Below are 113420 nucleotides of genomic sequence, written 5' to 3'. Positions count from 1 at the left end.
CTCGCCGAGGCCCAGGCGGCGGCCTTCGGCGCGACCGCGCAGGTCGACTATCGCGGCGGCTTCCCGCCCGTGTTCAACCATCCCGCGGAGACGGCCTTCGCCCGCGATGTCGCCATCGACACGTTCGGCCTCTCCCGCATCGAGCAGGACTTCGCGCCACGCACCGCGAGCGAGGATTTTTCCTATCTGCTGCGGGAGCGGCCGGGCAGCTACCTGTTCGTCGGCAACGGCGACAGCGCACCCCTGCACACGCCCGCCTACAACTTCAACGACGCGATCCTGGCGCCCGCCGCGGTCTACTGGGCGCGTCTGGCACAGGCGTATCTCGCATGAACGCGCGCCCTTTCCTGCCTTCGTTTGCAAGCCGGTCTCCCGCAAGCCGATCTTCCGCCATGGCTGACATCATCATCCACACCTCGCCGGCCGACGAGCGGGCGCGCCCCCTGGTCGAGGCGCTGGCCGCCGAATACGAGGCGCTCTACGGCGATTATTTCAAGACCGAGGACGGCCTGACCGAGATGGAGCGCTACCCGCCCGAGCTTTTCGCGCCGCCGGCGGGCAATTTCTTGCTGCTGGAGCGCGACGGCACCGTGATCGCCGGCGGCGCCTTCAAGCGCTACGACGACGAGACCGCCGAACTCAAGCGGATATGGACGGAGGCCACCCTGCGCCGCCAGGGCATCGCCCGCCGGATCGTGACGGAGCTGGAATGGCAGGCCGCCCGGCAGGGCTATACGCGGCTCTATCTCACCACCGGGTTCCGGCAACTGGGAGCGGCAAGGCTCTATCTGACCTCCGGCTACACGCCGCTCTTCGACACCAGCGTCGATCCGGAGATCTACAAGTCGCTGCCGTTCACGAAAGATATCAGCGGGTTGCGGGCTGCCTTGCAGGAGAAGGCGTTCGCCGCCGCCGGCGAGGCGGCAGGGAGAGGACGGCGATGACATCCCTTTCCGGCGTCGAGAAGGAAAACGCCCTCTCGCCGCCTCCCCCCGCGCGGGACAGGCCGGCGAAGACGGGAGAGCGGCCCATGGGCAGGATATACGACAACCTCGTGGAACTCATCGGCAACACGCCGTTGCTGGAGCTTCACAGGATCAGGAAGAACCGGGACCTCGCGGCGCGGCTCATCGCCAAGATCGAGTACCTGAACCCGGCCGGCAGCGTCAAGGACCGCACTGCCTGGGCCATCATCCGGGAAGGGGAGAGAAGCGGCCAGCTGAAGCCCGGCGACCTGCTGGTCGACATCACCAGCGGCAACACCGGCATCGGCCTCGCCGCGGTCGCCGCGTCGCGCGGCTATCGATCGAAGTTCTATCTCAGGAACATCATCAGCCCGGACAAGATCAACATCCTGCGCCAGTTCGGCGCGGAGATCGTGCTCGTCGACAATCACGCGTTTCTGGAGCCCGACGCCCTCGATGTCATCCAGGCGCGTATCCGCGAGGAGAACCCGGGCGCGTTCTTCACCGACCAGCTCGCCAATCCCGCCAATCCGCGCATTCATTACGAGACGACCGGTCCCGAAATCTGGCGCGATACCGCTGGCGCCGTGGATATCCTGGTCGGCGCCGTGGGCACCGGCGGCACCATCTCCGGCGCCGGCCGTTTCCTGAAGGAGCAGAAGCCCGACGTGAGGGTCATCGTCGCCGAGCCGACCGCCGATTCCCTGCCGACGAAGGAAAACCCCTATGCGGAGGCGATCGAGGGCGTCCACAAGGTGACGGAGGTCGAGGCGGACCATCTGCCGGACAATTTCGACGCGAGCATCGTCGACGAAGTGATCGCCGTGGAAACTACCGATGCGCGGGCGACGGCGCGGGCGCTTGCGACGGAGGAGGGCATTCTCGCCGGAACGTCCGCCGGCGCGGTGCTCGCCGCCGCCACGGCCGTGGCCGCCCGGCCGGAAAGCGCCGGCAAGACGATCGTCGTCGTCATCCCCGACAGCGCCGAGAGATACCTTTCCCCGCCCGCCGTGGTTGGTTGAGCCGCTCTCCGGAGGCGTTCGGGGCCGTCAGTCGAGGCGGGGGATCGCCTCGAGCAGCTCGCGGGTGTAGCTGTGGCGCGGCGCCGTGAAGACCTCGCCGACGCTGCCGTTCTCCACCACATGGCCGCTGCGCATCACGATCACCTTGTCGGTGAGATGATGCACGACACCCAGATCGTGGGAGATGAACAGCAGCGAGGTCCCCGATTCCGCCTGCAATTCCGCCAGCAGGTCGAGAATCTGCGCCTGGATGGAGACGTCGAGGGCACTCACCGGCTCATCCGCCACCAGCAGCTTGGGACGCGGCGCGAAGGCGCGCGCGATGGCGACGCGCTGGCGCTGGCCGCCAGAGAGCTCGCGCGGGTGGCGATCCAGAAAGGCGTCACCGAGGCTCACCGCATCCAGCACCTCGCGCACGCGCTCCCTGCGCGCACCGCCGTGCACCTGCACGGTGTCCAGGCTCTCGCCGACGATGCGCTCCACGGTGTAGCGCGGGTCGAAGGAACTCAGCGGGTCCTGCGCAATGAGCTGGATGCCGGCCCGTTTCGTGCGCCGTTGCTGTTCGGTGAGTTCGCTCCACGGCTCCCCGTCGAGCAGCACGCGGCCGGAATCGGGCGCGAGCAGGCCGAGCACGATGCGCGCCACGGTCGTCTTGCCGGAACCCGATTCGCCGACGATGCCGAGCGCCTCGCCCTTCGCGAGCCGGAACGAGACGTCGTTGACGGCAGGCCCGGTGCGCGAGGCCGCGAAACGCTTCTTCAGGTGCTCGGCGACGAGCACGGGCGTGTGCGGGTCGATGCGCTTTTCCGGCAGCGGCACGCGCCGATGCGTGACGGTCTCGGCCCTGGCTTGCGGCGCGAGCCGGAAACCGCGCGAGGCGGCGGAGGGGATCGCATCGAGCAGTTGCCGCGTGTAGGGGTGGGACGGCGCCGACAGCACGGTGCGCGTCGGCCCCGATTCGACCACCTCGCCGTGGCGCAGCACCAATACGCGCTCAGTGAGGTTGGCGACGACGGCAAGGTCGTGGCTGATGAGCAGCAGCGCATGCCCCGCCTTGCGCCGCTGGTCCAGGAGATCGAGGATCTGTTTCTGTACGGTGACGTCGAGCGCCGTGGTGGGCTCGTCCGCGATCACCAGCACGGGCTTGCGGGCAATGGCGGTCGCGATCAGCGCCCGCTGCCGCAGGCCGCCGGACAGTTGATGCGGATATTGCGCCAGGCGGTGCTCGGGCTGCGGAATGCCGACCGACTGCAGCAGGTCGAGGCTGTGCAGGCGGATCGCCTGCGAGCCGCGCCCGATGCTGCCGGCGAGCGCATCGGACAATTGCTGGCTGATGCGCCGCAGCGGATCGAGCGAGACGAGCGCATCCTGCAGCACGAAGCCGATCTTGGCGCCGCGCACGCGCCGCCAGTCCCGCTCGCTGTGGGCGAGCGCATCCCGGCCGTCGATGCGGAACAGGTCCGCGCTTACTTGCGCCTGGCGGCCCGCAAGGCCGATCAGCGAGCGGGCAGTGACGGACTTGCCCGAACCCGACTCGCCGACGAGCGCCACCGACTCGCCGGGACGGATGGTCAGATCGACGCCGCGCACCACATGCCCGGCTTCGCCATTGGCCGGAAAGCGGACGTTGAGGTTGCGGATCTCGATGAACGGCGCGCTCTCCTGCGCGGCGAATGCGACGCTCATATTGCCTGTCTCCCCTCGAAGGCGCGCTGCCAGCGTCGACCGACCACGCTGACGGCGATGACGGTCAGCGTGATGGCGATGCCGGGCCAGGCGCCGATCCACCAGGCGTTGCGCAGGTAGTTGCGCCCTTCGGCAAGCATGGCGCCCCATTCCGGCGTCGGCGGCTGTGGCCCCATGCCGAGGAAGCTCAGGCCCGCCGACCCGATGATGGCCGTGCCGAGGCCAACGGTGGCGAGGATCGGCACCTGGGCGATCGCGTGCGGCAGGATGTGGCGTGTCACCAGCGTGAAGCGCGGCAGGCCGAAGGTGCGCGCCTGCTCCACGTAGCCCGATTCGGCGATGACGAAGGTCTGGCTGCGCACCACGCGGGCGAAGCGCGGTACCGAGGCGACGCCGAGCGCGAAGATGAGATTGACGGTGCCGGGGCCGGTGAAGGAGATCAGCACCAGCGCCAGCAGCAGGTCCGGGAAGGCCGAGACGACGTCGAGAAAGCGGGTGATCGCCTCGTCCAGGACACCGCGCGCGAGGCCCGACAGCAGCCCCAGCAGCGATCCCACCACCATGGCGATGCCGATGGCGCTGGAGCCGATCAGCAGCGAATAGCGCGCACCGTGGAGCACGCGGGAGAACACGTCGCGCCCCAGGTGATCGGTGCCGAAGAGGTGCGCCCCGCCCGGCGCCAGCTGCGCCTCGAGCGGATTGGCCACGATCGGATCGTATGCGGTCAGCAGGGTGGGCCATGCGGCCGCGACGGCGACCAGCGCCAGGAACAGACCGGCAAGCACGACATCGGCCTCGCGGAACGCCCGCCGCGCGAGGTTGCCGCCGTTCCGGGCAATGTCTCTATGGACGAGGGACATGGCTTGGCCGCCTCCTCAACGCCCGCGCAGCCGCAGGCGCGGATCGAGAATGAGATAGAGCAGATCGACGATGGTGCTGAGCACGACGTAGATCAGCGCCGACAGGATCGCCACGGCGAGCACCACGGGCAGGTCCTTGCCCAGCACGGCGTCGACCGTGACCTTGCCGAGGCCGGGCCGGCCGAACACCTGCTCGGTAATGACCGCGCCGCCGAGCAGGCCGCCGATGAGCCAGCCGGTCAGCGTCACGGCCGGAATGGCCGCGTGGCGCAGGGCATGGCGCAGGCGCAGCACGAGGTTGCTCGTGCCCCAGCTGCGCACCGTCAGCGCGAAGGGCTCCTCCAGCGCGTTCTCCAGCCCCTGCCGCAGCACCTGCCCGACGACGGCGCCGAGCGACAGGCCGAGCGACAACGCCGGCAGCACAAGCGCGGCGAAATTGCGGTCGCCCGCCACCGGAAACAGCCTGAGCGTGAAGCTGAACACGAACAGCAGCACGATGCCGAGCCAGAAGGACGGCGTCGAGACGAGCACGAGTTCGATGCCGCCGGCAATGCGCGACGGCCAGCGCCGCCCGGCCGTCAGTACGGCCACGGTCACCGCGAACACCACCGCCACCACGAGCGCCGCCGCCGTCAGCTTCAGCGTCGGTCGCAATTGCGAGAGCACGATGCCCGTGACATCGGTCTGCAACATGTAGGAGCGGCCGAAGTCGCCGTGGAGCACGCGCCAGACGTAGTTGAAGTACTGGACGATCAGGGGATCGTCGAGGCCCCATTCGGCGCGCACGGCCGCGACCACCTCGGGTGTCGGGATCTGGTCGCCGACCAGGAGGTCGACGATGTCGCCGGGGGCGATCTGCAGGCTGACGAAGGTCAGCGTGATCGCCGCCCACAGCACCACGACGCCCGAGCCGAGCCGGTAGAGAACGAGCGTCCAGACCGAGTCCGGATCGAGCCGGAATCGCCGCGGCCCGCGTGGGCGCTTGTCTTGCAGAACGATGGTGTTGTCGATCGTCATTGGATCTCGTCTTGGAATCTCGTCTCGGGATCTCGTCCGAAGCAGGGGGGAACGCGGCGGACGGCGGCGTGCGGGCCGCATCCGCTGCGTTCGACGTCGGCGCTTACTTGTCGAGCCAGATGCCGTGGGCGCTTTCCGGCAGCTGCTTGAAGGGCCGGAAGGTGATGCCCTTGACATAGGACGCCGCCGCGATCTGGTCCTCCGGCTCGTAGAGCGGGAAGGCATAGGCCTGATCGACGATGGCGAACTTCTGCAGGCGCGAGTAGAGCTCGAAGCGCTTTTCGAGGTCGAGCGTGCCGGATGCCTCATGCAGCCACTGCTTCAGTTCAGGCGCCGAGGCGCGGCTGTAGTTGATCGAACCGCCCTCATCGACCGGCAGGTAGTGGTATTCGATGTCGACGCCGTCGGTCGGGGTGTTCGAATTGGCTATGGAGCCGAACTTGCCGGTGTTGCGCCGCTCGGTGTAGGTGCCCGCGTCGACATAGGAGATGGTCAGGTCGATGCCGGCCGTCTGCTTGGCCTGGGCCTGGATAGCCTGCAGCAGCACGTCGCGCTGGTCGCGCACCGTCGCCTGTGCCTGCACGATCTCGATGGACAGCCGCTCGCCGTCCTTGGTGCGGAAGCCCTGCGCGTCGCGTCCCGTCCAGCCTGCCTCGTCGAGCAGCTTGTTGGCGAGCTCCGGGTTGAAGCCATAGGCGCCCTCGATGCTCTTGTCGTAGAAATGGGCGTCGATGGGCGAGGTGATGCCCCAGGTGCGCGTGCGGTGGCCGCGGTAGACCGATTGCAGGATCGTATCGATGTCCACCGCCGCGATGAGCGCCTTGCGCACGCGCACGTCCTGCGTCGGGCCGTATTCCACGTTCAGGAACAGCGAATAGGGCGTGCCGGTGTTCAGCGCGTGCTGATAGGTGTAGTCGGGGTCATCGGTGAACAGTCCGGCGTCATTGCCGGAAATGCCCTCGATCACGTCGACCTGCCCGGAGGTCAGCGCGCCGGTGCGCACCGACGATTCCGGCAGGAAGCGGTAGGTCACCTCGTCGAGATAGGCCGGTCCCTGGTTGGCGGCGTTGGCCGGCGGCGAGTTGTAGTCGGGGTTCCGGACGTAGTGCAACTCCTGGCCCTTGATGTAGCGATCGAGGATGAAGGGGCCCGTGCCTGCGATCTCCGGGCCGCCGGACTTCAGTTGCTCGGAGGCGAAAGCCTTCGGCGACAGGATTTCGAGGCCGGCGGAGAAGTCGAGGAACGGCGCGTAGACGTCCGACAGCGTGAACTCGACGGTGCGTTCGTCGAGCGCCTTCGCTTCCGCGAGCCACTTGACGGGGCCGGAGCTGGTGCTGCGGGAATAGGCGGGGTCCTTCAACTGCAGGAAGTTCTGCACGACGACGTCGGCGGTGAGCTTCTCGCCGTCGGTGAACGTCACGCCCTCGCGCAGGGTGTAGGTGTAGGTCTTGCCGTCTTCCGACACCTTGTAATCGGTGGCGAGCCACGGCACGTAGCCGCCCTCGGCCGTGCGCGCGAGCAGCGTCTCGTAGACGTTGCGCAGATAGAGCTTCGTCTTGTCCTGCCCGTTGAGGTGCGGGTTCAGCGTCGCCGCCTCGGTTTCGACGCCCCAGGTCAGCGAGCCGCCTTTGACGGGCTCCTTCTCCTGCGCGCCCGCGCCCGTCGCAGCGAAGATGGCGAGCGAGGCGCCGATGGCCGTCGCGATGAATTGCTTGCGGGTCAGTTTCAGGGACATGCGGTCTGTTCCTTCTCGAAAAGAGATCTGTTGCGAGGCAATGGCGGTGCGGGCTGCGGCGGACATCGCTGTCTCGCGCCCGTCGCGAGGCTGACGAGGAGGCTCATGGCCGGCTCCCGGGCACGGCAGCGTCCTCGAAGCGCTTGTATTCGGCGACGTCGAGGTCGGCATAAAGGTCGGGGTGCAGCACCTTGCGCAGCAGAAGAACCTCATCCCCCTTGCTGATGTGCTTGTAGAAGCCTTCATATCCGCGCCGCTCATAGAGGCCGACGAGCCACGGATGGCGGGTCGCGGTGGCGAGATAGACGGCAGGCGCCTTCACCTGATCGCGCAGGAACACGTTCTCGGCGTAGTCGAGGATGCGGCTGCCGATGGATTGCCGTTTCAGCGCCGGGGCGACGGCGAACCAGTGGATGAACGGATAGCTCGCGAGATGCGCGTCGCCGCCCGCCCAGGGGAAGCGCACGGACACCGTGCCCGCGATCGCGCCCTCGCGCCGCAGGACGAAGGTCGTATGGCGGCGGATCACCCGCTCCACCTGCGGCAGCTCGGCGGTAGTGGCGGTGAAGCGGATGCCCAGTTGCTTGATGGGCTCATAGGCGGCGCGCAGCAGGTCGAGCAGCTCAGGCGCATCCGCCACGCTCGCGATGCGAATGTCCTCGCGCAGGGGAGCGGACTCCCGCTCCCGCGCCTTGCCGTCGCCCGCCGTCCGCTCGCCGGCGCGCGTATCGCCCGCCCGCCTGTCATCCGCGACCCGATCCTCGCTGACCACGTCAGCCACGCCGCCACCCATTCGTCTCTCCCGGAGCCATGTTTAAGGGATCATTTTCATGTTGTGCCGCATCAGCACAAGACTTAATTTACAGAATTAATAGATTTTATGGGCGAGCATGGGTTGTCAAGCTCTTTCAGCGCCTGCCGGGGCAGAGCTCCCGATGACGTGACGGCAGCCCGGTCCGTTTCAAGGAGAGTTGGACCGAAGCCGCCCGATCGCTTGCGGAAGTCGCAGCGGAAATAAATCAATTAAAACTATCGATTTTATTGACATAAAAATGCCGAACCTCTAGCGTTCGGTCTGTCTTCCGGTCTGCGCATCGCACCGAATATCGAGGATCTCATGCCGCAGAAAGGCGCGCCTTCGACCACGCCGACAGGACCGTCGTCATGCAGCGCGGATGGATCGTGGAGACTGGCCCCGCCCGGCAGGCGGACGCGCCAGCGCTCGAAGCCGCATCCTGATTTTTCGAGACCCTCCCATCCACATCAACACAGGCCCCGAACATGACGATCATTCTCGACCGCAGGTCTTTTGGCCGCTTCGGCATGCTGGCGATGCTGGCTTCCACGCTTGGTACGGTCCCGGCTGCGGCGCAGTCGGACAAGCAGCCCGTTTCGGGCGGCTCGCTGACGTGGGGGCTCGAAAACGAACCCATCACGCTCAACCCCCACATCCACAACCTCGCCAAGACCAAGCTCCTCATCCGCAACAGCTACGAACCGCTGCTGTCGCGCACGCAGGAGGGCGGCTACGTCCCGTGGCTCGCCACCGGCTTCACCGTCTCGGACGACGGCACGACCTATACGTTCAACCTGCGCGAAGACGTGAAGTTCACCGACGGCGAACCCTTCAACGCGGAGGCGGTGGCGCTGAATTTCCGCGAGGCGGCGAAGGTCGAATACACCGGTCCCCTGAGCACCGGCCCGATCCGCTATCTGGAAAGCGCGCGGGCGATCGACGACTACACCGTCGAGCTGAAGCTCAAGGAGCCCTATGCGCCGTTCCTGTTCTTCGCCACGGCGCTCGAGATCATCTCCCCGCCGTCCTTCAAGGCACCCAACCTGAAGGCGGGCGGCAAGGAGATCGCGGGCACGGGGCCGTTCATTCTCGAAAACTACGTCAAGGGCCAGGAAATCACCTACAGGAAGAACCCGGACTACAACTGGGCGCCGGCGAATGCGGCCCATCAGGGACCGGCCTATCTCGACGAGGTGACCTATCGCTTCCTGCCGGAATCGTCGGTGCGCGTCGGCGCGCTCACGTCGGGGCAGGTGGACGTCATCGAGGGCGTGTCCGGCAACGACGCTGGGCTGTTCACCGATGACCCCGACTACGTCTATCTGACAGCGCTCAACGGCGGCACGCCGTTCACCCTGTTCTTCAACGTGGTGAGCGGCCTGAGCGCGGACGTGCGGATCAGGAAGGCGCTGGTGGCGGCGCTCGATGTCGATACGGTGCTGCAATCGGTCTATCGCGGACACCGCGTCCGCGCCTGGGGGCTCAACACGCCGGTCGACACGCTGTTCTACGACAAGAGCATCGAGGGCACCTACGGCAACGACCCGGCGCTCGCCAACAAGCTGCTCGACGAGGCCGGCTGGACGGAACGCGACGCGGACGGCATCCGCAAGAAGGATGGCCAGCGGCTGACGCTCGACGTCGTGCAGAGCCAGAGCGTGCTGCGCGACCAGCGGGACGTGCTGCTGCTCGCCCTGCAGGCGCAGGCGCGCCAGAACGCCGGGATCGACCTGCGCATCACCTACGTCGACGCCGGCACCCATACCGAACGGCGCAAGAAGGGTGATTACGCGCTGATCGGCAATTCCAACACCGCCGGCGACGGCTATGGTCTCGAAATCCACTACCTGCCGCTCGATCAGGGTGGCCGGAACAACTTCAACGGCACCGCCACTCCCGAGCAGACGCAATGGCTGCTGGAAGCGGCCTCCATTCAGGATCTGAAGCAGCGCTTCGACCTCTACGCAAAGCTGCAGCGCCATGTGCTGCTCGAGAACGCCTATTCCCTGCCGCTCTACGTCTCCGAGGATCAGATCGCGGCCGCCTCATACGTCAAGGGCGCGGGCTTCCGGCCGTTCCACCAGCTCGTGGAGAGCGCCTACGACATCTGGATCGACAAGTGATCTTGCGGGTGTCCGGCCGGCCACGCCAGCGTGGCCGGCCGGTTATCATGCCGGCGGCAGGCCGAGATTGCCGCGCAGGGTCGTCTCGCCATAGTCCGCGCGGAACACGCCCCATTCCTGGAGGAAGGGGATCACCCTGTCGACGAAGTCGTCGAAGCCCGTGGGCGTCAGGTGCGGGGCGAACACGAAGCCGTCGGCGGCGTCCGCCTGGACGTAGCGGTTGATCTCGCGTGCTATCGTTTCCGGCGTGCCGACGAAATGCTGGCGCGCCGTCACCCTGATGATCAACTGGCGGATGCTGAGCTTGTCGCGCTCGGCGATCTCGCGCCACCTCTTCGCCGTCGCGAGGGCGTCGTCGTAGCGGTTGGCGCGGCCCTGCGAGACTGGCCGAGACGACACGTCCGGGTCGATATCCGGCAGCGGTCCCTCGGGGTCGTAGGCAGAGAGGTCGCGGTTCCAGACCTGCTCCAGAAAGGTGATGGCGTTTTTCGGACTGACCTGCTGCAGCCGGATGGCGTCGAGGCGTTCCCGGGCGTCCTCGTCGCTGTCGCCCAGTACGAAGGCGGCGCCGGGCAGGATCTTGAGGCTGTCGGGCGAGCGCCCGTATCGGGCGAGCCGCGACTTGACGTCCGCGTAGAACGCCTGCCCCTCCTCCAGCGTGCCGTGGCGGGAATAGATGACGTCGGCGCGGCTCGCGGCGAGTTCCCGTCCGGTGTCGGAATCGCCCGCCTGCGCGATCACCGGCCGGCCCTGCGGCAGTGGCGGCAGGTTGAAACGGCCGTGGATATCGACATGTTTCGACGTGATGTCGAACCCCCCTCCGGCGTTTTTCCACAGCGTGAAGGCCGCGTCGAGGAACTCCCGCGCCCGCTCGTAGCGCTCCGCATGGGGCAGGTGGTCGCCGCGCCGGAAGTTCGCGCCCGTGAACGCGCCGGGCGAGGTGACGACATTCCAGCCCGAACGGCCGCCCGACAGGGCATCGATGGTGGCGAGCTGGCGCGCGAGCGCGTAGGGCTCGTTGAAGGTCGTCGTCAGCGTGCCGATCAGCCCGACATGGCGGGTGATGGCCGAGATGGCGGCGAGGATCGCGAGCGTGTTGGGCCGGCCGACGACGTCGAGCTCGTGAAAGCGGCCCTTCTGCTCGCGCACCCTGAGACCCTCCGCCAGGAAGATGAAGTCGAGCTTGCCGCGCTCGACGGTGCTGGCGAAGTGGGCGAAGGACGAAAATGCGATCTGGCTGCCGGCCGCGGGATCGCTCCAGACGGTGAAATTGTTGACGCCCGGAAACTGCGCTCCCAAAATCACCTGCTTCTGTACTACCTGCTTCTGCGACATGATGGTTTTCCCGTAACGGACGATCAGGCGGCGGCGGTATAGCGGTTCACGGCGACCGGCAGGCCGAGGCGCTGGCGCAATGTCCCGGTTCGGACATCGTGCAGCAGCCCCCTGTCGCGCAGGGCCGGGATCACGACGTCGGTGAGCCCGGCGAGGTCGCGCGCCAGATCGCGCGGGATGAAGCGGAAGCCGTCGACACCCGCCTCACGCCAGCCCGCGAGCTGCCCGGCGAGACCCGAGGCCGGCCCGCTCCAGCGCAGCGCCGGGGAGCCGATGTCCTCTCCGACGTCGAAATTGACGGTGACATCGAGGAAATGGCGCAGCGGGGCGGCGCGCGCCGCTTCGGCCTCCGCCGCCCGTGCCCGCGCGAGAAAATCGCCGACCGGCGTGCCGCCGGGTTGCAGGAACACCAGATCGGCCGCGGCGGCGGCAAAGGCGAGGTCCGCGTCGTCACGCGCGCTCACCGCCACCACCGGCTGCCCCTGCGGCGGGCGCGGCACGATGGAGGGGCCGAGCACGCTGAAGCGCTTGCCCTTGAAGTCGATGTAGTGCAGCTTCGCGCCGTCGACGAAGCGCTGGCTCGCCGTGTCGCGGATGACGGCGTTGTCCTCCCAGCTGTCCCACAGGCGGCGGATGACCTCGATGCTGTCGGCGGCATCCTCGTCGAGATCGGGCGCGACCGGCTCGGGAAAGCCGCCGAGACGGCCGAGAACGCGCGCGACGGACGCGGCCTCGTCCGGCCGCAGCCTCTGCGCCAGCAGGCCGGCCCGGCCTTCCGTGACGTAGTCGAGCGTCGCGATGGCGGTCGAGACGTGGAACGGCTCGTTATAGTTGAGCACTGCACCCGGGATGAGACCGATCTCGCGCACCAGCGGCCCGAGCCGGTTGGCGAGGGGCGTCGCGTCGAACCCGTCGGCGCTGGCGCCGAAATGGTCCTCCAGCGTCAGGAAATCCGCCTGCCCGTCGACGCGGCCGAGGATCGCCTCCCAGTAGGCCGGCGCTTCCGGGCGGCCGGCGGCGGGATCGGGAACCTGTCCGGCGACGTTGAGGGCGAAGGCGAGATGAAGCTTGTCGGTCGTCGTCATGGTCACTAACAGCCTCTAAGTGTGCCGGTCGGCGGGCAGGTGCAGGACGGGTTGCGGCAATCCGAGATTGGCGCGGAAGCCACCCTCGACGTAATCGTCGTCGACGAGATCGCGCTTGCGCAGCTCCGGCAGCAGGCCGTCGAGCAGCAGGTCTTCCTGGTCCGGATTGCCGAGCCCGTGCAGTGACAGGATGTCCAGGATGCCGAGCCGGAAACGTTCCTCGATGGCGTCCGCGAGCTGTTCCGGCGTGCCCGCCACCGACCAGTGGCCGGTCTCGTTGGCCTCGATGATCAGTTCGCGCAGGGTCAGGCCCTGCAGGGCATAGCGGCGGAAGATCGCGATGCGGCCGCGACGGCGGTTGGCGCCCTCCACGCCCGGCAGCAGGCGTTCCGGCAGCGGGCGGTCGAGCGGCAGGTCGGACAGGTCGATCTCGCCGCCCAGCATGTCCGCGAGCTTCAGCCGACCCTTCTCGTAGTCGATCCGTTCGTGCTTCTCGCGCACGCGCCGGGCGACATCGGCGTCGGATTCCCCGATGACGGAATGGAAGGAGTTCATGATCAGCGGCAGGTTTTCCGCCCGGCCGAAGGCACGCGCCTGGCGGCGCAGTTCGTCGGCGAAGGCGATGGCGCCGTCGAGCAGCGGCTGCGAGGTGTAGACGGCCTCCGCATACCGCGCGCCCAGCGTCACGCCCTCCGCCGACTGTCCCGCCTGGAACTGGACGGGGCGGCCCTGCGGCGGGCGCGGCACGTTGAGCGGCCCCCGCACTTGGAAATGCTCGCCGCGGTAGTCGATGCGATGCAGTCTGGCGCCGTCGATCCGGATGGCGCCGGCAGGCGTGCGCGTTGCGGCATCGGCCTCGTTGGCGGCAAAAAGCGCGTGGACGACCTCCACGAACTCCGTCGCGCGCGCATAGCGCGTCGCCGGGTCGGGCAGCGGATCGCCGCCGAAATTCTCCTCGCCGGTGGAGGACGTGACGGCGTTCCATGCCGCGCGGCCGCCGCTCGCGTGGTCCAGCGTCGCGATCTGGCGGGCGAGGTTGTAGGGATGCTGGAAGGTGGTCGACACGGTGGCGACGAGGCCGATGTGCGACGTGACCTGACTGAGAGCGGCGAGCGCGATGAGGGGCTCCTGGGAACCCGTCGTTCCCACCGCGCCGGTAGGATCGACCTGCAGGACATCGGCGGTGAACAGGCCCGTGATCCTCGCGGCCTCGGCCTTGCGCGCCAGCGCCACCGCCCGCTGCACGCCCGCCACCGGTGACGGGTCACTGGCGGCATGAAGGAAACTCGCCGCACCCACCAGGGTCTTGAGGCGCCTGGTTCCGGGACGCTCGGGACGTGGAACGGTCAATGCGATCTCCTGTCGTTTTCTGATCGGCATCGCGGCGCGGGTCGTGGCGGAAAGGCCAGGATGAACCGTCCCGATGCGAAAACAGGGGAGGGGAAGAACAGGGAGCTTCTGTCTATTGTATATATTGTCTATCGTCAAACTGTAATTCGTGCCACGATAAGCTTGCCGCCGTGGCCGGGTTGCCGGCGAGGGCAATGGTTTCCGGCGAGGCGTTCTCCCGCCGGAGGTCGCATTCAAGGGGTAGGGGCATGACAGTCGACAACAGTCTTATCGCGCATGACCGCGTGCCGCTCGGCTTCCTGCCGACGCCGCTGGAGACGCTCGAGCGCGTCGGCGCGCGGCTCGGCATCCGGCTGTTCATCAAGCGGGACGATCTGAACGGCTTCGGCGGCGGCGGCAACAAGGTGCGCAAGCTGGAGTTCATCCTGCCCGAGGCTCTGTCGGCTCGCGCCGATACGCTGATCACGACGGGCGGCCTGCAATCGAACCACGCGCGGATCGTCGCCGCCGCGGCGCGGAAGCTCGGCCTGCGTCCGCTGCTGGTGCTCGAAGGGCGAGCGCCGGCGCAGGTTCAGGGCAATCTCCTGCTCGACCGGCTGTTCGATGCCGAAATCGTCTTCGTCGATCCGACGGATTATGCGGTGGGAACGACGGACCTGCTCGACGCACAGGCGGAGCGGGTGCAAGACCGTGGCGGAAGGCCCTACATCATCCCGCTCGGCGGGGCGGGGGCGCGCGGTGCGCAGGGCTACATCAACGCCATCCGTGAGACCCAGGCCCAACTGGAGGCCGCGCGGCTTTCCCCGCCGGATTTCCTCGTTGTCGCGGCCGGCACCGGCAGCACGCTGGCGGCGCTGCATGTCGGCGTGCGCTGGCTATGGCCCGCCACGCAGGTGATCGGGATCACCGTCTCGCGCAAGGACGAAGCCGCCTATCGCGCCGGCGTCGCGCAGCAGGCGACGGAGGCCGCCGGGCTTGCGGGGCTTGAGGGCCTCTGGACAGCGGACGACATCGCCATCGACACCGGCTATTTCACCCCCGGCTACGGCGAACCGAGCGCCGGCGGCATCGAGGCCATCAGGCTGCTTGCCCGGGAGGAGGGGATATTGCTCGATCCCGTCTATACCGCGAAGGGCTTTGACGGGTTGATCGGCCTCGTCGGCTCGGGCCGGATTCCGCAAGGCGCGAGCGTGCTCTTCCTCCACACCGGCGGCCTGCCGGCCTTGTACGCGTTCCCGCACGTCCTGGCGGGATGACCGCCTCCCGCGATGGCGTGAAGCACCCGATGCGAGCGACATGATGACACAGGACGGCTCTCCCCTATGAAGACGACTTTATCCATAGACTTTATCCAGTTAGAGGAATATAAATTCGGTCGGACAGCTCGTTTCCGGGCTGGATATCCTGGATCGGGCCGTGGCTGAGAACGCAACAACATCAAGGCGGTTACGGTTATGACGACTTTGAACGCGTATTTGGAGCAGAAGCGCGAGGCGCTGGCCCGCCGCCGGGCGCGGGTGAAGGCCGGCGAGCTCGGCCCGGCGACCCTGAGGGCAGGCGCCAGCGCCGAGGGACGCAGCGGCGTGCGGCGCATCCGCATCCGCGATTTCCAGGTCATTTCCGACAGCCCGCCCGATTTCGCCGGCTACGACCTCGGCCCGTCGTCGCCGGAGCTCCTGTTCGGGGCGCTCTCGAGCTGCCTGACCCACACCTACCTGATTCATGCCGCCGACCTGGGCGTGCCGCTGGAATCGTTGCGGGCGGACGTGACCGCCACCATCGACCCGCGCGGCGGCTCGGAGGGACACGAGCACATCCCCGTCTATCCGCACGACATCGCCTATACGGTGACGCTCGTATCCCCCGCAAGCGCCGACGACATCGCGCGGCTCACGGCTGCCGTGGAGCAGTTCTGCCCAATCCTCAATCTCCTGAAGCGCGCGACCGAGGTCACTGGCCGGGTGGATCATCGGCAACCGGAGCCCCGGCAGCCGGAGCCTCATGCGGCGGGCACCGCCTGACGGTCTGCACGCGGGCCGGCGCCGGGTGCCGGCATGGTGAATCCCAACTGGCGAATCCCAACTTTGGAAAGGTGTTATCATGGTCCATTCGACGTCTGAAAACGCTGGCAATCCCTCCCGCCGCAGGCTGCTGCAGCTTGCGGGCGGGGCGCTGGGCCTCGGCGCGCTTGGCGCGGCCGATCCGTTCGGCCTGCTCCCGCAAACGGCGGTCGCGCAGGTCAACCCGCTCAAGGAGAACACCGTCGTCAAGCTCGCGTGGGGACAGACGGCCGTCTGTCAGTCGCCGATTTCGGTGGCGCTGAAGCGCGGCTTCTTCGAGCAGTACAACCTCACCGTGGAGCCGGTGAACTTCAGCGGCCCCACCGACCAGCTCCTGCAGGCTATCGCCACCGGCCACGCCGACGGCGGCATCGGCATGGCGCTGCGCTGGCTGAAGCCGCTGGAGCAGGGCTTCGACGTGGCCCTCACCGTCGGTACTCACGGCGGCTGCATGCGCCTGCTCGCGCCCGCCGAGGCCAACATCACCAAGGTCGAGGACCTGCGCGGCAAGAAGGTCGCGGTCACCGACCAGGCGAGTCCTGTGCGCAACTTCTTCGCCATCCGCCTCGCCGAGATCGGCATCGATCCCGACAAGGAAGTGGAGTGGCTGCAGTATCCGCAGGACCTGTTCGGCGAGGCGCTGAAGAAGGGCGAGGTCCAGGCGATCGCCGGCGACGATCCGCACCTCTACCTGATCCGCGAGCGCGAGAACCTGACGGAAGTCGCGACGAACCTCGACGACGTCTACAAGGCCTCGACCTGCTGCGTGCTCGGCCTGCGCGGCAGCCTGCTGCGCGACCAGCCGGACGTGGCCGCCGCCGTCACCCGCGCCATCGTCGAGGCGCAGGCGTGGACGGCCGCGAACCCGGACGAGACGGCCGAAATCTTCGCGCCCTTCGTCCCCGCCAAGGTCCCGGCGGAGACTCTGGCCTCCATCCTGCGCAGCCACACGCACGATCATCACTCGACCGGCGAGGCGCTGCGCAAGGACGTTGCGCTGTTCACGGAGAAGCTGAAGATCGTCAATGTCATCCGCCCGAACACCGATTCCGAAGCCTTCGCCCGGAAGGTCGTTCCCGATGTCCTCATCTGACCATGCCACGACATCCGCACTGGCGGGGGGATATCCCCCCGCCAGTGCCGTTCCGACGCGAATCAGACGGTCGCCCGCCCTTGCCCACGCGAAACCTGCGGCAAGGAAGGGATCGGACCATTGGCTGACGCATCCCTGGTGGACGGTCGCCGCGGTTCTGATCTGGGCCGTTCATGCGGTGATCGCATACGCGCTGCCGGACAAGCCGTCGGGATTTGCGGAGCCGTTGTACGCGCGCGAGACCCATCTCGGATTCGCGGTATGGGCGGGCCTGCTCGCCGCCGCGGCGGTCGCCGGCCTGCTGTTGCCGACGCTGCGGGACAGATTGCGGAAGGCCGGGCCGTGGCTCACCGCGCTGGGTTTGATCTTCATCGCCTGGGAACTGTCGACGGCGAAGTTCGGCCTTCTGCCGATACCGTTTTTCGCGCCGCCCTCGTCGCTCGTCGAGGTTTACGCGGACGACTGGCCACGCCTTCTCGACAGCCTGCTCAATTCGCTGCGGCTGCTGGCCTATGGCTTCGCCATCGGTGCCGTGAGCGGCTTCATCACCGGGGTTTCCATCGGCTGGTCGCACTCGCTCGGCTACTGGGTGCACCCGATCCTGCGCTTTCTCGGCCCGATTCCGTCGACCGCGCTGCTGCCGATGGCCTTCTTCTTCTTCCCGTCGAGCTTTTCGGCGGCGGTGTTCCTGATCGCGCTCGCGACCTGGTTCCCGGTGACGGTTCTGACATGGTCGGGGGTGGCCAGCGTCGAGAAGGCGTACTATGATGTCGCCCGCACGCTTGGTGCGAACGAGCGCTTTCTCGTGTTCAAGGTCGCGGTGCCTGCTGCGCTGCCGCATGTGTTCGTCGGCCTGTTCATGGGTCTTGGCGCCTCGTTCTCGGTGCTTGTAGTGGCCGAGATGATGGGTGTGAAATCCGGGCTCGGCTGGTATCTGCAATGGGCGCAGGGGTGGGCCGCCTATTCCAATATGTACGGTGCGCTCATCATCATGGCGATCATCTTCTCCGGCCTCATCACGCTGCTGTTCTCGGTCCGCGACCGGCTGCTCGCGTGGCAGAAGGGGGTGGTGAAATGGTAGCCATTCCGCGAACCGGCCTCGTTTCCGCAGCCCATGCGGAGGCAGGGGCGCATATCGCGATCGATGCGTTGAGCCATGCCTTCGACCTCGACGGGCAGTCATTGCCCGTGCTCGCCGACATCGACCTTGCCGTCCGGCCGGGGGAGTTCATCGCGTTCCTGGGGCCGAGCGGCTGCGGCAAGTCCACGCTGCTGCGTCTCGTCGCGGGCCTCGACCTGCCCAGCGAAGGCACGATCCACGTCGACGGCGAACCGGTGCTCAGCCCCGATCCGTCGCGCGTCGTGGTGTTCCAGGATCCGACGCTCTATCCGTGGCGGACGGTCTGGAGGAACGTCTCGCTCGGGCTCGAGGCGCGCCACATTCTCAAGGAGCGGCGCGAGAGCGTCGACGAGGCCATCCGCCTCGTCGGCCTGCAGGGGTTCGAGAAGGCCTATCCCCGGCAGCTTTCCGGCGGCATGGCGCAGCGGGCAGCGCTGGCGCGGGCGCTCGTCAACGACCCCCGCATCCTCATCCTCGACGAGCCGCTGGGCAAGCTCGACTCGCTCACGCGAATCGCCATGCAGACGGAACTCCTCGACCTGTGGGAGAAGCGCGGCTTCACCACGTTGCTCGTCACCCACGATGTGGAGGAGGCGCTTTTCCTCGCCCAGCGTGTCGTCGTGCTGAGCAACCGGCCGGCGAGCATCAAGACCGAAATCGTCAACGACCGGCCCTATCCGCGCCGGCGGGGCGACCCCTATCTGGCGGAGCTGCGCCGCGAGGCGCTGGCGCAACTGGGGCTTGACGCGACGTGGTGACGGCTGCCCCGGGCTCCCCTCCTGCAGCATGGAGACCGTGATCAATCATGAACATCAGTCATCTTCTGGCCGCAGGCACGCTGGCCTCATTCGTTGTCGTGTCGCCTGCCTGGCCCCATGCCCACCTCGACCGCGCGACGCCTGCAGAGCGGGCGCTGGAACTGACGCCCCCGGAAGCGGTGACGCTGACCTTCACCGAGGAGATCGAGGCGAATCTCAGCCGTATCACGCTGACGAACGCCAAGGGCGAAACGGTTGCGACGGGCGCGCCGGAGCATATCGACGGCAACCGCAAGAGCCTGCGCGTCACCCTGCCGCAGCTTGCTCCCGGCATCTACAAGGTCGAGTGGACCGTCACCTCCGTCGATACCCATCGAACCGAGGGCGATTACATCTTCACCGTGGAGCCCTGAACGCGTTTTTCGGCGGAAGGCGCTGGCATCGTGACGTCGCTCGAACTGGCGCTTCTGGCTGTGCGCTTTCTGCATCTTGCGGCTCTGGTCCAGGCAGTGGGCGCGCTCGTCTTCCTGCTGGCGGTGGCGCCGCGCCCAGAGCCTCACCGCCCGCCCGCGGGGGAGGGCGATCCCCTCCGGCGTCTCATCGCGGGAAGCCTCGCGGTGTCGATCGCCGGCGCGCTCCTGTGGCTTATGCTGCAGGCTGTCGCGATGACCGGGGACGGGTGGCGCGGCCTCGGCGCCCCGGGCTCTCATCTCGCCGTCCTGTCGCAGACCCGCTTCGGGCAGGTTTTCGGCTTGCGCCTCCTGCTGCTGCTTGCGGCCGCGGCATTTCTTCGTTCATCCGGAGGAGCGGGCCGATGGCCCGCCGCCCTCCTGCTCGGTGCGGCCCTGCTGCTGCAGCCCTGGCTCGGGCATGGCGCGGCGGCGGAGCGGCTGCTCCTCCCGCTCGCCACGGCTCTGCATGTCCTGGCGGCGAGCGTGTGGCTCGGCGCGCTCCTGCCGCTCTGGCTGACGCTGCGGTCGGCACCGGCATCAGGCGCGCTGGCGGCGCGGCGCTTCTCGCCCGTCGGCATCGCCTGCGTCACGACGATTGCCGCAACCGCCGTCCTGCAATGGCCGATGATCGGCGACGGGCCGCGTTTCATCGGCACGTCCTATGGCCTCGTCGCGGGCGTGAAGACCGTGCTGTTCATCGCGCTGCTTGCCTTCGCGGCCGCCAACCGCTTCGTATTCACGCCGCGCGCGCTCGCCGGAGAGGAGGGGGCGCTGCGGGCGATCAGGGCGAGCGTTCTCGGGGAAACGCTGGTCGGTCTGGCGCTGATCGGCGCGGCGGCGAGCCTTGCCAGCCTGCCGACGGGCGCGCATGAGCAGCCGGTATGGCCTTTCCCCATCCGGCCGGTTTCCGGTCTGTGGGACGACGCCTTCCTGCGTGACAGGATCATCCGCACGCTCACGCCGCTCCTCGGCGCGCTGGTGCTGGTCGCCGCCGCCCTCCTGTGGCGGCGGATGCGCTGGCCGCTCTTCGGCGCGGCGATTGCGGTCTGGTTCTGGATGCCTTCCTTTCCGCTCAAGCCCTATGTCCGCGAGGCTTTCCCGACGACATACCAGCAATGGGCGCGCGCGCGTTCTCCCGCCTCCCTGCAATACGGCGCCGACCTCTTCCTTGCCGAATGCGCGGGTTGCCACGCGGCCGACGCGCGCGGCCGCGGCCCGCTCGCAACCGGCAAGCCCGCATGGCCGCCCGACCTCACCGCGCCGCTCTACCACCGGCAACTCGACGGCGACCTGTTCTGGCGCATCGGCGACGGCATGACGACCAAGGACGGCGCGCCGACGATGCCGGCGTTCCGCGACAGGCTGGACGACGGCGACATATGGACGCTCGTCGATTTCATCCGTGCCCGCGGCAGCGCCCGCAGCCTCGATTCCGACGGCCGCTGGACGGCGCCCACCCGCGCGCCCGCCATGTCCGCGACATGTATGCAGGACGGCCGGACAGTGGATCCTGCCCGTCCCGGCGGCGCGGCGCTCTACGTGGAAACCGTCAGCGGCAAGGATTTGCCCCGGGCCGCCACGGACGGGTGGCCCGACGCGGCAGGGCAGGATGCGGGACCGCAGGCCTGCGCGATTGGCCGGGCCGGCGAGCGGCAGCAATGGCTGTCGGCACTGGCGATCCTGACGGAGACGGACCCGCAGCACCTGCAGGCCGCCGCGGTGCTGATCGACGCCCAGGGCTGGCTGCGGCGCCTGTGGCGCACACCACCCCTGCCGGAGGAACTCGCCGCCGAGGTGCGCAGGGCACGGGAGATACCCGTCGGCACCGGGGAACACCATAATTAGTGTAGTGCGTCGTCGGCTTCACCCCGCTGAAAGGGGACGGGAGGGAACGGGCGGGCATTCGCTGGCTCCGCCGAGGCGACGGGCCGGATTGTTGATCAGCGGCCGGCACAGCTCTTGCCGCCGTCGACCGGCATGCAGATTCCCGTGATGTATTTCGCCTCGTCGGATGCGAGGAAGAGCGCGGCATAGGCCACATCCCAGGCATTGCCCATCCGGCCCATGGGGGAGGCGGCGTTGCGGGCCTTGACCATCTCCTCGACCGAGGCGTACTCGCCCGAGATCTGCTTGTAGATCAGTGGCGTGTCCATGACGCCGGGAAGGACGGCGTTGGCGCGAATGCCCTGAGCCGCATAGTTGACCGCAAGCGCGCGGGTGAAATGGTTGACCCCGGCCTTCGTCGAATAATACGAGAAGTAGGGCAGGCGATTGATCTGGATCGAGGCGAGAGACGAGACGTTCACGATCGCGCCCGCCTGCTGCCTGCACATGACGGGCAAAACATGCTTGCAGGTCAGGAACACGCTCGTCAGGTTGACGTCGAGCGCCGTCTTCCAGTCTTCCTCGCTGAGTTCGACCGGATCGCCCATCTTGGTCACGCCGACATTGTTGTGAAGGATGTCGATGCGTCCGAATTTTTCCATCGTGAAGGCGACGGCAGCCGCCACTTCGTCCGAGCGCGTCACGTCGGCGGCTATGGCCTCGCAATCGGCATTCCGTTCGCGGATCGCGCGGCGCGTCTCCTCGGCTGCGGCAATATCGAGATCGACGGCGACGACCCGTGCGCCTTCATCGGCAAAAAGCGCGGCGGCAGCCTTGCCATTGCCCCAGCCCGGCCCCGAAGACCCGGCTCCGAACACCAGCGCCACCTTGTTTTTCAGACGATCAGCCATTGAAACTACCTTGCGAGAATGGAACGGCGAGAATTGAACGAAATGCGTCAGCGCTCCCGATCGAAGGCGGCGGCAAGTTGTTCCGCTTCCTCCCGGAGCATGCTTGCCAGCTTCAGGGCCCGCTCCCCGTGGATACGGTCGGCGATCGCCGTGACGCTGAGGCTGGCGAAGGGATGTTTTTGCGCGTCGAAGACCGGCACCGCGATCGCGTTGACGCCGGGGATGATCTGCCCTTCGATGAAGGCATAGCCACGTTTGCGGGTGCTGCTGACGAGGGCGCGCAGCTCTTCGCCGGTAAAGCGCGGATAGTCCTTCAGCCACCGCGCGTTCGCGGCGATGATCGCGTCGATCTCCTCCTGCGGGAGAAACGCCAGCAGCGCCAGGCTGCCCGAGCCGACACCCAGGGGTCGGCTCTGCCCGACGTCGAGCGACAGGGTCCTGATGGGGAAGCTGCCCTGTTCGCGGCCGATGCACATCGACCGCAGCCCCTCGCGCACCTGGATGTAGACGGTATCGCCGGTCTCCGCCGCAAGCCGCGCGAGAACCGGCTGGGCGAGCGAGCCGATATCGTGCTGCGAGGCCCTGCGGCTGAGCAGGCCGAGCTTGGCGCCGAGATGATACTGGCGGGTCGCCACGTTCTGGTAGGCAAACCCGACATCCGAAAGGGCCGCGAGAATCCGGTGCGTCGTCGCCTTGCCGAACCCCGATCTCCTGGCGATCTCCGTCAGGGCGCCGCCGTCGGCGCCCATGTCCGCCAGCACGTGCAGCACGGTTGCCGCGCGCGCGATCGATTTGACCGAAGGTCCGTCGCTGTTGTCGTCCATGGGGCCTTCCAAAGTGTTCCAAGTTTCGATGTTTCTTACAGCTATTTTCGATACATGGGAAGAGGCTCCACAATCCGGATACCGTCGTCAGGGGACGACGTTCCGCATGAAATGTCAAGACGACTTTTAAATTTAATAATATAAATCAATAATTTAATCTATAAATGATGAGCCGTCCGCCGCAATGCGGGAGCGCGGGCGGATAAGCGCTTGACAGCTCCGATCATATACGATCATTTATTCCAAATAACAATATCTCAAGTTCCGTATCGTGAAACAAATCGCCAGAGGACAAACGATGAAAAAGCTGCTTACAGGTTTCCTGGTGGCCTCCGCGGTGGGGCTGGCCTCGACGGCGGGCGCGCAGGAGCGCACGTCGATCAAGATCGGCATGACCGTTTCCTCCACCGGCACCTACGCGCTGGCCTCCCAGTCGGGAGAGCGCGGTGTCGGTATCTGGGTGGACGATGTCAATGCGCGGGGCGGCATCGAGCTGGACGGCAAGAAGTATCCGGTCGAGCTGATCAAGCGGGACGACCGCTCCGACAAGCAGATGGTCGCGCGCGTCTACGAGTCGCTGATCAACGACGAGAAGGTCGATGCGCTGATCGCCCCCTTCAGTTCGACGCTCGTCGGCGTCGCCGCGCCGATCGCGGAGAGCGGCGGCAAGTTCATGGTGAGCTGGGCCGGTTCGTCCGACCAGCTCTTCCAGCAGGGCTACAAGAACGTCGTCTCGGCCACGGCCCAGGCTTCGCAGATCCCGGTGACCAGCATCAATTTCGCCAAGGAGCTCGGCGTCAAGAAGCTCGCGATCGGCTTCGTCGACGAGCCGTTCCCGGCCTCGACCGCCGCCTCCGCGCGGGAGATGGCCGAGGATGCGGGCATCGAGGTGGTGCTGTTCGAGAAATATCCGAAGGGTGCCAAGGATTTCGCGCTTCTGCTCCAGAAGGCGCAGGCGGCCGGCGCGGACGGGTTCTATTCGAGCTCCTACGATGCGGACCTGATCAGCATGCTCCGCCAGATGCGTGAATACGAGATCAGTTTCCCCTTCACCTACCTGCTGTACGGCTCCTCGCCGGCGGTGCTGGAAGCGGGCGACGAGAGCCGGTACATCTTCAGCCACACCCAGTTCGATCCGGCGGTGAACTGGAAGGTCACGGACGGTCTCGACACCGAGGCGTTCCTGGCTGCCTACGACCGCCTCTATCCGAGCGCCGCGCATCCCGCCGACTTCCAGACCGCGCTCGCCTACGGCGCGGCGGTCGTTCTGGAAAAGGCGATCGCGACCGCCGGCGCCGTCGATGCGCAGGCGCTGAAGCAGGCCGCCCTCGCCATGAGCGGCAACACGACCGTCGTCAGCGGCGAATTCCGGATCGACGAGACCGGTTTCCAGAACGGCATGACGCCGATCGTGCTGCAGACCCAGCCGGAAGGCCTCAAGATCGTCTCTCCGGGCGCGATTGCCACCGCGGAGCCGGTGTATCCGATTCCGGCCTGGAACCAGCGCTGACATGAGCCGGCTTCGGCCGACCCGGCCGAAGCCTCCTTCGTCTCGCCGACAAGACAACTGCTCACCATGCGCGGCCGGACACGGGCCGCGTGCGGAAAACGATATGAAAAAGGCCGGTCATGTCCTCCGATAAGATAAACGCGATCCGAATACCGGTGTGGCTCGGCCTGCTGCTGGTTGCGGGCCTCGGCCTCGCCGCCCTGCCGCCGGCCGGCTTCAATCTGGCGTTCTGGTTCTATCTCCTGCTCTGGATCACGCTGGCCTCCGGCCTGAACATCATGGCCGGCTTCACGGGATATCTCCCCTTCGGCTACGTCGCCTTCTACGGCGTGGGCGCCTATGCGGCGGCGGTCTGCGTGAAGATGCTCGGCCTGCCCATCGGCATCGGACTTGTGGCGGCCGCTGCGGCCGGCGCCGTGCTCAGCATTCTCTTCGCGCGCACGATGGTGCTTCGCGGGATCTATTTCTCGATCGTGTCCCTCGCACTCGCCGTCATCTGCAGGCTGCTGATCGTCAACCTGCCGGAAAACGTGGCCGGCGGCAGCTACGGCATTCCGATGGGCTTTCCCAATCCCGTCGGCAGCTACTATGCCATGCTGGTGCTGATGCTGGCGACGCTGCTTGCGGTCACCTGGCTGTCGCAATCCCGCCTCGGCATGGCCCTGCGGGCGATCCGCGACGACCCGGACACCGCGCAGGCAATGGGGGTCAATATCGGCAAGGCGCGCTTCAAGGCGTGGATCATGTCGGCCGTGGTCGCCGCGCTGACGGGCGGCATTGAGGCCTGGTACACGTCGATCGTCGATACGGAGACGGCTTTCAATCTGCTCGTGAGCACGAAGGCGATCATCTATGCCGTCGCCGGCGGCCTCGGCACGGTCATCGGCCCCGTCGTCGGCGTCGTCGCCATGCTGATGGTGGACGATCTCATCTGGCAGAATTTCCCGATCCTGAACGTCTTCCTGCTCGGCCTGATCATCGTTCTCCTGATGCTCTTCCTGCCGAACGGCATCGTCGGGACGCTGGTGCGGCGCAAGCCGGCCCTGCGCCGCATTCTGTTCTGAGCGAGGGGAATTGCACCGATGTACACGTTTCTTCTGGTTCAGGCGCTGATTTCCGGGCTCATCCTGGGCGCCATTTACGGCCTGATCGGCTGCAGCCTGACCATCATCTACGGCACGATGCGGGTGGTGAACTTCTCGCACGGCGAATTCGTCATCGGCGGCTGCTACGCGGTCTTCGTCTTCTACGTCGCGACCGGCCTGCATCCGCTTCTGGCCGTGCCGCTCGTCTTCGTCGGCTTCTTCATCCTCGGCATGATCCTCTATTTCCTGCTCATGCCGCGCCTTTCGAAGGCCGATGATCCCGAGCTCGCGTCCTTCCTGAGCTTCTACGGCGTATCGTTGATGGCCGGCGCGGCCCTTCTCTACTTCTTCGGCGCGGACACGCGTTCGCTGAACTATGTCTTCTCGCCCGGTGTCTTCCGGATCTTCGGCCTCATCGTGCCGACCGCGCAGCTGGTGGCGCTGGCCGTGGGCCTCGCCCTGATTGCGGCCTTGACCTGGTTCCTCTACCGGACGATCCACGGCAAGGCGCTGAGGGCGGCGATCATGAACCGCGACGCGATCCAGATCGTCGGCGTGAACATCGATCACCTGTCCGCGCTCGCCTTCGGGCTGGCGATCGGGCTGGCCGCGATCACCGGCGTGCTGCTCGCGCTCGTCTTTCCGGCCTTCGGCCCGTTCTCGGGCATGGATTTCACGCTGATCGGCTTCGTGGTCATCGTGCTCGGCGGGCTCGGTCATCCGGTGGGCGCGATCTTCGGCGGCATCCTGTTCGGCATCGCCGAACAGTTGTCTATCGTCTTCCTCCCGCAGTCCCTCTCGCCCGTCGTCGGATTCGTCATCCTGATCGCCACGATCATGCTGCGTCCCGCGGGCCTGTTCGGAAAGGTGGCGCTGCGATGACGGCCTCGACCGAAACCCCGCAGGATGAGGGCGCCTCGCCGATGCTGGAAGTCACCCATCTGCGCAAGGTCTTCGGCGGCATCACCGCCGTGGACGACATCTCCCTCATGGTGCCGGAAAACGGGATCCTCGGTCTCATCGGCGTGAACGGGTCCGGCAAGACTACGGTGATGAACTGCATCAACGGGATCTATACGCCCACCGCCGGCTCCATCCGGTTCAGGGGACGCGATCTGACCAACCTCAGGCCGCATGAGGTGACCTCGTCCGGCATCGGCCGGACGTTCCAGGTGCCCAGGCTGTTCCACCGGCTGACGCTGACGGAGAACCTGCTGGTGCCGGTGCTGGAGGACGCCCGCAGCGACAGGGAACTCACGGAGAAGGCGAACGGCCTGCTGGCCGACGTCGACCTTTACCGCATTCGCGACAATTATGCCGAGGAGCTGTCCGGCGGCCAGCAGAAGCTGGTCGAGCTGCTGCGGGTGATGATGCTCGATCCGCAGTTGATCCTGCTCGACGAACCTTTCGCCGGTGTTCATCCGACGCTCTGCAAGGTCTTCACCGACCAGATCCTGAAGCTTCGGGAGCAGGGCAAGAGCTTCATCCTCGTGAGCCATGACCTGACGTCCGTGTACCGGATGTCGCAGCATCTGCTCGTCCTGGACCAGGGACGGAAGATCGCCGAGGGCAATGCCGAGGACATCCAGAAACATCCCGAGGTCATCGAGGCATTCCTGGGACGATGACGATGAGAGACAATCAAAGCAGCATCGCCGATGGCGAAGCCATCATGGCCCTGGACAACGTGTCCGTTGCCTATCATGGCGACATCACGATCCTGAACGGCGTGAACCTCCTGGCCCGAAAGGGGCAGGTGACCGGCATCATCGGTCCCAACGGAGCGGGCAAGTCGACGGCGCTCAAGACGCTCTATGGCTTCCTGCGTCCGACGAGCGGCCATATCCGCTTCAAGGGAGAAAGCCTCAACGGCCAGCCGCCCTACACCTTCATCGAGCGGGGGGTGGCCTTCGTGCCGCAGAACCGCAGCCTGTTCGGGGACCTGTCCGTGGAGGACAACCTGCGGCTCGGCTGCTGGGTCTTCCGCAAGGACAGGGCGCGGGTCGCCCGCGTGCTGGATTCGGCCTACGGTCAGTTCCCGATCCTCGGCCAGAAGCGGCACGATGCTGCCGCAAGCCTCAGCGGCGGGCAGCAGCGCTTTCTCGAACTGGCGCGCGCGCTTGCGCTGGAACCCGAGGTCGTGCTGCTGGACGAGCCGACGGCGATGATCGCGCCGCGTTTCTCCCGCGAGATCTATGACTTCATCAAGACCTTGCCGGCCCGGGGCATCAGCGTCGTGCTCGTGGACCAGAACGTGCGCCAGTGCGCGGCGGTGTCTGACTATCTCTATGTCCTGGAGCTCGGGCGCAACCGCGCCGAAGGCGGCCGGGAAATGTTCGAGGGCGAGTCCGCGCTGCAGAAGCTGATCGCCGAGTGGCTGGAATATCGGATCGACTGAGCACCAGAATGTCGAAGCAGGATGATCTCAACGACCGGCCGGTTCATCAGCTCGCCGCCGGTCTGCGTGCGCGGCGGATTTCTCCGGTCGAGCTGATGGACGCATGCCTGGAGCGCATCCGCAAGACGGATGGCAAGCTGCACGCCTTCCTCGACCTCTGGACGGAAGAGGCCATGGCCGGCGCGCAGGCCGCCGAGGCCGCGATCGCAGCCGGCCGCTATCGCGGGCCGCTGCACGGTATTCCGGTCGCACTCAAGGACCTGCTCGAAGTGCAAGGTCATCCGACCACCGCGGGTTCCCGCCAGCTCGCGCACCGCATGTCGGGCGAGACGGCAACCGTCGTGGAGAGGCTGCGCGAGGCCGGCGCGATCGTCGTCGGCAAGCTGCACATGGTCGAATTCGCGTTCGGCGGCTGGGGTTCCAATGCCCATTTCGGCGCGCCGTGGAATCCGTGGGATCTCGACGTCCATCGTTCTCCCGGAGGCTCGTCGAGCGGGGCGGCTGTGGCGGTGGCCGCCGGCATGGTTCCCGTTGCGATCGGATCGGATACCGGCGGCTCCATTCGCAGTCCTTCCGCCATCAACGGCATCGTCGGGCTCAAGCCCACCGTGTCGAACGTCTCGACCCACGCCGTCTTTCCCTTGAGCCAGACGCTCGACTCCATCGGGCCGATGACCCGGAGCGTCGAGGACGCAGCCCTCGTCTTCTCGGCCATCGCGGGACGCGACGACAAGGATGCGGGCACATTCGACGGTCGTCCACCGGATGTGTCGACCGCCCTGAAACAGCCGCTCGACGGGCTGCGGCTGGGCTATGTCGAGGAGGTCCAGCTTCCCGCAGTAGCGGGAGAGGTCCTGGATTGCTTCCATGCGGCGCTCGACGTGTTGCGCAAGGCGGGTGCGACAGTGGAGCCCGTGCGGCTGCCGCGCAATCCAGTTGCCTATTGTGTCGGCGCTTCGCATATCATCCGCACCGAGGGCTATGCCAATCTGGCGGAGATCGTCGCGGACCCGGTCGGACTTTTCGATCCCTTCGTGCGGGAGCGCATCATGGCGGGCGGGAAGGGATCGGCGTCCGACTATGCGCGCCGCCTGATCGAGCGGCGCGGCGACATGTCGGCCTTCCATCACGCTGTGGACGGCTTCGACGGCGTCCTGTTGCCGACCATCCCGGTCACGTCGCCGCCGATGTCCGCCATCGACGAATACAACATGCCCCTGTCGGACCTGACGCGCTTCGTCAACTATCTCGGCCTCTGCGCACTCGCGGTACCGGCGGGCTTCGACGCCGGGGGCATGCCGGTGTCGCTGCAGATCGTGGGGCGAGCGCATGCGGAAGACCTGATCCTGCGCGTTGGCTGGACCTTCGAGCAGGAAGCCGGCTGGTCGGCCCGCAGGCCGGATCTGTCGCGCCTGCTCTAGCGGCTGCTAGGGACCATGGACAACACCTGAGGAGATGCAGATGTCTATCGAACTGACCGGGGGTGAGGCCCTCGCGCGGATGATCAAGCTTTACGATCCGGGGCCGATGTTCGGCATGGGCGGCTTCCAGCTGCTGCCCTTCTACGACGCCGCCCGCCGTCTCGGCTTGCCGCACCACCTGATCAACGACGAGCGGGCGGGCATCTTCGCCGCCGACGCCTATGCGAAGATCTCCTCCCGCGTCGGCCTTGCGGACGCTACCCTCGGCCCCGGTGCGACGAATCTCGTGACCGGCCTCGTCGAGGCGCTGAATGCCGGCACGCCGATGGTTGTCCTGGTCGGGGATTCCCATCGTGACCATTCCTGGAAGAACATGACCCAGGAAAGCCGGCAGATGGAAATCCTGCGGCCGGCGGTGAAGGAATTGCTGCGCGTCGAGGTCATCCATCGCATTCCGGAGCTGGTCCGCCGTGCGTTCGCCGTCGCGACCTCGGGCCGTCCGGGTCCTGTCGTCATCGACGTGCCGGAGGACATCTCCCACGGTACATATGCGTTCGAGGAGAGCGACTTCTATGCCGTTCCGGCCCACCAGTCCGTTCCGGCTATCCGCTGCCGCCCGGACGGCGAAGACCTCAGGTCCGCCGCCGCCCTCATAGCGGCGGCGAAACGCCCCATGGTGCTCGCGGGCGGCGGCGTGCACCTGAGCGACGCGGCCGATGTACTCCAGGCTTTCGCGGATCGACTCAACCTGCCGGTCGCGCACACGCTGACGGGCAAGGGCGCGATCGCCTGCTCCAGCCCGTTGAGCGCCGGCCTCTTCGGCCGCTATGACCGCATCGCCAACAAGCTGATCGACGAGGCGGACCTGATCCTCGTGATCGGGTGCAAGCTGGGCGAGATCGCCACCAAGCGCTATACCCTGCCGCCGGCGGGTTCGAGGATCATCCATCTCGATCTCCTGCCGGAGGAGTTCGGCCGCACCACCCGGTGCGATATCGCGCTGTGGGGCGATGTCCGGGCGACGATCGAGGAACTGTCGGACATGCTTTCCGCCCAGGCACCGGCTATCCGCGAACGCCAGCAAGGCTACGCTCAGGATATCGTCAGCCGCATGCAGGCGTGGCGAGCGGAGGTCGGGCCGCGCCTCGCCTCCGACGAGACGCCCGTGAGCATGGCGCGCCTGCTGACCGAGATCAACAAGGTCATGCCCGAGGACGGCATCCTGATCGCCGATGGAGGCTTTGCCGCGCACTGGGGCGGGTTGCTCTACGACACCAAGAAGCCGGGCCGCGGATTCGTGCCGGATCGCGGTTTTGCCTCGATCGGCTACGGCCTGCCGGCCGCCATCGGCGCGAGGGCGGCATCCGGCGACCGGGCGATCGTCAGCATCACCGGTGACGGTGGCTTCAACATGATGCTCGGCGAGATGGAAACAGCCCGGCGCATGGGCTACGGCTTCACCATCGTCGTCGTCAACAACGCGGCTTCCGGCTACGTCAAGGCGCTGCAGCACCTGATGTACGGCTCCGAGGGCTATCACGCCTCCGATCTCGTCGAATGCAACTATGCCAGGATCGCCGAAGCCATGGGTGTCAGGGGCATCCGGGTCGAGCGGCCGGAAGAACTGCCGGCGGCGCTGGCGGAAGCGCTGGCGTGCAGGCAGCCGGTGGTGCTCGACGTCGTCGTGACCCGCGATCCGGCGAAGATGCTGCCCGGCGTCGACAACCGGACGGCCAAGGTCGAGAAAGGCGACCGCATCGCCTGATACGTCCTGCCGCCCGTCGCGCTCGCAGCGGGCGATGTCCTATGAGCGGGCCCACTTCTGCAGGAGCTCCCGCAGCGGGGCGCCGGGCTCGGCGCCGTTGCGGCGTGCGAGTTCATTGGCGAACGAAATGATTCCGTCCTCGTAGATCGATCCGGCATCGCCGATGCGCGCCGATCCAGCCGCAACCGTCACGGCTGCGATCCCGCGCCGGTCGAGAGCCGGCAGGCGCGTGATGCCCGCCTCGTCGGCGCCAATGCCGGCATCGTGGAAGACGGCGGCGAAGGCATCGACCTGCAGGGTCAAGGCCGGGTTCCCGCCGACGAGACCGCCGTGCGATCCCGTCACCACGATCTGTCCCTTGTCTTCCGGCCGCACGAGGCTTGCCGAGTCGATCAGCACGATCGCGCGCGTTCCGGATGCATCGCCGAGCCTGCGGGATTCCGAGATCGGTGCCGGCGTCGCTGCCGCCGTCGTTGCGGCGGTCATCTTCTGCGCCGCCGTTGCGCAGCTCTCGTCAGGGACAACGCCGAGCTCGAGGGCGATCGCGTTGGCGTGGCTGATGCGGCCGCGCTGCATCATGTCGGAAACGTCGCCGATCCGGCAGCTCATGTTGGAGACCGTCGCAGCCGGTATTCCGAGCTTCTCCAGATATGCGAGCGAGGCGATGCCGGCATTGTCCTTGCCGTTGCCGGCATCGTTGAAGATGGCGCCGGTGACGGCGGCCCTGGCGACCAGATAGGCAGGATAGAGGCCGCCATGAGAGCCGCAGACGACGACGCTGCCCCGCACGTCGTCCGGAAGCTTTGTCGCGGAATTCGCAAGAGAGATCATCCGGAGGCTCCGTTGGTCAACCACATGGATGCCTGAGGCAATACCGCAAAGTATGGTCGCTTGTAACCCCTTGCATGGTTCTCGGCCCTTGGAAATGTGCGGTTTTCGGGGTTCCAGGTTCGGTTGGCGGCGGATCGGCTGTGGGCTGCCTTTTTCATGCGACACGAAAACGCCTGTTGACAGCTCCACATCCATCCGATTGAATGGTCTGACCACCTGATGGCATGTCCTTAAAAACAACGAGCATGGTGGGTGGCCCAGGGGAGGAGAACATGAGATGGATAATTGGGGCGGCGTTGGCCGCGGCGTTTGCCATTGTGGCAACTCCCTCCGTCGCGGAGGACAAAATCCCGGCCCTTTCCACGTCGAAGCCGGTGAGCATCATTCTGGGCAGCGGCCCGGGAAGTGGTCCGGACAATATGGCCCGGACTTATGTTCAGATCGCCGCCAAATACACCGACCAGCCCTTTGTCATTGAGAACCGTCCCGGCAGCAGCGGGCTTGTGGCGGTCAATCATCTGCTCCGCCAACGTCCTGACGGTATGTCTCTGCTGGTCTTTACACGATCATTCGCCATCAACCATCTGACGCTTCCGGACGTCGAGAGCCCGCTCGACAAGCTCCACTATGTCGGCGTTGCCATGTTCGCGCCTCTGGTCGCCTTCACCTACGCCGACGGAAGCCCCTATCAGGATGGTGCCGCGATGCTGGCCGAATGCGAGGCCAAGCCGGGTCAGAAATGGGCTGCGGCCTTCGTCGCAAGTCTCGATTGGCTGATGGTGCAGATCATCTGGAAAGAGACCGGCTGCAAGGGCGAATACATTCCGTTTGACGATGGAGCCGCTCTCGCTGCGGCGGTGATGGGCAAGCATGTCGCGATCGGGGTAGGGGACATGGGCGACATCGTCAGTCGTGCCGGGCGCCTCAAGCCCCTCCTCATCGCAACGGATGAACGCGATCCCCGTCTTCCCGATGTCCCGACGCTCAAAGAGCTCGGCTGGAACATCGTGCAGGAGAACCATCGTGGCCTCGTCAGCCTCAAGGATATCCCGGAGGAAGCGAAGGAGTTCCACGGCAAGGTCTTCCAGAAGGTCATCGCCGATCCCGATTGGGCAAAGTTCATCGACAGCCAGAAAGCCCGCATCGGCGGCATGGATGGCGCCGACATGGAAAAGCTGGAGCATGAGAGCGAGGAGCTCGGCAAGTTCATCTTCGCGGAGAGCGGTCTGTTGAAATGAGCATACCCTGCACCGGCTCAAAACCGGCGCAGGGCCAGCAATACCCGGGAGAGCATGATGAACGCCACTCTGTTCAGAAAGCCGGACTTCTGGTTCGGAGCAATCGGGATCTGTCTGTCCAGTTTTCTTTTCGCGCAGACCCGCAATCTGTCCGCTGGTGCGGTCAGTGACGCCGTGGGTTCTGCATTTTTTCCGCGTCTTCTGATCGGCCTTCTCTTCGTTCTCTGTGTGCTGCTCATCATTCGCGCACGCAACGCCGTCCATATGGATGTCGAGCATGGATCCATGGGGCGGGCGCTCGTGACCGTCCTGCTCATTGCCGTCTACTGCCTCGCGATGCCCTATGCCGGCTATTACCCGAGCACGATCGTTCTCCTCGCCGGCATCCTGTGGATCGCTGGAATGCGCAGGCTGACATCGATCGCATTTGTCGTCGCGGTTCTTGTCGCTTTCCAGTTCTTCGTCTTCGACAGGCTGTTCGGCGTTCTGTTTCCCACTTCGAGCCTGATCGGGTGATCGCGATGGAACTTATCTCAAATCTTGCAATCGGCGTTCAGGCGCTCGCCGGCTGGGAGCCCCTGCTCGCGGTAGTGGCCGGCATCATCCTCGGAATCGCCGTCGGCGTTCTGCCGGGTCTTTCGGCTTCGACCGGCGTTGCGCTGCTGCTGCCTTTCACTTGGTTTCTCGATCCCGCGATCGCCCTCATCCTTCTTGGATCGATCTACACCGCAGCCGAATATGGTGGCGCGATCACTGCGATCGCGATCAATACGCCGGGCGAACCGTCTTCGATGGTGACCGCACTCGACGGTTATCCGATGACGAAGCAGGGGCGCATGCACGAGGCGCTCAGCATTGCCCTCGTGACTTCGGTCATCGGTGGTCTTATTGGCACGGTCGTCCTTATCCTGTTTGCCCCGTCACTGGCAGAGGTCGCGCTGACGTTCGGCCCGGCCGAATATGTCGCGCTGGGTGTACTCGGCCTCACGCTGGCCGCTTCGCTGAGCACGGGCGACTACATCAAGGGGGCGATCACAACCGTCCTTGGCCTGTTGCTGACCACGGTTGGTCAGGATCCCATCACCGGCAGCCTTCGTTTCACGTTCGGCAGCACCGAGTTGATCGAGGGCATTGATCTCATACCCGCGATCATTGGCCTTTTCGCTGCCTCGGAGGTGTTCGCAGAAATCGGCGTCAAGGACAGCGAGGGCAACAAAGCCAAGGTGAAGCAGGAAAAGAAGCGGATGCGCCTGGCCGACTACTGGGCACTGCGCCGCACCACATTGGTCGGAAGCTTCTTCGGCGTCCTGATCGGCATCTTTCCGGGAGCCGGAACGACGATCTCCTCACTCGTAAGCTATGCCGAGGCAAGGCGCTACTCGAAGAAACCGGAAGATTTCGGCAAGGGATCTCCGGAGGGCGTTGCGGCCTCCGAGTCCGCGAACAATGCCTGCGTCGGCGGCGCCCTCGTTCCGATGCTCACCCTCGGCATTCCCGGGTCCGGAACCACCGCGGTCATGCTCAGCGCCCTGATCATGCACGGCCTGCAGCCGGGTCCCGAACTTTTCGTGCAGAACCAGGCCCTCGTCTACGGCCTGTTCGCCTCGCTCATTCTGGCGAACATTGTGATGCTCGGCATCGGGGCGGCGGGAATCAATCTCTGGCTTGCCGTGATGCGCCTGCCGAAATCGGCCCTGATGGCCATGATCATCTCGCTGTGCATCGTCGGAGCATACGGCGTGAACAACTCCATGACCGATGTTTATCAGATGCTCGCGTTCGGCGTCGTCGGCTTCTTGCTGAAGCGCTACGGCTATCCCGTGGCAACCGTCGTTCTGGGACTTGTCCTCGGCTTCATGATCGAGACGAACCTGCGCCGGACGGTCCTTCTCGGCGGGTGGGAGAGCTTCGTCAATCAACCCATCGCGCTTGTTCTGCTTCTCATCGCGTTCGCCTCGGTGTTCTTCGTCGTCCTGAAGGAATTCAGGTCGAAGCGGAACACATCGATCACGGCGTGACACGCATCAACGGAAGGATTCGAACCGTGTCTTCTGAAGACAGCATTTCTCGGAACAGCGATGCCGACGCCGCCCAGCCGAGATATCGTCCGGTCACCCGGCAGCTCGTTCCCGACGCGATCGCCAGCCAGCTTCAGGAGCTGATTGCGAAGAACAGCCTCAAGGCCGGCGACCGCATCGCATCCGAGCGGGATCTCGCGCTCGAACTCAAAGTCAGCCGTTCCGCCGTGCGCGAAGCGGTCAAGATGATGGTCAGTCTCGGTATTCTGGAAGTTCGACAAGGCGCCGGAACCTTCGTCTGCGAGCCGCAACACCGTCCGCTTATGGATCTCTCACAACTCGAAAGCGCCGAGCGGCGGCGCGCGCTCCTTCAAGTGACCGAGGTCCGACGGCTCATCGACATCGAGGCGGCGCGGCAGGCCGCTCTTGTCGCGACGCCGGAAGATCTCATTAAGATCGAGAACTACCTGCACGCGAGCGAAGCGGAACCGCTGCGGACAAAGCGCAAGTACAACATGGATCTCGGATTCGAGCAGGCGATCGGAGAAGCGACCCGCAACCCCTACCTGATCGAGATCCAGCGCAGCGCCCATGCCATGTTCGAAGCCGCTTGGAAAAGCGGCGGCTTCATTCCGCGCGCCGCTGCGGAACGCAACAGGCAGCACAAGGCCATATTCGAGGCGATCCGCAGCCGAAACGCCGACCATGCCGCAGAAGTCATGGCCCGCCATTTCGATCTTGGTATCCAGCCGATCCGTGCGTGACGTTCAACCTTGAAAGCAACGACGATGAAAATCACGAAAGTCGAGACAATCCCGCTGCAGATGCCGCTGCCGAAAACATTCTATGGCAGCTATTACTTCATGACACATCGCTGCACCATCATCACACGCATCTATACGGACGAAGGTATCGTCGGCGAGTGCTATACCGGAGACGAGTTCGAGACGCAGGGCGAGGTTCTCAAGATCATCCATGAAGAGATCTCCCCGCGGATTATCGGCATGGATGTTTTCAACACCGAAGGCATCTGGAAGAACACGATCGGGCCGACCTACAACATCCTGAGAGACCGCAAGCTCGGCACGAATGCGCAGGCCTGCGTGGACGCTGCGGTTCAGGATGCGTTCGGCAAGGCCCTCGGCCAGCCGCTTTACAAGCTCTGGGGCGGCTATCGTGACAGGCTGCCGGTCGTTGCCATCGCAGGCTATTACGAAGAAGGCAAGAAGCTCGCGGATTTCGGCACGGAGATGGAGGAGCTGAAGGCAAGCGGATTGGGCGGCTGCAAGTTCAAGGTCGGCGGCCGCAGCCCCGAGGAAGACGCGGAACGCGTCCGCACGGCACGACAAGCAGCCGGCCCGGATTTCATCCTGACCGTCGATGCCAATCAGGGATACGATCAGCGGGACGCGATCAGGTTCGGGCAGCTCGTCGCCGACCTGAACATACGCTGGTTCGAGGAGCCGTGCCGCTGGTACAATGATCGTTCGTCCATGGCTCTCGTGCGCGCGGTGACCGGCGTTCCCGTTGCGGCCGGGCAGAGTGAGTATCACCGCGGCGGCTGCCGCGATCTCTTCAACGACCGGTCGATCGACGTGTGCAATTTCGATTCGAGCTGGGGCGGCGGCCCGACCGAATGGCGGCGTGTCGCCGCGATGGCGATGTCCTATGAGATCGAGATGGGACACCACGAAGAGCCGCAGGTCTCCGCGCATCTCCTTGCTTCGATCCCGCACGGCACGATGATGGAGGTGTTCCATCCGGATCGTGATCCTTTGTTCTACTCCCTGGTCGAGAACAGGAATTCCTTCGAGAATGGCACGTACAAGGTCCCGGAGGGGCCCGGCTGGGGTCTGAAGCTCGATGAAAAGGTGATCGCCAAATATCGCGTCTGACATCCAAGTATATCGTCTAACGCAGAAGTATAGCGTCTGACGTCCTCGTCATGACGATTTGAGGAGTTCCGTAATGATCAGGAAAGACGTGACGCGCGCCCTCGCGGAATGGATCGTGGCGCAGCACGATGCCGATCTTCCTGCGGACGTCGAGAAGGAGGCGACGCGCACCTATCTCAACTGGTTCGGTTGCGCGATCGGCGGGGCGCGCCATGAGACGGTCGAGGTCGCGCTGCGGGCGATAGAGCCGTTCGTAGGCCCGCGAACGACGGCCGTCCTCGGCCGCAGGGAGAAGGTCGATATGCCGAATGCCGCTTTCCTCAACGGCATAAGCTGTCACGTCCTCGACTACGACGATACGTATCTGCAATCGATGATCCACCCGGGCGGGCCGGCGGCATCGGCGCTCGCCGCTCTGGCGGAGACATATCCGGTTTCCGGGCGCGAGCTTTTGCATGCACTTGCAATCGGCGTGGAAGTGACTTGCCGTATCGCCAATTGTGTCTATCCGGATCATTACGACCGCGGCTGGCATCTCACCGGCACGGCCGGAGTGATCGGCACCGCCGCGGGAGCCGGCTATCTGCTCAATCTGAACACACGGCAAATGGTCTGGGCACTTGGCATCGCTGCGACGCAGGCGTCGGGCCTTCGTGAAATGTTCGGTACGATGTGCAAGAGCTTTCATGCCGGCCGCGCCGCCCAGAACGGCATGACGGCCGCGCTCTTCGCACAAGCCGGCTTCGATTCGTCCGAGCGCGCGCTCGAAGCGCCACGCGGCTTTGCGAATGTTCTTTCGACGAAGCAGGATTACGCCGAAATACTGGAGGATCTCGGAACACGTTGGGAGGCACGCTACAATACATACAAACCTTATGCTTGCGGCATCGTCATCCACCCCGTCATCGATGGATGCCAACAACTTCGCGCCGAGCTTGGCGACGTGGCCATGCAGGATATCGAACGCGTGGAATTGCGCGTTCATCCGCTCGTGCACGAACTGACCGGCAAGCCGGAGCCGACGACGGAACTCGAAACCAAGTTCAGTGTCTACCATGCGGCGGCCTGCGCGCTGCTCCGGGGCGATGGATCGCCGACGGCGTTTACGGATGAGGCGGCGAACGATGCGGCGCTTGTCGCGCTTCGTCGGCGCGTCGTCCTGGATCTCGACCAAACGTGCCACGAGGCCTCGGCCGGCATCCGGCTGACGCTCCGTGATGGCCGTGTGATCGAGAAATTCGTGGAACGGACGATCGGCAGTCGTGACCGGCCGCTGAGCGATGCCGAACTCGATGCCAAGTTCCACGGTCAAGTCGGCCCTCTCATCGGCGCGGCCAGGGGGCGTTCCATTGCCTCGCAAATCCGGGACCTCTCGGTAACGGAGGACGCCGGAAGCCTGACGAGGAATCTGATTGGCGGCAGATAAGGCGCAACATCGGCTCCGACGCCGCGTTTCGGCCGATTCTCGGCGGCTCCGGGGCGCGTATCTCAGGCGAAGTCGCTGCGCACCAGTCCGTGTTTCTGCAGCTTGTCGTAGAACGTCTTGCGCGGGATCCCGAGCGCTTCGATGGCCGCCCTGGCGTTGCCCTTGTGCTCCCACAGCGCCTTGCGGATGAGTTCGGCCTCGTGGAGCTCCATCTGCTGGGGAAGCGTGAGCTTTTCGCCCGTCGCGCCGGCCTCCTGCCATACGGGCACATCCAGCAGGCCGAGCACGTATCGCTCGGCGGCGTGGGCGAGTTCCCTGACATTGCCCGGCCACGGATGCGCATTCAGAAAGTGCAGCAACCCCGGCTTCACCTCCGGCGGCTCGACCTGGAAACGCGACGCGGCCTTCTTCAGAAAATGCATGAACAGCAGCGGGATGTCATCGCGCCGCTCGCGCAGCGGCGGAATGGTCAGGCTGACGACGTTGAGCCTGAAATAGAGGTCTTCCCGGAAATCGCCGCGCACCGCCGGGTCGCCGAGGTCGATCTTGGCGGCAGCCACTACCCTGAGGTCGAGCTGGCGGCTCTCGTTGCCGCCGAGCGGCACGATCTCCCGCTTTTCGAGGACGCGCAGCAGCTTGGCCTGCGCCGCGAGCGGCATGCTTTCGATCTCGTCGAGAAACAGCGTGCCGCCGCCGGAATATTCGACATGCCCGATCCGCTTCTTCAGCGCGCCGGTGAAGGCGCCGGCCTCGTGGCCGAAGAGCTCGCTCTCGATGACGTTCTCGGGCAGCGCTCCGCAGTTGAGTGCCACGAAACGGCCGTCGCGCCGGCGGCTCCAGCGGTGCAGCAGCTCCGCCACCACCTCCTTGCCGCTGCCCGTCTCGCCCGCGACCAGCACGTCGATATCGGCGACGGCGATCTGGCGCAGCGTCTGGCGCAGCCGCTCCATGGCGGGGGTCTGGCCGATCAGCGGCACGTCGTCGTGCTCGGCGTGCACCACGGCCTGGCGCAGCCGCCTGTTCTCCAGCACGAGCCGGCGCTTTTCGACCGCGCGCTGCACGCTCTGCACCAGCCGGTCGGCCGCATAGGGCTTGGGGATGAAGTCGTAAGCGCCCTGATGCATGGCGTCCACCGCCATGTCGATATCGCCATGGCCGGTGATCAGGATGACGGGAATGTCGGCGTCGATGTCGCGCAGGCGATGAAACAGCTGGAAGCCGTCCATGCCCGGCATGCGGACATCCGTCACGATCGCGCCGGGAAAGGCGGCGTCCGTCGCCCGGACCAGCTCCGCGCCCGTCTCGAACAGCCGGACGTTCAGGCCCGCGAGTTCGAGCGTCTGGGCGTTCGCCCGCCTGACCTCGGCGTCGTCATCGACGAACGCGACGTCGACGGGCACGTCCTTTTCCGCTTCGCTCGTGCTCATGGTGTGCCCGTATGCTCCTCCGGTGCCCGCGCCTTACGGTCCGCGCGGCTGCGGCCGTCGTCAACGCGCACGTCGTCGATGTGGCCGGTGCGCCTGAGATGGATGGTGAACCGCGTTCCCCGCTCGGGCGACGTCTCGACGTCGAGCGAGCCGCCGAATGCGGTAATGATGTCGTTGCAGATGACGTGGCCCAGTCCCAATCCGCCCGGTTTGGTCGTCGTGAAGGGTGTGAACAGGTGCTGCATGACGTTGTCGGGAATTCCCGGCCCGTTGTCGCTGACGCTGAGGCGCACCTCGTCGCCTTCCGCGCGCCAGTCGAGTTCGAGCCGGCTGCCGGGCCGGCCCTCCATTGCCTCCAGGGCGTTCTGCATCAGGTTGACGAGCACCTGCTCCAGCCGGACGCGGTTGCCGATGACCTTCAGGTCTTCGGGCGGCCTGTTGCACACCATCTCGACGGCCTGCTGGCGCTGCCGGTTGTGCAGCAGAAGCAGCGCGCCGTCGATCGACTCGGCGACGACTGTCGCCTCGAGGCCGCCGGTGCGCTTGCGCGCGAAGGCGCGCAGGTCCTCCATGATCGTGCTGATGCGCTGCGTCAGCGCGGCGATGGTGGCGAGGTTCTCCCGCACGGCGCCGGTATTGTTGCGTTGCAGAAGGATCTGCGCATTGTCGGCGTAGCTGCGGATGGCGGCCATGGGCTGGTTGATGTCGTGGGCGATACCGGCCGATACCTGCCCGAGAATCGCCAGCCGGTTGGCCTGCGCCAGTTCCTCGCGCATCTCCTGCAGGCGGGTGACGGCGTCCTGCCGCTGCAGCACCTCCGACTGGAGCTTGTCGTTGGCGGCGCTCAGCTCGCGGGTGCGGTCGCGGACGCGCCGTTCCAGCTCGATGCGCGACGCCTCGTTGCGCGCGGCGCGCAGCAGGTTGCGGTTGCGCCGATGCACGAGCCAGCCGACCAGCGCGATGAGCGGCGTGACGACGGCGATGGCGCTGAGGCGCCCTTCATACGCGGCGGCCCTGACCTCCTGTTCGCTCGGCGCCAGCAGATGCAGCGTCCAATGTGTGGAAGGCACCGGAACGCTGATCCTGACGAAACGCGACGGCGAAACGGCTTCCGGTGGCAGCACGGAGACGATGTCCGGTGTCCCGGCTGCGAAGGCGGGGATGACCGGCACCTGCATCAGCGGCGCGTCGCCGAACTGGAGGCTTTTGCGGATCGGGTCTTTCGCCGTTTCCGGAATGGTCGTGATGGTGCCAAACCGCCACTCCTGCTTCTTCGACACCACGACCACGCCGTGGGTGTCGCTGACATAGGAAATGTCCGGCCCCTCGCGCCAGTCCGCCTCGACCTGATCGAACTGGACCTTGACGACGACGACCCCGAGCAGCCCCTCAGGTCCGTCGATGCGGCGCGTGATGTAGAGCCCCGGGACCCGGCTCACGGTTCCGAGCGCGTAATATTCGGCCGATCCGTGCGCGAGGGCGTCGACAAAATAGGGACGAAAGCCATAGTCATTGCCGACGAAGCTGATGGGCGTGCGCCAGTTGCTCGCCGCCACCGTCACGCCCTCGCTGTCGAGGAGGTAGATCACCGACGCGCTCGTGCCTTCGGTGAGCTGCTCGAATTTCCGGCTGAGCGCGTGCAGGGCCACCTCGTCGCTCTCGGCCAGCGCCCTCTGGATCTCCCTGTCCTGCGCGAGCACGAAGGGCAGGGAACGCTGCTTCTCCAGCACCGTGCGCAGCAGCGCCGCATTGAGCACGGCCGTATTGCGGGCCCGCTCGTCGATCGCCTCATAGGCGCGCTCGCGGGCGCGCTCCGCGCCCACGATCAGCGCTCCCGCCACCACCGCGGCCGCGGCCACCGCATAGGCAAGCCAGATGAGACCGAACCGCGTGCGCAGCGCGTCATACGGCTTGCGCGCCGCACGCAGGAACCGGCTCGGGAGCGACGACAAATCCATGGCGGAACTGTGCGGAATTTCGGACATCAACCCGGCAATTCAGAGCGGTTTTTCGCACACATGGCAAGCGGATAATTCCGATCCTGAAAATTTATAATATATTTCAATATGATACAGTTTATCACTTTACTGGCACAGGACTTGCCAAAGCCTCCCTGAAAACAGGGGACAGCCTCCTGCTTCACTCCGGAAGGACGCCCCTTCCGTCGCTGTTGCCCACCATAAGATCAAGGAGGAAAGCTGTGAGTCCGGTCCAGATTTCAGCGCCGGTTGCGCGCAAGACAAGAGTCCCGTTCTACGCTCACCTTTATGTCCAGGTTCTGGCGGCGATCGCCGTCGGCATCGCCCTTGGCCACTTCTCCCCCGAGATCGGCGCGGCGATGAAGCCGCTCGGCGATGCGTTCATCAAGCTCGTCAAGATGATTATCGCGCCGGTGATCTTCCTCACCGTCACGACCGGCATCGCCGGCATGTCCGATCTCAAGAAGGTCGGGCGGGTCGCCGGCAAGGCGATGCTGTACTTCCTCACCTTCTCGACGCTGGCGTTGATCGTCGGACTCGCGGTTGCGAATCTCGTCCAGCCTGGCAGCGGCATGCACATCGATCCTGCGTCGCTCGATGCCGGCGCCGTCGCCACTTATGCGGAAAAGGCGCATGAACAGAGCCTTGTCGGCTTCCTGCTCGGCATCATTCCGTCGACGATCGTCGGCGCCTTCGCGTCCGGCGATATCCTGCAGGTGCTGTTCTTCTCCGTGCTGTTCGGCATCGCGCTGGGCATGATCGGCAAGCGGGGCGAGCCCGTGCTGCACTTCCTGCAGGTGCTGACCCTGCCGATCTTCCGGCTGGTCTCGATCCTCATGCGCGCGGCGCCGATCGGCGCCTTCGGCGCCATGGCGTTCACCATCGGCAAGTACGGCATCTCGTCCATCGCCAATCTGGCGCTGCTCGTCGGCACCTTCTACGCGACATCCTTGCTGTTCGTGCTGGTCGTCCTCGGGGCGGTCGCACGCTACAACGGCTTCTCCATCATCGCGTTCATACGCTACATCCGGGAGGAACTGCTGCTCGTGCTCGGCACCAGTTCGTCCGAAGCCGCCCTGCCGACGCTGATGGAGAAGCTGGAACGGGCGGGATGCACGCGCTCGGTCGTGGGTCTCGTCATTCCCACCGGCTATTCGTTCAACCTGGACGGCACGAACATCTACATGACGCTGGCGGCGCTCTTCATCGCGCAGGCGATGGACATTCCGCTGTCGCTCGGCGAGCAGGTCCTGCTGCTGCTGGTCGCGATGCTCAGTTCCAAGGGCGCGGCCGGCATAACCGGCGCCGGCTTCATCACCCTGGCGGCGACGCTCTCGGTCGTTCCGTCGGTCCCGGTCGCCGGCATGGCCCTCATTCTCGGCATCGACCGGTTCATGTCCGAGTGCCGTGCGCTGACGAATCTGGTCGGCAACGCCGTTGCCTGCATCGTGGTGGCGAAGTGGGAACGCGAGCTCGACCCGGAAAGGCTGGCCAGTGCGCTGGGCGGCGAGCCCGCGCCCATGCCCGCACCACTTCCCGCAGCCATGGAACCCGCATCTGCGGTGCAGCAGCCAGCGGAGTGACCGCCGGGCATGGAGGCGGGCGCAGGTCGCCCTGAGAGTACGCCTCGAAGATCGGCTGCACGGGCGAGACCCCGCGCAGCCGATAATATTGTCAATCTGTTGCCCGATGCCGATGCCGCTGGACAAGACGCGCCTGCTCCGATATTGAGATGATATAACATTTCATTTTTATCTCTCAGATCAGGATTCAGGCGATGTTTGGCAAGGTCGCTTCGGTTATATCCGCGTCCGCCTGGGCGCTCGTCATTGCACTTGGTGTTTCCGGTCCGGCGCGGGCGGCTTCCGGGGTGGAGGTGTTCAACGTCGTCGCGCCTTTCGAGGTCAGCGGCGTCGAGCCGTCCACATCGGGCGACCTGTTTCTGAAGACTGGCGTTGCCGAGACGCTCGTCGATGCGGACGAAGACGGCAATCCGCTGCCGGCGCTCGCCGAGCGGTGGGAGGTGTCGGACGACGGCACGATCTGGCGGTTTTTCGTGCGTCCCGGCGTCGTGTTCCATGACGGCTCGCCGCTGACGGCGGACAGCATCGCCCATGCGCTCAATGTCGCGCTCGGTCGCTCCGGCGGGCTGCTGGTGAAGGCGCCGATCGACAGCATCGCGGCGGAGGGTGAGGTGGTCGTCATCACCCTGAAGCAGCCCTTCGCGCCGCTGCTCGCCTTCCTCGCCCAAAACACAACGCAGATCCTCGCCCCGGCCTCCTACGCGGCTGATGATACGGTCACCACCGTGATCGGCACCGGGCCGTTCAGGCTCGGCGCTTTCGAGCCGCCGCTGAAGTTCTCCGTCGAGCGTTTCGACGGGTACTGGGGCGACAGGCCCGCCATCGCGCAAGCCCATTATCTGGCAGCGGGGCGCGGGGAAACGCGCGCGCTGCTGGCGGAGAGCGGCGATGCTGACTATGTGCTGAACCTCGACCCCGCAAGCCGCGTGCGGCTCGAGCAGGGCGGCAAGGTCGATGTCCTGTCGATCGCCATTCCCCGCAGTGTCCTGCTCAAGGTCAATGCCGGGCATCCGGCGCTCGGCGACGTTGCCACCCGGCAGGCGCTCAGCGCCGCCATTGACCGCGAGGGCATCGCCGCCGCCATCCTGCGGCTGCCCGATGCGGGCGCGACGCAGCTGTTTCCGCCGAGCGTCGGCACCTGGCACAATAAGGATATCGAGCCTCTGACTTACGATGTCGGCAAGGCGAAAGCGCTGCTGGCGGAGGCGGGATGGACGCCCGGCAATGACGGCGTGCTGGAGCGCGACGGCACGCGCTTTACCGTGACGCTCACGACCTACCCGGACCGGCCCGAGCTGCCGCTGATCGCCGCCGCCTTGCAGGAACAGCTGCGTGAGGTCGGCGTCGCCGTCACCATCAACTCGACCAACTCGAGTGAAATCCCGGCCAAGCATCAGGACGGCACGCTGGAGCTCGGGCTCGTCGCGCGCAATTTCGCGCTGGTGCCCGACCCGATCGGCACCATCCTGCAGGACTATCCGCCGGAAGGCGGCGACTGGGGTGCGCTCAACTGGTCGAATGCCGAGTTCAACGCCGCCATCGATGCGCTGTCGCGGACAGTGGACGTCGCCGAAGGGCAGGCCCTGCGCGACAGGGCGGTGAGCATCCTGCAGGCCGAGCTGCCGGTCATTCCGGTGGCGTGGTATCAGCAGACGGCGGCCGTCTCCAAAAAGGTGGAGGGCGCGCGCCTTGATCCGTTCGAGCGCAGCTTCGGCCTCGCGAAAGTGCGCAAGACGCCATGAGCGGCTCCTTGATCCGCGCCGTTCTGCTGCCCCGTCTCGTGCAGGCGGCGCTCGTGGCGCTGCTCGTCGGCGTTCTCACCTTCATTCTGGTCCGCTCGCTGCCCGGCGACATGGCCTATCGCATCGCCGCCGGCCGCTATGGCTACGACATGGTGGACACGGCCGCCGCCGAGGCCGTGCGGCGGGAGCTCGGCCTCGAACGGCCGGCGGTCACGGCGCTCGGCGCCTGGCTGTGGGATATCCTGCGTCTCGATCTCGGCAAGTCGCTGATCTCGGGCCAGCCGGTCATCGGCGAGATCGTGCACCAGCTCGGCGCCACCATCGAGCTGTCGCTCGCGGCCGTACTGCTGTCGCTGCTCATCGGCCCGCCGCTCGGCGTGCTGGCGGGCCTGAGGCCCGGCGGCTGGCTCGACCGTATGCTCCTCGTCGTCTCCAGCGGCCTGCGGTCGCTGCCGGCCTTCGTGCTCGGGCTGCTGCTCGTCGTGGTGCTGGCGCGGGAGTTCGGCCTGTTACCCGTCGCCGGCCACGGCAGTGTGCGCAACATCGTCCTGCCGGCGATGACGCTGGCGCTCGGCCTTGCGGCGGTGTCGGCGCGGGTGGCGCGCGATGCGATGCTCGGCGTGTCGCAATCGCCCTACTACGCCTTCGGGCGGGCCAAGGGCCTGACGGAGCGCGAGGTCTTCACGCGCCACGGCCTGCGCAACGTCGCGGTCCCGATCGTCACCTATCTCGGCGTGCAGTTCGTCTATCTGATCGAGGGCGTGGTGGTGGTGGAATCGCTCTTCGCCTGGCCGGGCATCGGCCATGCGCTGGTGCATGCGATCTTCGCGCGCGACGTGCCGATGATCCAGGGCACGGCGCTCGTCATGGGGCTGATGTTCGTGGTGCTGAACACCGGCGTCGATCTCGCCTGCCGGTGGCTCGATCCGCGCACGGCGCGGGCCTGATTTCGGGGAGTTCGGTGATCCCATGGCTGTCGATCTCTCTCTCCCGCTTGCGCCGGAGTGCCGGCTGTGGTCCGCGCAGCGGGTCACGGGCTGCGTCATTCTCGCGGCGATCGTTGCCTTCGCCTTCCTGACGCCGCTCGCCGTCGAGACCGATCCTGCCCGCCAGAGCCTGCGCCACGCGCTGGGCGGGGCGACCGCGGCAGAGCCTCTCGGCTACGATCATCTCGGCCGTTCCATGCTGGCGAGACTGTCGGCGGCGCTGCGCCTGTCGCTGGGGCTCGCGCTGCTCAGCGTCGTGTCGGCGGCCGTTCCCGGCATCGCGCTCGGGATTCTCGCCGCCTGGAAGGGCGGGGTCACGGACCGCGTCATCTCGCTCGTGGCCGATGCGTTCATGGCGCTGCCGGGGCTGCTGCTCGTGCTGATGTTCATCGCCATCGTGCCGGATGCGCCCTGGGCGCTCTACGTCGGCATCTCGCTTGTGCTGTGGATCGAGTATTTTCGGCTGACCCGCTCCGTCACCCGCGTGCTTGTCGTGTCCCCGGCGGTGCAGGCGTCACGGCTGCTCGGCTTCGGCCCGCTCTACATCGTGCGCCGCCATATCTGGCCGGAGATCGCGCCGCTGCTGCTGACGGTGGGGGCTTTCGGCGCGGCCTCTGCCATTGCGGCCATCGCGGCACTGAGTTTCGTCAGCGTCGGCGTGCGGCCGCCGACACCGGAGCTCGGGCTGATGATGACGGAACTGCTGCCCTATTATCACGAAGCGCCCCAGGCGCTGCTGCAGCCGGTGGCGGCGGTGTTCCTGCTGATCCTGAGCCTCAACCTGATCGCGGGGAGCAACAGCCGATGACCGCACTTCTCGTCGCCGAGCAGGTCTGCGTTTTCGGGGCGCGCCTGTTGGTGCATCCGGCCTCGCTGACGCTGCGGGCCGGACGACCCTTCACCATCGTGGGCGAAACCGGATCGGGCAAGAGCCTTCTGGCCCAGGCCGTCATGGGCACCCTGCCGCACGGTCTGCGCGCCGAGGGGCGGGTGACGATCGGCGACCGGCGGCTCGACCTGAAAGACGGGCAGGGCCATCGTGCCCTGTGGGGGCGCACGCTCGGCGTGCTGCCGCAGGAGCCGTGGCTCGCGCTCGATCCGACCATGCGCGCGCGTGAGCAGGTGGGAGAGGGCTACCGCTTCGTGCGCGGCTTGCCCGCGGCGCAGTCGCGCGCCCGTGCGCAGGCGGACCTTGCCGCCCTCGGCCTCGACCGGGCCGGCGATAAGCTGCCGTTCGAACTCTCCGGCGGCATGGCCCAGCGGGTGGCGTTTGCCGCGGCGCGGGCGGGCGGCGCGCGCGTCGTGATCGCCGACGAGCCGACCAAGGGCCTCGACATCTTCCGCCGCGACGAGATCATCGCGCTGCTGCTGAAGGAAATCGAGGACGGCGGCGGGCTGCTCACCATCACCCACGATCTGGAGTTGGCGCGACGCATGGGCGGCGATGTCGCCGTCGTGCTCGAGGGCCGGATCGTCGAGCAGGGGCCGGCCGCGGACGTGCTGGGGGCCCCGCGTCACGACTATACGAAGCGCCTGATTGCCGCCGATCCCGCGGCCTGGCCGGAACGGCACGGAGCGACGCAACGCCCGGCGGGGGCGAAGCCGGTGCTGACGGCGACCGGTCTCGGCAAGACGCGTGGCGGGCAGTTGCTGTTCGAGAATCGGGATCTGACGGTTCTTCCCGGCGAGATCGTCGGCATCACTGGCCCGAGCGGCTGTGGCAAGAGCACGTTCGGCGATATCCTGCTGGGCCTCGTGGAGCCGGATGCCGGCACGGTCACGCGCGCCGATGGCGTTGCGCGCGTGCGTTTCCAGAAGCTCTATCAGGATCCGCCCGCGGCGTTCCCGCAAAGGGTTTCGCTCCGCCGTGCGCTGAACGACCTCGTGAGGCTGCACGCTCTCGATGCCGGGCGGATCGCGCCGCTGTGCGAGCGCCTGCGCCTGTCGCCGGACCTGCTCGACAGGCTGCCGGCGCAGGTGTCCGGCGGGGAGCTGCAGCGCCTTGCCCTGCTGCGGGTGCTGCTGCTCGACCCGGTCTTCCTGTTCGCGGACGAGCCCACATCCCGGCTCGACCTCATCACCCAGCAGGAGACCGCAGCGCTTCTCACCGAGGTGGCGCGCGAGCGCAACTGCGCCGTGCTGATCGTGAGCCACGACGTGGAACTCATCCGCAAGATGAGCGACCGGCGGATCGCCTTCGGGCGGGACCCGGTCGAGGCCGCGTTGGCGGCATGACAGACCGGCCCGGGCCGGCGCGACACCCTGCACCACGCTCATCATCGCCCAACGGCTGGCGGCCGTCGCCGATGCCGACCGTATCCCCGTGGTGGAGGGCGGCCGCTGCCGCCGGCTGTGGGCAGTGGACACCTTGGAAGAACAGGCGTGCGACATCCGGGTGATCTGAGCGGTCAAGCCGGCGCGAAGCGAAAATTCCCCGAGTCTTGGCTGTAAATTTTATCAGTCTTATAGTATCAAATGAAACTTTAAATATTATAGATTGGCTGCACATGTTGTCGCACCCCCGGTAATGACCGTTGATGCATGAATTATAGCTGTGTATGGAGTCCGGTTACATGCTGAGGACGCGATTTGGCCCGGATTTGCGCGCGCCGAATCCGCGTAAACATGGATCGTGTTCATGCCCAGGGTCAAAGCACTACCTCTTCTGCTCTTGCTGGCGATGTCGCCGTTACTCGCCGGCTGCCAGTGGGTCGTCATGGCGCCGGCGGGCGATATCGCCACACAGCAGAAGGACCTGATCCTCGTCGCGACGGGGCTGATGCTCATCATCATCCTGCCGGTCATGGCCCTCACGGTGCTTTTCGCGTGGAAGTACCGGCAGTCGAACCGCGCGGCCGCCTACGATCCGGATTTCCACCATTCGACGAAGCTCGAGGTCGCCATCTGGGGAGCGCCGATCGCCATCATCCTGGTGCTCGGCACGGTGACGTGGATCGCCACCCACCGGCTCGATCCCTACCGGCCGCTCGACCGCATCGGTGCCGGCCGGCCGGTGGCGGAAGACGTGGAGCCGTTGCGGGTCGAGGTCGTGTCGCTCGACTGGAAATGGTTGTTCATCTATCCGCAGTACGGCATCGCCACGATCAACGAACTCGCCGCCCCGCTCGACCGGCCGATCGCCTTCACCATCACGTCATCCAACCTGATGAACTCGTTCTTCGTGCCGGCGCTCGCGGGGCAGATCTATGCGATGGCCGGGATGCAGACGAAGCTGCATGCCGTGGTCAACGAGGAAGGCGTCTACGAGGGCTTCTCCGCCAACTACACCGGCCACGGCTTCTCCACCATGCGCTTCAAGTTCCACGGCCTGCCGGAGGATGCGTTCGACGCCTGGGTGACGAAGGCGCGCGCTTCCGGGGATGCGCTCACCCGCGCCGTCTATCTGGAGGTCGAGCGCCCGAGCGAGGCCGATCCGGTGCGCTATTTCGGCTCGGTCGATCCCGGTCTCTTCGACCGCATCGTCAACAGGTGCGTGCCCGAAGGCAAGGCCTGCGTGAGGGACATCATGCACGACGACGCCAACCGCATCAGCGGGCTGGGGCGCATCGGCAATCCGGCGGCGCTCGCCGAGGCGCGGCTGGAGAAGGCGCTGGCCGAGAGCCTCTGCCTGCCCGGGAACCCGTCGGGCACCGCGCAGGCGACGCTGGCCCGTCTGTCGACGGCCGACGGCACCGCCTCCGGCGTCAGGATCTTCAGCGAGTAAGCAGCGATGGAACGCGACAGCAATCTCCAGCAACTGGTGTTCGGGCGTCTCACCCTCGATGCCATCCCGCTCCACGAGCCGATCATCGTCTGGACCTTCGTGGTGGTGGCGCTGATCGGCGGGGCGGCGGTCGCCGCCATCACCCGATACCGGCTGTGGGGCTATCTCTGGCGCGAGTGGTTCACGAGCGTCGATCACAAGAAGATCGGCATCATGTACATCGTCCTGGCGCTGGTGATGTTCCTGCGCGGCCTTGCGGACGCGCTCATGATGCGCCTGCATCAGGCCATGGCGTCGGGCGGCGGGGAGGGGTATCTCAACGCCCACCACTACGACCAGATCTTCACCGCGCACGGCGTCATCATGATCTTCTTCGTCGCCATGCCGCTGGTGACTGGGCTGATGAACTACGTCATGCCGCTGCAGATCGGCGCGCGCGACGTGGCCTTTCCGTTCCTCAACAATTTCAGTTTCTGGATGACCGCAGGCGGCGCGGTGCTGGTGATGGCGTCGCTGTTCGTGGGCGAGTTCGCGCAGACCGGCTGGCTCGCCTATCCGCCGCTGTCGGGCATCGAGGCGAGCCCCTGGGTCGGGGTCGACTACTATCTGTGGTCACTCCAGATCGCGGGCGTCGGCACGACGTTGTCTGGCATCAACCTCATCGTCACCATCGTCAAGATGCGCTGCCCCGGCATGACCTACATGCGCATGCCGGTGTTCACCTGGACGAGCCTGTGCACCAACATTCTGATCGTCGCCACCTTCCCGATCCTCACCGCCGTGCTCGCCCTGCTGACGCTCGACCGCTACGCGGGCACACACTTCTTCACCAACGACGGCGGCGGCAACCCGATGATGTACGTCAACCTCATCTGGATCTGGGGGCATCCGGAGGTCTACATCCTCGTGCTGCCGGCCTTCGGCATCTTCTCGGAGGTGGTCGCGACCTTCTGCGGCAAGCGGCTGTTCGGCTACACGTCGATGGTCTACGCGACGGCCGCCATCATGATCCTGTCCTATCTCGTGTGGCTGCACCACTTCTTCACCATGGGATCGGGCGCGACCGTCAATACGTTCTTCGGCATCACCACGATGATCATCTCGATCCCGACGGGCGCGAAGATCTTCAACTGGCTGTTCACCATGTACAGGGGGCGCATCCGTTTCGAGGTGCCGATGATGTGGACGGTGGGCTTCATGCTGACCTTCGTCATCGGCGGCATGACCGGCGTGCTGCTCGCCGTGCCCCCGGCCGACTTCGTGCTGCACAACAGCCTGTTCCTGGTGGCGCATTTCCACAACACCATCATCGGCGGCGTGGTGTTCGGGCTGTTCGCCGGCATCGTCTACTGGTTCCCGAAGGCGTTCGGCTTCAAGGCCGATCCGTTCTGGGGCAAGGTGTCGTTCTGGTGCTGGCAGATCGGCTTCTGGGTGGCGTTCATGCCGGTCTACATCCTCGGCCTGATGGGCGTGACGCGGCGCATCAGCCAGTTCGAGGACGCGTCGCTGAACATCCTCTTCGTCACCGCCGCCGTGGGCGCGTTCCTCATCCTCGTCGGCACGCTGGCCTTCGTGGCGCAGTTCGCGGTGGGCTACCTGCGCCGGCAGGCCTACGCCGACACCACCGGCGATCCGTGGAACGGGCGCACGCTGGAATGGGCGGTGTCCTCGCCGCCGCCCGCCTACAACTTCGCCTTCACGCCCGTGGTGCACGACCTCGACGCCTGGTGGGACATGAAGAGCCGCGGCTATGCGCGTCCGCTCACGGGCTTCCGTCCGGTCCACATGCCGCACAACACCGGCACGGGCGTGATCCTCGCCGGGCTCTCGGTGGTGCTCGGCTTCGCCCTGATCTGGCACATCTGGTGGCTGTCCGCGGTGTCGTTCGCGGCGATCATCGCCGCTGCCATCGCGCACACGTTCAACTATGACCGGGACTACTACATCCCGGCGGCGGATATCGCCGCGACGGAAGCCGCGCGCACGCGGCAGCTCGCAGGGAAGGTGGCATCATGACCAAACACGTCAGCCCGGCCCTCACGGAGGGCGCGCCTGTTTTCTTCCTGACGGAGGACAAGGACGGGCACCACGGCCACGTTGAGACCGGGACCATGCTCGGTTTCTGGATCTACCTGATGAGCGACTGCCTGATTTTCGCGTCGCTCTTCGCCGTCCACGCCGTGGTCGGCGGCAATTACGCGGGCGGTCCGGCGCCGGTCGATCTCTTCGATCTCAACCTCGTTCTGGTGTCGACCAGCATGCTGCTGATCTCGTCGATCACCTACGGCTTCGCCGTCATCGCCATGCAGGAGGGCGACAAGCGGGGGACGCTCGGCTGGCTCGCGATCACCGGCGTGTTCGGCCTCGCGTTCCTCGGGATCACGATCTACGAATTCCTTCACCTGATCCATATCGGCGCGACGCCGCAGGTCAGCGCCTTCCTGTCCTCGTTCTTCACGCTGGTGGGCACCCATGCGCTGCATGTGGCCTTCGGCGTGATCTGGCTCGGCGTGCTGCTGGTGCAGATCGGCCGGCGCGGCATCGGCGAGGCCAACCAGCGCCGGGTCATGTGCCTGTCGATGTTCTGGCACTTCCTCGACCTCGTCTGGATCGTCGTGTTTTCCTTCGTCTACCTGATCGGGGTGCTGTGATGAGCGTCCATTCGCAAGAGGTCGCCGGTCACAGGCACGAATCCGGCGAGGCGCACGGCACCGTCGGCGGCTACGTCACCGGCTTCGTGCTGTCGGCGATCCTGACCGTCATCCCGTTCTGGCTGGTGATGAGCGGCGCGCTCGGCAGCACCGCGCTCACCGCCGTTGCCGTGCTGGGGCTCGGCGTGGCGCAGATCGTGGTGCAGATGATCTACTTCCTGCACATGAGCGGCCGCTCGGAAGGCGGATGGACGCTGATGGCCTTCGTCTTCACGGTCATCATCATTGTCATCGCCGTGATCGGCTCGATCTGGGTGATGAACCACCTGCACGACCATATGATGCCCATGACCCACGAGGATGCCCGCGCGCTCCCCTGAGGCCGTGAGATCGTTTATGAGATCGTTTCCGCCCCGGTCGCTGATCGTCGCCGGCATCGGCGTGCTCGCGGTCATCTGCGGCCTCGTGGCGCTCGGCGTCTGGCAGGTGCAGCGCCTGTCGTGGAAGACGGACCTCATCGCCCGCATCGAGGCGCGCGTCCATGCGGAACCGGTTCCGGCGCCCGGCCGGGCCGGATGGCCTGCCGTCACGCGCGAGGGCGACGAGTACCGGCGCGTGCGGCTTAGCGGCACGTTCCTGCATGACCGGGAGACGCTGGTGCAGGCGGTCACGGAGCTTGGTGCCGGCTTCTGGGTGCTGACGCCGCTCGAGGACGGGCACGGCGCGGTGACGCTGATCAACCGGGGCTTCGTGCCGTCCGACCGTCGCGCACCCGAAACCCGGCTGGAGGCCCGAGTGGACGGGCCGGTCACGGTCACGGGTCTCATCCGCATGAGCGAGCCGGGCGGGGCGTTCCTGCGCACGAACGATCCCGCCGGCGACCGCTGGTATTCGCGCGATGTCGCGGCGATCGCCGAGGCGCGCGGCCTCGGCTCCGTCGCGCCCTATTTCCTCGATGCCGACGCCGGCCCCGATCCGGGCGGCTATCCGCGCGGCGGGCTGACGCGCCTGTCGTTCCCCAACAGCCACCTGGCCTATGCGCTGACATGGTTTGCCATGGCCGCGCTGGCCGCCGGCATGTTCATCGCCTTCGCGCGGCATGCGTGGCGGGAGAGCGAGGGGGACCATACCGAACCGTAGCGGCCGTCACGCCGGAAGTGATCGTCGATGGCGCGTGAATGCCATTGAAGATAGGCTTCGAATCGATCGGAGGTCCGCGCCCGCTCGCACCGGGCTCCTTGACCGGAGAGCGCAGCCCATGAGTTTCCGCAGCCCATGAGTTCGATCGATGACATTGTCCGCCTGCTTCCGGCAATCGCCTGGGCAATGCTGCCGTTCGTTTCGGGGCTGGCGGTCCTCGGCGTCACGGCGGCGCTCTTCTGGTTCCGATACGACATCATTCCGGCCGAGCCGTTCCAGCCGACGCGCAGGGAAGCCGAACAGTTCGCCTTCTATTCAAGACCCGAATCCTGGTTCGCCGCGAGGCTTCAGGGCCCGCCGGACATCGTGGAGGGGCAGGCGCTCAATCCCAAGCTCCAGTACATGATGGAGAGAACCCGTCCCGCAGCCGGGTGGGCCGCGTGCGCCATGCCGGCGATCTACGCCACCTCGCTCGGCCGCGCCTGGGTGCGCAACAAGATCGATCGCACGTGGCTGCTCTATACCAGGATGACCGCGCCGATGCGCAGCGTCGTGGATCGCGAGATCGCCGGTCGCGGCGGCCCGGTCCCGGTCCGCATCTATCATCCGCAGGTGGAGGCGGGCGGTCCGCTGCCGGTACTCGTCTATCATCACGGCGGAGGATGGATCTTCTCCAGCATTGCGGCCACGGATCGGGTCTGCCGTCACATCGCCAACGCGGCGAGGGTCATCGTCGTGTCCGTCGGGTATCGGCTTGCGCCCGAACATCCCTATCCCGCCGCAAGCGATGACGGGGAGGACGCGTTCCTCTGGGCCAGGGCCAACGCCCAGTCCCTCGGGGGCGACCCGGCCCTCGTCGGTGTCGGCGGCGACAGCGCCGGCGGGCACATCGCCATCAATATCGCCCAGCGGCAGGTGATCGCCGGCAGGCCCGGTCCCGGCGCCATGCTGCTCTTCTATCCCGGAACCGGCCTGCCGGTCGAGGACAGGTCCTTCACGTTGTTCGGGCGCGGCTACGGGCTCGACGGCACCTTCATCGATTTCATCCTGCCCCGCGTGTTTGCGGGCCATTCCAGGCTGGACGGCCGGGTGGACGACCTGATGGACCCGCTGCGCGCACGAAGCCTCAAGGGCCTGCCGCCGGCGGTCATCTCCACCGCGGGTTTCGACATCCTGCGCGATTCCGGCCGCGCGTTCGCCGAACGGCTGGAGGCGGAAGGCGCGCCCGTCAGGTACACCAATTATCCGTCGCTCGCCCACAGCTTCCTGCAGTTCTCCGCCGTTGTGGACGATGCCGACAGGGCGGCCACGGAACAGGCGAGACTGTTCGGCGAGGTCATCCGCGAGGCCGGGGCAGGGCGGGGCGACGATGGCTCCCGAGACGCCTGAAAGGGAACGGGGGACATCGCAGGCCCGTTTCGATGAACTTATCCGCGATGCGCGCGTTCATGCCCATGAGGCGTCCGATTTCGTGCCGAATCGCGATGTATCGTGACCGGCACGGTGGGCGACGGAGCCTGAATATCACTACTATGCAGTAGATTGATGAACATGGGACATGATAAAAAACCTCGGAGTTCGTCTGGCCCGGCGGTCAGGGGGAGGTCCTGTGACGAAGGGGAAAGCGGCAATGTCATATCGAAAACTCGTCCTCGCGACCGGCCTCGTTCTCTCGCTTCTCGGCGCGTCCGCGAAGGCGCAGGTGGTCGTCTCGTCCAAGATCGATACCGAGGGTAGCGTGCTGGGGAACATCATCCTTCAGGTCCTGAAGGCCGGCGACATCCCGACCACCGACCGCATCCAGCTCGGCGCGACACCGGTCGTGCGCAATGCCATCATCGCCGGCGAGATCGACATCTACCCCGAATACACCGGCAACGCCGCCTTCTTCTTCCAGAAGGAGGACGATCCGTCCTGGAAGGACGCCGCTGCCGCCCATGCGCAGGCGAAGGAACTCGACTACGCCGCGAACAAGATCGTCTGGCTCACGCCGTCGCCGGCGAACAATACCTGGGGGATCGCGGTTCGCGCCGACCTCGCCGAGGCGAACAACCTCGCCACCCTTTCGGACTTCGGTGCCTATGTCGCCGGGGGAGGAGAGGTGAAGCTCGTGGCCTCGTCGGAGTTCGTCAACTCCGCCTCCGCGCTGCCGGCGTTTCAGGCGGCTTACGGCTTTACGCTCAACCCGAACCAGCTCATCACGCTCTCGGGAGGCGACACCGCCGCGACCATCGCCGCCGCCGCCAACCGGACCAACGACGCCAATGCGGCCATGGTCTACGGCACCGATGGCGGGATCGCCCCGTCCGGCCTCGTGGTGCTGGAGGACGACAAGGGCGTGCAGCCCGTCTACCAGCCGGCGCCGATCGTCCGCGAGGCGGTGCTCAAGGAGTATCCCCGGATCGAGGCGCTGCTGCAGCCGGTGTTCGAGAAGCTCGATCTTGCGACCCTTCAGGAGCTCAACGGCCGGGTACAGTTGGGCGGCGAGCCGGCGCCCACCGTGGCGGCGGACTTCCTGAAGACCAACGACCTGCTGCCCTGATCATGACGGCGACCGCGCCGGAAGCTGCTTCCGCCGACGGCAACCGCCGGCGTCTCGCGGTCGACAAGCTCGGGGTCGTCATCGCCGGTCTGGCGGTGGCGGGCGTGCTGCTGCCCTTCGCGATCTTCCGTGCCAATCGTATCGTGGCGGGTGAGCCGAAGACGGTTCTGGCGGCGCTGCCGGCCTGGGCGGGCGGGTTGCTGCTGCTCGTGCTCGCCGGCGCGGCGCTGGTCGCGTTCTTCCGCGCGGCTCCGCTGGCGCGCCTTGCCGGCAGCCTCGTTGCGCTTCTTGCCCTTGCGCTTGCCATCGGCCTCGCCGCCACCAATCTGACGCCTGCGGACAATACCTATGCGCGCGTGGCTGCCGGACCCGGCTTCTGGGTGCTGATCTTCGCCTTCTCGCTGCTGACAACGGATGCGCTCGCGCGTCTCGATCCCGGACCGGCCGCCCGGATCGCCGCCCTCGCCGGTATCGCGGCAGTCGTCGCCGCGCTGCTGTATTCCGGGATGTGGAGCAACCTGTCGATCCTCAGGGAATACGCCACCCGCGCCGACATGTTCTGGACGGAGGCCGGGCGGCACCTGGCGCTGGCGCTCGGGTCTCTCGCCGCCGCGACGGTCATCGGCATGCCGGTCGGCGTCCTCTGCCACAGGGTGCCGAGGCTGCGCGCCGCGGTGCTCAACGGGCTCAACATCGTCCAGACCATTCCGTCGATGGCGCTCTTCGGCGTCCTCATGGTGCCGCTCGGCTGGATCGCCCAGAACGTGCCCGGCGCATCGATGATCGGTATCCGCGGCATCGGCGCGGCGCCCGCGTTCGTGGCGATCTTCCTCTATTCGCTGCTGCCCGTGGTGGCGAACACCGTCGCCGGGCTCGGCGGCGTTGCCCCGGCCGTGAACGATGCCGCGCGCGGGGTGGGGATGACCGACCGGCAGCGGCTGCTCTCGGTGGAGTTCCCGCTGGCGCTGCCGGTGATCCTGACCGGTATCCGCATCGTGCTGGTGCAGAACATCGGCCTTGCCACCATCGCCGCGCTGATCGGCGGCGGCGGTTTCGGCGTCTTCGTCTTCCAGGGCCTCGGCCAGACGGCGATGGACCTCGTCCTGCTCGGGGCCGTGCCGACGGTGGCGCTGGCGCTGGTGGCTGCCATCCTTCTGGACGCCGTCATCGACACTGTTTCCGAACGGCGCGGTACGGGGAGACCCGCATGATCGAGATCGAGAACGTCACCAAACAATACGGCGACGCAACGGTGGTGCGGGACGTATCGCTGGTGATCGAGCCGCGGACGGTCGCGGTGATCGTCGGCACGTCCGGATCCGGCAAGACCACGCTGATGCGCACCATCAACCGGCTGGTCGAGCCCACGTCGGGCGTCGTGCGCATCGACGGGGAGGACAACCACGCGCTGCCGGCGCACGAGCTGCGGCGCCGGATCGGCTATGTGATCCAGGGGCACGGCCTCTTCCCCCACCGCACCGTGGCCCAGAACGTCGCCGCCGTGCCGTCGCTGCTCGGCTGGGACAGCGCCCGCACCAAGGCGCGGGTCGAGGAGCTGCTGGCGCTTTTCCAGCTCGATCCGGAGATTTTCGGTCCGCGCTTTCCGCACGAGCTGTCCGGCGGCCAGCAGCAGCGGGTGGGGGTGGCGCGCGCGCTGGCGGCGGAGCCGAACATCCTGCTGATGGACGAGCCCTTCGGTGCGCTCGATCCCGTCATCCGCGCCAAGGCGCAGGAGGATCTGCTCGCCATCCAGAAGCGCTTCGGCACCACCATCGTGCTCGTCACCCACGACATGGAGGAGGCCATCTACCTCGGCGACCGCATCGCGGTGATGGATGCGGGCCGGCTGGTGCAATACGCGACGCCGGCCGAGATCCTGGCGCGCCCCGCCTCGGCCTTCGTCGAAACGCTGATCGGCGCCGCCGAGCGGCCCTTCCGGCTGCTGTCGCTCGGCAAGATCGGTGCGCTCGTGGAGCCCGGCCCCGCCGATGGCGAGGCGCTGCCCGCCCATGCCTCGCAGCGCGATGCACTGGCGGTCCTGCTCTGGTCCGGCCACCGGGCGCTGCCGGTGGTGGCCGCGGACGGCACCCTTCTCGGCCGGGTCACGTTCGAGCGGCTGGTGGCGCAGGCGGCGCGTCCGGCATGAAGCTTGCCCGTACGGTCCCCTCCAAGGTCCCCTGGTCTCTCGTCCTGCGGCTGGGGGCACTGGCGCTGCTGGCGGCGTTCCTGCTCCGGCCCGGGTGGTTCGAGCCGCTGCTGCGGCCGTTCGCGCAGAACAACGCGCCGGCGATCTACAATCAGGGCAGCCTGCTGATCCTGACGCTGCTGCATCTGCAGGTGGTGGCGGCCGCCACCGCAGCCGCGGCCGTGGTCGCGGTGACGCTCGCGGTACTCGTGACCCGGCCGATCGGGGCGGAGTTCCTGCCGCTGTCGCGCAGCATCGTCAACATCGGCCAGACGTTCCCGCCGGTGGCGGTCCTGGCGCTGGCCGTGCCGGTGGTGGGTTTCGGCACCCTACCCACCTTCATCGCGCTCTTCCTCTATGGCCTGCTGCCGATCTTCGAAAACGCGCTGACGGCCTTCACCACCCTGCCGCCGCCGGTGATCGATGCGGCGCGGGGCGTGGGCATGACGGAGCGCCAGCGGCTCGTCAAGGTCGAGCTGCCGCTCGCCCTGCCGCTGATCCTCGCCGGGATCCGGCTGTCGGTGACGATCGGCCTCGCCACCGCGACCATCGGCTCGACGGTGGCGGCGAAGACGCTCGGCGAGGTGATCATCGCCGGCCTCATCTCGAACAACATGGCTTTCGTGATTCAGGGCGGCGTCATCGTCGGCGTGCTGGCGGTGCTGATCTACGATGCGCTGCTCGCCGGCGAGCGGCTGCTCCTGCGGCGCACGGGCCGTGCCGCGGCACGCGGGACGTAGGGCAGGGGCGCCGGGGCGCCTCGTCGATGAGGCCGTCGGCGTTTCATATCGATAAGCGGCATCGATCGTTTCAACGGAAACATCGATTTGATCGGCCGGCGATATGCGACTATCTATAATTGCTATAATTCATAAAAGGGGAGTGACGTTTCGCATGGACATGGACCGAGGGCCGGACCCGGAGAGGGCCGCCATTCTTTCGGAGATCCTTGCGCGGCACCGGGAGAGTGAGGGAGCGCTCCTGCCGATCCTGCACGACGTGCAGGATCGTTTCGGCTTCGTCCCGGCCGAGGTCGTGCCGGTCCTCTCGGAGGCCCTGTCCATCTCGCGGGCCGAGATCCATGGCGTTCTGACCTTCTACCACGATTTCCGCGATGCGGCGGCCGGCCAGCACGTGGTGAAGCTCTGCCGGGCGGAAGCCTGTCAGGCGATGGGGGCGGACCGGCTTGCCGATCACGCCCGCGCGCACCTCGGCATTGATTGGCATGAGACCACCGACGACGGGCGCGTGACCCTGGAACCGGTCTTCTGCCTCGGCCTTTGCGCCTGCGGCCCGGCGGCGATGATCGACGGGCGGCTGGTGGCGCGGATGGACGAGACGAGGCTTGATGCCCTGATCGAGGAGGTGGTGAGATGAGGATCTACGTGCCTCTCGATGCCGCCGCCCGCGCGCTCGGCTCTGATGGCGTGGCCGAGGCGATCCGGGCCGAGGCCGCGGCGCGCGGCCTCGATGTGACTGTCGTGCGCAACGGCTCGCGCGGCATGGTCTGGCTGGAGCCGCTGGTCGAGGTGGTGACGGATCTCGGCCGGATGGCCTACGGTCCGATGACGCCCGCCGACGTGCCCGCGCTCCTCGACGATCCGGCGCATCACCCGAAGGCGCTGGGCCTGACTGCGGAACTGCCGTGGATGGTGCGCCAGACCCGGCTCACCTTCGCCCGCTGCGGGGTCATCGATCCCCTGAGCCTCGAGGAATACGAACTGCACCACGGCCTGAACGGCCTGAAGCGCGCGTTGACCATGCGAGGGGCCGAGATCGTGGCCGAGGTCACCGACTCGGGCCTCAGGGGGCGCGGCGGCGCGGGCTTTCCCACCGGCATCAAGTGGAAAACCGTCCACGACGCACCCGGCGAGCGCAAGTATGTCGTCTGCAACGCCGACGAGGGTGACAGCGCGACCTTCGCCGACCGGATGCTGATGGAGGGCGATCCCTTCACGCTGATCGAGGGCATGGCGATCGCCGGCCTCGCTGTCGGCGCGACGCATGGGTTCGTCTATACCCGCTCGGAATATCCCGATGCGGTTTCACAGATGCGCAAGGCCATCGCGATCGCGCGCGCGGCGGGGGTGCTCGGCCCGTCGGTCCTCGGCTCCGGACGCGCCTTCGACATGGAGGTGCGGGTCGGCGCCGGCGCCTATGTCTGCGGCGAGGAAACGTCGCTCCTGAACAGTCTCGAGGGCAGGCGCGGCGTCGTGCGGGCCAAGCCCCCGCTGCCCGCCTTGCAGGGTTTCATGGGCCGGCCCACGGTGGTCAACAACGTGATCTCACTGGCCTCGGTCCCGGTGATCATGGACCGCGGCGCGGCCTTCTACCGCAACTTCGGGATCGGCCGCTCGCACGGCACGATGGCGTTGCAGATCGCCGGGAACGTCCGATACGGCGGCCTCTTCGAGACCGCCTTCGGCCTGACGCTGGGCGAGATCGTGGAGGATATCGGCGGCGGCACCGCCTCCGGCCGGCCGGTCAAGGCGGTGCAGGTGGGCGGGCCGCTCGGCGCATGGTTTCCGCCCGCGCTGTTCGACACGCCCTTCGGTTACGAGGAATTCGCCGCGAAGGGCGGCCTGATCGGCCATGCCGGCCTCACCGTCGTGGACGACACCGCCGACATGCTGCGCATGGCGCGCTTCGCCATGGAATTCTGCGCCATCGAGTCCTGCGGCAAGTGCACCCCCTGCCGGATCGGCGCGGTGCGCGGGGTCGAGACCCTGGACCGCATCGGGCGGGGCGACGCCTCGGCCGTGCCGCTGCTGAGAGACCTGTGCGAGACGATGAGGTCGGGCTCGCTCTGTGCGCTCGGAGGGTTCACGCCCTACCCGGTCATGTCGGCATTGACCCATTTTCCGGATGACTTCATCGCGACCCAGAAGGAGGCCGCAGCATGACGGATTTCGCTATTCCCTCCGTGGACGACCGGGACATGAACGACCGGGACATGGGCACGCCCGCCAGCCGGTCGAAGACCATGGTGACGCTGGAGATCGACGGCTTCGCGGTCACGGTGCCCGAGGGCACCTCGATCATGCGCGCGGCGGCCGAAATCGGGATCGGCGTGCCGAAGCTCTGCGCCACCGACAGCCTCGAGGCCTTCGGGTCGTGCCGACTGTGCCTGGTCGAGATCGAGGGCCGCAACGGCACGCCGGCCTCCTGCACCACGCCGGTGGCGCCGGGGATCAAGGTCAGGACACAGACCGGCAAGCTCAAGCAGCTCCGCAGGGGGGTGATGGAGCTCTACATCTCCGATCATCCGCTCGACTGCCTGACCTGCGCCGCGAACGGCGATTGCGAGTTGCAGGACATGGCCGGCGCCGTGGGGCTGCGCGAGGTGCGCTTCGAAGCGCCCGAAAACGGCGCGATGGCGACCCATTTCCGCGCGCGCGACACCAGCGGCGAGGCCAATCCGCAGTTCCTGCCGAAAGACGAGTCGAACCCCTATTTCACCTACGATCCGGCCAAATGCATCGTCTGCAACCGCTGTGTGCGGGCTTGCGAGGAGGTGCAGGGCACCTTCGCGCTGACCATCGCCGGGCGCGGATGGGACAGCCGGGTCCATGCCGGCGGCGTGGGGGACAGTTTCCTGTCCTCGGATTGCATCTCGTGCGGGGCCTGCGTCCAGGCCTGCCCCACCGCCACCCTGACGGAGAAGTCGGTGATCGAGACCGGCACTCCGGAGCATTCCATCATCACCACCTGTGCCTATTGCGGGGTGGGCTGCCAGTTCAAGGCCGAGATGCGGGGTGACGAGCTGGTGCGCATGGTGCCCTACAAGCACGGCAAGGCCAACCGGGGCCATTCCTGCGTGAAGGGTCGCTTCGCCTATGGCTACGCCACCCACAGGGACCGGATCCTGAATCCCATGATCCGCGAGACCATCTCGGACCCGTGGCGGGAAGTATCCTGGGAAGAGGCGATGACCTTCGCCGCGAACAGGATGAAGGGCATCCAGGCCAAGTACGGGCGGCAGTCGATCGGCGTGATCACCTCCTCGCGCTGCACGAACGAGGAAACCTTCCTCGTTCAGAAGCTCGCCCGTGCGGTCTTCCGCAACAACAACACCGACACCTGCGCCCGCGTCTGCCATTCGCCCACCGGCTACGGCCTTGGCCAGACCTATGGCACCTCGGCCGGCACGCAGGATTTCGATTCGGTCGAGCATTGCGACGTGGTGCTGGTGATCGGCGCGAACCCGCATGCGGCGCATCCGGTCTTCGCCTCGCGGCTGAAGAAGCGCCTGCGCCAGGGTGCGAGGCTCATCGTCATCGACCCACGCCGGACGGAGATGGTCGAGGGGCCGCACTACAAGGCCGAGCACCATCTGGCGCTGCGGCCCGGCACGAACGTCGCCGTCGTCACGGCGATGGCGCATGTGATCGTCACCGAAAAGCTCTACGACGAGGACTTCATCCGCACCCGCTGCGATTGGGACGAGTTCGCGGATTACGCCGAATTCGTCTCGGACCCGCGTCATTCCCCCGAGGCGGTCGAGACGCTGACCGGCGTTCCGGCGCAGGCAGTGCGTGGCGCTGCGCGTCTCTACGCCACCGGAGGGAATGCCGCGATCTATTATGGCCTCGGCGTCACCGAACATTCGCAAGGCTCGACCACCGTCATCGGCATCGCGAACCTTGCGATGATGACCGGCAACATCGGCCGCCCCGGCGTCGGCGTGAACCCGCTGCGCGGGCAGAACAACGTGCAGGGCTCCTGCGACATGGGATCCTTCCCGCACGAGCTGCCGGGCTATCGCCATGTGAAGCTGCCCGAGGTGCGCGCGATCTTCGAAAAGGCCTGGGGCGTCGAGATCGACCCGGAGCCGGGGCTGCGCATCCCCAACATGCTTGATGCTGCCGTCGACGGGGTATTCAAGGGCCTCTACTGCCAGGGCGAGGACATCCTGCAATCCGACCCCGACACCAGACACGTCGCGGCCGGCCTTGCGGCGATGGAATGCGTCATCGTCCATGACCTCTTCCTGAACGAGACCGCGAACTACGCGCATGTGTTCTTCCCGGGTTCGTCCTTCCTGGAAAAGGACGGCACCTTCACCAATGCGGAACGGCGCATCAACCGCGTGCGCAGGGTCATGGCGCCGAAACAGGGCTATGCGGACTGGGAAGTCACCCAGATGTTCGCCAATGCGATGGGCGCGGACTGGCGCTATGCCCATCCCAGCGAGATCATGGCTGAAGTCGCCATGACCACGCCCTCGTTCGCCGGCGTGAGCTACGAGCGGCTGGAGGTGCTCGGCTCGGTGCAATGGCCCTGCAACGAGAACGCCCCGGAAGGCACGCCGATGATGCACGTCGACGGGTTCGTGCGTGGGCGGGGCAAGTTCATCCGCACCGAATACGTGGCGACGGACGAAAGGACCGGGCCCCGTTTCCCGCTGCTGCTGACCACGGGGCGGATCCTGTCGCAATACAACGTCGGCGCCCAGACCCGGCGCACCGCGAACGTGACCTGGCACGACGAGGATGTGCTGGAGATCCACCCCCACGACGCCGAGGTGCGGGGCGTGCGCCACGGCGACTGGGTGCGGCTGGCCTCACGCGCCGGCGAAACCACGCTGCGGGCCGAGATCACCGACAGGGTGTCGCCCGGCGTGGTCTACACGACCTTCCACCACCCCGACACGCAGGCGAACGTCGTGACCACCGACTATTCCGATTGGGCCACCAACTGTCCGGAATACAAGGTGACGGCGGTGCAGGTCTCGCCGTCCAACGGGCCATCGGCATGGCAGGAGGAATACGCCGCGCAGGCTGAGCTCTCGCGCCGGATCCTGCCCGCGGCGGAGTGAAGGCCGTGGCTGAGGTGCACACGCTGGCGATGCCCGGCATGTCGGGTGTCGTGGATCGCAGGCGCGTCGCCTTTTCGGTCGGGGCCGACGGGGCGGTCGCAGCCGTGGCCGGCGCGAGCCGTCTGCCCGAGGAATGCGCGGTGGCGCTGTCGTTCAACGGCGCCGCGCAGGCGGTGATGATGGCGACGCCCGCCGACCTTGAGGATTTCGCCTGCGGCTTCGCCCTGACCGAGGGGATCGCCCGGCCCGACCAGATCGCCTCGGTGGAGGTGGTGCCGGGCAGGCGCGGCATCGACGTGCAATGCTGGCTCGCGCCCGAGGCCGGCGTGAAGCTGGCCGCGCGCCGGCGCACCATGGCCGGGCCGGTGGGCTGCGGGCTCTGCGGGCTCGATTCCATCGACGAGGTCCTGCGCGAGCTGCCCCCGGTTCCCCCCGGCCGGCTGCGCATGACGCGGGCTGAGGTCTGCGCCGCGATCGCCGCGCTGCCCGGCCACCAGCCTCTGCACGACAGGACCCACGCCGTCCATTGCGCGGCTTACTGGACGCCCGACGGCATCCTCGCCGCGCGTGAGGACGTCGGCCGGCACAATGCGCTGGACAAGCTTGCCGGCCACCTGATCCGCCGTGCGCTCCTGCCGGAGGGGGCCGTCCTTCTGACCTCGCGCGTGTCCATCGACCTGATTCAGAAAGTCGCGGCGCTGGGTGCGGGTCTGCTCATCGCCGTCTCCGCACCCACGGCGGACGCGGTTCAATTGGCCGAGAAGCTCGGCATCACCCTCGTCGCGCTGGCCCGGCGGGATCGCTTCGAGCTATTCTGCCACGGTCAGCGCATCGTCGAGCGGCAATAGAGGACCCTCCGTGTCAACCGAAAAGATCGCCCGCATGGCCAATCAGATCGCCACGTTCATGGAATCCAAGCCCCATGAGGAGGGGGTGGCGGGGCTCGCGGCGCATATCAACGATTTCTGGGAACCGCGCATGCGCCGCCAGCTGTTCGAGCTGCTCGATACCGGCGGCGCGGGGCTGAAGCCCCTCGTGCTGGAGGCGGCCAAGGCGATCCGCCGCCCGCCGGAGCCGGCCTGATCCTTCGCCGGAACCGCCGGCTGCGCCGATGCCTGCCGGTGGCGATCATTGATTTCCGAGCAACGGCAGCAACTGATCGCCTTGCCGTCTGATCTCCGGCAGGTAGGGCGTATCGGACAGCACGAAATGTCCGATGCCCAGCTCCCTGTATTTGTTCAGCGAACGGGCGACATCTGCCGCCGAGCCGACGAGCCACGTCGTTGCCGCCCCGCCCGCGCCGAACTTCCCGGGCGTGGTGTAGAGGTTGTCGTCGAGCACCTCGCCCCGCGCCTGAAGATCGAACAACCGCCGTTGGCCCACCGCGACAGCCTGGCGATGGTCCTGCCACCCGACGCCGGCGCTGTTCGCGAGCTGCTCCACCTTGGCCTCGGCATCGGTCCACGCTTGCTCCGCCGTATCACGGACGACTGTCGTAATCCGCAGGCCGAATTCCAGCGGCGGCAGGTTGCGGTCCAGCTTCCTGCTCAATTCCTTCAGCCGACCGATCCGCTCGCGGATATCGTCCAGCGGCTCCCCCCAGAACAGCTGGATGTCGGCCTCCGTCGCCGCCACCTGTTCGGCTGCTGCCGAGGCGCCGCCGAAATAGAACAGGGGGCGCACCCGTCCGTCCCTCACCGTGACGGGGGGCTCGACCGTCGCGTTCCGAACCCGGAAAAATTCCCCCTCATGGGTGACGTTCTCCTCGGTCCACAACCGGCGAACGAGGCGGATGAACTCCCTGGTGCGGTCATATCTGTGCGCCGGGTCTCCTTCGCTGTCGCCGTAGGCGTCGAGGTTATCCTTGCCGGACACGATATTGAACCGCACGCGCCCACCCGTCAGGTGGTCCAGCGTGGCTGCAGCGGAAGCGAAATGCGCCGGCTGCCAGTATCCGGGGCGGATCGCGATCAGCGGCTCGAAAGTCGTGGTGCGGGCAGTCAGCGCCGTCGCGACGGTGAAAGTGTCCGGACGGCCCCAGCCGGTACCCAGAAGCGCCCCTTTCCAGCCGTGCTCCTCCAATGCCTTCGCGTGAGCGGTCAGCGTGTCGAGGCTGTTGTGATTCTCGACCGTCGGATCGCCGCGATGACCCGGCTGGACTTGGTTCGGGATGTACCAGAGAAATTCGGAATTGCTACCCATGTCATAACCCCACTTCTGCCTGATGCCAGCCGACACGAAGGCCGCCGCGACTCATCGATCAAAAATATATTCCTATAAAATCGATAGATTGTATATTGACATTGTGGCAGCATTCCGTGAGCGTATCAAGCCAAGAGGTTATCTCCCCCGCCATCGGGCAACCGCATGGCGTGGCGGTTCTTTTCGGGATGCGACGGGCTCCGCGTGTCCGGCAACCGGCAACCAACACAATGGAGAGCAGTCAATGGAACGAGGGTCCGAAAAAACGAAGCTGTCCGGCGGATTCCTGATTTTTCGGGACATTTGCCGTACGCTGGCAGTGTCATCGGCACTGGTGTTGGCGCTCTCCGGCGCCGGCGCGGCGGAGAAGCTGGCGCTCGATGCCCCGCTGCCCGAGGAAATCCCGCCCGGCACCGTCCTTGCGATCGGCGATCCCGTCACGCAGAAGGCACTGGAGTTGTCGGGCGAGCTCGACAAGCTGCCGTTCGAAATCAAGTGGGCCAATTTCAGCGGCGGCCCGAGAACGCTGGAGGCTTTCCGCGCCAACGCGCTGGACGGTGGATCGGTCGCGGACATTCCGCCCATCCATGGCAAGTGGACGGGGCTCGAGGTCCGGGTCATCGCAGCAAGCTTCAGGCACGATCCCGAGAATCATCCGATATACCGGCTGGGAACTGCGCCCGGGGCCGATATCAACTCGCTCGACGATCTTCGAGGCAAGAAAATCGCCTACAGCCCCGGACAGGCGCAGGGCGCGCTCGTCTTGCGCATTCTCCAGAAGGCGGGACTGACGAAAGACGACGTACAACTCGTCGAGATCCCCAGCACCGGCGATGTGTACGTGAATGCGCTGGCCAGCAAGCTGGTCGATGCCGCGCCCATCGCCGAGGCCAATCAGCGACGCTTCCTCGCCAATTACGGGCCCGACGGCGCGAAGCTGATCCTGCACGGCCTGCGCGACGACCCCCAGTACATCTATGTGCTGGCCTCGGCCCTGGAGGATCCGGCCAAGGCCGCGGCGTTGCGCGAGTACGTCAATGCCTGGGGCCGTGCGCTGCACTGGATCAACACCCATCAGGACGAGTGGGTCCAGGGCTACTACGTCAAGGATCAGGGCCTGAAAACCGACGACGGCGTCTTCCTCGCCAAGTCCCGCGGCAATCCGGACGTTCCTGCGAACTGGGACGATGTCCTCGCCCGCCAGCAGGCAACGATCGACCTGCTTGCGAAGGAAACGGGCAAGACCGCTTTTCCTGCCGTGGAGATCTTCGACCGCCGGTACGAGACGTTCGCCGCGGAGGGCTTCAACGAGGCAGTGAAGCGTGCTGCCGCGGCCAAGGCCGAATGAAGCAGAAGCCAAGTGAAGCAGAAGCCAAGTGATCGCGCTTCCCCTGTTGTTGCAGATCCCGACAGGGATCTGCTCCGGCCATCGAAAGTGAGTGTCGGATGTCAGCGATTCATTCAATTCAGGACAACCGCCTCGGCGAACACCTCGTCGACGATCCGTCTTCCGAGGTCGCACGCGCTGCTGCGGAAGCCGGGAATGCCGACGAAAGCGGCCGCGCCCGGCGCCTGAGCCCGGGCACGGCGCTGACCCATGGCTGGGCAATCGGCCCCGTTCTGTTGCTCGCCATCTGGATGACGGGGTCCCTGACGGGGCTCATTGACCAGCGCACCTTGACCGCGCCGTGGACCGTTATCACCACCATCGGCGAGCTGTTCGCGGAAGGGCGCCTTCAGGACAACCTGACGACGTCGGCCTGGCGCGCCGGCCAGGGATTGTTCTGGGGAATTCTGTTCGGCGGCATTCTCGGCGTCGTCGCCGGTCTGAGCCGGGTCGGAGAATACGTCATCGACGGCCCGGTGCACATCAAGCGCGCGATTCCGAGCCTCGCACTGATCCCCCTGCTGATGCTCTGGTTCGGTATCGGCGAGGGCATGAAGGTCACAGCGATCGCGCTGGTGACTTTCGCTCCCATCTACGTGCAGACACACGATGCGCTTCGCACCATCGACAGCCGCTACGTCGAATTGTCCGAGACTCTCGGCATCAGCAGATGGGAATTCCTCCGCCATGTCGTTCTGCCCGCATCGCTTCCGGGCTTCTTTCTCGGCCTGCGGTTCGCGGTGACGGCGGCCTGGCTCGCCCTCGTCGTTGTCGAGCAGATCAACTCGACGAGCGGCATCGGCTATATGATCGAGCTGGCGCGGACCTACGGCCAGACGGAAGTGATCATCGTCGGCCTCGTCCTGTATGCCTTTCTCGGACTTGCATCCGACGGCATCGTCAGGGCGCTTCAGAGGAGGGTGCTGAAATGGCGCAAGACGATCTCGGATTGACCGCCTCTCCCGCGGTCAGGGTGCGCAAGCTGGTCCGCCGTTTCGGCGAGCGCGTCATCCTCGACAACATCGACCTCGATGTCCGGCAAGGGGAATTCGTTGCTCTGCTTGGGCGCAGCGGCTCCGGTAAAAGCACCTTCCTGAAGGCGCTCGCGCGGATCGACCATGGCGTTACCGGCTCCGGTCGGCTTACGGTGCCGGCGGAGATCTCCGTCGCATTTCAGGACGCGCGGCTGCTTCCGTGGAAGCGGGTACTGGAGAATGTCGTGTTCGGCCTGCGCGGCGCCGATCCGGTCGGGCGCGCCCGGGCGATCCTTGAAGAGGTGGGTCTCGCGGGGCGGGAGAAGGCGTGGCCGAGCGAGCTTTCCGGCGGAGAGCAGCAGCGCGTCGCGCTGGCGCGTTCGCTCGCACGCCAGCCGCAACTGCTGCTCGCCGACGAGCCGTTCGGAGCCCTCGACGCCCTCACGCGCCTGCGCATGCATGTGCTTCTGCGACGTCTCTACGCGCACCACAAGCCAGCGGTTCTGCTCGTCACGCACGACGTCGACGAAGCGATCAATCTCGCCCAACGCATCATCGTGCTGGACACGGGACGGCTGACCCTGGACATCGCCGTCGACCTGCCGCCGAAATACCCGGAGCGCGATCATAAGCGACGGGAAATCAGGCTCTCCTTGCTGGAGAGCCTGGGCGTGCAGTCCGAGGACGACGCCGCCTGATCCCTCAATCGAAGAAGGCGATGGTGCGGAACTCGATGCTCTCGCGCGGCAGCGTCCCCGGCGGCGTGGTCGGATCCTCGAAGCCGGTATGGGGCGCGAAACGGGCGACGGCTTCATCGGCATCCCAGCACTTGATCAGGATGGTTTCGTCGACATCGAGATCGGGAATGTAAAACCATTGCTGCGTGGGATTGTACGCGAGCGCGTAAGTCTCGCCGCGGCGGTGCGGGAAGATGAGGTCGGAGGGCAGGAGATCGTCGGGATCGATGCTGCGGGCATCGGCCACCGCCAGCGGCCAGTCGCGCGCGACATGGCTGACCGGGCGCCAGACATTGATGATGGCGGCCCGGCGCGTGAGCAGCGCCTCCGCCTCCTCGCCCATGATCTCGCGCACCCGCTGGGGGCCGGAATGCACGGTCTGGTCGGCATGCACGCGTGCGACGGGCTGGCGCGGCGCGCTGCGCGCACGGTCGGCGTCGCCCGTCCGGCGCCGCAGGGTGTGGTCGAACACGACGACGCGTGCGGCGCCGGTCGCCGCCTTCACGATCTCCGCGGCTTCCGGATGGCCGAGCGCGAGCGTCTGCGCCTCGTCCCAGAAGTCGCGGACCGCCGTGCGGTGCGGGACCACCGCGAAGCCTTCCGTATCCAGGGAGAACTGGCTCGCAATGGGGCGTGCATTCGCGATCGGCACCGTATGCGCCCTGGTCACCGCGTTGGTGGCGGGGACGCCTTCGGGTGGCTCGAACGTGTAGGAGTACAGTTTTTCACTGCCGCGCTCGGTGAAGCCGAGATTGGCGGAAATCGTCTCAAGCGCATGCGGTGCGCGCTGTGCTGTTGGGGGCGAAGTCATGATGGTTATCCTCCGGTTCGGAGCGGGCGATGCGGATGGTCCCCCACGTCCCATCCGCGTCAGGTTCAGAAGTTTTCCACCCAGGGCCGCAATTCGACTTCCCAGGTCCAGGCGCTGCGTGGCTGGCGCAGCACGTTGAGATAGGTAAGGGCGATCGCATCGGGATCAAGCGTGCTGTCCGGGTTCGCCTCGGGATCGGGGCGGGTGGCGCTGCGCACGCCGCCGTCGATGATGAAATGCGCCACATGGATGCCTTGCGGCGCCAGTTCGCGCGCCGCGCTTTGCGCCAGCCCGCGCAGGCCGAACTTGCCGATGGCGAAGCTCGACGAGAGCGCAAACCCCTTCACGCTGGCGGTGGCGCCGGTCAGCAGAATGGCGCCGTGCTTGTTCGCCAGCATGCGTCTCGCCGCCTGCTGCACCACGAGGAAACCGCCGAAGGCGGAGACTTCGATGGCCTTTCGGACCTCCTGCGGATCGAGATCGACGATGGGACCGCGCACGCGGGCGCCGGCGTTGTAGAGGACAAGGTCGGGCGGCCCCAGGCTGGCGTCCGCATTGGCGAAGAGCTGTGCCACGCTGTCCGGGTTGGCCGCGTCGGCGGCGAAGGTCTGTCCGCCGATCTCGGCGGCGAGCGCATCGAGCTTGGCGACATTGCGCGCCGCCAGCCCGACCTTGAGGCCTTCGCCGGCGAGCGCCCGCGCGACGGCAGCGCTGATGCCGGAGCCCGCGCCCACGATGAGCGCGGTGGCGTAGGGAAAGCCGCTCATGTCCTGGCCTCCGACATCATGACCTCCTCATGCTGCCCGCGCCCGGATCGCGCGGCCAAGCGGGCTAAATCGAGCCTATCTAAGATTATCGACAATGTCGACTATGATGCTTGCCGGCCGTCGGCAGAAGCGTTGCGGCGGGGGTATCCGTATCAGGTCGCGACGGATGCGCGCTCGATCAGCTCCGCCACAGGTGCGTCCGCACCGAGGGTTCCGAAGGCGAACCCGTGTTCCCCCGCCAGCCGCGAGCGGCAGAAAGCGACCGCTACGGCGTCCCGGCCGCTTCTCAGCAACACGGAGGCCTGCAGCATCAGCGCGGCGCGTTCGACGATGTGGCGGCTGCGATATTCAAGCGTTCCGACATCGTCGAAATCCTTCGGCAGCCGGGCGAACTCGGCGTCGTAGTGCCGGTCGGCCCCCTTCGCTGCGGCAAGCTCGGCAAAAAGTGCGTCGCGGGTTTCCGGCTCCTTGCGCAGCGCGCGCAGCACGTCGAGACACTGAACGTTGCCGGACCCTTCCCAGATCGAGTTCAGCGGCGCCTGCCGATAGAGGCGCGGCATCATCGTCTCCTCGACATAGCCGATGCCGCCGAGGCACTCCTGCGCCTCATTGACATGCGCGGGCGTGCGCTTGCAGATCCAGTACTTGCCGATCGCGGTGGCGATGCGGGCGAGGGCGGCCTCGTGTCCGTTCTGCGCGGCGAGGTCGATGGCGCGGGCGATGCGTAGCGTCAGCGCGATCGCTGCCTCGCTTTCCAGCGCCAGATCGGCGAGCACGTTGCGCATCAGCGGCTGGTCGACGAGCAGCTTGCCGAACGCCTTGCGCTGGCGCGTGTGGTGCAGGGCCTGGACCACGGCCTGCCGCATCTGCGAGGCGGAACCGATCATGCAGTCGAGGCGCGTCAGCGCCACCATCTCGAGAATGGTGGCGATGCCGCGGCCTTCCTCGCCGACCAGTTCGCCGTAGGCGCCCTGGAACTCGACCTCGGAGGAAGCGTTCGACCAGTCCCCGAGCTTGTCCTTGAGCCGCTGGATCGCAGCCGCGTTGCGGCGGCCGTCCGGGCGGAAGCGGGGAACGAGGAAGCAGCTCAGGCCGCCCTCGGCCTGCGCCAGCACCAGATGGGCGTCGCACATCGGCGCGGAGAAGAACCATTTGTGCCCGATAAGCTCATATGTGCCATCGGCCTGCCGCACGGCGCGGGTGGTGTTGGCGCGCACGTCCGAGCCGCCCTGCTTCTCGGTCATGCCCATACCGATGGTGCAGCCCGTCTTCTGTTCCATGGGCACGCTGCGCGGGTCGTATTCCGTGGAGACGAGCTTCGGGATCCACCTCTCGGCCAGCTTCGGCGCATGGCGCAGCGCGGGGATCGCCGCATGGGTCATCGACATCGGGCAGGCGACGCCGGCATCGGCCTGCGAGCCGACATACATGACCGCGGCGCGCGCGACATGCGCGCCGGCGCGGTTGGCGTTGCGCCAGGCGAAGCCGTTCATGCCGTACTTCATCGCCGCCGCCATCAGCTCGTGATAAGCGGGGTGAAACGCGACCTCGTCGATGCGCCGGCCATATCCGTCGAAGGGCTTGAGCCTGGGGCGGTTCTCGTTGGCGGCGAAGCCGGCCTCGACGAGCCTGCCGCCGGCGAGCAGGCCATACTCGTTCAGATGATCGGCGGCCCAGCCGGCCCCCTCCCGCGCAACCGCCTCGCGCAGCGCCAGATCGCTCGCCCAGACGTTGTAGTCGCGCAACGCGACGGGCTGATTGTCCACCTCGTGGGTCACAAACCGGCCGGTCAGGGACATGGGGCTTCCTCCACCTTGCGATATTGACTTTATTAGTTGCAAGATATGACTGAAACCGTCGATTTTGGTAATATTAAGCTATCCGGGTGGTCTCCTCAGCTTGCTCGGGGTGGTTCATGGCAGCCCCTCGCTGCCGCTGAGTGCCGACTTCCGAACGCCGGGGGCGCCGATATCAGCCGCCGAGCGGCGGCGCCGTGATCTCCTCGTGGTCGTAGTGCAATTGGGCATTCAGCCCGGCAGACAGCTCTTCCATCAGAAAGGCGATCCGCAGCCCGTCTCGTCCGGTGGCGATCTGCGGTTCCAAATCGTCGTTGTTCAGCACGGGCACCATGCGGATGTTCTTCAGCCCCTCCGGGGTGACATCGCATTTCACGATCAGGTTTTCCGGCCGGAAGTAATGATGCCGCATGTCGAAGGCGAAGTTCCCCAGGCTGTGGAAGATCGGCTTGCCGGCGTGGAACTCCACGCCCTGGAGCATGTGGGCATGGTTGCCCAGCACCATGTCGGCGCCTGCATCGATCGCGGCCCGGCCGCACTCCTGCTGATAGTCGGCCAGTTTGCCCCATCGCTCCGACACACCCCAGTGCCACGCGACGATGAGCGCGTCGGCTCTCTGGCGCGCGTCGCGGATTTCCTCCCGGACGCGCGCCAGATCTTCCGGCACGGCGGTGGTGCGGATGCCCATCGGGCTGCCGGGCTGCAGCATGAGCCGCACGTTGCCCTCGTACATCGTCTTGATGCGCACGAACGCTGCCCCATGACCGGTTTCGGTCGCCGCATAGACCGGCGGGCAGACCGACGTGTAGGACAGGAACGCGACACGCAGGCCCCCTGCCTCAAGGACGACGGGTTTGCGCGCCCGGGCGAGATTTCGACCGCCCCCGCAATAGGCGATCCCGCTGGCGTCCAATAGATCGAGCGACTGCTCCAGCCCCTCGATCCCGTAGTCCATTGTGTGGTTGTTCGCCAGGCTGACGACGTTCACGCCCATCTGCGCCAGCGCGGAAGCCGTCGCCGGCACGGAACGGATCGCGTTGGCGATCCCCGCAAGCGCGGGGTTCTTCTCGCCCCGGTCGGTAATCGGCCCCTCCAGGTTCAGATAGGTGATATCGGCGGATCGCAGGATGTCGGCAACGTGGCGCATGAGGTGAAGGGGGTCTGATCTGCCGATCAGCAAATCCCCGGCGCCGACGAAACTGGCGGATTTCATGGAATCGTCCTCCCTCGGAAAAGGCGCCGCTGCCGCGCGCAGGCGCAACGGCTGCCGATGCGTCACACCACCTTCACGTCTCACGACGAGCGGGGCCTGGCGCACAAGCCCAGCAAGGTTTCGTGGATTGCGTCGTCGACCTCGATCGTCCCCCGGGCCTCTGCCTCGGCCCGCCGTCCGATGCTGGTGCGGCCCGGCACCCGGACTCTCTCGACACCGGGCATCGGGCGCGACGCCTCGATGCGGGTCACGAGATCCGCGACGCCGGCGCGGAACTGCTCCAGCGGCATGAGGAGTTCCGGATCGATGACCAGGAAGAAGAAGCCACTGTCCGCCACGTCCTCGGCGACGATCTTGCCGCCGCACAGGATAGCCAACACCTGAACGACCAGCGCAAGGCCCGATCCCCTGTGCTCTCCCCATGGCAGGAAGGCGCCGGCCAGCGCCGCCGCCGGGTCCTGCGTCGACAGACCGGCGGCATCGACGGCGGACTCCGGTTCGAGCGGCCGGCCGAGCTTGCGCCGCAACAGAACCTCTCCCCACGTCACCTTGGCGGTTCCGAAATCCACCACCAGCGGATCGCCTTGGCACGGAAAGGCGAAGGCCATCGGATTGGTCCCGAATATCCGGTCGATGCCGCCGGACGGCGCTACCCGCGCCATCGTGTCCGCGGTGTGAAAGGCGATGAGCCCCTGCCGCGCGGCGCGCTCGACATAATAGGCGAGCCGGCCGCTGAACCACGTGTTGCGGACGCCGACGACGCCGACCCCCGTGTCGCGCGCCAAGGCGATCGCCTCGTCGACAGCCATCAGCGAGGTGACGTAGCCGTTGACGCCGCCCCCGTCGATGATCGCGGAATGCGGGCCTTTCCGGTGGACCGTGATTTCGCCTCCCGGGGGGTGGTCGCGCAGATGACCGATCAGCGCGAGAATGCGGGGCAAACCTGCGAAGGCATGACCGGCCGCGGCGGCGTCGATCAGATGATCCGCGACGATGCCCGCATGATCGGCTGGCATGCCGTGCGTGGTGAGCACCTCGACCGCCAGCCGGCGGGCGTCTGCAAACGTGATTTGCATGGTCGAACCCCTCCCATGATCGCAAGGTAAACGATTGTTGGCCTTGAGGGCATCGGCGCAATGCGACGACCATCTTTGCGCCGCGCGTTCAAATGACGGCCGGCAGGGATTGCGAACCGGCGGAAACTCATGTCAGCTTGCTGCCCGGTACGGCCCAACCCGTTGAAAACAAAGCGGGGAGAGGGGAGCTTCGGGAACATGGACGAGTTGAGCACGAATCGCACCTTCCTCAAGGTGGTGGAATGCGGCAGTTTCTCAGCGGCAGCGCGCGATCTGAACGTTTCGGTCGCATCGATCGCCCGTCAGGTGAGCAGTCTGGAAAACAGGCTGGGCGTCATGCTGCTGCGGCGTACCACGCGCCAGCAATCGCTCACCGACGCCGGGCGCGTATACTGCGAGTGCATCAGCCCGATCCTGCGGAAGTTCGACGACGTGAAGCGCGAAGTCTCGTCGTACCAGAGCAGCGTCAAGGGGCGGCTGACGGTGCATCTGCGCAATTCCGTGGGCAGCCAGTTCATCGTTCCCGCTCTGCCCCAGTTTCTCGAACAGCACCCCGAAGTGACCCTCGACGTCACCCTGACGGACGAGCGCGCGGATCTGGTGGCGCAGGGGGTGGACGTCGCCGTCTGGCTCGGTCATCTCGAAGATTCGGGGCTGGTCGCCCGCCGGTTGAGCTCCGGGAGGCGGCGGGTGTGCTGTGCCCCGTCCTACGCCCAACGTTTCGGCCTGCCTGCGGCACCGATGGATCTGGCGCGCCACAACTGCCTGATCTATCGGGCGCAGCACTATGACAATATCTGGCGGCTGACCAAGGACGGCGAGACGACGGCCGTGCGGGTGTCCGGCAATCTCGAAACCACGAGCGCGGCCGTGCTGATGTCGAGCGCGCTCAAGGGCCTTGGCTTCGTCGTGCTGCAGGAGGCGATGGTGCGAGGCGCCATCGACGCCGGCGACCTGATCGACGTCTTTCCCGATTATCTGGTCAGTTCGACGGACATCGACATCGCGCTCTACGCCGTCCATCCGGGACGGCGCCAGATTCCGCCCAAGACGCGCGCCTTCGTCGATTTCCTCGTGCGCCTGTTCAAAGGACTCTGAGGCGGCGGCTACCCCGTGGCAGGTGGCCCTGCGCCCGGCCCCTTCCGGCTGTGGTCACTCCCCCTGAAAGGCGATCTCGCGCCGCGCTCTCAGCTTGGGCAGGAGCAGGATCGCCAGCATGATCACCGCCAGCGCCAGCATCGTCGCGCTCAGCGGTCGGGAGATGAAGACCGTGATGTCCCCCTTGGACAGCAGCATCGCCCGCCTCAGGTTCTCCTCCAGCATCGGTCCCAGGATGAAACCGAGCAGGAAGGGCGCGGCTTCGCATCTCAGCCAGATGAAGACGAGGCCCATCATGCCGAATGCGGCGGCGATCACGATATGGGTAGCGGAAAGATGCGAGGTATAGATGCCGATGCAGCCAAAGAGCATGATCGTCAGGTACAGGAGGCGATAGGGCACCCGCAGCAGCTTGACCCACAGGCCCACCAGCGGCAGGTTCAAGATGACGAGAAAAACGTTCCCGATCCACATGCTCGCGATGATGCCCCAGAACAGTTCCGGCTGACGGCTGATCACCTGCGGGCCGGGCGTGATGCCCTGCACGATCATGGCGCCGAGGATGAGGGCCATGACCGCATTCGACGGCAGGCCGAGCGTCAGCAGCGGAATGAACGACGTCTGCGCTCCGGCGTTGTTTGCCGTTTCCGGTCCGGCGACCCCGGCGACGGCGCCTCGCCCGAACTGTTCGGGGTGTTTCGATATCCGCTTTTCCAGCGCATAGGACGAAAACGACGCCAGAATCGGGCCGCCGCCCGGCAGGATGCCGAGGATGGATCCGAGCCCGGTACCGCGGACGATGGGTCCCGCTGCCTCGCGCAGGTCCGCGAGGGTGGGCAGGACATTCCTGGGCTTGGCTATCAGCGTCCCCGTTTCCTGAGGGCGGCTGAGGTTCGCGATGATTTCCGAGAACCCGAAGATGCCCATGGCGACGGCGATGAACGGAATGCCGTCCGACAGGGCGTGCAGGCCGAAGGCCATCCGCTCGACGCCGGAATTGGAGTCGAATCCGACCCGGCTGAGCAAGACCCCGAGGACGACCATGCCGAGTGCCTTGAGCAGCGAGCCTCGCGCCATCACCACCGCCAGCGTCAGGCCGAGCACCATGAGCGAGAAGTAGTCCGCGGGCCCGAACTTCAGCGCCAGCGCGGTCAGCGGCACGGCGAAGAGCGCGATGACCAGCGTCCCGATCGTCCCTCCGACGAAGGACCCGATCGCCGAGAGCCCGAGCGCCGTGCCGGCCCTGCCTTGCCGGGCCATCTGGTGCCCGTCGAGACAGGTCACCACCGAACTGGTTTCGCCGGGCAGGTTGACGAGGATGGCGGTGGTCGAGCCGCCGTAGGATGCGCCGTAGTAGATGCCCGCCAGAAGGATGAGCCCGGTCGTCGGCGGCAGGACGAAGGTGATGGGCAGCAGCACGGTGAGCGTCACGAGCGGGCTGATGCCCGGCAGGATGCCTACGAGCGTGCCCAGCATGGCACCCATAAAACAATAGGCCAGGTTCATCGGTGTGATGGCGACGCTGAATCCAAGCGCCAGAGCGTCCAGCATGTCCTGCTCCTTCAGTACAGGCGGATCTGCAGGCCGAGCCCCCAGATCAACCCAACGGTGGCGATCAGCATCAGGATTCCATAGAGGATCACGACTTCGATCCAGCGGGTCTCAGGGGCGGCCAGACCGGCGATGGCGAACATCGCCGCCGTCGCCACGAGCAACCCCGCCATGGGCAGCAGAAGCGCAAAGACGACGACCGCGACCAGTACCGCGAAGGGCCGCAGTTTGAAGCTGAGCGGCTGTTCCTCACACGACCGGGACAGAACCGCGCGCGTTGCCAGCAGCCCGCCGATGCCGAGCAGCGCCCAGCCTAGGACGGTGGGAAAGTAACCGGGTCCGATGTTGCTGTTCGTTCCGTAACTGTAGCTCCGCGCCCCGATCAGCGCCAAAAGCCCGAAGGCGATGAACATGATTCCGGACAGGAAGTTTTCCGAGGTGAGGTGTCGCATGCTGCCGCCTTTCCTGCGATGCGTTTCGGGACGGCGGCCCTGGCGGTGGCCGCCGCCGGTCATGAAGCCGCCGGCCAGCCCGCGCGCGGGCTGGTCAGGCTTGCGTTCCCTAATTCTGTACCCAGGGATCGCGGGCCCAGATCTCGCCGAAATGATCATGGACGGATTGCAGGTAGGCACGGTATTCCGCCGAACCCAGGTGGCCCGGCGTGAGCGCCATGCTGCGCAGCTTGGCCTCGTACTCCGGATCGGTGGCGGCCTTCCTGATCGCGTCCTCGAGGACGGTCTTGGCATCGTCCGGCAGCCCGGCGGGGGCGATGATGCCGCGGGTGGTGTTGATCACCACGTCATGCCCCAGGTCGCGCGCGTTCGGCGCCTCCACCCCCTCGACGGGCTTGTCCGCCAGGACGAGAATGACCTTCTGCGTATCCTTGAAGTTCAGCGCGGACGTCAGGTTGACCCCCGAGGCGTGGATATGGCCGCCCAGCAGGGCGGTGCTGAGGTCGCCGCCGCTGTTGTAGGGCACGAAGATCACCTCGACGCCGGCAAGCTGGAAGAGCTCGCGCAGGCCGACATAGATGCCGCTGAAGCCGGTCACGCCGACGGAAAGATCGCCGGGATTGGCCTTCGCCCATTCGATCAGTTCCTCGAAGGATCCGAACTGCCCGTCCTTGGCGACGGTCAACGTTCCGTATTCAGAGATGAGCTGGCCGAGGTAGTCGAAGCTGTCGAGAGTGTATCGCACATCCTTGCCCTCGTGCAGGACGGCGATTGTGTTGGGCGATGTCAGGAGACCCAGCGAATAGCCGTCGGCCGGCGCCTTGGCCAGTTCGCGCAGCATGTTGGCGCCATCGGCGCCGGGCTGGTTCTCGACGATCACGGACGTGCCCCGGGGCAGGTATTTCTCGAGATAGGGCACGAACTGACGCGCCGTGATGTCGGAACTGCCGCCGGCGGCAAAGCCGAGGTAAAGCGTGATCGGCCGTTCCGGGAATTCCGCCCGCGCGGCACCGGGCACGGCGGACGCCGCAACCGCAACGGCCATCAACACAAGAACGGCTCTCAACATTCTTCTTACAGAAGCCATGGTTTCCTCCCCTGGACTCGTGTTCTTCGTGACATTCTGCCGGGCGGAACGCGCCGCCGTATCGGCGCCTTCCCGAGAGATCGCGGTCCCGGCGTGTCCGTTGCGACCGGAACTCCGGCAATTCCTGTCGCTCATACTCAGCTTATGGCGGATGTGACGGTGAACCTAGCGAAGAAAGGTTTCGGCCCCTGCCGAACACCTTAACGCCGGGTGCAAAAATGCCGAGGCCGGAGCCGCACGGCCGGCGCGGGCCATCTGACTGGAAAAACAGGGGTTTCGCCATCCCGCGCCGCTTGCCGCCTGCGCGCCGTCCGCATCATTGCGGCGAAGCCGGCCGGTTGACGCACCGGAGGGCCACGCGCAGGATCGCCCGAACGGGAGGAGGCAAGGGAATGCGCATTTTCTATCAGAGCCTGGGCGCATCGCGCGGCTCGAGGGACGGCCATTACGGCCGCTATCTTCATCGGTTGCTCGAACAATCGGCGGCGGCGGGGACGCAGGTCGACATCCATGGCCTCAGCCCCCACCGGGCGGTTGCCGATCAGTATTACCTGCTCGAACTGCTCGATACGCCCGAGATCATCGAGAACGGGCTGCGGGCCGAGCGCGAGGGCTATGACGCGTTCGTCATCGGCAACATCTTCCAGCCCGGGTTGCACGAGTTGCGCGAGTGCCTGAACATCCCCGTGCTGGGCCTTTGCGAATCCGCGGTGCATGTCGCCTGCATGATGGGGGCGTCCTTCGCGCTGATCAACGTGAACCCCAAGTTCGAACGCCGCATCGTGGAATCCATCCTGCTGCAGGGCCTGTCCTCCCGCATGGTGTCGATCGAGCGGATGACGGTCGAACGCGCGGCCGTCTTCGACCAGGCCTATGAGGACACGGCGCTGCGCGACGGGATCGTCGCCCAGTTCCAGGAAGTGGCGCGCCGGGCGCTCGACAAGGGCGCCGAGGTGCTGCTGCCCGCCGGCGGCAGCCTGATGGCGATCATCGAGGGGGCTGGCGTGACCGAGGTGGACGGCGCGCCGATCCTGAACGGCATCCGGGCTCTGCTGAAAACCGCGGAGATGGCCGTGCAGCTGCGGCGCATCGGCGGGCATTTCACCAGCAAGCGGATGACCTACGCGCCGCCGAGCGGCAAGCTGCTGGCGGATGTCCGGGCCGCATACGGCAGCGGGCTTTATCCCGGCGCCGTCTGATCCGGCAGGGCCGGCGACGCCGGGAAGGGCACGGCGTTTTCGGCGATCCCCGCGAACCCGTCGATCCGGTAGAAGCGCGCAGCGCTGCGCCAGAACAGATCCGCCTTCTCGGAAAGGGTGGCGCCGGCTGCGAGCCGCTTCATCGCGTTCCAGCCGACGACATAGCCATAGGAGGCCTTGTCTGCCGGGAAATTGCTTTCGAACATGCAGCGGGCGGCACCGAAAGCGTCGATGCAGGTCTCGACCCAGGGCCGCCATGCCGCCGCAAGTTCCTGCGAGGAGGGGGCGCGCGGCGCGCGGTCGAACCCGAAACCCGACAGCCCCATGCCGAGCCCGCCGATCTTCATCGTCACGTTCGGGCGGGCCGCAAGGTCGCGTATCGCCTTGCTCCAGGATGCGAATCCTTCGTCGCGCCGCCCTTCATAGAGCCCCGCGCCCAGCACGCCGCCGCAGTGATCGAGCACGATTGGCAAGTCCGGCATCCTGCCTGCCAGAGCGGCGAGGCGCGGAATCTGGTGCTGGTGCAGCCAGGCGTCGAAGCCGAGCCCCATCGCCGCAAGCTGCGCCAGCCCGGCGCGGAACGCGGGACTGTCCATCATGTCCTCGGTCGTCGGATAGGCCGGGTTCAGCAATCGGACATCGTGGTCCCAGGCGAGGACGTGGCGAATGCCGCGAAAACGGCCCCCGGCCGCCCGGACATGCGCCTCGAGCACGGGCCTCACTGCATCGCCCAGCGTCAGATCCGCGAAGCCGACGATCGCGGCGGCGACACCGGGCGCGCCCCTGGAGGCCGCGGCTTCACCGGCCTCGCGGGCGAACTCGGTCTCGCCGACCGGGCGCAACGCTTCGGGTCCAGCGGTGCGATAGGCCGCGCGGGCCTGCACGAAGACCGTCCCCACGACCCTGTGGCCGGCGCCGAGATCCTCCAGAAGGTCATCCAGCAGATAGCGGTTTCCGGGCCGGTCGAACAAGTGATGATGCGCGTCGATCAGCGCTTGCCCGGGCTCCAGCGCGGGCTCGTTCCGGGTGGCGAGCCAGTCTGGACGGATCGGCAGTTGGGCGATGCGCTGCGGCGGCATCATGCATCGGCACCCGCGCCCGGAAACGCCGGGTCCTCCAGTTCGGGTGCGGCGTTTTCCGGCAGCCCGAGTTCGAAGGCGTTCAGCGTCAGCGCGACAAGGCTGTAGTAGCCCAGTATCCCCACGAGTTCGACCAGACCGCGTTCGCCCAGCACCGCCTCCGCGCGCCGGTACAATGCGGCGGGCAGCCGCGCGCTCGCCAGCAGGGTCGCGGACACGGCAAAGACCGTATCCTCCCGTTCGTCGCGCAGATAGGGCGGACGCCGTGCGGCGATGTCGGCGACTGTTCTCGGGTCGAGCCCGGCCGCCAGCGCGAGCGTCTTGTGGGCCGACCATTCGTGATGCGCGCTCCAGTGCCGCGCCGAGACCAGGATGGCCAGCTCGCTCAGATGCGGCGCGAGCGTGGTCTCGAACCGCAGCAGTTCTCCCAGCTTCTGGCCGCGTCGCGCCAGTTCGGGATTGCGCAGCCAGGCGATCATCGGCGCCGGCACCTTGCCGCGTCGCCCCGCGACCGCCTCGGCCACCACCTCGGCCTGTTCGCGGGTGATCTCCGCATCGTCGGGCAGCTTCAGACGCGCCATCGGGCAACCCTCGCGCCCGCCCGCCTGCCGCTCCATCCGGTGGGGGCGCAATCGATGACGACGGCTCTGCGCATGATCGTCGGTACTCCTCTCAGCCCGGCTGTCCCGGACGCGCGGCGGTCATCCCGCCGTCGACCACGAGCTGGGTGGCGGTGATGTAGCCGGCCTCGTCGCTGGCCAGGAACAGCACGGCATGGGCCACGTCCCAGGCATCGCCCATCCGCCCCATGGGCACGCTGGCGTGGCGCTCGGCGATCAGTTTCGACGCATCCGCGTGGCCGAGCTGGCGGACCAGCCGGTTCTCGACCAGCGGCGTGTGCATCACGCCGGGGATGACGGTGTTCACGCGGATACCTTTCCTGACGTAGGCGATAGCGGTCGAGCGGCTGAACGCCACAAGCCCCGCCTTGGCGGCTGCATATCCGGCGCTCACCCGGCCACCGACCTGGAACGTCATCGCGCCGATGCTGCCGACATTGACCACCGCCCCGCCGCGCCCCTCGGCTTCGAACTGGCGCAGCATCACCGGCAGCACATGCCTGCAGCCCAGGAAGGCCGTGGTGAGGTTGAAGTCGATCTGCTGTTGCCACAGGTCCTCGGGCATCGAGACCGGGTCGCCCGGCGTGCTGCCGCCGACGTTGTTGACCAGAATGTCGATGCGGCCGAACCGGTCGAGACACGCGGCCACGGCGCCGGCCACCTGCGCGCCGTCGGTCATGTCGCAGACATGGCCGGACCAGCGCTCCGCCATCCCCTCGTCGCGGAGGATGGCCGCCGTCGCATCCAGCGCCGCCGGATCGATGTCGAGTCCGAAGACCCGCGCGCCCTGGCGGGCCATGAGAACCGCCGTCGCCTTGCCGTTTCCCCATCCGGCGCCCACCGATCCCGCGCCCGTCACGAATGCGACCTTTCCCGTCAGATCGAGCATCCGGCTCCTCCCCGATGCAGTTGCTTCCGCTTGGCCCACCCCCGCCGGGCAGGGGAGGGCCGATACGCCGCTCAGCCGGTCAGGCCCAGTTCCCGCGCCGCGATGTTCAGCGCGACGTATTTGGAATAGATCCGCGCCTGCGCAAATCCGCCCCCTGCGAACCACAGACCCTCTTGCGGGGTGGGCACGAACATATTGGCGATCTCGCCGTTCGGCGCGATGCCCCAGATCTGGCCCACCTTGTCGGCGATCCGGTCGCCCAGCAGGTCGCGGACGACCTGCTCCTGGCTCTGGTAGCCGGTTGCCGTGACGACGAGATCCGCCTGCTCCACGCGACCGTCCTGCATGCGCAGGCCGTCGGCAACATAGCGGTCGGTCTCCTCGTGCGGGATCAGCCTCACCTCGCCGCTGATGATGAGCTCCGAGCAGCCGCAGTTCAGATAGTATCCGCCGTGCCGGCGGCGGAATTTCATCTGGTGGCCGGTGTTGTCCTCGCCCCAGTCGAGCTTGAAGCCGCGCGCGGCGAGGCCGGCCAGCAGATCCCTGTCGATGACCTTCATCTTCTCGACGGCTGCCTGATAGCCGCGCACCAGCAAGGGATAGCTCGACGCCACCGCGATCATGTCGCAGTCGTCGAGCGGCAGCTCCTCGTTGTAGTAGACGGCGTGCACGAGCCCCGCCGCCTCGACGCTGGCCACGGTGGACGGGCCACGCTGGATGATCGCCACGTGCGCGCCGTGGCTATGCAGATCCTGGGCGACGTCGTGGCCGCTGGTGCCGGCGCCCACGACCAGGACGTTGCGGCCCTTCCACCGCGAACCATCGCCATAATCGTGGGTGTGCAGAACCTCGCCGGCGAAATCCTCGATGCCGGGCAGTTTAGGCGTCCACGGCTTGCCGGCCACGCCATTGGCGAAGACCAGATGCCGCGTATGCAGCACGCGCTCCGTGCCGTCGGCGCGCCGGATGACGGCGTTCCAGCGGCCGGCCGTCTCATCGCGCGCGCCGCTGACGAATTCGGTCCCGGTCCAGATGTTGCACTCCATGGCCCAGGCGTAGGTTTCCAGCCAACCCGCAATCATGTCCTTGGGGAGGTACCTGGGCCAGCTGGGCGGCCACGGCAGATAGGGCATGTGGTTCAGCTTCACCTGGTTGTGCAGCGCCAGCGAATGATACCGCTCGCGCCAGACGTCCCCGACCCTGGCGCGCCTGTCCACGATCAGCGTATCGACCCCGAGAAGCCTGAGCCGCGCGCCGATGGCGAGACCCGCCTGTCCCGCGCCGATGATCACGACCGCCGGTTCCCGGTTTTCGAAGGCCTGTTCGCGCGCCCTGATATCGCTCCAGTTCTCGCCGCCGAAGTTGCGCGAGTAGGCCGAACCGTCAGGGCGGCGCGCGCCGATGGGCTCCTCATGGCCACTGATTTCCTCCAGGGAGGTGCCTATGACCCAGGCTCTCCGGGGCTCGTCCGCCGGCAGCCGGACGAGCCCGCTGCAACGCCCGGCGTGTGTCCGGAAGCTGAAAAACGCCTCGATCGAGTCAACGCCATGACGCGACACCCGCCGCGGCGGCGTCCGCCCTTCCGCAAGCGCGAAGTCGCGCGCGCCGGTCCTCGTCCGGGCGCGCAGCATGGCTCGTATCACCTGCTCGCGGTCATCGTGGGGAGAGATGGTCCAGTCGAATGCCAGCAGGTCGCGCCAATGGACTTCGTCGGCCAGAACCGCCCGAAGCGCGTCCGCATCGCCCGACTCCAGCGCGGCCTCGAATGCGGTGAGCCAACGTTCCACATACGCTGCATCCGTCTGCATTTCTTGCGTGATTTTGTTCATCGGCTCCCGTCTCTCTTTCAGCGCCGCCACCGCTCCACGGTGGATCCGGACTCTCGGGCGATTGCATGCCGTCGGCTCAGTCAGCGGGCGGTGGAGCACTACGATAGGCGGATCGAATGGCGACAAACATCAGAACAGGCGCCAAGCATTTTGACGCGCGGCGCAAAGGTGCGCCGGCCCGCCTGCTGTCGACATCGGTCCCGGCGACGGTTTCCGCAATGCGCGGAAGGAGGCACAGCGGGCGTTGCAATGTCGCGTCGGCGTGCATTAGGGTGCTGACGTATATGGCATGAAGGTCGTGCTTGGGTTGCCGGGGGTGCACTATGGACAATACGCTCGAGGCTCTCGTGTCGGTGCTGGGAGAGACGGGCGTGATCACCGCGCCCGACGTCATCGAAAGCTACGTCGTCGACCAGCGGGATCTGTTCCGCGGAACGACGCCCGCCGTGCTGCGGCCGGCAACGACGGAACAGGTCGCCGCGGTGGTGCGCGTGGTTTCAGCGGCGGGCTTCGGTCTCGTCCCGCAGGGCGGCAATACCGGCTATTGCGGCGGAGCGACGCCGGATTCCTCCGGCAGGCAGTTTCTGCTCAGCCTCGAGCGGATGAACCGTGTGCGTTCGGTCGATCCGCACGGGTTCGCCATGGCCGTCGACGCGGGCATCGTCCTCGCCGATGCGCAGAAGGCGGCGGCCGAGGCCGGGCTCGTGCTGCCGCTCAGTCTCGGCTCGGAGGGGAGTTGCAGGATCGGCGGCAACATCGCGACGAACGCCGGCGGCATCTCCGTCTTGCGCTACGGCATGACGCGGGATCTCCTGCTCGGGATCGAGGCCGTCCTGCCGGACGGCTCCATCCTTTCGGACATGACACGTCTGCGCAAGAACAACACCGGCTATGACGTGAAGCAATGCTTCGTCGGCAGCGACGGTACGCTCGGCATCATCACGGGCGCCGTCCTGAAGCTGTTTCCGGCGCCGGTGCAGCACGCGACGGCCTGGGTCAAGCTCGCTGCCGGGGTGGAGCTGGCCGGCATTCTGGCGTTTCTGCGGCGCGAGACCTGCGATCTCCTGTCGGCGTTCGAGTTCATCACCCCGACAGCGCTGGAGCTTGTCGAGAGGCTTGGCCACGGGGCACGGTCGCCGGGGACGGGCACGGGCGGCGCTCTGATCGTCGAGCTGTCGGCCTCGTCCATGAGCGTGCCGCTGGCCGATCTGCTGCTCGCGGCGGTAGGAGCCCTGGCAGAGGACGGCCGGGCGGAGGATGCCTTGCTCGCCAGCAGCGAGCGCCAGCGCCAGGACATCTGGAAGCTGCGCGAGAGCATCCCGGAAGGGGAGAAGCTGGCCGGCGGATCGGTCAAGCACGACATTTCCGTCCCCATTTCAGCCGTCTCCGCCTTTATCGCGCGCGGCGAGGAGATCGTCAGACGGTTCGATCCGTCACTGCGGCTGTCGATCTACGGGCATGTCGGCGACGGCAATATCCACTACAACGTGCTCGTGCCGGCCGGTGCCGACCGCCTTGTGTTTTCTGCGGCGGTCGAGGCCGATCTCTCGCGCCGGCTGTATGATCTTGCGCGCAGTCTCGACGGCACGTTCAGCGCCGAGCACGGCGTCGGCCGCCTCAAGCGCCACCTGCTCGAAGCATACAACGATCCGGTGCGTGTCGATCTGATGCGGCGGATCAAGACGGCGTTCGATCCGGCCGACGTGTTGAACGCAGGCGCTGTCGTTTCCCCTTTTCCGCGATTGTGAATCCGCGACGCGCCGTCGCCGCGAGAGGTTTCAAGCCCGGGGTATGGATTTCTGGGCCTCGATGATGAGAGCGGAGAGCCGGAAGAAGCCGTGCACCATCTTGGTGAAGGGCATCATCAGGAACAGCGTCAGCACGCAGCCCAGATGCACCGCCAGAAGCGGTTGGACGCCCGCCGTTCCCGTCGCCGCGTAGAGCGCGAGCCCGGACATCGCCGTCAGGCCGAGAAGGGCTGTGAAGGCGAATTCGCCGCGCCAGACGCGCGTTGCGCCCAGTTCGGGGTCCGCCTTCAGCTTGAGCCGGATCATCTCGACCGCGCCGAGGCTGAGGAGAATTCCTCCTGAAAGTCCGAAGATCTTCGGCGGCGTGAACAGGCCGTAGGGGGCCGGCCAGTCGAAGACATAGTGCAGCACCGTGCCCGAGGCGGTCGCCAGGAAGCAAAGCAGGAAGCCCCAGAGCACCGCCTGGTGCGCATAGCGGCGGCCGTTGGAATAGCGGTCCTCCTTCTCGAAGTTGCACCCTTCGCCATGGCCGCCGGCGAGGTTCTTCATCCGCGCGGCCGAACCGAACGCGGCACGCAAATCCGCCAGGCTCGGCCACCGTCCGCCGGTGTCCCGCCAGTAGGCGCGCAGGCCGACGCCGATGATGGCGAGCGGCGCCAGGAAGGCCGGAAGAAAGATCGCCACCATCAGATTGTGGGCCAGATGGGCATAGAAGCCCGCCAACGGATCGGCGCCGGCGCGCGAAGCAAGCCAGAACAGCCCGGCGCTCGACAGCACGGCCGCCAGGGCGATGGCCAGCCCGCGCTCGTGGAAGGCCGTGGCGAGGGCGCGGGGCCGGATGTAGCTCTCCCAGCTTTCCTGCCGCACCTCGGCGAGGACCGCAGGGAGATTGAGCGCGAATTCGTGCGGGGGCGTGTACTGGCAGGAATAGTAGCAGCCCCGGCAGTTGTGGCAGAGGTTCGCCATATGGTTCAGATCGCCGGCGGCGAAGGCTTTCTGGCGCATCATCGCCGGGAAGACCGAGCAGAAGCCCTCGCAATATCGGCACGCGTTGCAGATTTCCAGCTGACGGTGAGCCTCGGCCATGGCCGGTGTCAGCGGGTCAGTGAACGTCCTGTCAAGCGACATGGGCAGCGGCCTCCCGTCCCGCGATGCGTCCGAAGACGGTTCCGATGGCCATGCCGAAGCCGGCGAGATAACCTTCGCCGAGGATCGAGCCGGCCATGATCTCGCCCGCCGCCCAGACGTTGCGCAGCGGGCCGTTCGGCCCTTCGACACGGGCGGTATCGTCCACCTTCAGCCCCAGATAGGTGAAGGTCACGCCGGGGCGCAGCTCATAGGCATAGAACGGCGGCGTGTCGATCGGACGCGCCCAGTTGGTCTTCGGCGGCGTCATCCCCTCGGTCGCGAGGCCGTCACGCTCGGTCGGATGGAAGGTCCCGGGGCGGCAGGCGGCATTGAACTCGGCCACGGCATGGGCCACTTTCCGCGGCTCGAGCCCCAGCCGCGCCGCGAGCGCCTCGATGCTGTCCGCGCGGATCGGCGGAAAGACGGAGGGCATGAAGAGGTCGATCGACTTCGAATCGATGATCGAAAAGCCTACCTGATCCGGCTGCGCCGCCACGAGCCGCCCCCAGATCGCATAGCGCTTGGGCCAGACGTCCTCGCCTTCGTCATAGAAGCGCTCGCCGTTCCGGTTGAGCACGATCGAGAAAGGCACGCAGTCGAGCCGCGTGCAGATGCCGCCGTCGAACTTCGGCGCGCGCCCGTCGATGGCGACGCAATGGCATTGCGTGGGGTCGCCGACGCTGCGGCAGCCTTGGTCGATCATGTCCTTGAGCACTGCGCCGCGGTTGTAGGGCGTGCCGCGGATCAGGAAATTCGCGGCCGCCGGTCCCCAGGCGCGCGTCAGCCATTCGATATCCGATTGGAAACCTCCCGACGCCAACACCACGGCCCGCGCCGGGATCCGCTCGGGCAACCCGGCTGCAATCGAGACATCCACCCCGGTGAAGGCGTCGTCCTCGATGTGGATGTGGCGCACCTGCGCCTCGTAGACGACGGCGACGCCGAGGTCGTGCGCCGTGTTGTAATAGGCGTTCACCAGCGACTTGCCGCCGCCCAGGAAGAAGGCGTTGGTTCTCGACAGCGACAGCGTGCCCGAGAGCGAGGGCTGGAAGTGGACGCCGTGCGCCCGCATCCAGGGCAGGCACTCCTCGGTCGAGCGGATGACCAGTCGTGCCAGCGACTCGTCCGTCTTGCCCTTCGTCACCAGCAGGAGGTCGTTGAAGTACTCTTCCTCCTCGTACGCGTCGGTCAGGACCGAGACGGGACCATGGTGCATGCAGCGGAAGTTGCGGGTATGCCGGCTGTTGCCGCCCCGATAGGGCTTCGGTGCCCCTTCGAGGATCAGGACCGAGCAACCGGCCTCCGCCGCCGTGATCGCGGCACAGAGCGCGGCATTACCGCCGCCGACGACGAGGACGTCCCACGGCTCCCCCTGCCGCGGCGTCAATTTGTCCATTGGGATCCCTTCCACGCATCACCGGCCCCGGAGGGCGCTGCCCGACATGGACCGCGGCTTCAGCCGGCGAGCCGGGCGGCCTTGTTGTGTTCATCGGGATACATTAGGATGCAATATCCGGTCAAGGGAAAACCTGTCCGGGTGAAAGGCGCAGCCGCAGCGGGGCTTCGGTCACGCGACCCACCCTCGATCGGCTCGGGTTGCGCGGCCATGCGACGGACGACAGAGAAAAATGCATTAAATCTGAATCGCTATTTTTCTCTATCCATTTGTTAACGCATTAAATTTCTCCAGAAAGTGCGCACACTTTTGGTCTGATGCTGTAGCCTCAGGGATGCGTGTGCGGCAGGGTTTGCCCCGGCCGCCGAGGGCGAAGACCGGTTCGACGCGGCGGCGGGCTTTTCGGGATGCTGGATGTCGTCGATGGCCACAGGCCGGACGGCCGTCCATGCCGGCATGAGGCAGCGGGAAGGCTGGATACTCGGGCAGGCGGGCGCGTGATCGGCCGCCTCAGCCTGCCGCTGGCCGGACCCGTCGTTTTTTCGTCCGGCTGTCAGATCGCCAGATAGCGGCGCACTTCCTTGCCGCCAAGCGCGGCGCGGTCGCCGGTGGCCACCACCTCGCCGCGCGAGAGGATGACGAAGCGGTCGGCGAGTTCCGTGGCGAAGTCGAAATACTGCTCGCACAGCAGGATGCCGATGTCCCCGCGCGCCCGCAGCATGGCGATCACCCGGCCGATGTCCTTGATGATCGAGGGCTGGATGCCTTCCGTCGGCTCGTCGAGGATGATGAGCCTCGGTTCCGCCACCAGCGCGCGGGCGATGGCGAGCTGCTGCTGCTGTCCGCCCGAGAGATCGCCCGCGTAGCGCGCCAGCATGGATTTCAGCACCGGGAACAGGGCGAAGATCTCGTCCTTGATCGTGTTCGCGCGGGCGGCGGGCTTCGTCGCCAGCCCCATGAGGATGTTCTCCTTCACGGTGAGCCGGGCGAAGACGTCACGCCCCTGCGGCACGTAGGCGATGCCGCGCACGGCGCGCTGGTGGGGGGCGAGGCGGGTGATGTCCTCGCCCTCGAAGGTGATGCGCCCGCCGGCCACGGGCAGCACGCCCATGAGGCATTTCAGCAGCGTGGTCTTGCCGACGCCGTTGCGCCCCAGCAGGCCGAGGCACTCGCCCTTGTCGAGCGACAGGGAGACGGAACGCAGGATGTGGCTGCCGCCGTAGTACTGGTTGATGGTGTCGACGTTCAGCATCTCAGCGCCCCAGATAGACCTCGATCACGCGCGGATCGTCCTGCAGCTTGTCGAGCGGCCCCTCCGCCAGCACCGAGCCCTCGTGCAGCACCGTGACCTTGCCGTCCTGCGATATCTGCTCGACGAAATCCATGTCGTGCTCCACCACCATCAGCGAGTGCTTGCCGCGCAGGTCGTTGAGGAGCTCGCCCGTGCGCGCCGTTTCGGCATCGGTCATGCCGGCGACCGGCTCGTCGAGCAGCAGCAGGAGCGGCTCCTGCATCAGCAGCATGCCGATTTCCAGCCATTGCTTCTGGCCGTGCGACAGCAGGCCTGCCGGGCGCCACACCGCGTCGGTGAGGCGGATCAGCGCGAGCGTGTCGGCGATGCGGTCCGCGATGGCGCTGTCGAGGCGGGCGAACAGCGTCGGCGCGACGCGCTTGTCGGTCTTGCGCGCCAGCTCAAGGTTCTCGAACACGCTGTGCTGCTCGAAAACGGTCGGGCGCTGGAACTTGCGGCCGATGCCCGCGTCCGCGATGGCCGCTTCCGTCAGCGCGGTAAGATCGACGTTCTGGCCGAAGAAGGCGCTGCCCGCGGTCGGGCGCGTCTTGCCGGTGATGACGTCCATCATCGTCGTCTTGCCGGCGCCGTTGGGGCCGATGACACAGCGCAGCTCCCCGACCCCGATGTCGAGCGTCAGGTCGTTCAGCGCCTTGAACCCATCGAACGAGACCGTGACGTTCTCGAGATAGAGGATGACGCCGTGCGTGGTGTCGATGCCTTCCCCCGGCAGGCGGCTGTAACCCGCATCCGCATGGGAACCGGCGAGGAGGTTGTCGGCATTGGCGGTGGAGAGGGCGGAAAGAGCGGAAACGGGCGTGGTCATGCGGATGCCTCCTCTGTCCGGCGGCGGATGCGCGCCGCGATCCGGCGGGCGAGGCCGACGAGCCCCTGCGGCAACAGAAGCGTGACCAGCACGAAGATCAGCCCCAGCGCATAGAGCCAGTATTCGGGCAGCGCGCTGGTGAACCAGGTTTTCAGGCCATTGATCGCGCCGGCGCCCAGGATGGGGCCGATCAGCGTGCCGCGCCCGCCGGTGGCGACCCAGATCACCATCTCGATGGAGTTCTCCGGCGACATCTCGCCCGGGTTGATGATGCCGACCTGGGGCACGTAGAGCGCGCCCGCGAGCCCGCACAGCACGGCGGAGAGCGTCCAGACGAAGAGCTTGAAGCCGAGCGGCTCGTAGCCGAGGAAGCGCAGCCGCCCCTCGGCGTCGCGCACGGCGGTGAGCACCCGGCCGAGCTTCGACCGGGTGACGGCGCGCGCCAGCACCAGCGAGCCGAACAGCGCCGCGAGCGTCGCCCAGTAGAGCACGGCGCGCGTTTGCGGCGCGGTGATGTCGAAGCCGAGGATGCGGCGGAAATCGGTGAAGCCGTTGTTGCCGCCGAAGCCTGTTTCATTACGGTAGAACAGCAGCATGGCGGCAAAGGTCATCGCCTGCATGATGATGGAGAAATAGACGCCCCTGATGCGCGAGCGGAAGGCGAAATAGCCGAAGACGAAGGCGACGAGCCCCGGCACGGCGAGCGCCAGGAACGCCGCGAAGAGGAAGTGGTCGGTGAAGGACCAGAACCACGGATATTCTTTCCAGTCGAGGAACACCATGAAATCGGGCAGGTGGCTGCCGTAGGAGCCGTCGGTGCCGATGGCGCGCATCAGGTACATGCCGAGCATGTAGCCGCCGAGCGCGAAGAAGAGCCCGTGGCCGAGCGAGAGAATGCCCGTGTAGCCCCACACCAGATCGAGCGCCAGCGCGGCGAGCGCGTAGCACATGAATTTGCCGACGAGAGCGACGGCAGTCTGCGAGACATGGAGCGGGTGGCCCGCCGCGAAGACGAGGTTGGCGAGCGGCAGCAGGGCGAGGGCGGCGGTGGCCAGCGCCAGCCAGCACCAGGCCCGGGCGGAATAGAGCGGCTGGCGGGCCTCCAGCAGCAGCCGTGCGGCCTGGGAGGAAATCTCGGAAGAAACCTCGGAGGAAACCCGGGGAGGAGAGGTGAGGACGGTACTCATTCGACGCTCCTGCCGCGCGGCGCGAAGAGCCCCTGCGGGCGCTTCTGGATGAAGAGGACGATCAGCATCAGGATGGCGATCTTGGCGAGAACCGCGCCGGCGAAGGGCTCCAGCAGCTTGTTGGCGCCGCCGAGCCCGATCGCGGCGATGACCGTGCCGGAGAGCTGCCCGACGCCGCCCAGCACCACCACCATGAAGGAATCCACGATGTAGCCGCGCCCGAGATCCGGGCCGACGTTGCCGAGCTGCGACAGCGCGACGCCGGCAAGCCCCGCGATGCCGGAGCCGAGGCCGAAGGCGAGCATGTCGACGCGCCCCGTCGGCACGCCGACGCAATCGGCCATGCGCCGGTTCTGGGTGATGGCGCGCATGAACAGGCCGAGCCGCGTGCGGTTCAGCAGCAGCCAGACGAAGGCCAGCACCGCGGCCGCGAAGACGATGATGATGAGGCGGTTGTAGCTCAGCACCAGCCCGCCGAGCACGGTGACGCCGCCCGTCATCCAGACGGGATTGGCGACCTCGACGTTCTGGGCGCCGAAGAGGGTGCGCACACCCTGCATCAGGATGAGGCTGATGCCCCAGGTCGCGAGCAGCGTCTCCAGCGGCCGGCCGTAGAGCCAGCGGATGACGGTGCGTTCCATCGCCATCCCGACGAGTGCGGTGATGACGAACGCCGCCGGCAATGCGGCGACGACGTAGAGATCCACGTGGCCCGGCAGGAACGCACGGAACAGCGACTGCACCACATAGGTCACGTAGGCGCCGATCATCAGCAGTTCGCCGTGCGCCATGTTGATGACGCCCATCAGCCCGAAGGTGATGGCGAGCCCGAGCGCCGCGAGCAGCAGCACGGAGCCGAGACTGATGCCGTAGAACAGGTTTCCCGCCCACTGGATGAGCGCCAGATGCCGGTCGATGCTGGTGACGGCGGCCCGCGCCGCCGCCCGCAGGCCCGCGTCCGGATCCTGCTCGCTCAGCGCGAGAAGCTGCGACCGGGCAGGGGCGAAGGTGGCGTCGCCCAAGGTGTTGATGGCTGCGAAACGGGTCGCGGTGTCGCTGCTCGCGAGATCGAAGCGCGCGGCGGCGATGGCCATGGCGGTGCGGATCTCGCCGTCCGTCTCGCGCGCCAGCGCCTCCTTCAGCACCGGCAACAGGCTCCCGTCGTTCGATCCCTGGAGCTGGCGCGCCGCCGCGAGCCGTCTGCGGCGATCCTCCGTGAGGAGGTTCGCGCCCGCCAGTGCCCCGGCAATGGCGCGCCGCAGGCGGTTGTTGATGGTGATCGCCGTTGCACCCGCCGGCACAGCCGCCGTCTCGCCGGTGACCGGATCGTAGGTTTGGCCGTTCTCACGCACGAACACCCGGCCGTCCGGGGTGGCGAGGAGATTGCCGCCGCCCAGCGCCTCCAGCACCCGCGCCGCATCGGGATTGCTCTCCCGGCCGAGGTTCGCGATCGCGTCGAGGCGCGCGTTGATGTCGCCTTTCGCCAGCGCCGACAGGCGGTCGCCGTCGAGCCCTGCCGCGCGGGCGGGGCAATCGGCAGCGAGCATGACGAGCGCGACGAGACACGCCACCGCCAGCATATGCAGCAGCGGCAGCAGGAACGCGCCCGGCCGGGACGATGGTCGACAAGCGGAAGCGAATGGCATCATCAATCTCCGCCCGCCCGGAGAAACCGGGCAGGCTCATGCGGGATACGGTCGGATGCGGGGCGGGGGAGGCCGGAAGCCTCCTCTCGGGTCAGAGCCCCTGCTTGGCCTCGTTGCCGGGCAGGAAGGGGCTCCACGGCTGGGCGCGCACCGGCCCTTCGGTCTTCCACACCACGTCGAACTGGCCGTCCTCGCGGATCTCGCCGATGTAGACGGGCTTGTGCAGGTGGTGGTTGGTCTCGTCGAACTTGACGGTGAAACCGCTCGGCGACTCGAAGCTCAGGCCGCCCACGGCGTCGATGACCTTGTCGACATCGGTCGTGCCGGCCTTCTCGACCGCCTGCTTCCACAGGTTGATGCCGATGTAGGTCGCCTCCATCGGGTCGTTGGTGACGACCGTGTCGGCGTTCGGGAGGTTCTTGGCCTTGGCGTAGGCCTTCCACTTCTCGATGAACTGGGCGTTGACCGGGTTGTCAATGGACTGGAAGTAGTTCCATGCGGCGAGGTGCCCCACGAGCGGCTTGGTGTCGACGCCGCGCAGCTCCTCCTCACCGACCGAGAACGCCACCACCGGCACGTCGATCGCCTTCAGGCCGGCGTTGCCGAGTTCCTTGTAGAAGGGCACGTTCGAGTCGCCGTTGATGGTGGAGACCACGGCCGTCGGCCCGCCGGTGGCGAACTTCTTGATGTCAGCGACGATGGTCTGGTAGTCGGCATGGCCGAAGGGCGTGTAGATCTCGAGGATGTTCTCGTCGGTGATGCCCTTGCCGTTGAGGAAGGCGCGCAGGATCTTGTTGGTCGTGCGCGGATAGACGTAGTCGGTGCCGAGCAGGACGATGCGCTCGGCGCCGCCGCCGTCTTCGCTGAGCAGATATTCCACCGCCGGGATCGCCTGCTGGTTCGGCGCGGCGCCGGTGTAGAACACGTTGCGCTCCAGCTCCTCGCCCTCGTATTGCACGGGATAGAACAGCAGGCCGTTCAACTCCTTGAACACCGGCAGCACCGACTTGCGCGACACCGAGGTCCAGCAGCCGAAGACGGCCGCCACCTTGTGCTCCGCCAGGAGCTCCCGGGCCTTTTCCGCGAACAGCGGCCAATCGGAGGCGGGGTCGACCACGACCGCTTCCAGCTTCTTGCCGAGCACGCCGCCGCTCGCGTTGATCTCGTCAATGGTCATCAGCGCCAGGTCCTTGAGCGCCGTTTCCGAGATCGCCATCGTGCCCGACAACGAATGCAGGATGCCGACCTTGATGGTTTCTTCCGTCTGCGCCGCCGCCATGCCGGCGGGCAGGGCGATGCCGACTACGGCGAGGAATCCGGCAGCCGTGAGCTGCCTGAGAACGTTTCTGCGGGTCATGAAGACAGTCCTTCAATAAGAGCGGGAGACAACGCGATGGCGGCCCACCGGTGGGCATGCGCCCAAAAGAAAAGCAAGGAGTGTGCCAGCGCTGATTCGTCCCGGTTTCACGGCCGATAGCGTCGGAACCCGCCGCGGCGAGGTGGCGCGAAAACAGGCGGATGGCGGGTGTTGCCTAAATATTGTTCAATTTTCGGGCGGCGGCATGGCATCGTTGCCCACCGGAGAGGCGGCACTCTATCGGCGGATGTCAGCCGGCCTTCGATACGGGCCGCACGTCGACCGACTGCCGCGTGACCTGCTCTCCCACGCTGCGCATGACGCCGCGTACCGGCGCGACGTCGGCATAGTCGCGCCCGGCCGCGATCACCACGTGGTCCGACCCGGCGGGCGTGGCGTTGGTGGGGTCGTATTCCATGTATCCCGCCTGCCCGCCGCACCAGGCGCGAACCCAGGCGTGCATGGCGTCCGCCCCTTCGAGGCGCGGCCTGCCCGGCGGCGGGTCCGTGCGCAGGAAACCCGACACGTAGCCCGCCGGGATGCCTAGCGAGCGCAGGGCGACGATCATGATGTGCGTGAAATCCTGGCACACTCCCCGGCGCAGCGCGAATGCGACGGATGCCGGCGTATCCACTTCCGTTGCTTCGGGATCGTAGACCATGGCGCGATGCAATGCCTCGCCCAGCCGGATCACGGCGTTTCGGACGGCGATATCGGGTCCGACGATCGACCGGGCGAATGCGGCGATGGCGGCATCGGGCCTCGCGCGGGCGGAAGGATGGACGAGATGGCAGGGCGACAGGGGACCAAGATCGTTGACCGACGCCAGGTCGCGCGCCAGATCGGCCAATCCCGTAGGGACGCCGGCGGACGCGGGAGCGGACGAGCAGGTAACGCTGGCGTCCATCTGCAGGCGCAGGCGGGAAACGGGGTCGCGATAGGCGATCTCGACCATGTCGTTGCCGAAGAAGTCGCGCCGCTCCAGCCGCTCGTCCGGGCGCGGCGTGATCGCGAGCTCGCAGGATTCGACCGACTGGCGATGCGCGATCGAAAGCGGCGACAGGCGCAACAGATGGCGTCCCGAATCGACCGGATGCGAATATTCATAGTCGACGATGAGGCGGATATCGTATCGCATCGTCCCTACTTCAGATAGGCGGCGGCCAGCAGGTCGGAAAGCGACCGGACGCGGGCGGCGAAGTCCGCCAGTTGCGCCCTGTCGAGCGTCCCGGTGTCGGCGGTGGCGACATCGGCATGCAGGCGCATCACTGCCCGTTCGAGGTCCGTCAGCGGGGCGTCGGGCCCCGATCCCGGCAGCGCGCTGATATGGGTATAGAGCTGGCGGAGCTGGAACAGCACCGCCCGCGGATTGAGCTGGTCGAGCGCGAGGAGGTCGAGGACCGTGTCGCGGTTGGTGGCCACGGTGAAACGCCGGCGGTGGGCCATGACGCTGTCGCCGACCTCGACGAGCACGTCGAGCACCCCTTCCGGCGCATCCGGCTCGGCGAACCACGCCAGGGCGTCGACCATCGACAGGGCGCGTTCCAGCGCGCGCCCCATGCTGAGGAACCGCCATCCCATGGACTGGTACATGTTTTCGTGCACGAGGCCGGAGAAGCCGTTGATCTTGCGCAGCAGCACGCCGGTCATGTGGGCCGCGTCCGCGCCGGCCTGGATGCGTGGCGCAATCTCCCGCATGGCGCGGTCGAGATCGTCGAGCGCCATCCAGCCGTCGACCGAGAACCGCTCGCGCACCTGGGCGGCGCTCGCCAGCGCGCTCCTGATGGAGGTGGAGACGCCGCGCGGAATGCCCTGATCGGGCGGGGCCTCATAGGCCGCGAGGAACGTCGACACGTGCTGCAGCAGCGCCGATTCGGGCGTGCCGGTCTCCACCAGCCGCACGTGCCATGCGCGCAGCAAACGGATGACGAATTCCGCCCGCTCGACATACCGCCCGAGCCAGAACAGGTTTTCGGCCGCGCGCGAGGGGAGGTAGGGCGTGGTGCGCTGCGCGCCGACGGTCGCGGAGGCGACGAGGGTCTGCCTGTCGGCCGCGCCCCGGCTCATGATCCACACGTCCGCGGCGGCCCCTCCCTGCTGCATGGCGAGCGAGCCGTGGCCGCCGGAGGCGCCGATGCGGGCGAAACCGCCGGGCATGACCGCCCATCCGCTCGACGTGCGGGCGAGAAACATGCGCAGCCCGAGCCGGCGCGGGGACAACCGGCCGCCGACGAAGGCGGGCGTCGTCGAGAGCGGCGCGCTGTCGGGCGCGTGGCCGCCCGCGAGCAGCAGATCCTCACGGCGCAGCGCCTCGCAGATCCGCGGCAGCAGCGCCGAGAAGCCGGGCGCTTCCACGGCGCCCGATCCGAGCGCGTTGACCATCGTCACACCGCCCCGCCGGACGACGTTGACGAGGCCGGGAACGCCGATGCGCGACGCCTCGTCGAGTTCGAGCGGATCGGTCCATGCCGCATCGATGCGCCGCCACAGGACGGAGACCGGCTGGAGGCCGGAGATGGTGCGCACCATGACCTGTCCGTCGCGCACGGTCAGATCCTCGCCCTCCACCAGCAGGAAACCCAGATAGCGGGCGATATAGGCGTGCTCGAAATAGGTCTCGTTGTGCCGCCCCGGCGTCAGGATGGCGATGCGGCCGCCGTCGTTGCCCCGCTCGCTCTGCAGGGTATCGCGGAACGTACGGAAGAAGCCGGCCAGCCGATGGACCTGCGCCCGCGTGTAGATGTCCGAAAAGACCCGCGCGGTGGCGATGCGCGTTTCGAGCGCGAAGCCCGCCCCGGAGGGCGCCTGGGTGCGGTCGGCCAGCACCTGCCATGTCCCGTCGGCTGCGCGACCGAGGTCGAACGCCACGAAATACAGGAAATGGCCGGCGCGCGGCCTTGCGCCGACGAGCGGGCGCAGCCATTCGGGATTGCCGGCGACCAGCGCCGGCGGCAGCAGGCCCCGGGCGGCGAGACGATTGCCGTCATAGAGATCGGCGAGCACCGCCTCGAGCACCTCGGCGCGCTGGATGAGGCCGGTGGCGACGTGTTCCCATTCCGCTTCGTCCATCAGTACCGGCATGTGGCTGAGCGGCCAGTCGCGCTCGACGGACTCCGCCGCGCCGTACTGGCGATGGAACATGCCGGTTTCGCGCAGGTAGAGGTCGCCCCGCTCCATGCGCCGGGCGCGCTCGTTCTCGTCCATCCCGGCGATCCGGCCGAGCAGGTCGCTCCAGATCGAGCGCGGATTGCCGCGCTCGTCCATCATTTCATCGGGAATGCCCGGCTCGGGGCGGTAATCGCGCAGCAGATCGGCGAGCGTGTCGGCGACGGGCGCCGTGGCATCGGACGCGGGCATGCATCATATCCGTCTGTTCACGAGCCGGCGGGACGGCGCAAATCGAGCGTCATCGGGAACTCCGGATGCACCGCCTCGGCCGGCGGCCAGAACAGGCCGGGCGTATGGCCGCGCGGCTCGAAGCGGGCCAGCCGCCGCGCCTCGGCCTCGTTGCCGTTGACAGGAAATGTCTCATAGCTCCGCCCTCCCGGGTGGGCGACGTGATAGACGCACCCGCCCAGCGCCCTTCCGGACCAGGTGTCGAAGATGTCGAACGTCAGCGGCGCATCGACGGGATGCGTCGGATGCAGCGACTGGGGCGGCTTCCACGCCTTGAACCGCACGCCCGCGACGGCGATGCCGTTCGTGTCCGTCGGCGACAGCGGGACGCGCCGCCCGTTGCAGGTCACAATGTAGCGTCCCGGATCGGCCGCTTCCAGCTTCACCTGCAAGCGTTCCACCGAACTATCGGCGAAGCGCACGGTTCCACCGATGGCGCCGGTTTCGCCCAGCACGTGCCACGGCTCCAGCGCCTGCCTCAGTTCAAACCTCGCTCCCTCATAGGTGACCTCGCCGCAGAAGGGGAAGCGGAATTCGGCCTGCGCCTCGTACCATTCGCCGCGCAGGTTGAACCCGTGCCGGTCGAGGTCGGCGAGCACATCGCGAAAATCCGCCCAGACGTAGTGCGGCAGCATGAAGCGGTCATGCAGCGCCGTGCCCCAGCGGGTGCACGCGCCCTTGAGCGGATGGTGCCACAGACGGGCGATGATCGTGCGGATCAGCAGCTGCTGGGCGAGGCTCATGCGCGGATCGGGCGGCATCTCGAAGCCGCGGAACTCGACGAGGCCGAGCCTGCCCGTCGGCCCGTCCGGCGAGTACAGCTTGTCGATGCAGATCTCGGCCCGATGGGTGTTGCCGGTGACGTCGATCAGCAGGTTGCGCAGCAGCCGGTCGACGAACCATGGCGGCGGCGTCTTCCCGGCATCCGGCGCGGGGATCTGCGCGAGCGCGATTTCGAGCTCGTACAGGCTGTCGTGCCGCGCCTCGTCGATGCGCGGCGCCTGCGATGTCGGACCGATGAACAGCCCCGAGAACAGATAGGACAGCGACGGATGACGCTGCCAGTAGAGGATGAGGCCGGCCAGCAGATCGGGGCGGCGCAGGAAAGGGCTGTCGAGCGGGGTCGCGCCCCCGACGACGACATGGTTGCCCCCGCCCGTGCCGGTGTGCTTGCCGTCGATCATGAACTTGTCCGCGCCGAGCCGCGAGAAGCGCGCTTCCTCGTAGATGCCCTGCGTGATGGCGACGCATTCCTCCCAGGATGCGGCGGGGTGGACGTTCACCTCGATCACGCCGGGGTCGGGGGCGACGCGGATCACGTTGAGCCGCGGATCGTGCGGCGGCGCGTAGCCTTCGAGGTGCACCGGCAGGCCGGTGCGCTCGGCCGCGGCTTCGGCGGCGGCGGCGAGTTCGAGATAGTCCTCCACCTTCGCCACCGGCGGCAGGAACACGCACAGCCGGTCGCCGCGCGGCTCGACGGAGACGGCGGTGCGCACGACGCCGTCGATCTGCGACAGATGCTGCTCGACAATCGTCTGCCCTGCTTCGGCGGCCGCGAAATGGGCCACGGCCTGCTGCCGCGGCGCCGGGGATGCCTCGTCGCCGTCGGCTTCGGCGCGCGCATCGGTGTCGGGCAGCGAGCCGCGCGGTTCCGTCGGGTCGGCGGGGATGATGTGAGGATAGCGCGCCTCCGGCACGAAAGGGAGCGCGCCGAGCGGCAGGCGGTAGCCGACGGGGCTGTCGCCGGGCACGAGAAAGAGGTGCCCGCGCCGCGTCTGCCACTTTTCCGACAGCCAGCCCGAACCCGCCTTTCCCGAAGCCGCCTTTCCCGAAGCCGCCTTGCCCTGCCAGCGCTGCACCGGCAGCACGAACCCCTTGGGGGATGTCAGGCCGTGGCTGAAGACGGAGGCGATGCGGTGGCGTTCCTCCGGGTCCTTCAGGCGGGAATCGGCCGGCGTGACGTTCTCGGGCAGCTTCGCTTCCCTGAGCAGCCATTCCGCCGGATCCTCGAAAGCCGGAGCGACGAAATCCGCCGCCAGGCCCAGTTCGCCCGCGAAGGCGACGAGGTATCGCTCGGCGTCGCCCGGCTCGAAGCCGGCGGTTTCCTTCTCCACCGCCGGCGCCTCGGGGGCGACCAGGCCGGCGTCGCGCCACACGGGCTTGCCGTCGCGCCGCCAGTAGAGCGAGAAGGTCCAGCGCGGCAGGCTCTCGCCGGGATACCATTTCCCCTGTCCGTAATGCAGCAGGCCGCCGGGCGCGAAGCGGTCGCGCAGCCGCCGGATCAGGTTGTCGGCCAGCGCCCGCTTGGCCGGGCCGACGGCGGCGCTGTTCCATTCCTCGCTCTCGAAGTCGTCGATGGAGACGAAGGTCGGCTCGCCGCCCATCGTCAGCCGGACGTCGCCCGCTTCGAGGATCGCGTCCACCTTCCGGCCCTCGGCGTCGAGCGCCTGCCAGCTTTCCTCCGGGAAGGGCTTCGTGATGCGCGGATGCTCGGCGACGCGCATGACCTGCATGTCGAAGGAAAAATCGACCTCGGCATAGCTCGCGGCGCCGGAGACGGGCGCCGCATTGCGGTAGTGGGGCGTCGCCGCGAGCGGGATATGGCTTTCGCCCGCCAGCAGGCCGGAGGTGGGGTCGAGCCCGATCCAGCCCGCGCCGGGAATGTAGGCTTCCGCCCAGGCATGCAGATCGGTGAAATCGTGCTCGGTGCCGGGCGGACCGTCGAGCGACACCAGATCGGGCTTGAGCTGGATCAGGTAGCCCGAGACGAAACGCGCGGCGATGCCCAGACGGCGCAGCACCTGCACGAGCAGCCAGCTCGAATCCCGGCACGAGCCCGTGCCGCGCGTCAAGGTTTCCTCGGGCGTCTGCACGCCGGGCTCCATGCGGATGACGTAGCCGATCTCCGATGCGATGCGGCGGTTGAGCGCGACGAGGAAATCGGTGGTGCGCGCGCGGTCACGCGGAATGGTGGCGAGAAAGGCCTCGAAAAGCCTGCCTTCGGGCTCCACCGTGAGATAGATCGACAGATCCTCCGCGATCTCCGGCGGATAGGGGAACGGCCAGTGTTCCGCCGTCTCCTCGACGAAGAAGTCGAAGGGGTTGTAGACCGTCATGTCCGCAACGAGATCGACCTCGATGCGCAATTCCCGCACCGGCTCCGGGAACACGAAACGGGCCAGCCAGTTGCCATAGGCGTCCTGCTGGTGATTGACGAAATGCGGCTGCGGCCCGACCTTCAGCGCGTGCGAGACGACCCGCGTGCGGCTGTGCGGGGCAGGGCGCAGCCGGATGACCTGCGGCCCCAGCGTAACCGGACGGTCGTACCTGTAGTGCGTCAGATGGCGGATGGCAGCCTTGATGCTCATCGTGAGCTTCCCTTTCGAGGTTGACCGGGCCGGAGCCGACCGTCTCGCTCCGGCCGTCTCATCCGGAAAAGCAAGGCGCATGCCAACAGTTGAGCATGCCGAAGTTGAGCATGCCGACACTCGGGTGAGCGTTTCCCGTCCAGCCGGGGAACGGGAAACGCGCCGGGCTGGTTAAAAGTTGGGCAGAATGCCGCGGGTGGCTAGAAATAGGGCGGGGCGGGAATGGCCTTGTGGGCCGCCCTGAGCGCGGCGGACCAGCGGTCGCTGAGATCGCGGAAATAGGGATCGTCGGCTTCGACGCGATAGGTTGTCTCGGGCGCGAGCGCCCCCCGCCGCACCGTCACCAGATCCAGCGGCAGCCCGACGCCGATGTTGGACCGCAAGGTCGAATCCATTGAGATGAGGCCGAGCTTCACCGCCTCGTGCAGGCCGGTCTTGAAGGTGATCGAGCGGTCGAGTATCGGCTTGCCGTACTTGTGTTCGCCGATCTGCAGAAACGGCGTCTCCTGCCCGCACTCGATGAAGTTGCCGGCGGCGTAGATCATGAAGAGGCGCAGGTCCTCGCCGGCGACCTGCCCGCCGAGAAGGAAGGTGACGTCGGCCGCGACGTTGGCCCGCGCGAGCGCCTCGCCCTGTTCCGCGTTGAGCTGCTGCACGGCGCGGCCGATGAGCTGCGCCGCATGGAATGTCGATGGCATGTCGATGAGCCGCTCGCGCTCACCGGTCTGCGGATGCACAAGCCCTTCCTGCAGCAGGTTGATGACGGATTGCGATATGGACAGGTTGCCGGCGGTGGCGATGATGAAGATCTTTTCGCCGGGAACCGGAAACAGGCGCAGCTTGCGGTATGTCGAGACATTGTCGACCCCCGCATTGGTGCGCGTGTCGGCGATCATGACCAATCCGTCCTCGACGCATATGCCAACGCAATAAGTCATCCTGATCGCTCCGTCGTGATGTCCTCGCGCCGAAGGGCGTGCCACGGGGCCGCTTTCGTGCGCGTTCGTTCGTGCGCCGTTTATACGTCCGGCGCGACGTTTCGGCAAAGTGCGTCCGGCCCGGTCCGGGACGGGGTCTCGTGGCGTCAGGCGGTCAGTTGCAGATATTGCTGCGCGATCACGCCGCCGAGCTTGTTGTTGCGGCCGATGAAGCCGGTGATGAACTCGTGCAGCCCCTCCTGGAAAAGCCGCTCGACGCACCGCATGCGCAGTTCGGCGAGCGTCTCCTTCGCGATCTTTTGGGAATCGCCGGATTCGTCGTACATGTCCGCCAGCAGATCGAGGTATCGCACGAGCACCTCATAGCAGCTCGCCAGCGATCGCGGCATCTGGTGGTTGAGGATGAGAAGGTCCGCGACGAGCCACGGTTTGATGCTTTCCCGATAGACCCAGTGATAGGCCGTCAGCGCCGAAACCTCGCGCAGGATCGTGGTCCACTGGAAATAGTCGAGGCCGCCGCCGACGGCTTCGTTGGCGGGAAGCAGCAGATGGTACTTGACGTCGAGGATACGCGCCGTGTTGTCGGCCCGTTCGATCGAACCGCCGATGCGCATGAAATAGTAGGCGTCGTTGCGCAGCATGGTGCGATGCGCCGCGCCCTCGAAGCTCTGCGCGACGTTCTTCACCCAGGAAATGAAGCGGACGAACTGGTCCCTGTCCATCTCCCGCCCGGCGCCGTTCTTGAGCTCGAGCCAGGCATCGTTGATGACCTCCCACATCTCGCTGGTCAGCGCGGTGCGCACGGCGCGGGCATTGTTGCGCGCCGTCATCAGGCAGTTGCTGATGGACGACGGATTGGCCGGATTGAAGGCGATGAACTCGCGTACCGTCCATTCATCGACGCGGTCGTAAAGCGTCCGGAAGAACTGCGCGCCGCCGGCCGAGGCGATGGCCCCGTCCCACGCGCTCCCCTTGCCCGCATAGCTCGCGGGCAGGGATGCCAGCCGCATGCAGGCATCCAGAATTCGGGCCTGAAAATCGGCGCGCTCCAGATAACGAGCGCTCCAGTAAATATTCTCCGCCGTTCTAGACAACATTAGCGCCACCCATGATGACAATAGTTTTGTGTATCGTTACTTTTGGCGATCAATGAACTCTATTAGTCATCAAGAATCCATGTGTCCTTGGTGCCGCCGCCCTGGCTGGAGTTGACGATGAGCGAGCCGTTCTTGAGCGCGACGCGCGTCAGTCCGCCGGGAACCACCTGGATTCCGTCCGCCCCGGAGAGTACGAACGGGCGCAGGTCGACGTGGCGCGGCGCCACGCCGGAGGCCACGAAGGTCGGACAGGTCGAGAGCGCCAGCGTCGGCTGGGCGATGAACTTGTCCGGCGCGTGCTGCAGTTTCCTGCGGAACTGCTCGATCTCGGCGCGCGTCGCGGCGGGTCCCACGAGCATGCCGTAGCCTCCCGAGCCGTTCACCTCCTTGACGACCAGTTCCGGCAGATGGTCGAGCACGTAGGACAGCGCTTCCGGCTCGCGGCAGCGCCAGGTCGGGACGTTGCCCAGCAGCGGCTCCTCGCCGGTGAAGAAGCGGATGATGTCTGGCATGTAGCTGTAGATGGCCTTGTCGTCGGCGACGCCCGTTCCCACCGCGTTCGTCAGGGTGACGTTTCCGGCGAGGTAGGCGTCCATCAGTCCGGGCACGCCCAGAATGGAGTCCGTCCTGAAGGCGAGGGGGTCGAGAAAATCGTCGTCGATGCGCCTGTAGATTACGTCGACCCGCCGCAGGCCCTGTGTCGTGCGCATGTAGATCACGTCGTCGCGCACCATCAGATCGCTGCCTTCCACCAGTTCGACCCCGAGCTTGTCGGCGAGGAACGAGTGCTCGTAGAAGGCGGAGTTGTATTGTCCGGGCGTCAGCAGCACGATCGTCGGATTGGCGGACGCCCCGGCCGGCGCGATGGACTGCAACGTCGCCAGCAGCGCTTCGGGATACACTTCCACGGGCGCGATCCGATGGCAGGCGAAAAGCTCCGGGAACAGCCGCATCATCGCTTCGCGGTTCTCCAGCATGTAGGAGACGCCGGACGGCGTGCGGACGTTGTCTTCCAGCACGTAGAATGTGTCTTCACTGACCCGCACGATGTCGATGCCGGCGATATGGACATAGAGATTGTGCGGCACGGCGCATCCGGCCATTCTCGGCGAATAGCCCGGATTGTTGTAGATCAGCTCGGCAGGAACGATGCCGGCCCGGACGCATTCGCCCGCGCCGTATACGTCCGCCAGAAACATGTTCAGGGCCGTGACGCGCTGCCGCAGGCCTTTTTCGAGGGCTGTCCACTCGGTGCGCCGCAGGATGCGCGGAATGATGTCGAAGGGAATGATGCGCTCGTTGGCTTCCGCCTCGCCATAGACGGAAAACGTGATCCCGATGCGCCTGAAGAACAGTTCCGCCTGGCTGCGGCGCACGGCGAACTGCTCGCAGGTCGTCGTCTCCAGCCAGCGCCGCAGATCCTCGTAAGGCGCCCTTGTTCCGCTCTCGCCCGGAAGACCGTACATTTCGTCGAAAGCCACCATCGCATCCCTCCATAGTGATCGCGCCGTCGCGCATCGACGGCACAGACCAAGCAAGAGGCGCGCCAGATGCCGGATTGCCGGCGACATGCCCGGCAATCCGCGCTACGCTTCATCGGTCCCTTTCAGCATCGGTCGAGAATGAATTCCGATTGTCCCCCTCCGATCCACCTGCTGCGCCTCGTCAGTCCGACCTTGCCCACCGGCGCCTTCTCCTACTCGCGCGGGCTCGAATCGGCGGTGCATCATGGTTGGGTCACGAATGAAGCACAAGCCGCCGCATGGATATACGGCACGCTGGAACACTCCTTCGCCAGGATCGACGGCCCGCTTTTCCTGTGCATGACGGCGGCGCTGCGCCGTGGCGATGCCGATGCCTTCGTCGTGGCCGACGACTGGGTGCAGGCGAGCCGCGAGAGCCGCGAACTCCAGATGGAGGACAGGCTCATGGGCGACGCCCTGCGTCGGTTGCTGGTCGATCTGGACATCGCGGCGGTTCGCCCTTTCCGGGAGCGGGCGATCAGCTTTCCGGCCGGCTTCGCCCTCGCGGCCCATCATTGGCGGATCGAACCCCGGGCGGCGCTGACGGGGCTGCTCTGGATGGTGGTGGAGGGGCAGGTGTCGGCGGCGATCCGTCTGGTGCCGCTCGGCCAGACCACCGGCCAGCGCATCCTGATCGGCGCCGTCGACGTCATCGGCCATTGCGCCCGCATCGCCGAAAGCACGCCCGATGACGAGATCGGCAATACGGCCGTCGGCATGGCGATGGCGAGCGCCTGGCACGAACACCAGCACAGCCGGCTGTTCCGCTCCTGATCGCGGCCGGCGCAAGATGTCCGGGCGCCGTGTCGCCGGGCGGCGAATACCGCTTGCCAATGCCCCGCCATCGCGTCAAATAGTCCGGAAAGTGCATCCGCTGAGGCAGTTGCTTAAAAATAAGGCATATGGAGCAGAATGTTACCTGATGCCGGCAATGGCGCCAGCCTGTGACGAAGGGTTGTTCCGGCGATGCTGCGGAAGGCGGGTTGATGGACGTCGCGTGCGATGGCGCCGTGTCGCGTCGCTGGAAGGGCGAGCTGGAACTGTGGTTCGATGCGGCGGCGCCCGGGCGGACGCGGCTTTTCCGTCGCCGCCACGAGGGGCCGCTTGCTGTCCAGCGGCCGTTCTATCCCGAGGCCGACGGCACCTGTCATGTCTATCTGCTGCATCCGCCCGGCGGGGTTGCCGGCGGCGACGAGCTGAATATCATGCTGCATCTGGATGAAGGCACGCGGTGCGTGCTGACGACGCCGGGCGCGACCAAATTCTATCGCACGGCGTCCGCGCGCGCCGTCCAGCGCAGCGTCGTCGACATCGCCGACGGCGCCGTCTGCGAGTACCTGCCGCAGGAGGCCATCGTGTTCGACGGCGCCGACGCCGCAATCGAAACGGGCGTGACACTGCATGGCGACGCGGCCTATATCGGCTGGGACTTCATCTGCCTCGGCCGCCCGGCGGCGCGGGAGCTGTTCGGCAGCGGGGCCGTCACGCAGCGCGTCGAGATCAGGCGCGGCGGCCGGAAAATCTGGTTCGAGCGCTTGCGCGTGAGCGGCGGTTCGCCGCTGCTGGAGGCCCGCTACGCCTTCGCCGGGCAGCCTGTCTGCGGCACCATGGTCTATGCCGGCCCCTTGCGCGAGGGACTGGACGCGGCGGTCCGGCGGGAGATCGGAGAGGCTGGCGGGTCCCGGTTCTCGGTCAGCCAGCTGGCCGAGGCCGTCGTCTGCCGCTATCTCGGCCCTCAGGCCGAGGAGGGGAAAGCGCTCTTCACGCGCGCTTGGCACGCGCTTCGCATGGCGACGCAGCGCAAGCCGGCAAGCGCGCCGAGAATATGGGCAACGTGATGCATTCGGGCGACATGATGGGGACCTCCTGATGGAACTGCTACCGCGCGAGAAAGACAAGCTGCTGATCTTCACGGCCGCGCTGCTGGCCGAGCGCCGCCTGGCGCGCGGCGTCAAGCTCAACTATCCCGAGGTCGTCGCCTATATCTCCGCCGCCATCATGGAGGGCGCCCGCGAGGGCAGGACCGTGGCGGAGCTCATGTCCCACGGCGCGACCCTGCTGACGCGCGACGATGTCATGGAAGGCGTCCCCGAGATGATCCACGACATCCAGGTGGAAGCGACCTTCCCCGACGGCACCAAGCTCGTCACCGTCCACAACCCCATTCCGTGAGGTGCGCCATGATTCCGGGTGAATTCTTGATCGGCGAAGGCACGCTCGAACTCAATGCGGGCCGGGAAGTGCGTCGTATCAAGGTCGCGAATGCCGGCGACCGGCCGATCCAGGTCGGCTCCCACTACCATTTCTACGAGACGAACGATGCCCTGATCTTCGATCGGGAGGCGACGCGCGGCTTCCGCCTCAACATTCCGGCCGGGACAGCGGTCCGGTTCGAGCCCGGTCAGGAGCGCAGCGTCGAGATCGTCGCGCTCGCCGGGGAGCGGACCGTCTACGGCTTCGCGGCCAGGGTCATGGGCAAGCTGGAGGGCTGAGGCATGGCGACGATCGCACGCAGGGCATACGCGGACCTCTACGGCCCGACCAAGGGCGACAGGGTGCGGCTTGCCGATACCGATCTCATCATCGAGGTGGAGGAGGATCGCACGACCTACGGCGAGGAGGTCACGTTCGGCGGCGGCAAGGTCATCCGCGACGGCATGGGCCAGAGCCAGCGCGGGGCGGCGGAAACGGTCGACCTCGTCATCACCAACGCCGTCATCGTCGACCACTGGGGCATCGTCAAGGCCGACGTGGGCATCAAGGACGGCCGCATCGCCGGCATCGGCAAGGCGGGCAATCCCGATATCCAGCCCAACGTCGACATCGTCATCGGACCGGGCACGGACGTGATCGCCGGCGAAGGCAAGATCCTGACGGCGGGCGCCATCGACACGCACATTCACTTCATCTGCCCCCAGCAGGCCGACGAAGCCCTGGCGAGCGGCACGACCACGCTGATCGGCGGCGGCACCGGCCCGTCGGTCGGCACGCTGGCGACCACCGTGACGCCCGGCCCGTGGAACATTCACCGGATGCTCGAGGCGATCGAGGACCTGCCGGTCAATGTCGGCCTGCTCGGCAAGGGCAACGCCAGCCTGCCGGAGCCCCTGCACGAGCAGATCCGCGCCGGCGTCATGGGGCTGAAGCTGCACGAGGACTGGGGCACCACCCCCGCCGCCATCGACAACTGCCTGTCGGTGGCGGATCTGGAGGACGTGCAGGTCGCCATCCACACCGATACGCTGAACGAGAGCGGCTTCGTCAGGGATACTTTCGCGGCGATGAAGGGCCGCGCCATCCACAGCTTCCATACCGAGGGCGCCGGCGGCGGCCATGCGCCGGACATCATCACCGCCTGCGGGCAGGACAACATCCTGCCCGCCTCCACCAATCCGACGCGCCCCTACACCGTCAACACCATCGACGAGCATCTGGACATGCTGATGGTCTGCCATCACCTGAGCTCCCGGATTCCCGAAGACGTGGCCTTCGCCGAGTCGCGCATCCGCAAGGAGACGATCGCGGCCGAGGACATTCTCCACGATCTCGGCGCCTTCAGCATCATGTCGTCGGATTCGCAGGCCATGGGCCGCATCGGCGAGACCGCGCTGCGCTGCTGGCAGACCGCCCACAAGATGAAGGTCCAGCGCGGCCCCCTGCCGGAGGACGGGAACGGCAACGACAATTTTCGCGTCCGGCGCTACGTCGCGAAGTACACCATCAACCCGGCGATCACCCACGGCATCGCCCATGAGATCGGGTCGGTCGAAGTCGGCAAGCGCGCCGATCTGGTGTTGTGGAAGCCGGCCTTCTTCGGCGTCAAGCCGGCGCTGGTCACGATCGGCGGCATGATCGCGGCCGCACCCATGGGCGATCCGAACGCCTCCATCTCGACCCCGCAGCCGGTGCACTACCGGCCGATGTTCGGCGTGCTGGGCCGGGCGCGAAAGACGACGGGCGTCACCTTCGTGTCGAAAGCGTCCCTCGATGACGGCATCGGCGAGAGGCTCGGGCTGCAGAAGGCGCTCGCGGCCGTGCGCGGCACGCGCGACATCCGCAAGAAGGACCTGATCCACAACAGCCTCACGCCCCGCATCGAGGTCGATCCGCAGACCTATGAGGTGCGCGTCGACGGGCAGCTCATTACCTGCGAACCGGCCGAGGTGCTGCCGATGGCCCAGCGCTACTTTCTGTTCTAGAGCGGGTTGCATAATTGTCGAACCAGGGTCCGTTGCGCAACCCGCTCTCATTTCTATCGTTTTTCGCTACTTGCGTTTAATTTGATGCTCAAATTAAACGCAAACTGCTTTAGAGGCTGACATGCTCCGGGTTACTGCACACAACCATGCCGGCCGGTATCAGGGCACGCCGTTCGACACCGTCGTTCTCGCCCACGACGAACGGCACCTGCGGCGCAAGACGCTGACCCTGCGGCAGGGAGAACAGGTGCTGGTCGATCTGCCCGAGGCGGTCGCGTTCCGCCACGGCGACGTGCTCGTTCTGGAGGACGGCCGGCTCGCCGAAATCGTCGCGGCGGAGGAAGCGCTCTACGAGGTGCGCCCGCGCGACGGGCTGCACCTCGCCGAGCTCGCCTGGCATCTCGGCAACCGCCACCTGCCGGCGCAGATCGAGGAGGACCGCATCCTCATCCTGCGCGACCATGTCATCCGGGCGATGCTGGAAGGGCTCGGCGCGCGGGTGAGCGAGATCGTCGAACGGTTCCAGCCGGTGCGCGGCGCCTATCACGGCGGCCATTCCCATGCCCATGATCATGCACATTCCCATGCGCATGATCACCATCATCGTCACGACTGAAGCGGGGAACGGCCATGACGTCACCCAACGGCCCTTTGCGCATCGGCATCGGCGGTCCGGTCGGTTCGGGCAAGACCACCGTCACCGAGGTGCTGTGCAAGGCCCTGCGCGGCCGCTATTCGGTCGCCGTCGTCACCAACGACATCTATACCAAGGAGGATGCCCTCATCCTCAGCCGTCTTCAGGCGCTGCCCGAGGATCGCATCATCGGTGTCGAGACGGGCGGCTGTCCACACACCGCCATTCGCGAGGACGCGACCATCAACCTGCAGGCCATCGCGGAACTGACGCAACGCCACCCCGATCTCGATATCGTCTTCGTCGAATCCGGCGGCGACAATCTGGCGGCGACCTTCTCGCCGGATCTCGCCGACCTGACGATCTACGTCATCTCCGTCTGCCAGGGCGAGAAGATCCCGCGCAAGGGCGGGCCGGGCATCACGCGCTCCGACCTGCTCATCATCAACAAGAAGGACCTTGCTCCCCATGTCGGCGCGGATCTCGGCGTGATGGACAGCGACGCCAGAGCCCAGCGCGGCAGCAAGCCGTATGTCTTCACCGACATGCTTCGCCGCGACGGCGTCGACGCCGTCGTCGCCTTCATCGAGCGGGCAGGGGGGCTGACAGCGGCTGCGTCAGCCTGAACGGCGGGGCGGGTCACCTTCCAAAGTGTTTTCAAGCAAAGTGGATACCGGTTTGCGTGAAGAAAACGCGTTAAATCAAAAAGCCAGAGTCTTTCTGCGGTTCATTGAAACGTAGAAAGCCTAGTGCAGGCCGAACTCGTGCAGCAACGCCTCGCGATAGCGCGTGAACGCCGGAGAACTGCGGTCACGCGGGCGGGGCAGGTCGATGTCGAGGAGCTGGGGCGCGCGGTGCTTCTCCTTCGGCAGAACGAGCACCCGGTCGGCCAGATAGACCGCTTCCTCCAGATCGTGAGTGACCAGCACCATGGTCACCTGTTCCTCGTGCCAGATGCGGGTCAGCTCGTTCTGCATGGTGATCTTGGTCATGGCGTCGAGTGCCCCGAAGGGCTCGTCCAGCAGCAGGATCTCCGGCTGCACTGCCAGCGCGCGGGCGATGCCCACACGCTGGGCCATGCCCCCCGACAGCTGGCGGGGGAACGCATCGGCGAAATCGGCGAGCCCCACGAGGGAGATATAGTGCCGCGCCTGCGCCTCGGCCTCCTTGCGCGCCACCTTGCGCAATTCCAGCCCGAAGGCCACGTTGCCGAGCACATTGACCCAGGGCAGCAGGCGCGGCTCCTGAAAGATCATCGCCCGCTCCGCGCCGACGCCGCTGACCTTGCGGCCGCTGACCCGCACGTCGCCGGAATCGGCGGTCTCCAGCCCGGCGAGAATGCGCAGCAGCGTCGTCTTGCCCGAGCCGCTGGCGCCGACGATGACGAGGCTCTCCCCGGCGCCGACGGCGACATTCAGGTTGCGCAGCACCGCGACGTCGCGCCCGGCGATGCGGAAGGACTTGGAGAGATCCCGGATCGAGACCTCCCCCCGCGCGGACGCGGGGGAAGAGCCGGGAGTGGACTGTGCGGCGGCTGTCATGGTGACCTCAATTCGCCGCCTTCACGGATGCGGGCCGGAAGATGATCTCGGAGACATTGATCTTGCCGGCAGGCAGCGTCCCCTCGCGCGAGAGCGCCTCGACCCAGAAGTCCACATCACGATCCGTGATCGGCGCGCCGGGCTGCAGGCCGAAGCCGAGCCAGAATTTCGCCAGTTCGCCGTTTTCGCCGCGCTTGTCGAGAATCTCGCCGATCAGCTTGCGCGCCTCTTCCGGATTCTCGCGCGCCCAGTCCGCCGCACGGGTCGCACCCTCGACGAAGTAGCGGGCGGCCTTCGGGTGCTTCTCGGCGAAATCGCGGCGGAACACCACGAAGCCGCCGGCGAGTTCTCCGAGCACATCGGTGTCGGAGAAAATGGCCCGCACCCCACCGTTGGCCTCGAGCTGGCCGCCGAAGGTTGTCTGCCAGTAGCCGATACCGGCCACGTCGACCTGCTTCGCGCGCAGGGTCTGCTCGAGCTGCGGGCCCGGCACCACCACCAGCTTGGCGGAATTCTGCGGCAGCCCCTTCTGGTGGAAGGCCTCGCGGATCGTATAGTCCAGATGCGCGCCCAGCGTGTTGACCGAGATGGTCTTGCCCTGCAGGTCCTCCACGGCTTTGATCGGGCTGTCCTGCAGCACGTAGAAGATGCTTTCCACTCCCTTCTGGATGCCGTTGGAGGGATAGGCGATGAGGAAATCGTTGCCGCTGGCGATGGAGTTCAGCACCGCCGAGGTGGCGGCGGAGGCGAGATCGATGCTGCCTCCGGCAAGGCCGAACAGCGTCTCCGGTCCGCCGCCCGCAAATCCCTTGTTCTCCAGCTTGATGCCATAGGGCTCGTAGTAGCCCAGCGCCTCTGCGAGCTCGTGCGGGCTGACGCTGCCGCGATTGGGCAGGTGGCGGAAGGCATAGGGGTCGGACGCATCCGCCGGCGAGGCAAGGGTTTCGGCGAAAGCGGGTGCAAGGCCGGCGGCGGCGAGGCCGGCGGCGAGGAGGGCG

98 protein-coding genes (2 of these 98 cut by a window edge) are annotated in these 113420 nt (G+C 66.7%); 57 read left to right on the top strand and 41 right to left on the bottom strand.

Features of this window, described 5'->3' with window-relative positions:
- The 3 genes in view from ACUSIJ_RS17010 to ACUSIJ_RS17000 are tightly spaced (at most 59 nt apart) and all read left to right on the top strand, a layout consistent with a single transcriptional unit that may run on beyond the window.
- Window positions 1–333, top strand: partial view of a M20 aminoacylase family protein gene (locus ACUSIJ_RS17010; RefSeq protein ID WP_449309609.1) — the final stretch only. It extends 861 nt beyond the left edge of the window; only the last 333 of its 1194 coding nucleotides appear in the window; its start codon lies beyond the left edge, outside the window; its stop codon occupies window positions 331–333.
- Window positions 334–392: 59 nt separating this feature from the next.
- Entirely contained in the window at window positions 393–944 is a 552-nt protein-coding gene (locus ACUSIJ_RS17005; protein WP_449309608.1) for a GNAT family N-acetyltransferase, read from the top strand.
- The gene (locus ACUSIJ_RS17000) at window positions 941–1987 is read left to right on the top strand and encodes a PLP-dependent cysteine synthase family protein (protein WP_449309607.1); all 1047 of its coding nucleotides are present in this window, start codon (window positions 941–943) and stop codon (window positions 1985–1987) included. Before ACUSIJ_RS17005 ends, ACUSIJ_RS17000 begins: the two co-directional genes overlap by 4 nt.
- A 27-nt stretch (window positions 1988–2014) precedes the next feature.
- On the opposite strand, the gene ACUSIJ_RS16995 is transcribed toward ACUSIJ_RS17000, so the two are convergent.
- From ACUSIJ_RS16995 to ACUSIJ_RS16975, 5 genes are all read right to left on the bottom strand, one after another.
- On the bottom strand, window positions 2015–3673 hold the full coding sequence (locus tag ACUSIJ_RS16995) for a dipeptide ABC transporter ATP-binding protein (RefSeq protein WP_449309606.1): 1659 nt from the start codon (window positions 3671–3673) through the stop codon (window positions 2015–2017).
- On the bottom strand, window positions 3670–4533 hold the full coding sequence (locus tag ACUSIJ_RS16990) for an ABC transporter permease (RefSeq protein ID WP_449309605.1): 864 nt from the start codon (window positions 4531–4533) through the stop codon (window positions 3670–3672). Before ACUSIJ_RS16990 ends, ACUSIJ_RS16995 begins: the two co-directional genes overlap by 4 nt.
- A 15-nt stretch (window positions 4534–4548) precedes the next feature.
- Complete coding sequence (locus ACUSIJ_RS16985) at window positions 4549–5550, bottom strand: ABC transporter permease (RefSeq protein WP_449309604.1); 1002 nt, start codon at window positions 5548–5550, stop codon at window positions 4549–4551.
- A gap of 103 nt (window positions 5551–5653) precedes the next feature.
- Window positions 5654–7285 carry an ABC transporter substrate-binding protein gene (locus ACUSIJ_RS16980; RefSeq protein WP_449309603.1) on the bottom strand — a complete coding sequence of 544 codons (1632 nt, stop codon included), beginning with the start codon at window positions 7283–7285 and terminating at the stop codon, window positions 5654–5656.
- Between the two features lie 103 nt (window positions 7286–7388).
- Complete coding sequence (locus ACUSIJ_RS16975) at window positions 7389–8078, bottom strand: GNAT family N-acetyltransferase (protein ID WP_449309602.1); 690 nt, start codon at window positions 8076–8078, stop codon at window positions 7389–7391.
- Window positions 8079–8566: 488 nt separating this feature from the next.
- On the opposite strand from ACUSIJ_RS16975, the gene ACUSIJ_RS16970 reads away from it, so the two are divergent.
- The gene (locus ACUSIJ_RS16970; protein WP_449309601.1) at window positions 8567–10204 is read left to right on the top strand and encodes an ABC transporter substrate-binding protein; all 1638 of its coding nucleotides are present in this window, start codon (window positions 8567–8569) and stop codon (window positions 10202–10204) included.
- A gap of 45 nt (window positions 10205–10249) precedes the next feature.
- On the opposite strand, the gene ACUSIJ_RS16965 is transcribed toward ACUSIJ_RS16970, so the two are convergent.
- Genes ACUSIJ_RS16965 through ACUSIJ_RS16955 form a run of 3 tightly spaced genes read right to left on the bottom strand, consistent with a single transcriptional unit; the run spans window position 10250 to window position 14004 of the window.
- Window positions 10250–11539 carry an LLM class flavin-dependent oxidoreductase gene (locus ACUSIJ_RS16965; RefSeq protein ID WP_449309600.1) on the bottom strand — a complete coding sequence of 430 codons (1290 nt, stop codon included), beginning with the start codon at window positions 11537–11539 and terminating at the stop codon, window positions 10250–10252.
- Window positions 11540–11562: 23 nt separating this feature from the next.
- Window positions 11563–12624 (bottom strand): LLM class flavin-dependent oxidoreductase, encoded by a 1062-nt coding sequence (locus ACUSIJ_RS16960; RefSeq protein WP_449309599.1) that lies wholly within the window; start codon window positions 12622–12624, stop codon window positions 11563–11565.
- 15 nt (window positions 12625–12639) lie between these two features.
- Window positions 12640–14004: an NtaA/DmoA family FMN-dependent monooxygenase gene (locus tag ACUSIJ_RS16955; RefSeq protein ID WP_449309598.1), complete on the bottom strand. Its 1365-nt coding sequence runs from the start codon at window positions 14002–14004 to the stop codon at window positions 12640–12642.
- Between the two features lie 218 nt (window positions 14005–14222).
- Between ACUSIJ_RS16955 and ACUSIJ_RS16950 the strand changes: the two genes are divergently transcribed.
- The 7 genes from ACUSIJ_RS16950 (at window position 14223) to ACUSIJ_RS16920 (ending at window position 21302) form a co-directional block, all read left to right on the top strand.
- Window positions 14223–15230: a 1-aminocyclopropane-1-carboxylate deaminase/D-cysteine desulfhydrase gene (locus ACUSIJ_RS16950; protein ID WP_449309597.1), complete on the top strand. Its 1008-nt coding sequence runs from the start codon at window positions 14223–14225 to the stop codon at window positions 15228–15230.
- Between the two features lie 198 nt (window positions 15231–15428).
- Window positions 15429–15995, top strand: a complete 567-nt coding sequence (locus tag ACUSIJ_RS16945) for an OsmC family protein (protein ID WP_449309596.1) — start codon at window positions 15429–15431, stop codon at window positions 15993–15995.
- A gap of 79 nt (window positions 15996–16074) precedes the next feature.
- Entirely contained in the window at window positions 16075–17127 is a 1053-nt protein-coding gene (locus ACUSIJ_RS16940; RefSeq protein WP_449309595.1) for an ABC transporter substrate-binding protein, read from the top strand.
- Window positions 17114–18208, top strand: coding sequence for an ABC transporter permease (locus ACUSIJ_RS16935; protein WP_449309594.1), 1095 nt, complete (start codon window positions 17114–17116; stop codon window positions 18206–18208). Before ACUSIJ_RS16940 ends, ACUSIJ_RS16935 begins: the two co-directional genes overlap by 14 nt.
- Window positions 18202–19005 carry an ABC transporter ATP-binding protein gene (locus tag ACUSIJ_RS16930; protein WP_449309593.1) on the top strand — a complete coding sequence of 268 codons (804 nt, stop codon included), beginning with the start codon at window positions 18202–18204 and terminating at the stop codon, window positions 19003–19005. The genes ACUSIJ_RS16935 and ACUSIJ_RS16930 overlap by 7 nt, the downstream gene beginning before the upstream one ends.
- A gap of 47 nt (window positions 19006–19052) precedes the next feature.
- A complete protein-coding gene (copC, locus tag ACUSIJ_RS16925; protein ID WP_449309592.1) occupies window positions 19053–19418 on the top strand; it encodes a copper homeostasis periplasmic binding protein CopC in 366 nt (121 codons plus the stop codon).
- 30 nt (window positions 19419–19448) lie between these two features.
- On the top strand, window positions 19449–21302 hold the full coding sequence (locus ACUSIJ_RS16920; RefSeq protein ID WP_449309591.1) for a CopD family protein: 1854 nt from the start codon (window positions 19449–19451) through the stop codon (window positions 21300–21302).
- A gap of 95 nt (window positions 21303–21397) precedes the next feature.
- Here the strand turns inward: ACUSIJ_RS16920 and ACUSIJ_RS16915 are convergent, their stop codons facing one another.
- Both ACUSIJ_RS16915 and ACUSIJ_RS16910 read right to left on the bottom strand, forming a co-directional pair.
- Complete coding sequence (locus ACUSIJ_RS16915; protein WP_449309590.1) at window positions 21398–22192, bottom strand: SDR family NAD(P)-dependent oxidoreductase; 795 nt, start codon at window positions 22190–22192, stop codon at window positions 21398–21400.
- Window positions 22193–22239: 47 nt separating this feature from the next.
- Entirely contained in the window at window positions 22240–23016 is a 777-nt protein-coding gene (locus ACUSIJ_RS16910) for an IclR family transcriptional regulator (protein ID WP_449309589.1), read from the bottom strand.
- A 298-nt stretch (window positions 23017–23314) separates the two neighbouring features.
- Between ACUSIJ_RS16910 and ACUSIJ_RS16905 the strand changes: the two genes are divergently transcribed.
- From ACUSIJ_RS16905 to ACUSIJ_RS16875, 7 genes are all read left to right on the top strand, one after another.
- Complete coding sequence (locus ACUSIJ_RS16905; RefSeq protein WP_449309588.1) at window positions 23315–24526, top strand: amino acid ABC transporter substrate-binding protein; 1212 nt, start codon at window positions 23315–23317, stop codon at window positions 24524–24526.
- A gap of 119 nt (window positions 24527–24645) precedes the next feature.
- On the top strand, window positions 24646–25590 hold the full coding sequence (locus ACUSIJ_RS16900; RefSeq protein WP_449309587.1) for a branched-chain amino acid ABC transporter permease: 945 nt from the start codon (window positions 24646–24648) through the stop codon (window positions 25588–25590).
- Window positions 25591–25608: 18 nt separating this feature from the next.
- Window positions 25609–26493: a branched-chain amino acid ABC transporter permease gene (locus ACUSIJ_RS16895; RefSeq protein WP_449309586.1), complete on the top strand. Its 885-nt coding sequence runs from the start codon at window positions 25609–25611 to the stop codon at window positions 26491–26493.
- Window positions 26490–27239 (top strand): ABC transporter ATP-binding protein, encoded by a 750-nt coding sequence (locus tag ACUSIJ_RS16890; RefSeq protein ID WP_449309585.1) that lies wholly within the window; start codon window positions 26490–26492, stop codon window positions 27237–27239. Before ACUSIJ_RS16895 ends, ACUSIJ_RS16890 begins: the two co-directional genes overlap by 4 nt.
- 2 nt (window positions 27240–27241) lie before the next feature.
- Complete coding sequence (locus ACUSIJ_RS16885) at window positions 27242–28009, top strand: ABC transporter ATP-binding protein (protein WP_449309584.1); 768 nt, start codon at window positions 27242–27244, stop codon at window positions 28007–28009.
- 8 nt (window positions 28010–28017) lie between these two features.
- Entirely contained in the window at window positions 28018–29430 is a 1413-nt protein-coding gene (locus ACUSIJ_RS16880) for an amidase (RefSeq protein WP_449309583.1), read from the top strand.
- Between the two features lie 40 nt (window positions 29431–29470).
- Window positions 29471–31195 carry a thiamine pyrophosphate-binding protein gene (locus ACUSIJ_RS16875; protein WP_449309581.1) on the top strand — a complete coding sequence of 575 codons (1725 nt, stop codon included), beginning with the start codon at window positions 29471–29473 and terminating at the stop codon, window positions 31193–31195.
- A gap of 39 nt (window positions 31196–31234) precedes the next feature.
- Here the strand turns inward: ACUSIJ_RS16875 and ACUSIJ_RS16870 are convergent, their stop codons facing one another.
- Window positions 31235–32026: a hypothetical protein gene (locus tag ACUSIJ_RS16870; protein ID WP_449309580.1), complete on the bottom strand. Its 792-nt coding sequence runs from the start codon at window positions 32024–32026 to the stop codon at window positions 31235–31237.
- Window positions 32027–32298: 272 nt separating this feature from the next.
- Here ACUSIJ_RS16870 and ACUSIJ_RS16865 point away from each other — a divergent pair, with 272 nt between their 5' ends.
- The 6 genes from ACUSIJ_RS16865 (at window position 32299) to ACUSIJ_RS16840 (ending at window position 38603) form a co-directional block, all read left to right on the top strand.
- Complete coding sequence (locus ACUSIJ_RS16865) at window positions 32299–33264, top strand: tripartite tricarboxylate transporter substrate binding protein (protein WP_449309579.1); 966 nt, start codon at window positions 32299–32301, stop codon at window positions 33262–33264.
- A gap of 54 nt (window positions 33265–33318) precedes the next feature.
- On the top strand, window positions 33319–33780 hold the full coding sequence (locus ACUSIJ_RS16860; protein WP_449309578.1) for a tripartite tricarboxylate transporter TctB family protein: 462 nt from the start codon (window positions 33319–33321) through the stop codon (window positions 33778–33780).
- Between the two features lie 5 nt (window positions 33781–33785).
- The gene (locus ACUSIJ_RS16855) at window positions 33786–35282 is read left to right on the top strand and encodes a tripartite tricarboxylate transporter permease (protein WP_449309577.1); all 1497 of its coding nucleotides are present in this window, start codon (window positions 33786–33788) and stop codon (window positions 35280–35282) included.
- Window positions 35279–36046 (top strand): FadR/GntR family transcriptional regulator, encoded by a 768-nt coding sequence (locus ACUSIJ_RS16850; protein WP_449309576.1) that lies wholly within the window; start codon window positions 35279–35281, stop codon window positions 36044–36046. Before ACUSIJ_RS16855 ends, ACUSIJ_RS16850 begins: the two co-directional genes overlap by 4 nt.
- Before the next feature lie 24 nt (window positions 36047–36070).
- On the top strand, window positions 36071–37177 hold the full coding sequence (locus ACUSIJ_RS16845) for a mandelate racemase/muconate lactonizing enzyme family protein (RefSeq protein WP_449309575.1): 1107 nt from the start codon (window positions 36071–36073) through the stop codon (window positions 37175–37177).
- 73 nt (window positions 37178–37250) lie between these two features.
- Entirely contained in the window at window positions 37251–38603 is a 1353-nt protein-coding gene (locus tag ACUSIJ_RS16840) for an MmgE/PrpD family protein (RefSeq protein WP_449309574.1), read from the top strand.
- A 62-nt stretch (window positions 38604–38665) separates the two neighbouring features.
- On the opposite strand, the gene ACUSIJ_RS16835 is transcribed toward ACUSIJ_RS16840, so the two are convergent.
- Both ACUSIJ_RS16835 and ACUSIJ_RS16830 read right to left on the bottom strand, forming a co-directional pair.
- On the bottom strand, window positions 38666–40030 hold the full coding sequence (locus ACUSIJ_RS16835) for a sigma-54-dependent transcriptional regulator (protein ID WP_449309573.1): 1365 nt from the start codon (window positions 40028–40030) through the stop codon (window positions 38666–38668).
- The gene (locus ACUSIJ_RS16830) at window positions 40027–42015 is read right to left on the bottom strand and encodes an ATP-binding protein (RefSeq protein ID WP_449309572.1); all 1989 of its coding nucleotides are present in this window, start codon (window positions 42013–42015) and stop codon (window positions 40027–40029) included. Before ACUSIJ_RS16830 ends, ACUSIJ_RS16835 begins: the two co-directional genes overlap by 4 nt.
- A 215-nt stretch (window positions 42016–42230) precedes the next feature.
- On the opposite strand from ACUSIJ_RS16830, the gene ACUSIJ_RS16825 reads away from it, so the two are divergent.
- The 20 genes from ACUSIJ_RS16825 (at window position 42231) to ACUSIJ_RS16730 (ending at window position 65463) form a co-directional block, all read left to right on the top strand.
- Window positions 42231–43592, top strand: a complete 1362-nt coding sequence (locus ACUSIJ_RS16825; RefSeq protein WP_449309571.1) for a dicarboxylate/amino acid:cation symporter — start codon at window positions 42231–42233, stop codon at window positions 43590–43592.
- A 194-nt stretch (window positions 43593–43786) separates the two neighbouring features.
- Window positions 43787–45334, top strand: coding sequence for an ABC transporter substrate-binding protein (locus ACUSIJ_RS16820; RefSeq protein WP_449309570.1), 1548 nt, complete (start codon window positions 43787–43789; stop codon window positions 45332–45334).
- A complete protein-coding gene (locus ACUSIJ_RS16815) occupies window positions 45331–46281 on the top strand; it encodes an ABC transporter permease (protein WP_449309569.1) in 951 nt (316 codons plus the stop codon). The genes ACUSIJ_RS16820 and ACUSIJ_RS16815 overlap by 4 nt, the downstream gene beginning before the upstream one ends.
- A 22-nt stretch (window positions 46282–46303) precedes the next feature.
- Window positions 46304–47128, top strand: coding sequence for an ABC transporter permease (locus ACUSIJ_RS16810; RefSeq protein ID WP_449309568.1), 825 nt, complete (start codon window positions 46304–46306; stop codon window positions 47126–47128).
- Window positions 47125–48555 (top strand): ABC transporter ATP-binding protein, encoded by a 1431-nt coding sequence (locus ACUSIJ_RS16805; protein WP_449309567.1) that lies wholly within the window; start codon window positions 47125–47127, stop codon window positions 48553–48555. Before ACUSIJ_RS16810 ends, ACUSIJ_RS16805 begins: the two co-directional genes overlap by 4 nt.
- A 403-nt stretch (window positions 48556–48958) precedes the next feature.
- A complete protein-coding gene (gene cyoA, locus ACUSIJ_RS16800; RefSeq protein WP_449309566.1) occupies window positions 48959–50044 on the top strand; it encodes a ubiquinol oxidase subunit II in 1086 nt (361 codons plus the stop codon).
- A gap of 6 nt (window positions 50045–50050) precedes the next feature.
- On the top strand, window positions 50051–52060 hold the full coding sequence (cyoB, locus tag ACUSIJ_RS16795; RefSeq protein WP_449309565.1) for a cytochrome o ubiquinol oxidase subunit I: 2010 nt from the start codon (window positions 50051–50053) through the stop codon (window positions 52058–52060).
- Window positions 52057–52695, top strand: coding sequence for a cytochrome o ubiquinol oxidase subunit III (gene cyoC, locus ACUSIJ_RS16790; RefSeq protein WP_449309564.1), 639 nt, complete (start codon window positions 52057–52059; stop codon window positions 52693–52695). The genes cyoB and cyoC overlap by 4 nt, the downstream gene beginning before the upstream one ends.
- On the top strand, window positions 52695–53075 hold the full coding sequence (gene cyoD, locus ACUSIJ_RS16785; protein WP_449309563.1) for a cytochrome o ubiquinol oxidase subunit IV: 381 nt from the start codon (window positions 52695–52697) through the stop codon (window positions 53073–53075). The genes cyoC and cyoD overlap by 1 nt, the downstream gene beginning before the upstream one ends.
- Before the next feature lie 16 nt (window positions 53076–53091).
- Window positions 53092–53835 (top strand): SURF1 family protein, encoded by a 744-nt coding sequence (locus tag ACUSIJ_RS16780; protein WP_449309562.1) that lies wholly within the window; start codon window positions 53092–53094, stop codon window positions 53833–53835.
- A gap of 135 nt (window positions 53836–53970) precedes the next feature.
- The gene (locus ACUSIJ_RS16775; RefSeq protein WP_449309561.1) at window positions 53971–55224 is read left to right on the top strand and encodes an alpha/beta hydrolase; all 1254 of its coding nucleotides are present in this window, start codon (window positions 53971–53973) and stop codon (window positions 55222–55224) included.
- A 241-nt stretch (window positions 55225–55465) separates the two neighbouring features.
- Window positions 55466–56377 carry a glycine betaine ABC transporter substrate-binding protein OsmF gene (gene osmF, locus ACUSIJ_RS16770; protein WP_449309560.1) on the top strand — a complete coding sequence of 304 codons (912 nt, stop codon included), beginning with the start codon at window positions 55466–55468 and terminating at the stop codon, window positions 56375–56377.
- A 2-nt stretch (window positions 56378–56379) separates the two neighbouring features.
- On the top strand, window positions 56380–57588 hold the full coding sequence (locus ACUSIJ_RS16765) for an ABC transporter permease (RefSeq protein ID WP_449309559.1): 1209 nt from the start codon (window positions 56380–56382) through the stop codon (window positions 57586–57588).
- Entirely contained in the window at window positions 57585–58523 is a 939-nt protein-coding gene (locus ACUSIJ_RS16760) for an ABC transporter ATP-binding protein (protein WP_449309558.1), read from the top strand. The genes ACUSIJ_RS16765 and ACUSIJ_RS16760 overlap by 4 nt, the downstream gene beginning before the upstream one ends.
- Window positions 58520–59302 (top strand): ABC transporter permease, encoded by a 783-nt coding sequence (locus tag ACUSIJ_RS16755; protein WP_449309557.1) that lies wholly within the window; start codon window positions 58520–58522, stop codon window positions 59300–59302. The genes ACUSIJ_RS16760 and ACUSIJ_RS16755 overlap by 4 nt, the downstream gene beginning before the upstream one ends.
- A gap of 160 nt (window positions 59303–59462) precedes the next feature.
- Window positions 59463–59939: a formate dehydrogenase subunit gamma gene (locus ACUSIJ_RS16750; RefSeq protein ID WP_449309623.1), complete on the top strand. Its 477-nt coding sequence runs from the start codon at window positions 59463–59465 to the stop codon at window positions 59937–59939.
- Window positions 59936–61465 (top strand): formate dehydrogenase beta subunit, encoded by a 1530-nt coding sequence (locus ACUSIJ_RS16745; protein ID WP_449309556.1) that lies wholly within the window; start codon window positions 59936–59938, stop codon window positions 61463–61465. The genes ACUSIJ_RS16750 and ACUSIJ_RS16745 overlap by 4 nt, the downstream gene beginning before the upstream one ends.
- Window positions 61462–64380 (top strand): formate dehydrogenase subunit alpha, encoded by a 2919-nt coding sequence (gene fdhF, locus ACUSIJ_RS16740; protein WP_449309555.1) that lies wholly within the window; start codon window positions 61462–61464, stop codon window positions 64378–64380. Before ACUSIJ_RS16745 ends, fdhF begins: the two co-directional genes overlap by 4 nt.
- Before the next feature lie 29 nt (window positions 64381–64409).
- Window positions 64410–65228, top strand: coding sequence for a formate dehydrogenase accessory sulfurtransferase FdhD (fdhD, locus tag ACUSIJ_RS16735; RefSeq protein WP_449309622.1), 819 nt, complete (start codon window positions 64410–64412; stop codon window positions 65226–65228).
- Window positions 65229–65238: 10 nt separating this feature from the next.
- A complete protein-coding gene (locus tag ACUSIJ_RS16730) occupies window positions 65239–65463 on the top strand; it encodes a formate dehydrogenase subunit delta (protein WP_449309554.1) in 225 nt (74 codons plus the stop codon).
- 45 nt (window positions 65464–65508) lie between these two features.
- Here the strand turns inward: ACUSIJ_RS16730 and ACUSIJ_RS16725 are convergent, their stop codons facing one another.
- Window positions 65509–66582 (bottom strand): LLM class flavin-dependent oxidoreductase, encoded by a 1074-nt coding sequence (locus tag ACUSIJ_RS16725; RefSeq protein ID WP_449309553.1) that lies wholly within the window; start codon window positions 66580–66582, stop codon window positions 65509–65511.
- Window positions 66583–66826: 244 nt separating this feature from the next.
- Here ACUSIJ_RS16725 and ACUSIJ_RS16720 point away from each other — a divergent pair, with 244 nt between their 5' ends.
- From ACUSIJ_RS16720 to ACUSIJ_RS16710, 3 genes are all read left to right on the top strand, one after another.
- Window positions 66827–67930: an ABC transporter substrate-binding protein gene (locus ACUSIJ_RS16720; RefSeq protein WP_449309552.1), complete on the top strand. Its 1104-nt coding sequence runs from the start codon at window positions 66827–66829 to the stop codon at window positions 67928–67930.
- Window positions 67931–68028: 98 nt separating this feature from the next.
- Complete coding sequence (locus ACUSIJ_RS16715) at window positions 68029–68922, top strand: ABC transporter permease (protein WP_449309551.1); 894 nt, start codon at window positions 68029–68031, stop codon at window positions 68920–68922.
- The gene (locus ACUSIJ_RS16710; RefSeq protein ID WP_449309550.1) at window positions 68898–69641 is read left to right on the top strand and encodes an ABC transporter ATP-binding protein; all 744 of its coding nucleotides are present in this window, start codon (window positions 68898–68900) and stop codon (window positions 69639–69641) included. Before ACUSIJ_RS16715 ends, ACUSIJ_RS16710 begins: the two co-directional genes overlap by 25 nt.
- Before the next feature lie 4 nt (window positions 69642–69645).
- Here ACUSIJ_RS16710 and ACUSIJ_RS16705 read toward each other — a convergent pair whose 3' ends face one another.
- From ACUSIJ_RS16705 to ACUSIJ_RS16685, 5 genes are all read right to left on the bottom strand, one after another.
- Complete coding sequence (locus tag ACUSIJ_RS16705) at window positions 69646–70491, bottom strand: CmcJ/NvfI family oxidoreductase (RefSeq protein WP_449309549.1); 846 nt, start codon at window positions 70489–70491, stop codon at window positions 69646–69648.
- A 65-nt stretch (window positions 70492–70556) separates the two neighbouring features.
- Entirely contained in the window at window positions 70557–71258 is a 702-nt protein-coding gene (locus ACUSIJ_RS16700; protein ID WP_449309548.1) for an SDR family NAD(P)-dependent oxidoreductase, read from the bottom strand.
- A 152-nt stretch (window positions 71259–71410) separates the two neighbouring features.
- The gene (locus ACUSIJ_RS16695; RefSeq protein ID WP_449309547.1) at window positions 71411–73057 is read right to left on the bottom strand and encodes an isovaleryl-CoA dehydrogenase; all 1647 of its coding nucleotides are present in this window, start codon (window positions 73055–73057) and stop codon (window positions 71411–71413) included.
- Between the two features lie 172 nt (window positions 73058–73229).
- Window positions 73230–74267: a CapA family protein gene (locus ACUSIJ_RS16690; RefSeq protein ID WP_449309546.1), complete on the bottom strand. Its 1038-nt coding sequence runs from the start codon at window positions 74265–74267 to the stop codon at window positions 73230–73232.
- A gap of 80 nt (window positions 74268–74347) precedes the next feature.
- Complete coding sequence (locus tag ACUSIJ_RS16685; protein ID WP_449309545.1) at window positions 74348–75343, bottom strand: Ldh family oxidoreductase; 996 nt, start codon at window positions 75341–75343, stop codon at window positions 74348–74350.
- 198 nt (window positions 75344–75541) lie between these two features.
- On the opposite strand from ACUSIJ_RS16685, the gene ACUSIJ_RS16680 reads away from it, so the two are divergent.
- The gene (locus ACUSIJ_RS16680) at window positions 75542–76441 is read left to right on the top strand and encodes a LysR family transcriptional regulator (protein ID WP_449309544.1); all 900 of its coding nucleotides are present in this window, start codon (window positions 75542–75544) and stop codon (window positions 76439–76441) included.
- 54 nt (window positions 76442–76495) lie between these two features.
- Here ACUSIJ_RS16680 and ACUSIJ_RS16675 read toward each other — a convergent pair whose 3' ends face one another.
- The 3 genes from ACUSIJ_RS16675 to ACUSIJ_RS16665 are packed head-to-tail and all read right to left on the bottom strand — an operon-like array spanning window position 76496 to window position 79531.
- Complete coding sequence (locus ACUSIJ_RS16675) at window positions 76496–77992, bottom strand: tripartite tricarboxylate transporter permease (protein WP_449309543.1); 1497 nt, start codon at window positions 77990–77992, stop codon at window positions 76496–76498.
- A gap of 11 nt (window positions 77993–78003) precedes the next feature.
- Window positions 78004–78507, bottom strand: coding sequence for a tripartite tricarboxylate transporter TctB family protein (locus tag ACUSIJ_RS16670; RefSeq protein ID WP_449309542.1), 504 nt, complete (start codon window positions 78505–78507; stop codon window positions 78004–78006).
- Between the two features lie 46 nt (window positions 78508–78553).
- Complete coding sequence (locus tag ACUSIJ_RS16665) at window positions 78554–79531, bottom strand: tripartite tricarboxylate transporter substrate binding protein (protein WP_449309541.1); 978 nt, start codon at window positions 79529–79531, stop codon at window positions 78554–78556.
- Between the two features lie 392 nt (window positions 79532–79923).
- Between ACUSIJ_RS16665 and ACUSIJ_RS16660 the strand changes: the two genes are divergently transcribed.
- Entirely contained in the window at window positions 79924–80730 is an 807-nt protein-coding gene (locus ACUSIJ_RS16660; protein WP_449309540.1) for an aspartate/glutamate racemase family protein, read from the top strand.
- Here ACUSIJ_RS16660 and ACUSIJ_RS16655 read toward each other — a convergent pair.
- The 4 genes from ACUSIJ_RS16655 to ACUSIJ_RS16640 form a co-directional block, all read right to left on the bottom strand.
- Window positions 80712–81812 carry an amidohydrolase family protein gene (locus ACUSIJ_RS16655; protein ID WP_449309539.1) on the bottom strand — a complete coding sequence of 367 codons (1101 nt, stop codon included), beginning with the start codon at window positions 81810–81812 and terminating at the stop codon, window positions 80712–80714. The two genes, ACUSIJ_RS16660 and ACUSIJ_RS16655, sit on opposite strands and share 19 nt — an antisense overlap.
- A complete protein-coding gene (locus ACUSIJ_RS16650) occupies window positions 81809–82390 on the bottom strand; it encodes a carboxymuconolactone decarboxylase family protein (protein WP_449309538.1) in 582 nt (193 codons plus the stop codon). The genes ACUSIJ_RS16655 and ACUSIJ_RS16650 overlap by 4 nt, the downstream gene beginning before the upstream one ends.
- Before the next feature lie 91 nt (window positions 82391–82481).
- On the bottom strand, window positions 82482–83318 hold the full coding sequence (locus tag ACUSIJ_RS16645; protein WP_449309537.1) for an SDR family NAD(P)-dependent oxidoreductase: 837 nt from the start codon (window positions 83316–83318) through the stop codon (window positions 82482–82484).
- A 71-nt stretch (window positions 83319–83389) separates the two neighbouring features.
- Window positions 83390–85147 carry a flavin-containing monooxygenase gene (locus ACUSIJ_RS16640; RefSeq protein ID WP_449309536.1) on the bottom strand — a complete coding sequence of 586 codons (1758 nt, stop codon included), beginning with the start codon at window positions 85145–85147 and terminating at the stop codon, window positions 83390–83392.
- 323 nt (window positions 85148–85470) lie between these two features.
- Between ACUSIJ_RS16640 and ACUSIJ_RS16635 the strand changes: the two genes are divergently transcribed.
- The gene (locus ACUSIJ_RS16635; protein WP_449309535.1) at window positions 85471–86895 is read left to right on the top strand and encodes an FAD-binding oxidoreductase; all 1425 of its coding nucleotides are present in this window, start codon (window positions 85471–85473) and stop codon (window positions 86893–86895) included.
- Window positions 86896–86925: 30 nt separating this feature from the next.
- Here the strand turns inward: ACUSIJ_RS16635 and tcuB are convergent, their stop codons facing one another.
- From tcuB to ACUSIJ_RS16570, 13 genes are all read right to left on the bottom strand, one after another.
- Complete coding sequence (gene tcuB, locus ACUSIJ_RS16630; RefSeq protein ID WP_449309534.1) at window positions 86926–88023, bottom strand: tricarballylate utilization 4Fe-4S protein TcuB; 1098 nt, start codon at window positions 88021–88023, stop codon at window positions 86926–86928.
- A complete protein-coding gene (tcuA, locus tag ACUSIJ_RS16625; RefSeq protein WP_449309533.1) occupies window positions 88013–89419 on the bottom strand; it encodes an FAD-dependent tricarballylate dehydrogenase TcuA in 1407 nt (468 codons plus the stop codon). The genes tcuB and tcuA overlap by 11 nt, the downstream gene beginning before the upstream one ends.
- A gap of 553 nt (window positions 89420–89972) precedes the next feature.
- A complete protein-coding gene (urtE, locus tag ACUSIJ_RS16620; protein ID WP_449309532.1) occupies window positions 89973–90671 on the bottom strand; it encodes an urea ABC transporter ATP-binding subunit UrtE in 699 nt (232 codons plus the stop codon).
- A gap of 1 nt (window position 90672) precedes the next feature.
- Window positions 90673–91536, bottom strand: a complete 864-nt coding sequence (urtD, locus tag ACUSIJ_RS16615; protein WP_449309531.1) for an urea ABC transporter ATP-binding protein UrtD — start codon at window positions 91534–91536, stop codon at window positions 90673–90675.
- The gene (urtC, locus tag ACUSIJ_RS16610; RefSeq protein WP_449309530.1) at window positions 91533–92723 is read right to left on the bottom strand and encodes an urea ABC transporter permease subunit UrtC; all 1191 of its coding nucleotides are present in this window, start codon (window positions 92721–92723) and stop codon (window positions 91533–91535) included. The genes urtD and urtC overlap by 4 nt, the downstream gene beginning before the upstream one ends.
- Window positions 92720–94372: an urea ABC transporter permease subunit UrtB gene (gene urtB / locus ACUSIJ_RS16605; protein WP_449309529.1), complete on the bottom strand. Its 1653-nt coding sequence runs from the start codon at window positions 94370–94372 to the stop codon at window positions 92720–92722. Before urtB ends, urtC begins: the two co-directional genes overlap by 4 nt.
- Before the next feature lie 88 nt (window positions 94373–94460).
- Window positions 94461–95726, bottom strand: coding sequence for an urea ABC transporter substrate-binding protein (urtA, locus tag ACUSIJ_RS16600; protein WP_449309528.1), 1266 nt, complete (start codon window positions 95724–95726; stop codon window positions 94461–94463).
- Window positions 95727–95976: 250 nt separating this feature from the next.
- A complete protein-coding gene (locus tag ACUSIJ_RS16595; protein WP_449309527.1) occupies window positions 95977–96864 on the bottom strand; it encodes a transglutaminase family protein in 888 nt (295 codons plus the stop codon).
- A 5-nt stretch (window positions 96865–96869) separates the two neighbouring features.
- On the bottom strand, window positions 96870–99083 hold the full coding sequence (locus tag ACUSIJ_RS16590; protein ID WP_449309526.1) for a circularly permuted type 2 ATP-grasp protein: 2214 nt from the start codon (window positions 99081–99083) through the stop codon (window positions 96870–96872).
- Window positions 99084–99100: 17 nt separating this feature from the next.
- On the bottom strand, window positions 99101–102490 hold the full coding sequence (locus tag ACUSIJ_RS16585) for a transglutaminase family protein (protein WP_449309525.1): 3390 nt from the start codon (window positions 102488–102490) through the stop codon (window positions 99101–99103).
- Window positions 102491–102690: 200 nt separating this feature from the next.
- The gene (locus tag ACUSIJ_RS16580; protein WP_449309524.1) at window positions 102691–103428 is read right to left on the bottom strand and encodes a peptidase; all 738 of its coding nucleotides are present in this window, start codon (window positions 103426–103428) and stop codon (window positions 102691–102693) included.
- Window positions 103429–103574: 146 nt separating this feature from the next.
- Window positions 103575–104525, bottom strand: a complete 951-nt coding sequence (locus ACUSIJ_RS16575; protein ID WP_449309523.1) for an alpha-E domain-containing protein — start codon at window positions 104523–104525, stop codon at window positions 103575–103577.
- Between the two features lie 62 nt (window positions 104526–104587).
- Window positions 104588–106009, bottom strand: coding sequence for a circularly permuted type 2 ATP-grasp protein (locus ACUSIJ_RS16570; RefSeq protein ID WP_449309522.1), 1422 nt, complete (start codon window positions 106007–106009; stop codon window positions 104588–104590).
- 138 nt (window positions 106010–106147) lie between these two features.
- Here ACUSIJ_RS16570 and ACUSIJ_RS16565 point away from each other — a divergent pair, with 138 nt between their 5' ends.
- The 7 genes from ACUSIJ_RS16565 to ureG all read left to right on the top strand — a co-directional run bounded on the left by ACUSIJ_RS16565 (window position 106148) and on the right by ureG (window position 111507).
- Window positions 106148–106822 (top strand): urease accessory protein UreF, encoded by a 675-nt coding sequence (locus ACUSIJ_RS16565; RefSeq protein ID WP_449309521.1) that lies wholly within the window; start codon window positions 106148–106150, stop codon window positions 106820–106822.
- Between the two features lie 212 nt (window positions 106823–107034).
- Window positions 107035–107886, top strand: a complete 852-nt coding sequence (locus ACUSIJ_RS16560) for an urease accessory protein UreD (protein ID WP_449309520.1) — start codon at window positions 107035–107037, stop codon at window positions 107884–107886.
- A 31-nt stretch (window positions 107887–107917) separates the two neighbouring features.
- The gene (ureA, locus tag ACUSIJ_RS16555) at window positions 107918–108220 is read left to right on the top strand and encodes an urease subunit gamma (RefSeq protein ID WP_449309519.1); all 303 of its coding nucleotides are present in this window, start codon (window positions 107918–107920) and stop codon (window positions 108218–108220) included.
- Window positions 108221–108228: 8 nt separating this feature from the next.
- Window positions 108229–108540 carry an urease subunit beta gene (locus ACUSIJ_RS16550; protein WP_449309518.1) on the top strand — a complete coding sequence of 104 codons (312 nt, stop codon included), beginning with the start codon at window positions 108229–108231 and terminating at the stop codon, window positions 108538–108540.
- Window positions 108541–108543: 3 nt separating this feature from the next.
- A complete protein-coding gene (gene ureC, locus ACUSIJ_RS16545; RefSeq protein WP_449309517.1) occupies window positions 108544–110247 on the top strand; it encodes an urease subunit alpha in 1704 nt (567 codons plus the stop codon).
- A gap of 121 nt (window positions 110248–110368) precedes the next feature.
- Window positions 110369–110863: an urease accessory protein UreE gene (gene ureE / locus ACUSIJ_RS16540; RefSeq protein ID WP_449309516.1), complete on the top strand. Its 495-nt coding sequence runs from the start codon at window positions 110369–110371 to the stop codon at window positions 110861–110863.
- Window positions 110864–110877: 14 nt separating this feature from the next.
- Window positions 110878–111507 (top strand): urease accessory protein UreG, encoded by a 630-nt coding sequence (gene ureG, locus ACUSIJ_RS16535; RefSeq protein WP_449309515.1) that lies wholly within the window; start codon window positions 110878–110880, stop codon window positions 111505–111507.
- 120 nt (window positions 111508–111627) lie between these two features.
- Here the strand turns inward: ureG and ACUSIJ_RS16530 are convergent, their stop codons facing one another.
- Complete coding sequence (locus tag ACUSIJ_RS16530) at window positions 111628–112422, bottom strand: ABC transporter ATP-binding protein (protein ID WP_449309514.1); 795 nt, start codon at window positions 112420–112422, stop codon at window positions 111628–111630.
- A 7-nt stretch (window positions 112423–112429) separates the two neighbouring features.
- Window positions 112430–113420 carry the 3' portion of an ABC transporter substrate-binding protein gene (locus tag ACUSIJ_RS16525; RefSeq protein ID WP_449309513.1) on the bottom strand. It continues 32 nt past the right edge of the window, so 991 of the gene's 1023 nt are visible here — the last part of the coding sequence; its start codon lies beyond the right edge, outside the window; its stop codon occupies window positions 112430–112432.

It is taken from the genome of Pseudochelatococcus sp. B33 (genome assembly GCF_053570585.1).
The sequence above is the reverse complement of the archived record's forward strand: the minus strand, read 5'-3'. Positions and strand labels throughout refer to the sequence as shown.

What these genes read in the sequence shown, in the direction of transcription:
- ACUSIJ_RS17005 (WP_449309608.1), top strand. Translation starts at nt 393, where the DNA reads ATGGCTGACATCATCATCCACACCTCGCCGGCCGACGAGCGGGCGCGC.
- ACUSIJ_RS17000 (WP_449309607.1), top strand. Translation starts at nt 941, where the DNA reads ATGACATCCCTTTCCGGCGTCGAGAAGGAAAACGCCCTCTCGCCGCCT.
- ACUSIJ_RS16995 (WP_449309606.1), bottom strand. Translation starts at nt 3,673, where the DNA reads ATGAGCGTCGCATTCGCCGCGCAGGAGAGCGCGCCGTTCATCGAGATC.
- ACUSIJ_RS16990 (WP_449309605.1), bottom strand. Translation starts at nt 4,533, where the DNA reads ATGTCCCTCGTCCATAGAGACATTGCCCGGAACGGCGGCAACCTCGCG.
- ACUSIJ_RS16985 (WP_449309604.1), bottom strand. Translation starts at nt 5,550, where the DNA reads ATGACGATCGACAACACCATCGTTCTGCAAGACAAGCGCCCACGCGGG.
- ACUSIJ_RS16980 (WP_449309603.1), bottom strand. Translation starts at nt 7,285, where the DNA reads ATGTCCCTGAAACTGACCCGCAAGCAATTCATCGCGACGGCCATCGGC.
- ACUSIJ_RS16975 (WP_449309602.1), bottom strand. Translation starts at nt 8,078, where the DNA reads ATGGGTGGCGGCGTGGCTGACGTGGTCAGCGAGGATCGGGTCGCGGAT.
- ACUSIJ_RS16970 (WP_449309601.1), top strand. Translation starts at nt 8,567, where the DNA reads ATGACGATCATTCTCGACCGCAGGTCTTTTGGCCGCTTCGGCATGCTG.
- ACUSIJ_RS16965 (WP_449309600.1), bottom strand. Translation starts at nt 11,539, where the DNA reads ATGTCGCAGAAGCAGGTAGTACAGAAGCAGGTGATTTTGGGAGCGCAG.
- ACUSIJ_RS16960 (WP_449309599.1), bottom strand. Translation starts at nt 12,624, where the DNA reads ATGACGACGACCGACAAGCTTCATCTCGCCTTCGCCCTCAACGTCGCC.
- ACUSIJ_RS16955 (WP_449309598.1), bottom strand. Translation starts at nt 14,004, where the DNA reads ATGCCGATCAGAAAACGACAGGAGATCGCATTGACCGTTCCACGTCCC.
- ACUSIJ_RS16950 (WP_449309597.1), top strand. Translation starts at nt 14,223, where the DNA reads ATGACAGTCGACAACAGTCTTATCGCGCATGACCGCGTGCCGCTCGGC.
- ACUSIJ_RS16945 (WP_449309596.1), top strand. Translation starts at nt 15,429, where the DNA reads ATGACGACTTTGAACGCGTATTTGGAGCAGAAGCGCGAGGCGCTGGCC.
- ACUSIJ_RS16940 (WP_449309595.1), top strand. Translation starts at nt 16,075, where the DNA reads ATGGTCCATTCGACGTCTGAAAACGCTGGCAATCCCTCCCGCCGCAGG.
- ACUSIJ_RS16935 (WP_449309594.1), top strand. Translation starts at nt 17,114, where the DNA reads ATGTCCTCATCTGACCATGCCACGACATCCGCACTGGCGGGGGGATAT.
- ACUSIJ_RS16930 (WP_449309593.1), top strand. Translation starts at nt 18,202, where the DNA reads ATGGTAGCCATTCCGCGAACCGGCCTCGTTTCCGCAGCCCATGCGGAG.
- copC (WP_449309592.1), top strand. Translation starts at nt 19,053, where the DNA reads ATGAACATCAGTCATCTTCTGGCCGCAGGCACGCTGGCCTCATTCGTT.
- ACUSIJ_RS16915 (WP_449309590.1), bottom strand. Translation starts at nt 22,192, where the DNA reads ATGGCTGATCGTCTGAAAAACAAGGTGGCGCTGGTGTTCGGAGCCGGG.
- ACUSIJ_RS16910 (WP_449309589.1), bottom strand. Translation starts at nt 23,016, where the DNA reads ATGGACGACAACAGCGACGGACCTTCGGTCAAATCGATCGCGCGCGCG.
- ACUSIJ_RS16905 (WP_449309588.1), top strand. Translation starts at nt 23,315, where the DNA reads ATGAAAAAGCTGCTTACAGGTTTCCTGGTGGCCTCCGCGGTGGGGCTG.
- ACUSIJ_RS16900 (WP_449309587.1), top strand. Translation starts at nt 24,646, where the DNA reads ATGTCCTCCGATAAGATAAACGCGATCCGAATACCGGTGTGGCTCGGC.
- ACUSIJ_RS16895 (WP_449309586.1), top strand. Translation starts at nt 25,609, where the DNA reads ATGTACACGTTTCTTCTGGTTCAGGCGCTGATTTCCGGGCTCATCCTG.
- ACUSIJ_RS16890 (WP_449309585.1), top strand. Translation starts at nt 26,490, where the DNA reads ATGACGGCCTCGACCGAAACCCCGCAGGATGAGGGCGCCTCGCCGATG.
- ACUSIJ_RS16885 (WP_449309584.1), top strand. Translation starts at nt 27,242, where the DNA reads ATGAGAGACAATCAAAGCAGCATCGCCGATGGCGAAGCCATCATGGCC.
- ACUSIJ_RS16880 (WP_449309583.1), top strand. Translation starts at nt 28,018, where the DNA reads ATGTCGAAGCAGGATGATCTCAACGACCGGCCGGTTCATCAGCTCGCC.
- ACUSIJ_RS16875 (WP_449309581.1), top strand. Translation starts at nt 29,471, where the DNA reads ATGTCTATCGAACTGACCGGGGGTGAGGCCCTCGCGCGGATGATCAAG.
- ACUSIJ_RS16870 (WP_449309580.1), bottom strand. Translation starts at nt 32,026, where the DNA reads ATGATCTCTCTTGCGAATTCCGCGACAAAGCTTCCGGACGACGTGCGG.
- ACUSIJ_RS16865 (WP_449309579.1), top strand. Translation starts at nt 32,299, where the DNA reads ATGAGATGGATAATTGGGGCGGCGTTGGCCGCGGCGTTTGCCATTGTG.
- ACUSIJ_RS16860 (WP_449309578.1), top strand. Translation starts at nt 33,319, where the DNA reads ATGATGAACGCCACTCTGTTCAGAAAGCCGGACTTCTGGTTCGGAGCA.
- ACUSIJ_RS16855 (WP_449309577.1), top strand. Translation starts at nt 33,786, where the DNA reads ATGGAACTTATCTCAAATCTTGCAATCGGCGTTCAGGCGCTCGCCGGC.
- ACUSIJ_RS16845 (WP_449309575.1), top strand. Translation starts at nt 36,071, where the DNA reads ATGAAAATCACGAAAGTCGAGACAATCCCGCTGCAGATGCCGCTGCCG.
- ACUSIJ_RS16840 (WP_449309574.1), top strand. Translation starts at nt 37,251, where the DNA reads ATGATCAGGAAAGACGTGACGCGCGCCCTCGCGGAATGGATCGTGGCG.
- ACUSIJ_RS16835 (WP_449309573.1), bottom strand. Translation starts at nt 40,030, where the DNA reads ATGAGCACGAGCGAAGCGGAAAAGGACGTGCCCGTCGACGTCGCGTTC.
- ACUSIJ_RS16830 (WP_449309572.1), bottom strand. Translation starts at nt 42,015, where the DNA reads ATGTCCGAAATTCCGCACAGTTCCGCCATGGATTTGTCGTCGCTCCCG.
- ACUSIJ_RS16820 (WP_449309570.1), top strand. Translation starts at nt 43,787, where the DNA reads ATGTTTGGCAAGGTCGCTTCGGTTATATCCGCGTCCGCCTGGGCGCTC.
- ACUSIJ_RS16815 (WP_449309569.1), top strand. Translation starts at nt 45,331, where the DNA reads ATGAGCGGCTCCTTGATCCGCGCCGTTCTGCTGCCCCGTCTCGTGCAG.
- ACUSIJ_RS16810 (WP_449309568.1), top strand. Translation starts at nt 46,304, where the DNA reads ATGGCTGTCGATCTCTCTCTCCCGCTTGCGCCGGAGTGCCGGCTGTGG.
- ACUSIJ_RS16805 (WP_449309567.1), top strand. Translation starts at nt 47,125, where the DNA reads ATGACCGCACTTCTCGTCGCCGAGCAGGTCTGCGTTTTCGGGGCGCGC.
- cyoA (WP_449309566.1), top strand. Translation starts at nt 48,959, where the DNA reads ATGCCCAGGGTCAAAGCACTACCTCTTCTGCTCTTGCTGGCGATGTCG.
- cyoB (WP_449309565.1), top strand. Translation starts at nt 50,051, where the DNA reads ATGGAACGCGACAGCAATCTCCAGCAACTGGTGTTCGGGCGTCTCACC.
- cyoC (WP_449309564.1), top strand. Translation starts at nt 52,057, where the DNA reads ATGACCAAACACGTCAGCCCGGCCCTCACGGAGGGCGCGCCTGTTTTC.
- cyoD (WP_449309563.1), top strand. Translation starts at nt 52,695, where the DNA reads ATGAGCGTCCATTCGCAAGAGGTCGCCGGTCACAGGCACGAATCCGGC.
- ACUSIJ_RS16780 (WP_449309562.1), top strand. Translation starts at nt 53,092, where the DNA reads ATGAGATCGTTTCCGCCCCGGTCGCTGATCGTCGCCGGCATCGGCGTG.
- ACUSIJ_RS16775 (WP_449309561.1), top strand. Translation starts at nt 53,971, where the DNA reads ATGAGTTCGATCGATGACATTGTCCGCCTGCTTCCGGCAATCGCCTGG.
- osmF (WP_449309560.1), top strand. Translation starts at nt 55,466, where the DNA reads ATGTCATATCGAAAACTCGTCCTCGCGACCGGCCTCGTTCTCTCGCTT.
- ACUSIJ_RS16765 (WP_449309559.1), top strand. Translation starts at nt 56,380, where the DNA reads ATGACGGCGACCGCGCCGGAAGCTGCTTCCGCCGACGGCAACCGCCGG.
- ACUSIJ_RS16760 (WP_449309558.1), top strand. Translation starts at nt 57,585, where the DNA reads ATGATCGAGATCGAGAACGTCACCAAACAATACGGCGACGCAACGGTG.
- ACUSIJ_RS16755 (WP_449309557.1), top strand. Translation starts at nt 58,520, where the DNA reads ATGAAGCTTGCCCGTACGGTCCCCTCCAAGGTCCCCTGGTCTCTCGTC.
- ACUSIJ_RS16750 (WP_449309623.1), top strand. Translation starts at nt 59,463, where the DNA reads ATGGACCGAGGGCCGGACCCGGAGAGGGCCGCCATTCTTTCGGAGATC.
- ACUSIJ_RS16745 (WP_449309556.1), top strand. Translation starts at nt 59,936, where the DNA reads ATGAGGATCTACGTGCCTCTCGATGCCGCCGCCCGCGCGCTCGGCTCT.
- fdhF (WP_449309555.1), top strand. Translation starts at nt 61,462, where the DNA reads ATGACGGATTTCGCTATTCCCTCCGTGGACGACCGGGACATGAACGAC.
- fdhD (WP_449309622.1), top strand. Translation starts at nt 64,410, where the DNA reads ATGCCCGGCATGTCGGGTGTCGTGGATCGCAGGCGCGTCGCCTTTTCG.
- ACUSIJ_RS16725 (WP_449309553.1), bottom strand. Translation starts at nt 66,582, where the DNA reads ATGGGTAGCAATTCCGAATTTCTCTGGTACATCCCGAACCAAGTCCAG.
- ACUSIJ_RS16720 (WP_449309552.1), top strand. Translation starts at nt 66,827, where the DNA reads ATGGAACGAGGGTCCGAAAAAACGAAGCTGTCCGGCGGATTCCTGATT.
- ACUSIJ_RS16715 (WP_449309551.1), top strand. Translation starts at nt 68,029, where the DNA reads ATGTCAGCGATTCATTCAATTCAGGACAACCGCCTCGGCGAACACCTC.
- ACUSIJ_RS16710 (WP_449309550.1), top strand. Translation starts at nt 68,898, where the DNA reads ATGGCGCAAGACGATCTCGGATTGACCGCCTCTCCCGCGGTCAGGGTG.
- ACUSIJ_RS16705 (WP_449309549.1), bottom strand. Translation starts at nt 70,491, where the DNA reads ATGACTTCGCCCCCAACAGCACAGCGCGCACCGCATGCGCTTGAGACG.
- ACUSIJ_RS16700 (WP_449309548.1), bottom strand. Translation starts at nt 71,258, where the DNA reads ATGAGCGGCTTTCCCTACGCCACCGCGCTCATCGTGGGCGCGGGCTCC.
- ACUSIJ_RS16695 (WP_449309547.1), bottom strand. Translation starts at nt 73,057, where the DNA reads ATGTCCCTGACCGGCCGGTTTGTGACCCACGAGGTGGACAATCAGCCC.
- ACUSIJ_RS16690 (WP_449309546.1), bottom strand. Translation starts at nt 74,267, where the DNA reads ATGAAATCCGCCAGTTTCGTCGGCGCCGGGGATTTGCTGATCGGCAGA.
- ACUSIJ_RS16685 (WP_449309545.1), bottom strand. Translation starts at nt 75,343, where the DNA reads ATGCAAATCACGTTTGCAGACGCCCGCCGGCTGGCGGTCGAGGTGCTC.
- ACUSIJ_RS16680 (WP_449309544.1), top strand. Translation starts at nt 75,542, where the DNA reads ATGGACGAGTTGAGCACGAATCGCACCTTCCTCAAGGTGGTGGAATGC.
- ACUSIJ_RS16675 (WP_449309543.1), bottom strand. Translation starts at nt 77,992, where the DNA reads ATGCTGGACGCTCTGGCGCTTGGATTCAGCGTCGCCATCACACCGATG.
- ACUSIJ_RS16670 (WP_449309542.1), bottom strand. Translation starts at nt 78,507, where the DNA reads ATGACCGGCGGCGGCCACCGCCAGGGCCGCCGTCCCGAAACGCATCGC.
- ACUSIJ_RS16665 (WP_449309541.1), bottom strand. Translation starts at nt 79,531, where the DNA reads ATGGCTTCTGTAAGAAGAATGTTGAGAGCCGTTCTTGTGTTGATGGCC.
- ACUSIJ_RS16660 (WP_449309540.1), top strand. Translation starts at nt 79,924, where the DNA reads ATGCGCATTTTCTATCAGAGCCTGGGCGCATCGCGCGGCTCGAGGGAC.
- ACUSIJ_RS16655 (WP_449309539.1), bottom strand. Translation starts at nt 81,812, where the DNA reads ATGATGCCGCCGCAGCGCATCGCCCAACTGCCGATCCGTCCAGACTGG.
- ACUSIJ_RS16650 (WP_449309538.1), bottom strand. Translation starts at nt 82,390, where the DNA reads ATGGCGCGTCTGAAGCTGCCCGACGATGCGGAGATCACCCGCGAACAG.
- ACUSIJ_RS16645 (WP_449309537.1), bottom strand. Translation starts at nt 83,318, where the DNA reads ATGCTCGATCTGACGGGAAAGGTCGCATTCGTGACGGGCGCGGGATCG.
- ACUSIJ_RS16640 (WP_449309536.1), bottom strand. Translation starts at nt 85,147, where the DNA reads ATGAACAAAATCACGCAAGAAATGCAGACGGATGCAGCGTATGTGGAA.
- ACUSIJ_RS16635 (WP_449309535.1), top strand. Translation starts at nt 85,471, where the DNA reads ATGGACAATACGCTCGAGGCTCTCGTGTCGGTGCTGGGAGAGACGGGC.
- tcuB (WP_449309534.1), bottom strand. Translation starts at nt 88,023, where the DNA reads ATGTCGCTTGACAGGACGTTCACTGACCCGCTGACACCGGCCATGGCC.
- tcuA (WP_449309533.1), bottom strand. Translation starts at nt 89,419, where the DNA reads ATGGACAAATTGACGCCGCGGCAGGGGGAGCCGTGGGACGTCCTCGTC.
- urtE (WP_449309532.1), bottom strand. Translation starts at nt 90,671, where the DNA reads ATGCTGAACGTCGACACCATCAACCAGTACTACGGCGGCAGCCACATC.
- urtD (WP_449309531.1), bottom strand. Translation starts at nt 91,536, where the DNA reads ATGACCACGCCCGTTTCCGCTCTTTCCGCCCTCTCCACCGCCAATGCC.
- urtC (WP_449309530.1), bottom strand. Translation starts at nt 92,723, where the DNA reads ATGAGTACCGTCCTCACCTCTCCTCCCCGGGTTTCCTCCGAGGTTTCT.
- urtB (WP_449309529.1), bottom strand. Translation starts at nt 94,372, where the DNA reads ATGATGCCATTCGCTTCCGCTTGTCGACCATCGTCCCGGCCGGGCGCG.
- urtA (WP_449309528.1), bottom strand. Translation starts at nt 95,726, where the DNA reads ATGACCCGCAGAAACGTTCTCAGGCAGCTCACGGCTGCCGGATTCCTC.
- ACUSIJ_RS16595 (WP_449309527.1), bottom strand. Translation starts at nt 96,864, where the DNA reads ATGCGATACGATATCCGCCTCATCGTCGACTATGAATATTCGCATCCG.
- ACUSIJ_RS16590 (WP_449309526.1), bottom strand. Translation starts at nt 99,083, where the DNA reads ATGCCCGCGTCCGATGCCACGGCGCCCGTCGCCGACACGCTCGCCGAT.
- ACUSIJ_RS16585 (WP_449309525.1), bottom strand. Translation starts at nt 102,490, where the DNA reads ATGAGCATCAAGGCTGCCATCCGCCATCTGACGCACTACAGGTACGAC.
- ACUSIJ_RS16580 (WP_449309524.1), bottom strand. Translation starts at nt 103,428, where the DNA reads ATGACTTATTGCGTTGGCATATGCGTCGAGGACGGATTGGTCATGATC.
- ACUSIJ_RS16575 (WP_449309523.1), bottom strand. Translation starts at nt 104,525, where the DNA reads ATGTTGTCTAGAACGGCGGAGAATATTTACTGGAGCGCTCGTTATCTG.
- ACUSIJ_RS16570 (WP_449309522.1), bottom strand. Translation starts at nt 106,009, where the DNA reads ATGGTGGCTTTCGACGAAATGTACGGTCTTCCGGGCGAGAGCGGAACA.
- ACUSIJ_RS16565 (WP_449309521.1), top strand. Translation starts at nt 106,148, where the DNA reads ATGAATTCCGATTGTCCCCCTCCGATCCACCTGCTGCGCCTCGTCAGT.
- ACUSIJ_RS16560 (WP_449309520.1), top strand. Translation starts at nt 107,035, where the DNA reads ATGGACGTCGCGTGCGATGGCGCCGTGTCGCGTCGCTGGAAGGGCGAG.
- ureA (WP_449309519.1), top strand. Translation starts at nt 107,918, where the DNA reads ATGGAACTGCTACCGCGCGAGAAAGACAAGCTGCTGATCTTCACGGCC.
- ACUSIJ_RS16550 (WP_449309518.1), top strand. Translation starts at nt 108,229, where the DNA reads ATGATTCCGGGTGAATTCTTGATCGGCGAAGGCACGCTCGAACTCAAT.
- ureC (WP_449309517.1), top strand. Translation starts at nt 108,544, where the DNA reads ATGGCGACGATCGCACGCAGGGCATACGCGGACCTCTACGGCCCGACC.
- ureE (WP_449309516.1), top strand. Translation starts at nt 110,369, where the DNA reads ATGCTCCGGGTTACTGCACACAACCATGCCGGCCGGTATCAGGGCACG.
- ureG (WP_449309515.1), top strand. Translation starts at nt 110,878, where the DNA reads ATGACGTCACCCAACGGCCCTTTGCGCATCGGCATCGGCGGTCCGGTC.
- ACUSIJ_RS16530 (WP_449309514.1), bottom strand. Translation starts at nt 112,422, where the DNA reads ATGACAGCCGCCGCACAGTCCACTCCCGGCTCTTCCCCCGCGTCCGCG.